This window comes from Runella sp. CRIBMP, assembly GCF_009905605.1.
Taxonomy (GTDB): Bacteria; Bacteroidota; Bacteroidia; order Cytophagales; family Spirosomataceae; genus Runella.
Genome location: NZ_JAAAKZ010000004.1, coordinates 173,015 through 288,357 on the forward strand (window position 1 = coordinate 173,015; position 115,343 = coordinate 288,357).

The following is a 115,343-nucleotide window of genomic DNA, read 5'->3' on the forward strand; positions in this document are numbered from 1 at the left end:
AGGGAAACAACGTAAGCCCCGCCATTCAGCAGTCATTCACCAATCCCCAAACGGGTGTTTTTGACAAAACATCGGTCATCAGTTATTTAAAAAACCTTAAAAATTTGCCTCCAGAGCAACAACAGGCATGGCAAAATTTTGAGAAAAGCTTAGCCCAAGACCGTGTTCGTCAAAAATACGAAAACCTGTTTCGCGTAGGTACTTACGTAACACGCGCCGAAGCTGAAAAAGAATACCATGCTCAAACGACCAAAGCTACGCTGAAGTATTTGTTTGTACCGTTTTATTCAGTAACTGACACAACCGTGAAAGTGACCGATGCGCAATTGGAAGATTATCTCGCCAAGCACAAAGACGAATACAAAGGTTTCGATTCACGCACGATTCAATACGTAACGTTTCCGATTGTCCCTACCAAAGAAGACAGTACGGAGTTATACAATAGAATTAAGGAATTGGCGCGTGGTTTAGCTACTGCTCCAAATGACTCTACGTACGCCCGCATCAACTCTGACGTTCCAACCAAATTATATTGGTCGCTTTCTGAAATGACCGATCAATTGAAAGGCGCTGTTAAGAGTTTTATTCCGGGAAGTGTAAACGGTCCTTACCGCGAAGGAAATACTTACTTCATCTATAAGTATGGCGGTACCAAATTGGATACTGCCTACACCGCAAAAGCAAGTCACATTTTGATTCGTGCCCAGGGTACAAGCGATTCAGCAAAAGCAGAAGCACGTACAAAAGCTGCCGATTTGTTGAAGCAATTGCAAGGAGGAGCTAATTTTGAACAATTGGCCGCGGCCAACAGCGCCGACCAAAGCTCAGCCCAGCGCGGTGGAGACCTCGGTTACTTCCGTCAGGGAGCCATGGTGAAACCATTTAGCGATGCGGTGTTCTCAATGAGTGGTACTGGTCTGATTGGACGATTGGTAGAAACCGATTTCGGATTCCATATCATAAAGGTAACGGAACCCAAAACCAATGTGTTGTACAAAATCGCGGCCATTGGCAAAACCATGACGCCTAGCCAAACCACGAGAGATGCCATTTATGCTAAAGCAGACCAGTTCTCGATTGAGTCAAAATCAAAAGCAGCTTTTGACGAGTCGGTGAAGAAGGATAAATCGTTGATAGTTCAGACGGCAAACCGTATTCCTGAGTCGGCAACCAACATAAACACCATGCAAAATGCGCGTGAGATTGTACGTTGGGCGTTCAACGAAGATACCAACGAAAATCAGGCATCCCCTGTTTTTGAAACAGACGAGCAATATGTTGTGGCCATTTTGACTGGAAAGTCGGACAAAGACAATCCAACGATTAACGATTTCCGTGACGAATTGACCTTGAAAGTACGTAATCAAATCAAAGCGGAGCAAATCACTAAAAAACTGAGTGGTATTCAAGGCCCAACCCTCGAAGCCATTGCTCAAAAATATGGCGCAGGTGCCTTGGTTGAAAACGCCAATGATATTTCGCTGGCTACGGGCTTCTTGACCAGTGCGGGGCTTGACCCAATTGCATTAGGAAAAGGTTTTGGTTTGAAACCTGGCAAAAGAACGAAAGTATTTACGGGCGAAAACGGCGTATTTATTATGGAGCAAGTTTCTAGCACTCCAGCGCCTGCCATTGGAGATTACTCAATGTATAAAGCCAATTTGCAATCGAAAAGCTTCCAGGCGAGTTTCTTAGTAAACGAAGCCGTTCGTGAAAATGCCAAAGTGGTTGATAACCGCGCTAAATTCTTTTAGTAGGACATTTTTATTCTTACACGAAAGCCTGTCAAGTCACTTGACAGGCTTTCGTGTTTATAAGAAGTAGTTATGGCTTATTTCTGTGAATTGGTAGCAGAAGGAGCGATGGGCGTGCATCCTGAAATTTGTACTTGAAATGTACTTCCCTGTTCGGCTTTGAAGCCCGCATTGAGAGAAACAGAATTTCCTGCTTGGTAGGCCACAGTGGCACCCGATGCTATTGTATTGCTGGCCGTAATAGATTCAGATGCTTCAAAGGATAGGCCTTGACCGTTTGTGATTGGATTACTAAGGGTATATTGCGTTGGGCAGACTACTTCGAATGTTTGGTCAATAAATGTTCCATTTTTTGCATAACTTCCTTTAAAAAAGGCTCTTATTTTGACAGTTCCACCCTGTCCAGTGAGCGTCACGGTATTGCCAGAAAGGGTTGCGGGGCCTGAAATAAGCAGGTACTCAATGGTTTCGTTGGTAGGGCTGCTGCTTGCCGAAAGCATGAATGGAGGCGACGAGGCGGCTTTTGTACCAATGCTCGTAAATTGAATGGAATAAGGTGTAATGCTTCGATTTACCTCAAAAGTTTGCTCCACAGGTATGGCGGGTCGGTAATTGGCATCTCCGTGTTGCACGGCTCTGACGGTCACTTGTCCGGGCGCACCCGTGAGTGTCAAAATGTTGCCAATAATGTAAGCGGGCCCTGAACTACTAAAAAAATGGATGGGACTAAGGCCTGAGCTGGCCGTAGCCGACAAGGAGAAATTGCTGCTTGTGTTGAGGGTTATTGATTGATCAGCAATGTCGGTAAAGCTGATGCTCTGGGCCATTCCTAAACAGTTGACGGGAATATCTTTATGGTAGTTAGTAGATAAACCATCGGGGTCGGTAACGGTTAAATAAATGCGGTAGAAATAAGTGGCATCTCCGACCTCACAAGGGGTGCCATCGAGCACAGTATTGATTACATTTCCAACTTGAGTGGGGTTTCGGTGCTCGTGTCCGTTATGGACCAACGCAACCGTCCAACTCAGCTGGAGGCTATCCGTGGGGCTTTGCGCGTCGGATACCACAGCCGATAAGGTCAAAGGGTAGTCTACCGACGCAGAAACCCCGCTGATGGTATCAAGGCTAATGCTATTGATGACTGGCGGAGTACTGTTAAGATAGATGTAGGTAGAGTCGCTGCTACTGAGTCCTGTACCGTTTGTATCTCTCACGGTCAGTTTAACTTTGAACTTCTGTCGTCCGTTGGGTGGGGCATTAAATAAATAATGCGGGGCCAATCCCGTGCTGAAGGGGGGGGCGTCGTTGATGCGCCATTCGTAGGTGAGGGAGGTCCCTTCGGGGTCATAGGATTTTAAAGCAGTAAACGCTACGGGCAAAGGCGCTAAACCGCTGTTGATATCGGTCTCAATCTTGGCCACAGGAGGGAGATTTGAGAGGCTATAATGCAGCTTTCTGACTTCGTCGCAGGGGTTGGTACTTTCAGATACCCCAGTGATATAATAGATGCTTTCGTCCACCTCGTTATAGGCCAAATGGACTACTTTTTGGGAAGCGGTCATAAAGTGGCTGATGCTTACTGGGTCATGGTTGGCATTCAGTTTTAATACTCTTATCCATTTTCCATCGTAATCGGCCATAAACAAGGCATTTTGGTAAGCGGCTGGGTACTTATTGCCAGTGTAGAAGACCCCACCCATGGTGGATGCTCCCGAAAAACTAGGGCCAGTGTAGGGAAACTGTGCCGAGCCTATCTGAACTTTAGTCGTTTGATTAAGATAGACATTGGCATCGGTTGTGAGCGAGCGGTATTCCAAAATCGGCTTTCGGTGGGTGCTAGGAGCGTAGTTAGGATCGTTCCAAGGGGTATTTACCCGCTCTAATCCTTCATAAAGCGGCCATCCAAAGTTTTGGTTGGGGGCCGTCACCGTATTAATTTCTTCCCTTGAAAAATTACCTACGTCTCCTACGACCAGCACACCGGGGTCGCCGTCTTCGGGGTTGTGACTGCCAGAATTGGGGACCAATGTCATTCGGAAAGGATTCCGTAATCCTTTTGCCCACATTCTTGAGATGGCGGCTCGTGGGGTACTTGAGTTATATAATGGGTTGGAAGGAATACCATTGCCCGTTTCGGGGTCAATTCGTAATATTTTTCCATTGTGAGAATTGTCAACCTGAGAGCGATAGGCACCAATATTGTGAGCTTGGGTAATCACCCCAGCATCAATGGCTTGTTGGTAGTTGCCTTCGTTCCCTCGGTCATACACCCCAGCGTAGGCACCGTCGCCCGTTGAAACCATCAGGGTGCCGTCGTCGCCAAAAACCATACAACCCCCTCCGTGATTATTCCAAATGATGGGGATACCATCAGAAGGGGTGGTACCCAGAAGCACCAAACGACTGTTGTTGACGAGTGCCGTAAAGCTTGGTGTGGCGTTGATATTGGCTTTGTAGCGCGTTATGCGTACAATTGAACCTGTTTGGTCGGAGCCATCATTTCCGTTCATTCCAGTCAGCAAATAAGTTCGGTTGACGGCGTACATTAGATAGAGATAACCGTTGGTGAGGAAATCGGGATGGAGAACAACGGAGACCAGTCCTAAGTCGTTGTTACTCAGTACTTCATAATTAATATCAAGTAGAAGATATTTTTGGGCGTTTCCGTTGGCATCGAAGCGTATGGCCCAAACTTTTCCGTTTTTTTCCCAAGTGTACATTTGCCCCACTTGATCAAAAACCACACCTACCATTCCTACAAGGTCGCCATTGGCACCTTTCACTTTCAGTTGGCTTTGAAACCCAGAGGGTTGACTGCGGACGGTGGTAATAAAAGCAAAAAAACAAAGAAACAAAGCAATTCTCATGGGTAAGTGTTATTGGTAAAGAAGATAAGCCGAGAGATAAACCCTCAGGGATTTTCAATTGGCAAAATATTAGAAAAAAACGGTACACTCAAACCTACGGAAATTAAACTAAAAAGTATTTGAATACAGAAGAAGAGGTTATTAATGGGAGGGCAAACAAAAACCCCGCACAGTGGCGGGGCTTGCATCTATAATAGAAGGGTTTAGTGTAATCAGTTTTTATCGAGTGCAATGATACTTTCGGTTTCATAAGTCCCGCTTTCAGTACGTAAATTATAGACGTGAGTTACGGTACGTACTGCGTGTTGAATAACGCTAATTTCGGCCGTCACAAAACGCCCCGACACGGCATCCCTCACAAAAACCCAATCACCAACTTGCAGTTGGTTGATTTTTTTTCGACCCGTTAAGGTCAGAAGTGGGTGCTTGGCGGTTGCTTCTAGCGCAATCAGGCCATCGCGCACTTTGGCGCTTACCCACGCTTGTCCGTGTGGCTTGATGAGCAACCGAGTGAGGGTAAAACGGCCTTTGTGGGTCTCAATTTTCGTTACTTTTCCTTGAAAAATACCCGATAACATTTCGCCTTCCGTAATTGAGGAAATTTGCTTTTCGCTCCCGTCGGCTAAATTGACGAAGGTCTCGGCAGAAAAACAAAAATCGTTGGGGTCTTTTACTTCGGCTGAAGTGGAGTCAGGGGTACTTTCGGTTTTAAGTTGAGACAACATGTAGGCTACACAAACCGCAAAGCCATTTGCCATGGTATTTCCAACCTTTAAATCGCTCATGTATTGATTCCAAACCTCTTTGGGAGCAAGTTGATTGGGAATGTACACTTTGATTTGTTTGCCCTGCGCGCTAAAAACGGCAAGTGTCCCAATCCCGTTCATGGCGGCTCCTTCCGAAATTTTATACAAATAAATTTTTCGTTCGATACCATCATTCAAATTGAATTCAAACAGTCCGTCGGCTCCTTCGGGGCGGTCAAAAACATAGCCTTTTTCGCGGATGTACGTATGTTTCTCGACACTTTTAAGGGAAAGTGCTTTGACTTTGGCGTATTCGTCCAGCGTAATGGCGCGCATGTTGCTTTGGGCCAATACACTTGTACAAGCCGCCAAGAATAAAATAATAATGGATTTCATCGCAGAGGGATTAGCTGACAGATTTGGCAAATGCCTCCTTAAATGCTTTCATTTCGTCCATTGTACCAATACTAACGCGGCACCAGTTCTGTTGGTCAAAAAACCAACTGCGTACACTTACGCCTTCAGCCATCATTTTTTGGAGCAATACCTGCCCTTTTACTTTGATGGGAAACAAAACAAAGTTGGCCGATGAAGGTAAATAAGTATAATCCATTGACTTGAGCGTATCATAAAGGAATTTTTTCGACTCTGCGGTGTTTTTCAAGACCATTTCCTGAAATGCTTTGTCTTTGAAGCTCGCAATGGCTGCTGCTGCTGAAGTGGTTGAAACGGTAAAGCCACCCGAACAATACTTGCGTAATTCTTTCAAGGTAGCGGGTTGACCGAGCGCGTAGCCGATTCTAAGCCCTGCAAAGCCGTGGAGTTTAGAGAGAGTTCTTAAGATTAATACATTTTGACCTTTGCGAACGTGCTCAACCATACTGTCGGTGGCAGGGTTTGGAGCATAATCAATGTAGGCTTCGTCGACCAATACAGTTGATTTTGGCGAAGCAGCCTCGCAGAATGAGCTCAGCTTTGCCGAAGGTAGCATTACTCCCGTAGGATTGTTTGGATTACAGATATAAATCAAACTTGTATCCGCACTTAAGCGCGTGTCCATGGCGTCCAAATCATATTGATAGTCTTTGGTCAACGGGACTTTTATGGTAGGCATGGTGGCACCGTCTTCACGGGCATCGCGGCCCGAGATGTAGCAAGTTTCGGCCATCATCACTTTTCCTTTCGCCCCAGCCATCAGCAGACTTGCCATGAGGAGTTCGGAAGAGCCCGCCCCCAACAATACTTGGTCGGGAGAAACTCCATTCATTTCGGCAATTGCTTTTCGCAATTCCATCGTCACAGGTCCCGCATAAAGAAAGGATTTGGGAGCGGTGTCGGAAATGGCCTTGATGGCTGCCGTAGAAGGCCCCCACGGGTTTTCGTTGGAAGAAAGCCGGGCTTTGATTTGCGGAGCTGCCGCCAGCATCGCTTCGTGTGCCAATTCGAGTTCACGCTCCGCATAAACATCCAAGATTCCCTGGGTAAAAACAGGGGCTGCATTGACGGGATTTGTCTGTCCGATAGTTAAGCCGGCAGAAGCAAGTAATCCTGACTTGAGCCAATCACGACGGTTGAGATTTGAGGACATAGGAGTAATGGATAAGATGAACGGTTTGTTTGCAGGGAGGAAAATGATTGTTCTCGCTTGGCAACGATGAGCAATTTGGTATAAAAATAAAGTGTAATTGTTTCAATTTAAATTATCTTACTTGATAATCGTTAAAAATTGGAAAAAGATAATTTATAACGATATTTTAAAGATGTATTAATAAACAAAAAATATAGTAAAAATCAATATTATGAACAAAAATACATAAAAATAGAACTAAATAAAATGAATTAATCAAAATTTATACATTTTACTTCAAAAATTAAAAGTAAGTAATTTTCATGAGTAATTTAATTAAGTAGCGTGTTTTGTTAAAAAACAAGAATAATATTTTGTATAATCTAAGAAATAATTGTTTTTTTCTCATAAAATCAAAGAAATACAAAAAAATATAGAGTATACGTTTGGTAATTTGTAATCAACGACATACTTTCGAGTCATAATTACAAAAAAAGTACAATTTACTACTTATTAATATTCTTCTTTAGCCGCACTTGTAGAGGAATATTAATCCGAGAAAAGAACCCTAAAGAAGAATAACTCTTAGCTCGAAACGGTGTCTGCCTTCAAAAGCTGCTGCCAAATCTTAACCTAAACACATTTAAAAAAACTGTCATAATTAAAAAGAACTTAACGGCTCATCATCCTGCTGTTATTGATTTCTTAAACGATAAAGGAGGAAATGTCCTCTTGCTTGGCCACGCTTGCCCGACTATAACGATTGTGGGTGCTTATGCGGCCTGTACCGACAAATTCGGTATGGTCGGTGCGTAGCGTGAAGTGCAATTATTACTAACACTAATCAACCAAACTATTACCAGATGAAAAGACTTCTACTATTTTCTGCTCTGTTGGCAATAAGCTGGGCAGGATATGCCCAGCGGATGGTCACAGGTACAGTAACCTCCAAAGATGAAGGTGTTTTGCCAGGGGTAAACGTTCTTCTCAAAGGTTCACGGACGGGTGTTGCCACTGACGGAACTGGTACTTTTAAAATAGCGGTTCCAGACGACAACGCTGTATTGGTATTCAGTTTTATCGGTTATGGAATACAAGAAGTACCCGTGGGCGCTCGCTCTACCGTAACAATCGAAATGTTGCCTGATGTAAAAGCACTTCAGGAAGTTGTCGTTACGGCTTTTGGTATTGAAAAAGAAAAGAAAGCCTTAGGTTATACGGTACAGGAAGTAAAAGGGTCACAAATCGTGGAAGCCCGCTCCAATAACGTGGTCAACAACTTAGCTGGCCGAGTGGCTGGGGTGCGTGTTCAGAGTAACGGTGGGCCGGGTAGCGGCTCAACGGTACAAATTCGGGGCGCATCTTCGGTATCAGGAAACAACCAACCCTTGGTTGTGATTGACGGTGTACCCATCGACCAAAGTACGTCCAGTTCAATGACCAGTGGTGAAAAGCAATTTGGCGGTGGTTTGTCGGAGGTAAGTCCTGACAACATCAAAGACATCAGCGTATTGAAAGGGCCTAACGCCGCCGCGCTATACGGCTCACGGGCGGCCAACGGGGTGATTTTGATTACCACCAAAAACGGTGCGGGTACCAAAGGAATTGGCGTGGAAGTAAACTCCAACATTACCTTTGAACGTCCTTTGGTAAAGCCTGATTTTCAGGATATGTATGGCGGTGGAAATGGCTACCGCACTTGGTATTCAGATGGTTGGTCGGGTGCCATCACGGGCGCTGCAATCCCTCAGTACCGAGCGGCTTACGGTCCTACGGCACCCTTGTTTGGTACAGACGGAACTGACGAAAGCTGGGGCGCACCCTTAGACGGCCGTTTGGTTCGTCATTGGTGGTCGGGCACTGAAGTAGCACCACTTACTCCTCAGCCCAACAACTGGGAGGAATACTGGGAAACAGGTCAGACGCGTACCAACAACGTTGCGCTTTCGGGCGGAAACGATAAAGGTAATTTTCGTCTTTCGATTGGTCGTATGGGTCAAGAAGGGATTATGCGTAGTAACGATTTTTACCGCAACAACTTCAAACTTAATACGGGCTACAACTTTACCCCTAAACTTAACGTAACACTTTCGGCCGAATACATCAAATCGGGTTCTAAAAACCGTGGGTATCAAGAAGGTCAGCAGTTTATTTGGTCGCACCGCCACGTATCGTGGGAGCAACACAAAAACTACGATGACTATACCGCTACGCACATTCAGCGCGCACTTCCAGGTCGTTTACCAGATAGCGATCCGCCAAACTGGCAGCACACCTTCTTTACAAACCCTTTCTTCATCAACGATAAGTTGCCATTGGGCAACGTGAAGGACCGTTTGGTAGGTAACATCGCCTTGAATTATAAAATTACGCCCTATTTGAGCCTGATGGCGCGTTCAGGAACGGATTTTTGGTCAGATACGCGTATCAATATTATCAACTTTGAGCGCGTTCGTAACGGAAACCGTACGCCAGGTCAATATTCAGAAGAAGTATTGCGGGCGCAAGAAACCAACTCAGACGCTATCTTGACGTTCAATAAAACGGTTGCAAAAGACTTTTCAATTACTTCCCAATTCGGAGGAATTCTTCGTCAAAATTACTACAAGCGTAACTTTACCCGGGTGGGAGAATTGGTGGTTGACGGTCTTTACAACCTCTCAAACTCAGTACCAAGCCTTAATACGGTAGAAAGTCGGATTGAAAAAACGGAAATGCAGTCACTCTTTGGAACTTTTCAAGTGGGCTGGCGCAATGCATTATTCTTAGACTTGACGGCCCGTAATGACTGGTCAAGTACGCTTCCTGCCGATGCTCGTTCTTATTTCTATCCTTCGGCTTCGGTAAGTGCGGTTTTTACCGATTTGCTTAACATTCAGAGTTCTATCCTGACTTTCGGTAAAGTGCGTGCCAGCTGGGCGCAAGTTGGAAACGACGCCCGTCCTTATCAGTTGAATCAGGTGTATCGTTCGGGCGGTGCGTGGAACGGCTCTACGCCACAATACTTCGAAAATACAACCATTCCTAACTCAGGCTTGAAGCCTGAAATCACGACAGGTATTGAATTTGGGATGGATTTGCGCTTTTTGCGTGGCAAAGTAGGCTTAGATCTTACTTACTACAACCAAACTTCACGCAACCAAATCCTCGGCGTTGAAATTTCAAAAGCAAGTGGATACAACAACCGTATTCTTAACGCGGGAGAAATTGAAAACAAAGGATTGGAAATTGTATTGAGCGGTACGCCTTTCAAAGCAGCGAATGGCTTCACTTGGGATGTTGCGGTCAATTATGCCCGTAACCGAAACAAAGTAATTGCCTTGGCCGACGGACTGACCACTTTGATTTTGCACCAGCAGCGCGGCCTTAACTCCGAGGCACGCGTAGGAGAGGCTTATGGAACTCTATTTGGTATTGGATTTGAACGCAGCCCCGATGGCCAGATTATCTACAGCAACGGTTTACCAGTTGTGTCCACAACACCACGTATTTTGGGTAATATTCAGCCCAAATGGACGGGTGGTTTGAGCAACACCTTTACTTACAAAGGCGTTTCACTCTCGGCTTTGGTAGATGTACGCATTGGCGGTGACTTCTTCGACGAAGGTACTGGTACCGCCCGTTGGACGGGTCAGTACGAAGAAACGGCCGTGGGTCGTGAAGAGGGTATCATCGGAAAAGGCGTGAAAGTGGTAAGCACAAACGCCGATGGTTCAGCTGTTTATGCGCCAAATGACATCATCGTAGCCGCCAATCAATTGTATGGATATAACAACCCACGTCGCTATCACGAAGCCGTTATCTACGACGGAAGCTACGTAAAACTGCGCGAAATGACGCTAGGATACAGCATTCCTGAGGCATTGTTGAAAAAATACATGATTCGTACCGTGAAGTTCTCGGTGGTAGGTCGCAACTTGGCGATTTTGTTCAGCAACCACACCCACATTGATCCAGAAGTAGACCGTTTCGGTGGAAACCGCCAGGGGTTTGCTTATGGAGAGTTGCCCAACTCACGGAGTTTAGGATTTAACTTGACTTTTGGATTCTAGCATCCGTTAAGGCAGGGCCTTACGGTACTTGCCTTAACGTTCATCAAGGTTTAATCAAAAAGACTTATACTATGAAAAAATACATACTACTTTCTTTGGCACTGATTCTTACGGCAACCTCGTGTACGAGTGAGTTTGACGAGATGAACGTAGACCCCAACAACCCCACCAAAATCAGCGCCCAGTACCTGCTGCCTTATGCCCTTGAGCGCTCCATTGACCGTTATTGGGGAGGTAGAACCCGTTTTGAGCGTCTTAACCTCGACGGAGCCATGCTCTGGATGCAGTATTTGTCGCGCAATATTTATTCAAATGAAGGAGATAACTACGGTATTTCGCCGGCAATGCAGAACAACAACTGGCAGGGCTTCTTCAATGATGGCTTGGTAAATTATCAGCGTATCATTACCGAAACTGGGCCCGAGGGAAATGCTCCCAATGCCAATTATGAAGGCGTGGCACTTGTGATGCGTTCGTGGTTGTTTTCGGTGATGACCGATATGTGGGGCGCGATTCCTTACAGTGAAGCATTGAAAGGAACCTCGGCTGAACCTAACTATTCGCCTGCCTACGACTCACAGGAAAAAGTTTATGAAGGCCTGTTGAATGACTTAAAAATTGCCAACGAAAAATTGAACCCCGCTGGTCCTGCTATCCTTGGCGACATTGTCCACAACGGAAACATCATGCGTTGGAAGCGCTTTGCTAACTCACTGAGATTGCGTTTGGCCAACCGTCAGGCCGCAAAAAAACCAGCTGAGTCGCGGGCTATTATGCGGGAGATTCTTAGCGACCCCGTTAAATTCCCCATCATTACGGCCAACGCCGACAATACCGTTTTGCGCAGTACTTCTGTTTTGCCAAGCAACAACGAATGGCACCAAGTGTTGATTCAGGAAAGCCGTACCGACTGGAACATTAGCAGCACTTTGGCCGATAAAATGAACAGCCTGAATGATACCCGTATCACGGTTTATGCAACACCCGTAGGCGGTAAATACGTTGGTCACGCCAACGGCTTACCCGATGCCATCGCTACCACTTACCTCGCAACAAGTTCAGGAGTGGGAACGGCCTTTACCCGTATTGATGCCCCAAGCGTACTCATGACGGCTTCGGAAGTAAACCTTATTTTGGCCGAAGCCGTACTCGACGGCGAGATCACCACGGGTACTGCCAAAGGTTATTTTGAGGCAGGCATTACCGCTTCTTTTGAACAATTTGGACTAACGGTACCTGCTACCTATTTTGCGACGGTGGGTGAAGTAACCCGCGAAAAAGTGTTGGAGCAGAAATGGTTAGCGCTTTATGGAGTTGGTATTGAGGCATGGACGGAGTACCGTCGTACGGGTTTTCCGGTATTGCCAGCCAAAGACCCACGCGCCGTGTTTGAAAACGATGGCGTATTACCTACCCGTTTACCGTATCCTGGAAGTGAATACTCGCTTAATAAGGCAAGTTTAGACAAAGGAATCGCCCTCAATGGAGGTGCCGATAACATGAAAACGAAGCTTTGGTGGGTAGAGAAATAATCGTAATTTCACATTGATATTTAATCTTTAACAAATACAAACAAACATTCAAACCAATGAGCCAGAAAATTGACCGCCGCAGTCTTTTAAAATCAGGTTTTATGACCCTCGGAGGGATTGCCGCCATGCCCGCTATCGGTGCATTTGCCAACGTTCCCTCGCGCGTAGATGCAAATGGTAACATTTTTCACAGTCCTTTATTGCGGGAGACATTCTTGGAAAATCCTCCAAAGACTCCTCCCACCATGATTCGTATCAATGCCAACGAAAACCCTTACGGCCCGCCAATGAGTGCTCGTAAAGCTGTAGCAGAATCAGTGGCAACAGGTAGCCGTTATTCATGGAAAGAACTGGAAAACCTCGTAAGCAAAATCGCGAAGAAAGAAGGCGTCACTCCTGACCATATCATGATGGGCCCTGGTTCATCAGATTTGTTGGAGAAAGTAGCCCTTGTATTGTTTGCTAAAGGGGGAAATGTTGTTTCGGCCGATCCAACCTATATGTCACTTGTAAAAGTAGCCGAAGCTACTGGTGCCTCTTGGAAAGCCGTTCCTTGCAAAGGCGACTGGTCGCATGACCTGAAAGCCATGGAAGCCGCCATCGACAAAGACACCAAGCTTGTCTATATCTGTAATCCTAATAACCCAATGGGAAGTATCACATCGGGCAAAGAATTGTTGGATTTCTGTTCACGAGTAGCCGACAGAGTGCCTATTTTTGTGGACGAAGCTTATCTAGAACTTGCCGTGGGTGCCGATACCCAAAGCATGGTATCCTTGCTTAGCCAGAAGAAAAACGTCATCATTGCCCGTACGTTCTCAAAAATCATGGGTATGGCAGGTTTGCGCGTTGGATACATCGCAGCATTGCCTTCAACGCTTGACAATATTCAGAAAATTACGCGTGGCGGGATGGGTATTACTCAAACCTCAATTGCCGCAGCGGTAGCAAGTATGGACGACAATGAGTTTCAGGATACTACCCGTAAGCTCAACCATGAAGTAAAAACCTACCTCTGCAAAAACCTCGACCGTATGGGTTATAAGCACGTAACTTCTTACACCAACTTCGTGATATTCCCCATTAATATGCCTGGCAAAGAAATGCTCCAAAAAATGATGGCCAAAGGAATCATGGTGCGCGGTTATGAGATTCAGGGAAAACCCTGGTGCCGCGTAAGTATGGGTACAATGGACGAAATTAAGCAGTTTGTCAGCGCATTAGAAGCTATTAGTTAATTAGGAGTGAGTAGGCAGGAGTCAGTAGGAAATGGTTTCATTCTCACTACTGACTCCCCACTACTGATTCCTCACTACTCCCTGAAATTATGAGTGACGCTCTACAAAAAGCATTTACTTTATTGTTATTGATTGTTTTGGGTTTGATTTTGCGTTCCAAATTCAAAAACAAACAACAAACCGACGGAATCAAGGAAATGGTGCTTTCGGTAGCCCTTCCTTCCACCATTTTTATTGCGTTAATGAAGGTAAACGTTGATTCTAAGCTGATTATCGTTCCGGCATTGACCTTAGTTTTTAACTTTTTTATGTATTTTGTTACGCCCGTTGCCTTGGCTTTCTTTGGCGTAGAAAAAAACAGCTCTACTGGTCGTACACTCATCATGTTGCTTCCTTCGCTGGCCCCGGGCTTGTCTTGCTTTCCCTTTATTGCAGAGTTTTTGGGTGAAGAAAGTGTGGCAATGGCGGCGTTGGGCGATGTTGGAAACAAGTTTTTTGTCTTGATATTTTTGTACGTGATTGCCTTGAATATGTTTCTCAAAAATGCCAAAACAGAAGAGACAAATATCGGAGATAAAATCAAGGCTCTTTTGGTCAATTTGGCCAAAGAACCCATCAACATCATTATTGCTTCGGCCCTTATTTTGTTGAGTTTCGGCGTGAGTTTTAAATCATTGCCCGTCATTATTGCTGATATGTTTGACAAAACCAGTGCAATGATGACACCATTGGTACTGATATTCATCGGATTGGCGGTTCAGCTGAAACAAAAAAAGAAGAGATTGATTAGCTCGATGCTGATGTTTAGAGCGGGTATCACCATGTTGTTTAGTGCTGCAGTGATTGCCGTACTGGGAATAAAAGAACCTACAATGGTGCTGTTGGCGGTAGCTATTCCTTTGAGTTCAGCGAGCTTTTGGCCTTTTGCTCACATTTCAGCGTTCAATTTGCGAGAAGAAGCTTCGGGCTTACCCAAAGAACGCCGCACGTTTGATGCCGAATTGGCCGTATTGGTTCTGGCGTTTTCTTTGCCATTTTCAACATTACTGATTCTTGGAATTTTATCAGCAGGTACATTTTTTGCCGATTTACCTACACTCATTATCACTGGACTCCTTTTTATGGGTATCGGCGTAGTCCCCAACCTGATTGGAAAATCAATTATGAAGTTTTCAAAAGCCTAAAATCTAATTGGCTCAATTTACCATTGTTGCTTTTGCACTTAATCAACAAACACTAAAACCTAATGAAATTATGAAGACTGCAAAAATATTCCTTTTTGTCGCCGTGGCCTTAGCCGCAGCCTCTTGTAAAGTGGATGATCCATTTGTAGACCGCGTGGTTGCACCCGTTCTGTTGGTGTTTGATAATGCCATTGGCGATGGCGGCGGTTTTACCACCGAGCCGACAGTTACCTCAAAAGCAACGGGTACGGCTACCGTAAGTGTTCGGATTCTTGAATTAGACAAAACCAATATTCTTGACTATAAAAAAGGAATAGATTCTATTCCAGTAACTGGCCTAGCGTTGTCGCTTACGACACGTGCAGGTGTTAAAATTGCTGACTTGACAACCGATGCCAACGGTCGGGCCATGGTGACCAAAACTTGGGCTGAGTTTGGTGTAGCGGCTCCAAAGGCGGGTTCGATTGTTTCGCTTACGCTGACGGGTAAATATAAAGAGCAATCTTTCTCGAAACTGGCTCGTTTGCAGGCAGTTAATTAAATGTCAGGCTGCCGTAGTGCAGCGCTTAAACTAGAATAATCTGAGTAAATGGTGTCGCTGGATTGGAGAGAGTAAAGTGGTCAATATCAACAAACTATTCGATCTTAAACTTAATTCCTGATACCAAACTCATTTTAGAGTATATATTATTGGTGGGTTTGAATAATCAATGATTGAGTCGACACAGCCGAGGCATTCGCTTCGGCTGTGTTTTTTTATCCCTATTCGCCGAGCCAAGTTTTAAAGTCGCTGGCTTTTTCCCGGCCCACAATCGCTTCTTCGTCAAAAGCGGGTGTCAATTGGATTTTAAGTTTGCTGTTGAAGTACAAATGCACTTTTTCGATGGCATTGGCAGAAGCGATGACTTGACGATTTAACCGAAAAAAATGACGAGGATTCAGTTCTCCGAAAATTTCATCTAACGTATAATCTACCAAGTAATCGCGCCCTTCAAACGATTTGGCAAAGCTCATTTTGTTTCGGGTGTAGAAATAAGCGATTTCTTTGGTAGTCAGGGAAAACATTTTCTGGCCTTGTTTGATCAAAAACCGCTCCCGATACACCGGCGCTGACGTGGTGGCCATGTTTGAAAGTAGTTTTTTGATGGAAAGCTGAATTTCGCTTGGCTCCTTCAAAAAAGTTTCTTTGAGGTAGTTTAGTTTGTTTAGCGCCCTGCTCAACTCTTCGGCCTTGATGGGTTTGAGGAGGTAATCTATGCTGTTGACCTTAAAGGCTTTAAGGGCAAATTCGTCGTAGGCAGTAGTAAAAATAACTGGACTTTGGACGGTTATGTGATTGAAAATTTCAAAACTTTGCCCGTCGGCCAATTCAATATCTAGCAGGATTAAATCGGGTGCGGGATGGGCCTGAAGCCACGCTACGGTATCTTCGATACTGGTCAAAATGGCCAAAATAAAGGCCGTAGGCTCAACCTCCAGCACCAGTCGCTGCAATTTTCTGGCGGTTAGTTCTTCGTCTTCTACAATTAAAATGTTCATGTCATAATCCTCCGTACGTCACGGAGGTGTTTGAAGGGTTGATGAGTGGGACTTTTACCTGAAAAATATGCTCCGTTTGGCGAACAACCACGTGAGGTTGGCCGAGCAGGCTATACTTGGATGAAATATTGGCTAACCCCGTTTTATCAGAAGGCAGACTTTTGGATTTGACCTGTAAGTTGTTAACCACAAATAAATCATTGGAGTCGTCGGCGTAAATGGTGATTTTTAGGGGTTGATGACTCAAAATTGCATTGTGTTTTACGGCATTTTCGACCAATAATTGTAAAGTAAGTGGCGGAATCAAATAAGACAATTTGGCGGTTGGTATGTCTTTTATCAATCGGAGTCCATTGCCAAAGCGCGTTTGGAGCAAATGAAAATAGGCATCAATGAAGTTTAGTTCGTTTTCGAGCGTGGTGAGCGGCTGGTCGTTGTTTTGCAATAAATACCGATACACCGACGACAATTCTTCGATAAATCGCTCTGCTTTTTTGGGATCTTCGGCCACCAATGACGACAGCGTACTCAGGTTGTTAAACAAAAAATGGGGCTGAATTTGGGATTTAAGCGAATCCAACTGCGTTTGCAGGTTTTCTTTTTTGAGGCGCTCCGCTTCATAATAGGTTTTCCACCATTGTTTGTAGAGATAGATTGCCTCGTAAATGGCTAAAATCGGTAATAGCATCACCAGACCGAAAATAATGTTGAAAATATACCGTTGCGTTGTAAAATGATATCCCCAGAACTTAGTTGTACTGTAAAATAATGAGAAGGTAAATCGAATACCGATGGTAATGATGAACGTCCAAAACAACAAAAAGGCGATTCGGGTACGGGTAAGTTTGATGCCCGGATACTTATTTCTGGACTTGATAATCACCAGTCGATTTAATTCCCAAAGCACGATGATGGCAAAGACTGAATGAATGATTTCTGAATGAAGGTCAATTCGGTGAAAAGCATTTCCTTCGTGGTAAATCACCAATGCCACCAGCGTAATGATGGGTACACCGATGATTCTGAGCCATTTATCGTTAAGTTTTGTCATTGAAAAAGTCGGTCCTGCGAGAGAAAAAGTGATTTAATCCATGGTTAATAGAATCAATTTCCAGTCATTTTTATCCTTTATCCATACCCGCAAATAGCTGGTCGTTTTGTTGGAATGGGTTACGCTTCCGTACACGTATGCAAAATCACCAGCTTTTGAGATTCCGCCATTTAATGCCTTTAATGTAGCTTGGTTCGACCATTCTGAAAGTTCTTCCAACACTCGCTTTTGAGTAATAACGGGGCTTTTTCCTGGTAAATTGAAATGAGCATAAGGATGAATATAGGACGAAAGACTACGCCATCCTTGGGTTACAATCGTCTGATTGATAGCTTTTTCCAGGGTCATTATTTCGTCGTAGTTAGCATTCACAAAGGATTGTTGGAGGGAGATTTCGTTTACGGTCGAAACCGGCGGGTGCGTTTCGGTATATGAATTTCCCAAATCTATCAAAAGTTTAAATTCGCCCGAGTTATTTTTTTTCCAAATTGAAGAAAAATTGCCGCGTGCAATGACCGAATCTTTAGGCGTTGCCCTGACGGTATACGGTCCAGTATTCAAGCCCAAATCGCCCGAAGCGCTGATGACAGAAAACGAAGGTTCCCAAAACAAGACGGGAGATTTGGCAGGGGCGTTTTGGTAAAATTCCATCCCGTTGAGCACTTTTCCTTGGTTAAACACCACACCTGTGCTATCAAGAAATCTGAGAAAACCTTCTTTGATGGAATGCGTGGACGTATACGCCGCAAATTGTTTCTCGGAATCAATGAGTTTTTGAATTGGTTTTTGGGCGTGGGAAGTGCCGAAAACCAATCCCATCAACAGGTTGGCAAGCGTTAAGTGACGTAGTGGTTTCATGCAGTTTAGCTGTGTTTTTTTTCCAAAATTCTTAATTCCACCTGAGACAAAAAATGGACATCTCTCTGAACTGTTGTTTTTTCAGTCCGAAGTGACAGAGAAGGCTAAGCGCTTGAAATAGTCGCGGTAAAGTGCGAATTTAGAGCGATAAAAGTGCAGAACAATCATTCATAAACGCAATACGATGGATTCTGTAGACAAATCAAGACGCGCAGCGCTCAACACCCTCGGTGTTTTCGGCGCAGGAATGTGGTTGTTACCTTCTTTTCCGTTTTTAAGCAATGAACAAAACATGATTAAACGAAAAATACCATCTTCGGGCGAACTTTTGCCCATCGTGGGGCTGGGTACTTGGCAGCAGTTTGACGTCGGATTGTCGGATGTGGAACGTCGACAACTCACCGAAGTCCTGACCATGATGATTGAAAAAGGGGGCAGGCTGATTGACTCGTCGCCCATGTACGGACGTGCTGAAGCGGTCATCGGGGAACTTGCCGCGCCGCCCGCCATCAATCCCAATCTCTTTTATGCCACTAAAGTGTGGACAACGGGAAAAGAGGCGGGGATTCGGGAAATGAATGACTCAATGGCCAAAATGCGTCGAAAAACCCTTGATTTGATGCAGGTTCATAATTTGGTGGATTACAAAACACATTTGCAAACATTGTACAAGTGGAAAGAAGAAGGCAAAATTCGGTACATTGGTATTACGCACTACACGGCTTCTGCCCACGAAACACTGGAGCGAGTTTTGAAGTCGGAGAAGATTGACTTTGTGCAGTTCAATTATTCCATTCGCGAGCGAAATGCCGAGAAAAGACTGCTAAATGCGGCCCAAGAAAAAGGAGTGGCGGTGATTATCAATGAGCCATTTGAATCGGGTTCGTTGTTCAATGCGGTCAAAGGGAAGAAACTGCCCGAATGGGCGGCCGAAAATGATATTCAGAGTTGGGGGCAGTATTTTTTGAAGTATCTTTTGGCCAACGAGGCCGTCAATTGTGTTATTCCGGGTACTTCAAATCCGAAGCACGTCGTGGATAACATGGGGGCGGGTTTTGGTCGGTTGCCTGATGAAAAATTGCGTTTAAAAATGATTGAGTATTTAAGTACAATTTAGATATTGAACCAAAATGAAAACTTAACGGCAAAGGGTGTGATGCCCGGATTTTGGCGGTAGGTCAAGCGGTGAATGGCGTCGACCCGCAGCACTTTGAAAATATTGTCGATGGCATAGCCTACTTCAACGTAGGGTTCTTTGCCCAACGTACTGAAACCTAGCACGGGCCGCCCTTGCCCATCTATGGGAGCTAAGAGATTCATATTGGCGGGCCGAACACTGCCGTAAAGCACCTTGGCATTGGCCAAAAAACGCCATTTTAAACGTTTGATGGCAGGAATTCGGTTGAAAAGCAACCCTTCAAAATTATGCTCATATCGAAGTTGAATGTATTGGTCGCTCACAAATTCAAAGTAATTCATGAGGTTGAAGGCGTTTTCGACGTAAAAAAGGGATTCATTACCCAGCGGCGTATAGAGCATAGGGTAGGGGAGCGTTGAAGGAATGTAGCCCAAGGTGACATTGTAATTGGAGCGCCCCCATATACCCACCCGAAAACTTTGCTTTACATTTAGGGATAAGCGGTGATAACTAAAATCACTGTTCATGAGGTTACGCAGCCCCATTTGATAGCGAAAAATCACGAGTGGCCACCGCTGGGTGCCGAGGGTGAGTCGTTCGTTTTCGTTGTAGATAAACACCTCATCTTTGCCCCAACGGGTTTCAAAAAACAACTCTGAGTTTTGGTAATTGCTTTGGGTGGGTGAACGGTCGCCCATGCCGGGGGCGGTTCGGTAGGCAAAGGTGTACATGGGCTCAAACGAGCGATGACGCAACCCCACCGTTTGGGTCAATCCCCTGAAAAGCTCGCGTTTGATGTAGGCAGAACTGACCCCTTCAAAATACCCGCGACGGTACGAACCCCAGCGGGTCATGGCGCCAAAAAGGGCATTGTTGCCGATGGCCTCCGACGAAAGCCCGATGCGCTCTAAATCATAACTATGGCTGATACCTCCGATGGTCCAAGGCTTGCGGCTAAAGATGTAATCAACGCTAAAATTATACTTCCATTTTTGATCCAAAGTGCCGTAGGCGGCGTGTCCGCTCAATATCCATTTGCGGCTGAAATCTGGGTTGGTTTTGCCCCCGATACGGATACGGTTTCCTTCCACCACATTGTTAGAATATAAATACAAAAAAGGCCCGACGTCAATGTTGACCTTCGGAATTCGTTTGTATCCATTGACGGCCATATTCAGGACTTCTACGTAGGTTCGTACCACTGGAACCTGCTTAACGGAATCAATGAGTTGATAGGCCGTTTGCTCGCCTGCCGTCAGCGGTTCATGACGAACTTTGTTCCAATAGTCTTCAGGATATTCTTTGTAATCTTCGGAAAGTTCCAGCGGATAGTCATAAAACTTGGGAGGGCGAGGTTTGTTGACCGTCACATTCCGATTGGAGGTATAAAATTTTACCAACATTCCCGCCGTAGAATCAGTCAATTCGGCTACGTCAATCAGCACCCGAGATTTGATGGGCATCCAAGTGCTGTCGCCGATTTGTTCATATTCCTGCTGGATTTTGATGCGTTCAATGAAATTGATGTTGGCACGTTTGCCCACGCTGGCGTCCACCTGCACGAGTGCGTGCGAGAGTGTGTCAATCCAAATGGTGCCGTTGAAAGCAAGGTCTTGGGGGCGTTTGGGTTCATAATCAATCTGATAACACCAATACCCACCCACATAAGTAGTGTCAATCAAATAGTATTCGTAGGTGTTTTTCCAGCCGTCGGCAATGGGAGAATGAAAATCTTTTTCGACCACACTCAGCCAGTTTTGATAAAAATTATACTGCTGAAACGACGATCCAATGAGCTGAGAAATCAGGCTCCCGTCGGTGACGGCGATGCCCGAAATCTTGGTTTTAAGAATTTGTTCTTTCTTTTTGCGCGGGTTTTCCCTGAAGTAATAATTGGAAATGGATTCGGACAGATAAATCGGAATCACGGGCCGACCATCTTCGCCCGCAATCTTTTCAAATTTATCCACCGCTTCCGTAATCTTTCGAATGGCTTTGCGCTTTTTAAAACGCTGCGAAAGGTTATCTACGTCCACTTCAATCTTGTTGTAGCTTTCGTATTCGTAGGCAGTCAGGCGGTTGGGATTGTGCGCGGGCTTTTGTTTTACTACTTTCCGCAGAATATTATACGCGGGATTTTCGCCAGCGTAAACCTTTACTTCCTGAAGTTTGATTTCGGAAGATTCGAGCTGAAAATTGATAACTTGTGAAATCGAATCTTTGCGAATGGCTTTGGTTTTGGGTCGATAACTCATCGACGAAACCATCAAAGAATCGCCTATTTGAGTGGTTTTTAGCGTATAAAATCCTTCAAAATTGGTGGTAACCCCCGCAGTTTTGCCTTTGATTGCCACCGCTGCAAAGGGCACAGGGTCACCAGTTTGGGCATCGGTAATGCGGCCAGAAATGGTGTAAGTTGTCTGACTGACGCCTTTGAGTGACCAGAAAAGTACGAAACAGACTAACGTACAATGTATAGGAAAGAAGCGTAATCGTCTAATCACAGGTGGGGTATTTGGTTCATGGTCTGTCTATAATGACAAACGCTTGTTGAAAATAAAAAAGTTTAGCGGCTATGACAATTATTTTTGACTTTTTTATTGATAATACGCAATTATGAGGCCATTATGTTGCAATATTTAAAGTTTTTACACAAAAAATCCTCTCACCGAACGCACTCAGGAGAGGAATATACATTGACTTTTGATATTGCAATCTATGTTGAAATCAGAAAACAATCAGTCAGAAGCTTTAAGTTATTTATTATGTATGTCAGTTACTTTGTTAAATCCATTGGTCAAAGAAATAAAAAGTAATTAACTCAGAATCATGAATAAGCGATTAGGACTAATCTGAATACAGAGGCAGAATTGGAATTGGTCCATTATGTGTATAATAGAAAAATAACAATTCCTGTTAAAGCGGAAGATATCCCCTATAGCAATGATTGGTATCCGGATACACTTACTATACGCTACAATCCTATGAAAGCCACCAAGGGAGAGGTAATGATTAAATGGAAGTTATCATAAGCAGGGCGTATTATTTACCGACAGCGAGCCTTCGGACGTTTATCATCCGAAGGCTCGCTGTTTGTTTACGGAAATTTACTCAAATCCAATTGATTATGATTGATTTTCATTGTATTCGACGTGCCATGTGTGGTCGGCAAGCATCGTAACTTTGGCAATATAGCGACTATATTTATACGAACGACCCCATTCGCCCGGTGCAATCATGGAAAGCACGTCGCTGCCGTCTTCTTTTTCGTACACATAATAAACCTCGTTGAGCACTGGCTCAAAATTCATGTGGGCCGCATAAATCCTTTCCGAAACATCTACGCGCTGACGCAACTCCTTGGCTTGTTGGGCCAGCGTTGCCATTTGTTGGTAAATCTGTCCGAGCTGCCTTTCGGTTTGTTGACGCATGGCCAACACTGCCTTGCCTTTGACTTTGCCCATATCTTCGGGCTTAATGACTGCGCCACCTACCGAGTGGGCATACGCCATAAGTCCGGGGTTTTCAGCTACTTTGTCGGGATTGATAGGGTTCTCTACCATTATATAACCGTTGTTTGTTGGTTAATAAGTTCAACGCACAAAATTAATTATTGTTTGGTTTGAATGTAGAATGAAACGCCTATTGAGCCCTAAATAATAAATAATAGTCTAAATAATTAATGTTAAATAGACTATATATCTTTAAAATATTATAATTTAAGATAAAATATATAATCGAAAAAAGCACACTTCTCGATGGCTTAGGCCCTGTATTGGCCTCAAACAGATAAGCACATAAGGTGTTGGTTGGTCACTTCGTCGCAAATCTAATGATTAAAAAAAGCGCGGGACTTTGCTATTGTGCCCATTAATGTTGTTTTTTGAGTGTAAATGCACCCAACAAAAATACGTTTGGCATCATGCTTGTATACTTTTCATACAACTAAAACGTTATTTTTACGGGAATTTTCCACATAATTTGTAAGCAAACGCCTGAAAGCGAGTCGTTTAATGCGAGTCAACCAACTTCTAACCTATTCTACAAAGCTCCAACTGCTTCTGCTGTTGGGAATTACGTCATTTGTGACGGGCTGCTCGCAGTACAGTACCGGAAGATTGAGTGTGGGGTATCACAACCTCAATGCTAAATTTAATGCCTACGTTATTGCCCGCGACAAAATGCGCGAAGCCGAGATAGCCATGCGCCGAAATCGCAAGGAGGACTACAATCAGATTCTGCCGATTCTTCCCGTACTTGATTCTCTCGAAGCCCAACCCGTGGGAGATTTGCTGCAAGATGTCATCAAAAAAGCGTCGTTGGTGCCTGACCGCCACCAAAATAGCAAATGGGTAGACAATGCTTACGTACTGATTGGTAAAGCGCGTTTGTACAAAGGACAATTTACGGACGGCATCGAAACGCTCCGCTACGTCAACGCCAAAGGGCGCGACGAAGAAGACAAACACGAGGGCCTGATTTGGTTGATGCGCGCCTACGTCGAAACCAAGGATTATAACAGTGCGCTCAGCGTGGCTGAATTTTTGCGTAGCCAGCCCTTAAACGATAAAAATACGCGCGATTACTATTTGGTGAAGGCTTACCTTCACCAACAAAAGCAGGAATATATTTTGGCGTTGGCGATTTTGGAAGAAACTTTCGATTTGTTGCCCAGAGGGGAAGAAACGGCCCGAATTCATTTTGCCGCCGCTCAAATGTACGATTTTCTTGAAAAGCCGCAGGCGGCCAATGCCCATTACAAACAAGTATTTCGCAATCGGCCTCCTTACGATTTGAGTTTTTTTGCAAGCATGAATTCATTGCAAAACGAAGCGCTGACTTCCAACGACGTATCGACCGAAGGAGGATTTAAGCGGATGCTCAATGATCGTAAAAATAGTGACCTGCGCGACCGCCTATACTACTCAATGGGTGTGATTGAAACGCGTAAGAAAAACTACCCTCAGGCCATTCGTTTTTTTGAGGAATCCATTCGTCAAACTACCACCAATACCACCCAAGTGCCCTATACCTACCTCGAAATGGCGAAGGTATATTACGACAAACTCCAGAATTATGAGTTAGCCAAAGCCTATTTTGACAGTTCATTGGCACTTTTGCCCCGCACGTCTCCCCAGTTTCAGAAGATTACGGAGCGCAAAGATGTGCTGGACGAGTTTGTAAAACAGCTCACCACGATTCGGACCGAAGACAGTTTGCAGCGGCTTTCGCAGATGAATCCCGCGACCTTGGATAAATTTTTGGATGGTGTAATCGAAAAAGAAATTGAAGAACAAGAACGTAAGGTAAAAGAAGCCCAAAAGCTGGTGGAGCAGGCCAGAACACTGAATGCCAATGCATTAAACTTCAACGGAGACCCTGCCGACCGATTTGCTTTGTACGACCCCGTGGCATTGAATCAGGGAAAATTGGAATTTAAGCAGCGTTGGGGAAATCGGGCGTTGGAAGATGATTGGCGGCGAAGCTCAAAAGTGGCTACGTTATTGACCCAAACAGACAATATCACCCCTGTAGCAAACGGCCAAAAACCTGTAACGCTGGGCGGAGGAGATATTACAAAATTAACCAAAGACTCGCCCGAGTGGAAAGCAAAAAAGGATGCGATGTACCGCAATATTCCGCTGAGAAAGCAGGAGCTTGACGCCTCCAATCAACGCATGGAAGATGCTTATTATAAGTTAGGGAAGATTTATAAGTTTAGTTTAATTGAGCCCGAAAACGCCGTCAAGACGTTTATGACAACTTTAGAACGTTTTCCTTCGACAAATTATAAACCCGAAATTTACTATTTACTCTTCTTGACTGACCAAAAAAATAATCAGGACAGTTGGAAAACCAAGCTGTTGGCGGAGTTTCCCAACTCCTCTTACACCCGGTTATTGACCAAAGCCAACGGGAGTATTGCCGCCACGGGTAATTTAGAATTGGAAGCGCTCAAAGATTACGAGAAAATACTAGGTTTATACCAAAAAGCCAATTTTTCAGAGGCTTATGCCCAACTAGAAATGGCGATTGTGACTTATTCAGGTAGTAAGATTGAAGACAAATATGCCTTGCTCAGAATATATCTGCTCGGCAAACTTCAAGGGCGCGAAGCCTACCTCAAAGCGCTGAATAGCTTCATTAAAGATTTTCCAACCAGTCCATTGCTGCCTCGTGTACGGGAGGTTTTGGAAGCCCAACAATCCACATCTATCAAGAAAAATGGCTAATAAGTCTATCAGGTTGCCCAATGTTCCTGAAAAAATCCTTATTATTGCGTTTAAAGCAATAGTTATCCCCCTGCCCATTTTGAAGTTGAAAACACAACCTGAACTTCATTTCACTTGAAAAAATCTGTACTTCAATTTTTGAAAAATGGGACAAAAGTTGACCGATAACGATTAACGAATTACTTTAATATGGCATTTTTGAAAGGAAAGTATCGCAAATCCATTATTTTGTTTTGGCAATTGGCCGGTGTTGTGATTGGAGGGGCTGTATTATACATAAGCGCCGTTTATTTTAATTTCTTTTGGCTTTTTGGCGGAATGCCCGATTTGAAAGCCATAGAAAACCCTGAAAGTCAGGTTGCTTCCGAAATTCTTTCGGCCGATGGGCAGACCCTTTCTAAGTACTTTATCGAAAACCGTACGCCGGTTGAGTTTGACCAGCTTTCACCCAATATCGTCAAAGCGCTGATTGCGACAGAAGATGCCCGTTTTGTAAAACACTCAGGCATTGACCCCCGCTCAATGTTTCGGGTTTTGAAAGGTGTTGCTTCAAGTGAGCAGGGAACCACAGGTGGTGGAAGTACGCTGACCCAACAATTGGCCAAGAACCTGTTTCAAACCCGAAGTGATAAATACAAAGGAGGGTTGGGAGATATTCCTCTCATCAAAACCGTCATTGCTAAAACCAAAGAATGGATTTTGTCGGTAAGGCTGGAGCGAAATTATACCAAACAGGAAATCATGACAATGTACCTCAACACCGTTTCGTTTGGTAACAATGCCGACGGGATTAAGACGGCGTCAAGGACGTATTTTCGGAAAGAACCCTGGAATTTGAATTTGACCGAGGCCGCATTATTGGTGGGTATGTTGCAGAACCCTTCCCGTTTCAACCCGCGTGTATTTAAAGAAAGAGCATTAGAGCGCAGGAATGTGGTAATGGGCCAAATGGTGAAATACGGTTTTCTGACGCAGGAGGCATTTTATGTAAATAAACTGAAACCCCTTGGCCTGAATTTTAACATCGAAAACCACAACACTGGTCCCGCGCCTTATTTCAGAGAAGTATTGCGTGATTGGATGAAGACGTGGCTGGCCCAGTATAATCAAGAAAACGGGACGGAGTACGATTTGTACACCGATGGACTGCGAATTTACACAACCATTGACTCGCGGATGCAGGACTATGCCGAGCAGGCCGCCGAGCAACACATGAAAGACCAGCAGGTTAAGTTTTTCAATCATTTTAAAGAACTTAAAATGAATCCGTGGGTGGTAAAAGGCACAAACGGAGGCTATGTGCCTGACCCCAATTTTGAAAGAAGAGCGGTAAAACGTAGTTGGCGCTATCGTGAACTGAAACGCAGTTTTGGCGATGATGAAGAAAAAATTTGGGCAGAATTGCGTAAACCCATCAAAATGAAGGTGTTTTCTTGGCGCGGCGATCGGGATACCATCATGAGTCCGTTGGATTCTATTAAGTACTACAACAAGTTTTTGCGCATTGGTATGGTCTCGATGGACCCGCGCAATGGAGACGTGAAAGCATGGGTAGGTGGAATCAATTATAAGCACTTTAAGTACGACCAAGTATATCAGGGCAAGCGCCAACCTGGCTCTACTTTTAAACCATTTGTGTATTGCTCCGCCATTGATGGAAACTACGTCACCCCCTGCGAAACCATCATGGACCATCAGGTTTGCATTGGAGATTGGTGTCCCAAGAACTCAACAGGGTCTTTTTCGGGGCAAATGCTGACATTGCGGCAGGCATTGGCAAAATCGGTTAACTCCATCAGTGCGTATTTGATGAGTAGAGTCGGCCCCAAGAAAGTGGTAGAATATGCTCATAAACTGGGAATTACGAGCCCGTTGCCCGAAAATGATGTAACAATTTGTTTGGGAACGCCTGACGTTTCGGTGTACGAAATGGTGAATGCTTATTGTACTTTTGCCAACAGCGGCAAACACGTTGACCCACGTTTTGTAACCCGCATTGAAGATAAAGACGGACGCTTGTTGGCAGAGTTTCCACCAAACGAAAAAGAAGTAATCAGCCCAAGCATTGCCTACCAAATGTTGTTTGTAATGCGCGGTGCCGTAGAAGATCCTTGGGGAACGGCGCAACGCCTGCGCACCCAGTACAAACTGGCCGATAATAACGAGATTGCCGCCAAAACGGGAACGACTTCTGATTATACCGATGGCTGGTTTATGGGCGTAACCCCCAATTTGGTCACGGGCGTTTGGGTAGGTGGCGAAGATAATCACGTTCACTTTACTTCGATGGCACTCGGGCAGGGGGCACGAATAGCCATGCCTGCGTGGGGATTATACATGCAAAAAGTCTACGCTGATCCAGATTTGGCGGGCAATGACCGCTCTCCGTATCGCCGCGACCGATTCAATAAACCCGACGGAATGGATGTAAATATCGGATGCGGGGGTGTAAAAATTGACACAATAAATACCTATTTACGTCCAAAAGTAACCGACGACGAAAGTATATTATTTTAGGAATCAGAAGTCAGGACTAAGAATGTAGAAATTACTTTCGCGCTCCTGACTTCTCACTCTGGACTTCTCCCTAAACGATGAAATTTCTGCTCGCGCCCGACAAATTCCGTGGTTCCTTGACAGCCTATGAAGTATGCCAAGCCATGAGTGACGGTATTCGTGAAGTGATTCCCGAAGCGGAAATTGTGGTGCTTCCTATGGCGGACGGGGGAGAAGCAACCGCCGAAATTCTGACGCTTAATGCGGGGGGCAAGATGCACACTGCTTTTGTTTCTGATCCGTTGGGTCGCCGCATTGAAGCAGAATACGGGCTTTCTGCCGATGGCCAAACGGCATACATTGAAATGGCCACTGCTTCGGGGTTGCGCTTACTTCACGCCAACGAACGTAATCCCCTCAAAACTACAACATTTGGTTCTGGTCAGCTTATTCTGGAGGCTTCAGAAAAAGGGGCGCATCATATAATTCTCGGCATTGGCGGCAGCGCCACTACCGACGGAGGCATTGGCATGGCAGCGGCTTTAGGGTGGGAGTTTTTGGACGCCAACGGCACTGCTTTGCCTCCAAATGGCGAAAGTTTAGTCAAAATCCAGCAAATAAAACCACCTCAGCATTTACCTGAAATAACGGTTGAAGTCGCCTGTGATGTGACGGCACCTCTTTTCGGCCCAGACGGTGCGGCGCATGTATATGCGCCTCAAAAGGGGGCAGATGCGGCGATGGTAGCGGAACTAGAACTCGGATTGCAGCATTTGGCATGGGTCGTAAAGCGTGATTTCGACGTAGATATAGCCCAAGTTGCTGGTACCGGAGCGGCGGGTGGTTTGGGGTTTGGAGCGTTATTTTTCCTAAATGCCGTCCTTAAAGAAGGGGTTAAAATCGTAATGGAACAGACCCATTTTGAATCACATTTAACCGATACCGATTTGGTGTTGACGGGTGAAGGAAAAATTGATGAACAAACTTTGCAGGGAAAACTCATCGCAGGAATTGCGGGTGCAGCTCAAAAGCGCGACATTCCAGTAGCGGCGCTATGCGGAGCGTTGATGGTGTCGCCCGCCGACCTAGCGCATTTGGGGATTTCGTACGCCACTTCTATTTTGCCCCGTCCGATGAGTCTCCAAGAAGCGATACCCTATGCGTATGAAGGGGTGAAAAACAGCACCCATTATCTCGTAAAACTATTGAATCAAGTCAAAAAATAGCCCACCATTATGATGAATTTGCTTAAAAACACCATTGGACGTCTTCGTATTATTGGCTTTTTAGAAGGTATATCTTTTCTGGTACTTCTTTTTATTGCCATGCCTTTAAAATACATTGCGGACCAGCCAATGGCCGTAAAAATCACTGGCATGGCCCACGGAGTGCTGTTTGTGTTGTATATTCTGTACGTTATAATGGCCGCCGTCGAATACAGCTGGTCGATAAAAAAATCGGTCCTTGCTTTTTTGGCTTCGTTGGTTCCCTTCGGGACTTTTTGGGCGGATGCCAAGTTGTTTCGCTAGCTAATTAACTTTATTTTGATTCTTCCAGCAATTGACGAATGCGGTTGGAAAGTTCGGTATTCTGGTAAATTCCACCGAATTGCTGAGATTGCGGGCCATAGGCATATACTGGAACCATGATGGCAGAGTGACCTTTAGAACCAAAATTTCCTTTAATCATTCCTTCTGACTCGCTACCGCCCGTGATACTCATGGCCCCCGTTTCGTGGTCGGCGGTGACAATGACGAGCGTTTGGCCGTCTTCGTCGGCAAAACGTAGCGCTTCACCCACTGCCCGGTCAAAATCCAGCACCTCATTGGCTACATAACCTGTATTGTTGGCATGGCCGGCGTAGTCGATTTGTGCTCCTTCAGCCATGATAAAAAAGCCCTTTTTTGCCGTTTTCTGGAAGTGGCTGATGCTTTCTTTTACCGTTAATGGTAGAAAATTGCCACGCCCTTTTTCAATTGACAGTGTGGCTTGGTCGTCCAAAACGACGAATTTTTCAGCTTTATTCTGGTTAGCTATTTCGGCGTATTTACGGATGACATCATACTGACGCGCTTTGAGTGAATCTCCCAGATTTGCTTTGTCTTTGCGCTCAAAAAAATACTTGCTTCCACCACCCGCTAAAATATCTAAGGGTTCTTTGAGAAAGTCGGCGGCGATTTCTTCCTGCATACCACGCTTGGGCTGGTGGGCATAAAAGACCGCAGGGGTTGCATCTGTAATAGGCCCCGACGAAATAACGGCACATTTCTTTCCTTTTTGTTTAGCGGTTACGGTCAGCGAAGGACGGGCTACCAAGGTGGCATCCATGCCTATGGTGCCGTTTTTGGTTTTGTATCCCGTGGCCAATGCGGTGCCTGCGGCGGCTGAGTCGGTGATGAATGATTCGGCAGGTTGAGTTTGCATTAAACCAAGATGCTTAAACAACGCCATGTGGAGCTGTCCGTGATTGGCAATCAATCCAGTATGCATTTGGGCAAGACCCATGCCGTCGCCAATCAAAAAAATGATGTTTTTGGGCGTTTTATTGATACCGTCACTTTTATAAGAGGGTTGATAAGGTGTGTAAGCGGGAACCGTATTGGTGTATTGACTGTCGGCAGGTTTTGTACTTTTAAAATAATTTGTCAGTGTCTGTGGAGCATCAGTTCCAATCCAATCAACGCCTACGGCCATCAATTCTTTCCAAACGGCTTCATTGTCAGGCGTTCCCCAGAAACGAATTTTTTTTCCTTTTTGATGGGCACGATTCACCAACTCAACCAATTTTTCGCGGTCTTCTTTGGGAAACAAACCAACACCCGTCCAACGAGAAACGGCACTGAACGGAGCGCTGAACAATGGCACGCGGGCCAAAGCAGCGTCAGAATAAGTTTCTTCAAATCTGCCATCAAATAAAACCCAAGAGGGATATTTCCCAAAATCACTGGGTGAAGGCATGTTGCCGCTGATGACCACTTTGACGGATTTGTTGTCGCCAAAAACGTACGGAAAACGGTTCAAGTGATTGACCAACGTTTCTAGGGTAGGGCCAGCGGGGGTTTTTAGGTCAATCAATAATTGTAAGGGATACATTTTTCCTTCCCGATGCTGCGCGGCGAGCGGCTGCAAATACAAGGCATGAAAGGTGCGCTCAGGCTTGATTTCATCGGGATGGTGCGCTACCATCAGTTCACCGTCTTTGAGAAAAACATCGGCTTCGATGGCCCCGCATTGGAGGTTGTAAGCACCAAAAAAAGGATTGGCCTGTGCATAGTCATTGTGCGAGTGTGCATTGGCGGAGGTGTACGTAATTTGGCTGTGGCTTTGCAAAACGGCAAAGACAGCGAAAAGGACTGGTAAAAAATAACGTTTCATAAAAATGGTTAGAATCAATGATAGAAAACACCTTGAGGGTATTTTTACTGTATTTTTCCTAAAAAGTAACTGCATCAGGAAAGGGAGTATTGCGAAACTCCTGCGTGTCGTACGCGTCATTTTGGGGTTTGGGGCGGACTACTGCGTGGTTTTGGCGCCAGCTCCATTTGCGTTTCCAATGATAATTGGAAGTGGCAAAGTTATGCTTTAATATTGATTTCATAGCGTTCTTTTTGACCGTAAAACAACGCGTTTACCGTGTCTTCAAGATGAAGCTGCTGTTATGCTTTTGTAAAATATGGTGATATATTGATTGAAAAATGAAAAAAAACGGAGGCCAGTGTACCGATGTGGGTGCTCCGTTTCTATCTTTGTTCCATGCAAAATCCGCAAGCCAATAATCCCCTTCATGGCATCACCCTTGAAATGATGCTGAATCACTTGGTTGCTCATTATGGGTGGGAAACCATGAGTGAGTACGTCAATATTCGTTGTTTTCAATACGACCCAAGCATCAAATCTAGCTTAGCATTTCTCCGAAAAACGCCTTGGGCGCGGGCCAAAGTAGAACAACTGTATTTGATGAGTCTGAATGATTAATTAACGTACACGTCCTAAACCGAATTGGTCGCCTAGCTGTACGGGTTTTTGACCGTTGAAGTGTACTTCAATCATTTTTTCGCTATGCACTCCCTGTCCGTTCTCTCCTTGGAGGGTTGTGATGATTTTGTGCGTAGCTACATCGATGATTTCTCCTGTGGAAGGGTAGGCGTGTTTCCCGTCCAGACTGAACGTAATCCAGCCCGGTTGGTCACGTAGCGACAAGCTCCCGATTTGGCGGGAAGGCATAACCGTTGCATCAAAAAAGTGGACTTTCTGGTTGGCCCCGTCTACGACCCAGACTTCCTTTTCGTCGGGTGTAAGGCCGACGCCGTGGCTGGGGCATCCGTGGCGTTTGACGGGCCCTTTCTGTACTCCGCTGACTTCAACGCGGTGCAGCATTTTGCCCGTTTTGAGGTCGCCGATTTCAAAACCCAGCAAATCGTTTACGTTCACAAAACACAACGTTTGTTTTCCATTGACCGTGAAAGGACGAATAGACGCGCTAAATGGGCCAACTTGACGGGTTTCCGTTGGTTTTTGGGCATTCACCACTGTTAAGTAAGGCGAGCGTAGGCCTGCCAAATACACCTCTTTCCCGTTCAATCCGAAAACGGTGTTGTGAGCGCCTGAATTGAGGACAATCTTCTGTTTTACATCGCCCGTGGCGGCATCTACCACCGCCCAATAATCTTTTTCAAACGTGGGCAGATAAATCGTTTTGCCGTCCGGAGAGATGGCCATGCGGTCGCAGCCTTCGTCGTATTTCCGTTCCCATTTTACTTTTTCGGTCGTTAAATCTATGCATTGCAAGGTGGTGATGGTGCTGATATAAATGCTATTGGTGGCCAAACTAGCACAAATTCCTTTAACGTTTATGGGCTTGCCTTCAGCATCTAGCCCCGCCGTAGGAATGCGTTTGACAAACCGATAATTATTGTCAATATCAAAGACCACTAAACCATGTCCGCCGTATTCGAGGTAATTTCTTATGCCTGGCGTTGCCACGTACAGGTAGCGTTTGAGGGCTTGCTTTTTCTGGGGAACGGTATCGGTAAAAAGGGCCATGACCCCTAAAGACAAGGTCAATAGCAAAAACTGGAATCGTACCTTTTTCATCGTAGTATTTGGGGATACAAAGGGCGTTAATGCCCTTTTAGAGAAAAGGGGGCAAGACGATTTTTATAACTATTCCAGAAAATGGATGAGATGTCCGTAACGACCTAAACCTTGTAGCATTGACGACTTATTTTGGGGCCAAGCCGAGATTAGAGGGCAGGCCGTCGAGGCTGGTTAAATTATTTTTTTGTATGTATTCGGCCAAGCCGCTTTCCCCTTTTTTCTCGGCCCAATCAAAATGGATGCTTCGCTCTCCTTTGTACTCAAATTCGGGTACTCCAAATCCGCATGAGGTTTGCACCAAGTTAATATCGGCTACAATAATCTGGCGCGTACTGGGATAGATTGTAAAATGGGGGGCGTAAGTTGCCCACTCGTCGGAGGAAGGCAAAACGGTAAACCCTTTGCCATAGAGCCTCAAAATGAGTGGATTGGGGTCAAAAGAACAAAACATAAACGTAATGCGACCGTTTTCGAGCGTATGGGCGGATGTTTCATTGCCGCTACTGATTAGATCCATATAGGCCACTTTATTTTCTGACAAAACCCGAAAACAATCCAAGCCCTTGGGCGACAGATTGATGTGCCCGTCGGGGTTGAGTGGTGCCGTACTGACAAAAAACAGATGTTGTTTTTCAATAAATTCTTGGTGCGATTTGTGGATGGAAGGGTGAAATTTTCCCATGGCGGTTGCGTTTAAATCGTTGTGTAATCAACACTTTTAGAGAAGTGTTGGGTTTATTTTACAATAATAATAGTTACAAAGGGCAGAAAAAAAACAAACCCCTGAAAACAACCTTTGCAGGTATTTTCAAGGGTCAAATATGGGTTTTGAAGCAACGGCTAGAAGTTGGGTTTTAGCAAATATTTAGCGTAAAACTCATCAATGACGCGCACGGCTTCTTCGGCGGTGTCAACTAAACTAAACAGTTTGAGGTCTTCGGGATTAATGTTACGTTCGGTTTCGAGCATGGTGGTTTTAATCCAATCAAGCAGCCCTGACCAATAGGCTTTTCCGACCATGACGATGGGGAAACGGCCGATTTTTTTGGTTTGAATGAGCGTTAGTGCTTCAAAAAGTTCATCCAAGGTGCCAAATCCGCCTGGCATGACCACAAACCCCTGAGAGTATTTGACAAACATTACTTTTCTGACAAAAAAGAAATCGAAGTTGATGTTTTTGTCGGGGTCAATGTACAGATTACTGTGTTGTTCAAAGGGGAGAATGATGTTTAAACCTACCGATTTTCCACCTTGTTCAAAGGCGCCTTTGCTTCCAGCTTCCATAATCCCAGGGCCGCCGCCCGTGATAACCCCGTAGCCGTGGCGTACAAGTTTGGCGGCGATTTCTTCGGCGATTTTGTAATACTCATGGTCGGGTTTGGTACGGGCAGAGCCGAAAATGGAGACACACGGGCCGATTTTTGCTAACTTATCAAATCCTTCTACAAACTCGGCCAAGACTTTGAAAATTACCCATGAATCGGCGGTTTTTATTTCATTCCAGTTTTTGTCTTCAAATGCTTCGCGAATGCGATCTTCTTCGTTCAATAATTCAGTTTCTGACATGGCTTTAACTTTTTTAAAGGGTCTTTCAATTTTTGTAGTTCCTAAATAGGAAACCCAAAAACACGGAGACGGGTTGTGAAATTATTCAAGTCGGTTACCCAAGGTTTTGTACCTTTGCGGTAACGGGAAACAATAACGAAAATAATTTTAATTCTAGTTCAGGTTATGGCTAAAAAAATTGCAATTGGCGGCGACCACGCCGGATTTTCCTTAAAAGAACCGCTGGTAGCGTGGCTGAAAGAGCAAGGGTATGAAGTAAAAGACTTTGGAACTTACAGCGCCGACTCGGCCGACTACGCCGATTTTGCGCATCCAGTAGCTTTGGCGGTGGAAAAAGGAGAATTTGACGCTGGTGTATTGGTCTGTGGTAGCGGACAAGGCGTGGCCATAACGGCCAACAAACACCAGGGAATTCGGGCGGCATTGGTATGGGATACGCCGCTGGCGGCGCTGGCTCGTCAGCACAATGATGCAAACATCATTTGTCTACCTGCAAGGTTTATTGCCGAAGAAACGGCCTTTGAGTGCGTTACGATATTTTTAAATACCGAATTTGAAGGTGGACGCCATGCTACGCGTGTCGGAAAAATTGCCTGCTAAAAAAACGAAGGGATGAGGTTTCTGAAGACCTCATCCCTCAATCATCCATTGCCCCTTTGGACATTCTATCGTCGCAAACGCTGGTAAAATGACCATTGTTGACAACTTATCTTTTCATGGAGTTAGCAAAAAAAAAGCGTTAATACTCAAAAGTCTCTCAAAGGGAATAAAATGAAAGTAGAAGGGGCATTTCAAGTTAATCTCAGAGAATATAATATTCTCATTGTTAAGTTTACATTCGTATTTGATGTAAATCAGTGAAAAAATAAATAGGCGAGCAAAATTGCCGCAGTTACCCCTATAAAGTCGGCAATTAGTCCCGCTACAATGGCATAGCGGGTTTTCTTGATGCCTACCGAGCCAAAATACAGCGCAACGATGTAGAAAGTGGTATCGGCAGAGCTTTGAAACATACACGACAATCGTCCCACGAATGAGTCTGCGCCAAACTGCTTCATACTGTCAATCATTAGCGCCCTCGATGCACTGCCACTGATGGGGCGCATCAATGCTACGGGCAATGAATCAGAAAAATCGGTGTTCATGCCAGTCAACGCAATCAGGTATTTTAAGCCTTCTACCAAGTAATTCATTACGCCCGCATTCCGGAAAGTACTGATGGCCACCAACATTCCGACTAGGTAAGGAATGATTTTGACCGATGTTTCAAAACCAGCTTTGGCCCCATCTACAAATGTGCCAAACAAGTCTATTTTTTTGCGGAGCCCGCCGAGCAGGAAAGCCACTACAATGATCAATAAAATCAAGTTGCCGCCCACTTTTGAAATGATTTCGAGCTGTTCTTTCGTTTGCGTGGATAAATACCACAAAAGCAGCCCTAAAATCGCGGTTATCGAGCCTATCCAGCCAATAAAGATTCGATTGAATAGATTGATACGTTGCCAAAAACCAGTAATAATGATACTGGCGACAGTGGCTATATAGGTAGCAATCAGACACGGAATTAAAATGTCGGACGGGTCTTGCGCACCCAAGATGGAGCGTTGGGCCATCACGCCAAGCGGAATAATGGTCAACCCCGACGTGTGTAAGACCAAAAACATGATTTGGGCATTACTAGCGGTTTCTTTGGTAGGGTTTAGGTCTTGAAGACTTTGCATAGCTCGCAAACCAAAAGGCGTTGCGGCATTGTCAAGCCCCAGCATATTGGCCGAAAAATTCATAATCATCTGGCCGTTAGCAGGGTGGTTTTTAGGTACTTCTGGAAAAAGCTGATGGAAAAATGGGCCAATGATTCGGGCAAGAAAATTGATAGCACCCGCCTTCTCTCCGATATTAAGCAATCCTAAAAAGAAGGTCATCACTCCAGCCAAGGGTAGCGCAATGTCCATCACGGCGACCTTAGCAGAATCAAACATGCCTTCGACTATCAATTTGAAGATTTCAGTATCGCCTGAAAAAATGAATTTTATCAAAGCAACCGCAAAAGAAATAAGGAAAAATCCAATCCAGATGTAATTAAGGGCCATGGGGCGGGAGAAGGTTAGGAAACCTAAAAATATAAAAAATCACGCAAAGACGGGAAGCGGCACAAAAAAAGCCTGACTATTATGCGTCTTTGCGTGCGCAAAAATGAAACAAACTACTGCTTTCCTACCAGTTTTTTGGCAAAGCCCACCGAATGAATCAGCCCCAACCACGCTTTACGCTTAAAGGTATCGTAGGTATTGGCCAATGTGAGGTAAGGGCTGAAATTAATCGGACCGTAGTTCTCGACGATGTATTTTTCGGCATTTTTTTCGGCATTCCAGTAGGTTTCTGAGCTAGAATTGGCCTTTGTTCCACTGCCTGTTGTATCAAATGCAGCGTGACGGGTATAATCTTCAAGGGTTAAATGCCTGAACGTATAGCCACGACTGTACATATCGTGCGACCAAACCGTGGCCGTATCAACGCCCCGCCATCCGCCACCGTAGCAGCCGATGTCCCCCTGCGGAAGAGTTTCCTTGCGGTATTTCTCGACGTCAATCATGGCGCAATATTCGTTGAGCCGACATTCGGGCAGGATATGAACGCGCCCTGCCTTGAGTACTCTCAATTGGATGTCTTGGCGGGGCGTTGGGTATTTTTCGGCCAGGGCAATGGCCTCTTCTTGCGTCGGAACGTATTCTTCAAACTTTTTAGAATTACATTTATTGCCCCAATCTGGCCCAGCGGGGCAACTCCAACACTGTCCGATGGAGCCTACGCCTGTGAGGTTTTCGGGCCCTTTTTCAAATTCTTTGAGCATATCACCAATCATGTCACCATAAAATAACATATCGTTGTGCATGACGCAGAGGTACTTCTTATCGGTCATCTCCAGCGGATACTGGTACATGATGCTTTGGCGATAACGCGTGTCGGTTTTGGCTCGCTCATAATCAGATACGCCAAGCCCTAGGAAATAATGAGGATGCTGAATGACTAACTTTACGTCGGAGTTACGGAAATAATCAATAATTTTGAAGATGCCGATGTAGTCGTTGTGCGGTTGGAGACGTTCGCGGGAAAGATAAATTTTGTCAATGTGCTGACCACTGTACTTCATTAATGTTTTAATGGTAACAATTGCCTGATAAGGCTTTCCATAAAACGCAATACTGACATCTACTTTTTTACTCATTGGAAGGAGTGATTGGTTATCCGTTGGTTTTTAAACGCTTTTTTTATTAATTGAAAAAAAACGAAGTTTCAAAATTACGACTAGCTACTCATTTTGCCAAAGTATCTTGATTTTTCGTAACTTTGCTTTGTTATTAAATATTGACTCCATTGAAAGAATACGGAAGCAACGTCCAAAAATTAGCTGACTACCTCGTCGACCTGCAAGACCGCGAAAAGCGTAATCTTTATGCCCACATCTTGGTCGAATTAATGCGACAAATTCACCCTAATATGCGTGATGGTCAGGATTATTCCCAAAAACTGTGGGATGATCTGTACATCATGACCAATTTTAAGTTGGATGTAGATAGTCCTTTTGCCCCACCTTCCCCCGAAGCGGTGGGTAAAAAACCCCTGCGTGTGCCCTACAACCAGTCGAATATTCGGTATAAACAATACGGAAAAAATTTGCTTTTGCTCGTACAAAAAGCCATCGACTGTCAGGATAAAGAAGAAAAACTGGCTTTTATTTCGTATCTAATTCGTCAGATGCGGACGTTTTATAACACTTGGAATAAAGACAACCCCGACGATAATATCGTATTTACGCAGTTGGATGAGGTCTCGGGCGGGCGCTTGAAAGAAGAGTTGACGTATCTGCGCCAAAACGGATTGGTAGAATCTGCCCCGCGCGACAAAGGCACTAACGTGGAGCGTTATCAACGAAATCTCCAAAACAATCGCGGAAGTTTCAACAGTAATAACCCCAACCGCGAACGAAGTGGCAACACGGGCAACAACCGTAATAATAATAATAACAATAATCCTAATAATAATCGCAACCGCGACCGCGATCGTGACCGCGATAAGTTTAGAAGCAATAAGAACAATAGGAGACGATAATTCGAGGTAGTGAGTACAATGCATCCTCACTACTGATTTCTCACAACTACTGATTATGCAAATCCTGAAAAGTAAACGCCTTGAGCATCTGCGGTATGATATTCGAGGCCCGGTGTACGAAAAAGCCCTTGAGCTTGAAAGTCAAGGGTATAAGATTATTAATCTTAATATCGGCAATCCGGCCCCGTTTGGCTTTGACGCGCCCGACGAGATTATTCACGATATCATCCTCAACATTCGCAATGCGCAGGGATATGTAGATTCGAGAGGGTTGTTTGCCGCACGGAAAGCGGTGATGCATTATACACAAACGCAGGGAATCAAAGGCGTTGATATCAATGATGTGTACATCGGCAACGGGGTCAGTGAGTTGATTGTGATGTCGATGCAGGCTTTGCTAAATGAAGGCGACGAAATTTTGGTTCCTTCGCCCGATTATCCCCTTTGGACTACTTCGGTGGCCTTGAGCGGAGGAAAACCTGTTCATTATATTTGCGATGAACAAAGTGACTGGAATCCTGATTTAGATGATTTGGAAAGTAAAATCACCCCGCGTACCAAAGGGATAGTGATGATAAACCCCAATAATCCAACGGGTGCGGTCTACGAAAAGGATGTAGTACGCCGAATCGCTGAAATTGCCGAACGCCACCGCCTGATTCTTTTTTCGGACGAGATTTACGATAAAATTCTTTACGACGGAGCCGTTCACTATCCCGTGGCTACCATGGTGCAGGATACCCTTTGCGTTACGTTTGGCGGACTTTCCAAAAATTATCGCTCAGCGGGCTTTCGCGGTGGCTGGTTGATTTTAAGCGGAGCAAAACACAAAGCGAAATCCTACATCGAAGGATTGACTTTTTTGGCGAGTATGCGTTTATGCGCCAACGTTCCTACCCAATACGCCATTCAAACCGCCTTGGGCGGCTACCAAAGCATCAAAGATTTGGTGTTGCCTACGGGCCGTTTGTACAAGCAGATGGAGCTGATTTACAATCGACTAACGGCTATTCCGGGTATCACCTGCGTGAAGCCCAAAGGAGCCTTGTATGTTTTTCCAAAAATTGACCTGCGTAAATTTGATTTTAAAAACGACGAAGACTTTGTGTATCAATTATTGGTAGAACAAAAAGTGTTGGTCGTGGCAGGAACGGGTTTTAACTACATTAGGCCAGACCATTTTCGTATTGTTACTTTGCCGAGTGTTGATGAATTGACCATTGCGATGAATCGACTTGAGCAATTTCTTGATAACTCACGTATTCATGCCGAAAGCCCCGTTGAAGCTTATTTAGTATAACGAGTTAATCTGATACCAATTCATAAAAAGAGGGTGAAATAGGTTCGTTTTGAATCACTTCATTCATTTAAAAAGGGTAGTCTCAAAAGTCTGAGACTACCCTTTTTGTTTGGGAAAACTCCCTTTTAAATGGCTTTAGAAGGGAGGAGGATATTTCAATTCACGGTTTCGTGCACTGGTTGCTTTTGGGTGTCGTCAGGAAAAATAAAGGGGGTAGATTTCTTGACCTTCTCGGGCAATAAGGCAATGGCGAGAACTTCATCTACGTTTTCAACGTAGTGGAATTTTAGCGTTTTTACGTAATTTCCATTGATTTCTTCCACATCCTTACGGTTTTTGTGGCACATGATGATTTCGGTCACTCCTGCGCGCGCGGCCGCCAAAATCTTTTCTTTGATTCCACCCACGGGCAACACCTTGCCTCGAAGCGTAATCTCCCCCGTCATGGCGAGTTGAGGTTTCACCCGACGTTGGGTAAAAATAGAAGCAATAGACGTCAGCATCGTAATCCCCGCCGAAGGCCCGTCTTTTGGCACTGCCCCTGCTGGAATGTGAATGTGTAAATCGTAGTGGTTAAACACCCGGTAATCAATGTCTAAGGCATCGGAATGCGCTTTGAGGTAGGAGAGGGCCGTGACAGCTGACTCTTTCATTACGTCGCCCAGTTGTCCTGATAGGGTCAATCCACCCTTGCCACGGCTTAAGCTAGATTCGATAAAGAGAATCTCGCCGCCCACGGAGGTCCACGCCAAGCCTGTTACCACACCCGCGGTATCGTTGTCTTGGTACAAATCCTTGTCAAAAATCTCGGCACCCAGTAGCTTTTCTACGTGCTCTGATTTGATGGGTTTAGGGTATTCTTCTTCTAAAGCAATGGATTTTGCCACTTTACGAACCAACGCGCCGATTTTTTGCTCCAAATTCCGAACCCCTGATTCGCGGGTATAATGCTCTATGATTTTAATGATGGCTTTGTCTTCCACGCTAAATGCCTTGGTTTCCAAGCCGTGGTCTTTGCGTTGTTTTGGTACAAGATATTTCTTGGCAATTTGCAATTTTTCTTCTACCGTGTAACCCGTCAACTCGATGATTTCCATGCGGTCGCGCAGGGCGGGGTGAATGGTTTCGAGGGAGTTGGCCGTGGCTACAAACAATACCTTAGAGAGGTCGTATTCAACCTCTAAGTAGTTATCAGCGAAAGCGTTATTTTGTTCAGGGTCAAGTACTTCGAGCAAAGCCGATGCTGGATCTCCTCTAAAGTCTGAACCCACTTTATCAATTTCGTCGAGAATAAAAACGGGATTGGATGAACCCGATTTTTTGATGTTTTGGATAACCTTTCCGGGCATAGCCCCGATGTAGGTTTTACGGTGTCCGCGAATTTCGGCTTCGTCGTGCAAACCGCCCAACGCCATCCGAATATACTTGCGTCCGAGTGCTTTAGCCACAGATTTTCCGAGGGAGGTCTTCCCAACCCCGGGAGGGCCGTAAAGGCACAGAATAGGTGCTTTTAGGCTGTTCTTTAACTTCAAAACGGCGAGGTATTCGATGATACGCTCTTTTACTTTTTCGAGCCCAAAGTGGTCGGCGTCCAGTACTTTTTGAGCGCGTTTAAGGTCAAAATTGTCTTTCGTAAACTCTCCCCACGGCAAGTCTACCATCAACTCTAAGTAATTGAGCGTGACGGGGTAGTCGGGAGCCATTGGGTTGATACGCTGTAGTTTTTGAGATTCTTTCTCAAAATGTTTTTTGACCGATTCGGGCCATTTTTTCTTGGCAGCCCGGAGGCGAATATCTTCCAACTCCCGCTCGGGTGTTTCCATACCAAGCTCGTCTTGTAATACTTTTATTTGTTGCCGTAAGAAATAATCACGTTGTTGTTGATCAATGTCAGAGCTCGCCTTCGACTGAATGTCACGTTTGAGTTCAAGCATCTGGATTTCGCGCATCATCAATTCCAACAGTTTGGTGGCTTGCTCGGGAATCGTTGGTTTTTCGAGCAAATCCTGCTTATCCGAAACCTCGGCGTTGAGATTGGAAGACAAAAAGTGCGTCAAAAAAGTAGGACTTTCGATGTTGTCGAGCGCAATGCGGGCCTCTTGCGGAATATCGGGATTGAGTCTTAAGATTTTATGGGCCGAATCGCGGAGTGTTTGAATAAGCGCTTTGGATTCTTTCTTGTTTTGATTGGGAAAAAAATCTTCGATGGCGCTTACTTTCGCAATCATGTAAGGGTCTTCGCGGACGTAATCTTTGACGCGAAAACGTTGACGTCCCTGCAAAATAATGGTAGTATTTCCATCGGGTAGGGTAATCATCTTGATGATATAGCCCATGGTGCCGATGCCAAACAAATCGCTGCTGGTGGGCTCTGCTTTGTCTTGGTTTTGCTGTGCAATGACGCCAATGATGCGATCGCCTTTGTAGGCTTTCTTTACTAATCGAATAGATTTTTGCCGCCCAACGGTGACAGGAATGACCATTCCGGGAAACAATACTGTGTTGCGCAGGGGTAAAATTGGCAACTCTTCTGGCATTTCGATGGGTTCATCATCACCGTCTGGGCTGCCAAGCGGTAAGATTTCAAGACTGTCTAAATCAGACTCGGCTAACATTAATCGTGTATATAATTCGTTTGGGTCGAGATTCATAGGGCAGGCTGTCAATTTGACAGTAAAGTTTGGAAAATTAAATATATGAAAATTTCTTGTAAAGAAAGGAGATGCTTCCCGCGATAAGTTAAAATGAATGAATATCTCTAGGAAGGAAGAAATATAGATTGATAGTCCGGGAGTTGGGTGGCTCTGAATAGAGAGGAATAACGCTCAATTTGTTGTAATAAGATTGGTGAAAGACTAATGTTATAAAAGATGACAAAGGTAAGCATTACTTTCTAAAAATGGGCGCTTCTCCCAAAAAGTGCAAAATTGCGAACCTTTGAATTGATTTTCATATCTTTTATCAGAAAAAATCATGCCACTCCTTTAAGGTATGAGTGTATACCAATAGCGTTAGAATTTGGCTGTTAAGTATTGAGCAAAATAATCTCTAAAGTCTTAGTAACAATAGAAGAGTTAGTGGGTGTTTAAAAAAAACAAAAGCCCTCAAGTTGAATGAGGGCTTTTGTGTAAAACTGCATCGGGAAATGATGATTGATTACATCATGCCGCCCATACCGCCGCCGTGTCCGTGGCCACCTGCGCCCGCACCAGCATTTTCTTCTGGTTCGTCGGCGATAACACATTCGGTAGTCAACAACAGACCTGCGATTGAGGCTGCGTTTTCCAAAGCCAAACGAGTTACTTTCTTGGGGTCAATGATACCAGCTGCGAAAAGGTCTTCGTAGGTATCATTTTTAGCATTGTAGCCAAATCCACCTTTGATTTCTTTCACTTTGTTGATAACTACTGAAGCTTCACCACCAGCGTTGGCTACGATGGTACGAAGCGGAGATTCCAACGCCTGACGGATGATGTTGATACCCGTAGTTTCGTCTTCGTTGATACCTTGTAGGTTATCCAATGCGTCGATGGCACGGATAAGGGCTACACCACCACCCGTTACGATACCTTCTTCGATGGCAGCGCGGGTTGCGTGGAGGGCGTCATCAACGCGGTCTTTTTTCTCTTTCATTTCAACTTCAGTAGCAGCACCGATGTAAAGAATCGCTACCCCGCCTGACAATTTAGCCAAACGCTCTTGCAATTTCTCGCGGTCGTAATCTGAAGTTGTATTTTCGATTTGTGATTTGATTTGGTTTACGCGCGCTTTGATTTGCTCAGCATCGCCCGAACCGTTCACAATCGTTGTATTGTCTTTGTCAATGATGATTTTTTCGCAGTGGCCCAAGTATTGAAGATCAGCGTTTTCCAATTTGAAACCGCGCTCTTCGGCAATTACTGTACCACCAGTAAGGATAGCGATGTCTTCCAACATAGCCTTACGACGGTCGCCGAAGCCTGGAGCTTTAACGGCACATACTTTCAATGCACCACGGATTTTGTTCACAACCAAAGTAGCCAAGGCTTCGCCGTCAACATCTTCAGCGATAATCAACAACGGACGACCTGTTTGTGCTACACCTTCCAATACAGGAAGCAATTCTTTCATTGAAGAAACTTTCTTTTCAGAAATCAAGATGAAAGGTTTCTCCATTTCGGCTTCCATTTTCTCCGCGTTGGTCACGAAGTATGGAGAAAGATAACCACGGTCAAACTGCATACCTTCTACCGTTTTAACTTCGGTTTCGGTTCCGCGTGCTTCTTCTACCGTAATTACGCCTTCAGTACCTACTTTTTTCATGGCGTCAGCAATCATTTTACCGATTTCTTCGTCATGGTTGGCAGAGATAGTGGCCACTTGAGCGATTTTGTTGAAATCATCGCCTACGCTTTCAGCTTGTTCAGCAAGATTGGCAGTTACGGCCAAAACCGCTTTGTCGATACCGCGTTTCAAGTCCATTGGATTTGCGCCAGCAGCTACGTTTTTAGAACCGATAGTGTAGATAGCTTGTGCCAATACAGTAGCAGTAGTAGTACCATCACCAGCAGCATCAGCGGTTTTTGAAGCAACCTCTTTCACGAGTTGAGCACCCATGTTTTCCATTGCATCTTTCAATTCAATTTCTTTCGCTACCGTTACACCGTCTTTGGTGATGGCAGGTGAACCGAATTTTTTGTCAATAATAACGTTACGACCTTTAGGTCCAAGCGTTACCTTAACGGCGTTGGCAAGGGTGTCTACGCCTTTTTTAATTTTGTCACGTGCTTCGATATCGAAAAATATTTTCTTAGCCATGTCTTGTAAATAAGTTTATTGTTAATGGTTGATTTGTTATTAGTTAGCTGTTATGAGTTATCTGGAGATGAATACCTTTCGGTTAAACAGATAACTATTAACGTCTAACTTAGATAATCGCAAAAATGTCAGATTCGCGCATAATGAGGTATTCTTGACCTTCTACGGTAATTTCAGTACCTGCATATTTGCCGTAAAGAATTGTATCGCCTACTTTAACGGAAAGGGGCTCATCTTTTTTGCCAGGACCTACTGCCACTACCGTACCACGTTGGGGCTTCTCCTTTGCAGTGTCGGGGATAATGATACCAAAAGCGGTTTTCTCTTCGGCAGGGGCGGCTTGTACTAGCACGCGATCTGCCAACGGCTTAACATTTACTTTTTCTGCAACTGCTGACATAGTTATCAGGGGTTTTAATTGGTTTAAAATTTATAGAACTTATTAATAAGTTTTTCGAGGGCAAAGGTATCATTTTCTATGCCAGTAACTAATTAGCACAATTCTCTGCCATTTTTGCAGTTTTTTGGGGTTTTAAAGGGTAAAGTCTGTCATGTTCGGAATAATCATTGGCAGTTTATAACTTTTTGTTGTGGTTTATTTGGCAGTATTTGTTTTTTTACTAAATTGGATTTTGATTTGAGTTGCTAAATTGTAGTGCTGAGTATTTAGAAAAATACACGCTTCTCAGGACTTTTTATTTGGTGCTCACAACTTGTTATTGATTTACCAATATTAAAAAGAATGTATATGGCAACCTTAACCAAAGATTGGCTTACCGACGGATGGATTGATTTTGAATATAAAAAATATTTGTTATTGGCTTATTTACAGGGGGTTAAAGGTAATTTTAGCCAAGCAAGACTTTTCCCTGATTTGCCCGATGTCCAGACCCACTTTGAAACTGCCTCACAACTTAAAAACACCAAAAGTGAAATCGTTGCTTCTTTTCCCAAAACGGTAACTGGGGTAGATCTCAAAAAAAAACGATTTGTCTACGAAAAATTTCAGGAAAGTCAGCAACTCTCCGAAATTGACAGTATTTTAGAGTATTCTCTGCCACTTTTTCAGCAAACGCTGACAGAGGGACGAAGCCAATATGCCGACATCGAAGCCCAGTTGACATTTGCCCCCGTGGGGATTGTGCCGTTGCATTTGAAAGAAGGGTATCTTTTTCTGTACCGTGCCCGTCGCCATGAAACGGACATATTTCACTATCAAATTCGGCTTTTTGAGCATCGAGAACAAAGGGGTGTGCAAACGACCTACCTCGAAACCGTGCGTAAAAGTATTTCAACAACCTTTGAAAATCTCAAACTGACGCTTATCAAAAAACGACGGGAGCTGCCAAACCCCGCTACCTATCTTATTGAATCTCCCGCCGACTATCCTGTACAAGAAACATTGTTACCGATTGCCAAACAGTTGATTGTTAAACACGTAGCTTAGAGGTGTTCTAGAAAATAGCGATTAAATTAAACAACCCCGCAGGCACTGCCTGCGGGGTTGTTCTGTAATTGAAGTATTGCCATAAAGGGATACAAACTTTATGGAGAGAGACCTTAACTTAGGGGGTGTTGAGCCGTATTTTTCGACAGTAGATTGTGCTTCATACGGCGACTTAGCGGTAGGGTGTACCCCGCAATTTCTACGATGTTTTTTTCAAGGTCTATTTTTTTGATGAATTTCTTATTGACCAAAAAACTACGATGGACTTGCAGAAAACGATTGGCCGGTAGTTGCAATTTAAGCTGAGTTAATGATTTTTTGAAGGCATACCGACGTGCCGCGGTTTGTATAAAAATGTAATTATGCTCAACCTCTATATAAATGATGTCTTTGATGGCAATAAATTCGCTACGTGAATTTCCCTGAATGAATTTTGGCTCTTGGATAGGGTGTTGTGCCAATATTTTAATGATACTGTCGAGGGAATGGATGTGAAATGGTTTGACCAAATACAATGTTAAGGGGTGGCTCACAGCTACCACTTTTTGATATATTTCTGATGAATCATGGTGGGTCAATAAAATAACTGGAAGGTTTTGGAAGGCGTGTTCTTCAGCAAGTTTTAATCCATTCTGTGGACCCTCCAATGGAATGTCAATAATCACTAATTCGATGTCGGTGAGGCTCACAAAATCAAGGGCATTTTGGTAGCTATTAAGTTGGTCTACAATGGTATATCCAAGTATTGACAAGGATTCTTCCAATTGTAGTCCATAAAGTGGATCATTGATAACAAGAAGGATATTTTGGATGCCCACAGTGGGAGTATTTAGGTGCTAGGTATGGGAATATTTAATGTTTAATAGTAAGACAAAAATATATGCTTAAAGTAACCTTTTTGAAAAAAAAAATTAATGAATTGATTTGTGTAGAGTACCAAAAGTTCTTTTTTGGCTGATTTAACGGGAAGTTTGAGCAAAATATTATGGGTAGGTGGTTTTTGTAAAATATATGCTAAAAAGTTGAGGTATTAAGGATATTATATAAAAAATATGCCTTTTTAATTCACTATATATATTCTTTTTAAGGTGGTATGGGGTGATTATATCCCAAATGGTATTGGAATTTATGATTGCCCAATTTTTGTGTTTAGACTTGTTAGCTTTATCTATTTTCCTAAGAAGTATGTTAGCTGTCTACAATCAGAATAAGTATATACCGTATGAATGATGAAAGTTATAATTTAACAAGGGATGCATCTCAAATGAATATTTATTTGAATGTGGGGTATATAGATAAAGTTTTACCGTTCCTGTAAGTAATCAGATTGTGTTTACACTATCTGGAACCGAAGCACCGCAAAGTTGGAGCAAAGCGCCTTTGTCGGAGCTAGGTCCTATTGAAGGGGTCTATGACAAATACATTGTGGAAGGAGTAGAAAAAATACCCCCGAAAATGGAGGAGATTGCCCCGGAGATAGGGTGAAGTATTGCCTAGTTCAAAAAGCTCTTTAAAGCTCTTTTTGGCCCCTTTTTATCGGGTTTACAAGGGATATAAAATGGAATACGCCGAGGGCTTGTTGCGCGAAGGTCAAACCGCTAGTTCGGTCTCTGAGCGTGTGGGTTATACGCAACCTATTAAGTTCAATAAAATGTTTGAGAGATTTTATGGGATGGGACACCCCCTTTTAATTACGGCAAATTTCAGGCTTGCTATTTTATTTTCTAGCCTTCTATCCACTCTTTAAAGGAAGAGGCTTTCTCACGGCTGACGAGTATTTCCTGCAGAGGTTCGGGGTGTAGGTCGAGTTTGAGCTTTCCGTTGAAATAAGAGTGTATTTTTTTGACGGCCGAAAGGGCCGCAATAAACTGTCGATTGAGGCGAAAAAAATGACTGGGGTCGAGCATTTTTTCTAGTTCTTCGAGGGTATAATCTATCAAAAATTGTCGATTGTCATTGCAAATCAAGCAGACCATTTCGTTGGCCGTAAAAAAATAAGCGATTTCGTGTCGGTGAATAGGGACAAATTGCTCGTGTTGTTTGACCAAAAAACGGTTTTTGTACTTTCGGCCCGCCGACGGAAGAATGTCAAGTAAGGACTGAATTTTATGGCCGTAGTCTTGGTGAGCTTTTGCGCCCGTGAGCGCGCGGTATTTTTCAATAGCCGCGCTGAGTTCTTGGGGTTTTATGGGTTTAAGCAAATAGTCTATGCTCTTGACTTTGAAGGCCTTAATGGCGTATTCGTCGTACGAAGTGGTGAAAATAATAGGGCTATTGATGGGTATTTCGTCAAATATTACAAAACTCAAACCATCGGAAAGCTGAATGTCGGAGAAAATCAAATCAGGTGCCTCGTGGCTAGAAAACCATCGTTTGGCGGCTTCAATACTTTCCAATACCTCCAGCACCTCAATGCTGCTGTCGGTTTTTTGAATCATTTTGGTCAGACGCTCGGCAGCAGGATATTCGTCTTCGATGATTAGGGCCTTCATGGAAGCAAGGGGATACGTACCGTAAAATTCCATTCACTTTTATGAATCTCAACCTGTTGGTCGGTGAGCAAACGATACCGGTTGATGATGTTTTGCAGTCCTACTTTGGTTGATTTTTCAAATGTCTTTTTCTCCTGTAAATTGTTGGCAACACTTAGATAGTTGTTTTCCTGTAAAATCTTAATAGTGAGTGGATTCTCTTTTGAAATAATGTTGTGTTTGATTGCGTTTTCGAGCAACATTTGAAGGCTCAATGGTGCCACTTGTTTTTGGTAGGCAGCCTCGTCGACTTGTGCTTCTACCATCAGATTTTCCCGAAAACGTGTTTTATTGAGGTAAATATACGCGTCCAAAAAAGCCATTTCCTCTTCTAGCGTGACCGTTGATTTCTCCCTGCTCACTAGCACATACCGGTACACATCCGAGAGCTGGTCGAGGTATTTTTGGGCGGGGGCGTTTTCGTCATCGATGAGCGCGGCCAACGTATTCATGCTGTTGAAAAGGAAATGGGGGTCAAGCTGATTTTTGAGCGCTTCGAGCTGGGATTGAACATTCTCGCGGGCGAGGGATTCCGTTTTTTTAACATTCTGCTGCCACGCTTGAAAGAAAAATACGCTTTCGTAAATAAGCGTCACTACCAAGGTGGGAATGAGGCTGATTCGGAAACCGATTAAAAAAGGCGTTCGCTCTTCCCAGCCAAGTAATTGATTACAGAAAAAATAATCAACAATGATGGTGGTCAAAAGAGTATACGAAATACTAGCAATGGTTTGATAGACAAGTCGTTGGGTAGTTTGATTGTATTGTGGGAAAAACTGCCGCGATTTAATGAAAATGTACCGATTGCCTTCCCAAAGCAAAAAAGTGTTGAGAAAGCAGGTGCTGAGCCAATGAAATATTCCATTCACATCCCCCGCCAGAAAAACGTCGCTGTGGGAGATAAGGGGTATCATCAGGCTCAGCAGCGGGATACCAATGAGCCTCGCTTTGCGGTCGTTGAGTACGACAGTTTCCATAAAGGGCTATTTTTTATCAAAGATACAAACTTTTCTCTTCCCCAAACTGCTTGGCGAATTCTTCGGGGGAAGTACGCGGTTTGCCCAAGTCTGCCCAGGTTTTTTGCGCGTAAAATGTCTCGTTGGTTTGTTCATAAAAGCCAAACAACTCAGCTAAGTGGCTCATTTTAGGCGAGAAAATTCCCATCAATTTGACTATCCAAAGGGGCAGTACCTGCATTTTTAATCGTGGGTTGAAAGAAGTTTTCAGCCGTTCAAAAACCTGTTTGTAATTCATTTTTTCGGGCCCTTGAACGGCATAATGCGTATCAAATGCCTGTGGATTTCCGATGGCTTCAATGACTTGTACGGCATAATCTTCGGAGTTGATCCAGTAAAAATCGACGGGCTTACCTATCCATTGAAAATTGTTTTTTTTAATGGCCCAAAATAGGCTATCCAAAAACCACGTGGGATGAAAAATGGTGAATGGGATGTTTGATTGCTCAATAAAACGATGCCCCTGCCGCCTAATTTTATTCTGTAAAATATCCTTGTGGTGCTCAATAAACGGATACGCCCCCAAAGCACTTATTTTTAGAATGTGCTGAATACCATTGAGTTGACACGCTGTTACGATATTCTGAATGCCTTCTCGCTCGGCATAAAACGCTTGATTGGGCAGCACCTCATCGGCACTTAGGTTGATGTAAACGTAATCAATCCCTTTAAACGCCTGAGTAAGACTTGATGAGTCTGCAACATCCCCCTGCACCAATGCAACCGAATCGGGTAGCAATTTTTTTGCTTTTTCAATACTTCTCACAACGGCTCGTACTTGAAAGCCGTGCCAAAGCAGTTGCCGAATCACGGGTTGTGCCAAGCGCCCCGTGGCGCCGACGATGGCAATTGTTTTTTTAGCGCTCATGGTTGTATGATTGATAGCCATTCCAAGACTTCAATGCTTGGAATGGCTAGTTTAAAATTAGAATGTCAAACGATAAAACGGAATCGGTAGAAAGCCTTGCTGATAGGCCGTGCCAATCCGATTGGTACGGGGATTATAGGCTTGTTGGAAGATGTTTTGACTATTGGTAAAGTTTTGTAAATCAATGGCAACCTCGTGCGTGGCGTGCTTACGATTGAGTTTGTAGCCAATTTTAAGGTCAGTACGGAAGTAGCCGTTTTGCTGTTGTAAAAACGCCCGTTCATCATCATAAATCGTCGTTTGGGCGTCGGCCGAAGCGCTTAGGTTGATGGGGCGCACGTAGCGTCCTCCGGCGGTGGTTAGTTTCCAATTGATGCTTAACGAGCTGTTTTGACCCAACGGAATTTCCTTTCCTGCCAGCGCATTCAGCACGTAATGGCCGTTGAATGGGGTATTGCGCTCAATACCGTCGCTGCCTTTGTATTTTGAATCAAACACCGACCCCGTCAGCAAGAAATAATAATTGTTGGAAAAGTATTTTTCGAGGGTGATTTCTACGCCGTAGTTACGACCAGTGCCTTTGTTGACCAAATTGCCTTGGTCAATGGGCGCAAAATCAGCCCCTTCTATCAATACCGAATAAAAGCCTGGTGTACTTTGCACTGGCACATCAAACAGTGATTGATAATAGGTCTCTACTTTTAAACGAATGTTTTCGGAGAGATTTCGTTCGTATCCCAATACAATATGATGGCTCCGCGTAAAACCTAAGTCCTTGTTGGATAGGCTATAACCCCCATTTGGATTGGGAGATTGGTAGAAATAAAGCAGGAGTGGCTGGAGGTTGCTGTGTAGGCCGTAGGCTAAATTCAGCGTGCTGCGCTCGTTCAGAACATAACTCAAACCCAGACGCGGCTCCACGGCGCTTTTGTTGTTGAGTTCATAATGCAAACCAGTCAAACCGGCATTTAAAGTTAGATTTTGGCTGAAACGGTGTTTCCACTGGATATAGGCCTGAGAGAGCATGGTTTCACCTTGGGTATTTCTTCGCGAAATTACCGCTGGATAAAGTGCACGGTTGAGCAAATCAAAGCGATTCAAATCGACAATGATGCCACCCGAAAGTTTATTTTTGGCGTCGATTTTATGGTTTACAGAGGCATTAACAGAGAGCTTTTCGTTGGTAAACAGCGCTTCTTCGTTTTGAATTTCTTGCAAAACTTCTTTGACACCCGTTTTATAAAGCACGGTATCTCCCTTGAAATTCTGGGTGGAGCGCGAACCTGAAAGCGTGATTTTGCCGTAGGTTTTGTCCGAAAAACGGTGCTCGTACGACAGCGCCGCTACGCCTGATTCAAAATTGACGCGGGTGTTGTTGTTTTCGTCGCCGTAGGCATCGCCTTTTTCAGTATCTACATCTTTGCCCAGAAACGTGACGTTGCTTTTGCCGCCGATGGTCCAAAAACTTAGGTTTCCTTTCTTACCAACTGGAATATCGGTTTTGAACGTAAAGTCTTGATAATAAGGGGTTCCTGCTATCTCAAACCCAATGTTGGACATTAACCCAAAAAGCGAGTAACGATAATTGACCAAATACGATGCCTTTGATTTCTTGCTGTAAGGGCCTTCTGCGCCGACCTCCACGCCGTTGAAGCCAATTTGGGTAAGAAATTCATGTTTTTCGTCGTTGCCTTTACGTAGTCGTAGATCAAACACTGAGCCGAGCGCGTTTGCGTATTCGGCGGGAAATGCCCCCGTTAGAAAATCAGATTTTGCTAACAAATTGGTATTCAACATCGAAACTGGCCCGCCTGAAGTCCCCAACGAACCGAAGTGATTGGGGTTGGGAATATTGACGCCATCGAGCCGCCAGAGCAGCGACGCGGGGGAATTGCCGCGCACCACAATGTCGTTGCGGGCGTCGTTGGCACCACTTACACCCGCAAAATTGGCCGCCATACGCGAGGGATCCCCGAGGCTACCTGCATATTTGAGGGTTTCGGCGGGACTAAACGGACGCGCACTCACGGTGGCCATTTCGTTGTTGGCGACTTTGTTGTCTTCGCTGCGTTTATAGCTTACGGTTACTTCGTTGAGTTTCGTAAAACTCTCCGTCATGGGGAAATCCAAAACGACTTCTTTGCCCGCGTTCACGATGATGTCTTTGGCAAAGATGTCATCGTATCCGATGAAGGTGATTTTCAACGCGATGCGGCCAGTAGATACGCCCGACAAACGAAAATTGCCGTCGGTATCGGTGGTTGTGCCGTTGAGGGGAGTGCTTCCCACTACCACCACCGTAGCACCCACAACGGGCGCTTTTGAGGCAGCATCGGTAATCTTGCCGCGTACGGTTTGCGTAGCAGATGACTGTGCGGGCGAAGTGTAAGGAAGAAAAAGGGCTGTTAATAGGCTGAGGGCCATCAAAAGAGAATGAATAGTTGTTTTCATGACTTGTTTGTGGTTGTTTTCATTTCAAAATTCACACAAACAAGTCGGTTGAAAAACCCAAACGGGGGCGAAACGTAGGGAAACGGGGTTGAAGCAGAAATCAGACGGGGGTGAAACGGACGTGTATAGGCATAAATCGTTTCTACTCATTGCCTATAAGATAAGGTACTGAATTTAAAATAAGTGGAAAGAAATATTGCTAAAATGTAATAATTTGGGTTATTTATTGTAAATACTACAGAGATAACAGATTTTCTTTGTAAGATTGCCCTGTTATAAAAAACGCTGATAATGAAGAGATTATTACTGAGCTTATTCTTAACGCTTATGTTGAACGTAGGAGTTGCACAAAGAAATCAAGTGGATAGTCTTCTAAAACAGCTTAGCATTGAAAAAGTAGATACAAATAAGATTGCGATGTATGCAGAAATAGGGTATTATTATATGGATAATAATGCTGGAAAAGCAATTGAATATTTTAAAAATGCCTTAGTGCTGTCAGAAACACTCAATAAAAAATATTTGGTTTCGGATTACAATTATACGATTGGCTATTGTTATTTGATAAAAGGAGATTATAACAAGTCTTTAGAATATTTATTAAAAGCCGCAAGGATGTATGAAGACCAAAAAAGTGTTTCAGAACTTGCAAATACTTTTATGCAAATAGCAAATGTGTATGGTCAACTCAATGATTTTAAAAGAGTAAATGAATATCAGGATAAAGCACAAGTGCTGGTAGAAAAACTTAAAGATTCTGAACAATTGGCTGATTTGTTAGATTCAAGAGGTATATTAAATGATAGAATGGGGCAATATGGTAAAGCGTTGGAGTATCATCAAAAAGCGTATAAAATTGCCCTAAGTTTAAAAGATGAAGATAGAGCTACTTCAATTCTTTCTAATATCGGACTCAACTATAAACATCAAAATAAGACAAAGGAAGCTCTTGATTGTTTTTATCGCGTCAAAAATTATTTTGAAAAAAATAATCCAAATCCAATAACGCTGGCTTCTCTATACAATAACATTGCATCCACTTATGTACAAAACGGTAGTTATTCATTGGCTAAAGCATCTTTTGATAAAAGTATTTCTATCTCGGCAGAAGCAGGCATCCCATATATTGTGATGGAAAATTATCATAACCTGTCAGTTATGTACGGTAAAATGAAAGATTTTGAACCTCAAATAGATTATTTAAATAAATATTACGCGATTAAGGATAGCCTTTTTACGGTCGATTCTAAAAATCAACTTACTCAATTGGAGGCTGATTATCAGGTAGAACAAAAAAATATTGAGATAATTAAACAAGCAGGGGAAGTAGTGAATCAGAAAAACCAACGTAATATTTTTGTCATAATTTCTATCTCGGCGGCTCTTCTGCTTTCGGCAATGGTTATATTTTATTTACGTATAAACAAAGCAAATCAATTGCTGAATGAAAAAAATAACCTGATTAATACGCAAAAAAATGAATTAGAGGTGGCACTTCATAATCTTTACCTTACCCAAGAAGAATTGATACGACAGGAAAAGTTTGCTTCGGTGGGACAATTGACCAAAGGTATTGTCGATCGAATATTAAATCCTCTTAATTATATAAATAATTTTTCCGAATCTTCAATTTCGCTAACTCACGAACTTAAAGAGATTTTAGAAAAAGAAATAACTGGTGTTGAACAAGAAACAAAAGCTGAGTCTATTGATTTGTTAAATTTAATTGAAAATAGTATGGTAAAAATTAATGATCATGGCAAAAGTACTGCTAGGATTGTAAAAGATATGCAGAGTTTACTCAAAGAAAAATCAAGTGACTACGTAAAGGTAAATTTGAACGAAACAGTTGTGAAATGTGTAAATGATGTTTACCAAAAATTCAAAAATGCGAATCAGCAATTTAAAGCTGAATTAATTTTTCATTTGGAAAATCAAGAAATTATTGCAGAAGTTTTACCTTTAGAATTCTCTCAAGCCATTTCAAATATAATTGACAATTCACTTTATATACTTGATGAAAAATATAAAACTGTAAAGTACTTTGTGCCAGAAATTAAAATATCAACTAAGCTGAATGAAAATGACCTTTTTTTAAAAATAAGGGATAATGGTAAAGGGATTCCACCAAGGGATTTGGAGAGACTTTTTAATCCCTTTTTTACCACAAAACCAACCTCTGCCGGGACAGGTTTAGGATTGTTTATGAGTAAAGACATTATTGAAATTCACAAAGGGAAAATAAACATCACTTCTAAAGAAGGGGAGTTTACAGAAGTCGTAATTGTCTTGCCAATTGTGAACGAAAAAGTATAATAAACTTAAATAAAAGCCCTGGTTTCATTCTGTAATGCTAGACGATCAGGCCCCGAATACACATTAAAACGCCCATCTCGTGCAAAGCCGATGAGGGTTTGACCAAAACGCTCGGCGGTTTCGATGGCCAAGCTTGAAGGAGCACCCACCGCCACCACCACAGGAATATTTAGAGCCAATGCCTTATGTAAAAGTTCAAAACAAGCGCGCCCGCTCAGTACTAAAATGTGCTGATTGAAAGGGAGTGATTTATTTATCAGGGCCTTCCCCGCAATTTTATCCACGGCATTGTGTCGCCCCACGTCTTCGGCCGAAAGTATAAGATTGCCTTCCCAATCAAATAGCCCTGCGGCATGGATGCCGCCTGTTTCGTCAAAAAGTGATTGATATTCGTTTAGTTTTTGGGGCAACGACCCAATCAATTCGGTTGATAAAGGCGGAAGATTCTCCGCAAAGTACAGATTTTCGTAAGTGTAGCCCAAGGAATCCAGCGATGATTTTCCGCAAACCCCGCAGCTGGAGGTCGAGTAAAAATTGCGTTGGAGTTTTTCCAACTCAGGCCGCACTTCGGGTTTAAAGTGAACGGTGACGGTATTTTCGAGTCCAATCGTTACTTTGTCCAACTGATTTTCTAATAACATCCCTTCCGTAAACATAAAACCCACCGCCAAAGCTTGGTCATCGCCCGGGGTGCGCATGGTAATCGACAGCGGGCGTTCGACCCATTTATCATTGGAATCCTGAAATCGGATGCGGATTTCCACAGGCTCTTCTACCACAACGGTGTCGGCCACATAATGGGTGCCTGCGCGATTTGACCGCCATATCATTACATCTTTGGTGCTCATAGGTGTGGGATTACATTTACAGTTTTGCGGTTTATCACTTTGCAGTTTTTTATCACTCTGTCATTTTGTAATTTGTAATTTTCTGTTTTACGGTTTTTCATTTTTCTGTTCTAACCGTTTCAATTTCAAGGATGCGCCGCAACCCATACTTCTCCATCCTCAAAAAACTCCTTTTTCCAGATGGGAACGGTCTCTTTGAGGGTATCTATTGCAAACTGACAGGCTTCAAAAGCGGCGTTTCGGTGGGCGCAGGCAACGGCAATAACCACGGGGATTTCGCCGATGGCTAATACTCCCACGCGGTGGTGAATGGAAATCTTTAACACTGGCCAACGCCGAACGGCTTCTTCCGCAATTTTTTGCATCTCTTTGACCGCCATCGGGGCATAAGCTTCAAATTCCAAACGCAATACGCGCTTGCCTTTGGTGTGATTTCGTACCGTACCCACAAACGTTACAATTCCGCCTGCTTCGTCGGATAAAACATAGTCAAAACAAGTTTGGGTGGATAACGTTGTATCTAACAATTGAATATCAATCATAAAGAGGTAAAAAATAGATGATGGCCAAAAATAGTGACTTCATCCTAAAAAATGGCCGTTTCCCACAAATCTACTTCCATTATACACTTTTTAGGTCGGTATTTTGTTACAGACTGAAACCCATTCTCACAGATATATGAATCGACTCCCAGCCATCCTTATCACCATTGGCATTTTCTTTTTGTTGGATTATTACGTTTTCCAAGCCGTCCGCACCCTCACCCGCGACAGTCCTGCCGACACGCGCCGTCTCATTCACGGCATTTATTGGGCTATTCCCGCCGTTAGTTTAGTGGTTTGGATTGTGACCCAATTTCTGGTTCCGCCAGATTCCCTCAGTCGCATGACCCGCCAATTCATCTGGACTGCTTTATTGATTCCCTATTTCGCCAAATTCTTCGCCCTGTTTATTCTTTTGATTGACGATGTCATTCGGTTTGGAAAATGGGTGACAGGCTTCTTTACCAACGGTTCGTCCAGCGTCCAATCGCCCACGTCGGCACCCCAAGCCGATGCGATTCCCCGTTCGGAATTTTTGATGAAAACGGCCTTGGCCGTGGCGGGCACAACAATGTCAGGGTTTACCTACGGCATTATTTCGGGAGCGCATGATTACCGCATTCGTCGGGTACGCATTCCCGTCAAAAACCTTCCCAAGGCGTTTGACGGTATCAAAATCGGTCAGCTTTCGGATATTCACTCGGGCAGTTTTTTCAATAAAACAGCCGTAAAAGGAGGTGTTGAAATGCTCATGGCCGAGAAACCCGATTTGTTTTTTTTTACTGGCGATTTGGTCAACAATACCGCCGATGAAGTAAAGGATTACATTGATATTTTCAAAAAAATCAAAGCACCCTTGGGGACATTCTCGGTCTTAGGAAACCACGATTACGGTGATTATTACCAATGGACAAGCGCAGAAGCCAAGCACCGAAACCTTCAGGACTTGAAGGAAGCCCACCGCCTGATGGGCTGGGATTTACTGTTGGACGAGCACCGCGCCATCAAAGTTGGCAATGAGCAAATCGGCCTTTTGGGGATTCAAAACTGGGGCATGGGAGGTTTTGCCAAATATGGTAACCTTAAAAATGCCTACGAAAATACCCAAGATTTTCCAGTAAAATTATTACTTTCACATGACCCAAGCCATTGGAACGGACAAGTAACACCGACTTATAAAGACATTGATGTGGCCTTTGCGGGGCACACCCATGGGATGCAGTTTGGCGTCGAAATCGGTGGTTTTCAGTGGAGTCCAGTGCAATATCGTTATAAGCAATGGGGCGGGTTGTATACTGAAGGCGACCAACATTTGTACGTAAATCGCGGGTTTGGTTACATTGGTTATCCTGGGCGGGTGGGGATTCTACCCGAAATTACGGTCGTAGAATTAGTGAAAGCCTAAAAAGTACCGCATGAATATCATAAACAACGTTGAACGTCATCGTTTTGAGGCAGAAGTTGACGGAGAAATGGTCTTTGTGGAATATCAATGGAAAGAAGGAACGATTTATATCCTTCATACTTTCGTGCCGCACGCATTGCGTGGCAGGGGATTAGCCGCTCAATTGGCCGTGTTTGTCCTTGATACCATCAGAAAAGAACAATGGCCTGTAAAAATCTATTGTCCTTTTTTTAAAAAATACATTCAAGAACATCCTGAATACCAAGATTTAACGCACCTTTAAACATACTCAACATGCAAGCTTACGACACACTTTCTGAGACCATGGAGGCCCTTCGTCAAGAAGGCTATGTAGAAGATTTTAACCTGAGAGAAGATTGTCTGGAATGTCGTGAAGGACAATTCAAAGTGTTTGCCGATGAGTTTAAAATTGATGAGTTTTTTCGATTTGAAGGCCCAACCGACCCCGCCGATGAGGCGGTTTTGTACGCCATCTCATCCGAAAATCATCAAATCAAAGGACTTTTGGTGAGTGGTTATGGCATGTACACTGAAGGCGTTACCAATGATTTACTGGCAAAGCTTCAGTTTGATAAATAATTCTTTTTAAGTTTTTTTACGTGAATAACCCTCCTTTTTTTCAAGAACTCACCGCGCTTCTGGGCGCGCGACTCAGCGTCAATGCCGACGTTCGAGAAGCGCATGGCGCGGGATACAGCTACCATGAATGTATGCCGCCAGATGTCGTGGTGTTTCCAAACACCACCGAAGAAGTATCAGGTATTGTGTCTATCTGTGCTAAGTATGGCGTTCCGATTGTTCCGTTTGGGGCAGGAACTTCCATTGAGGGCCACGTATTGGCGTTAAGAGGCGGTATTTGCATCGACCTTCGGGAAATGAACCAAGTGCTTGAAGTCAATAAAGATGATATGTACGTACTCGTCCAGGCGGGTGTAACGCGCAATCAACTGGACGAGTTGCTCGAAAGCACGGGTTTCTTTTTTCCCATTGGGCCAGGGGTAAACGCGACCTTGGGCGGAATGGCAAGCACGCGGGCGTCAGGCACCAATGCCGTTCGCTACGGAACCATGAAAGATAACGTATTGGCGCTAACGGCCGTGCTTCCCGATGGTAAAATCATTAAAACGGGTAGTAAAGCAAAAAAATCGTCGGCTGGGTATGATTTGACGCGCCTTTTGGTCGGGGCCGAAGGCACGTTGGGCGTCATTACGGAGCTTACATTAAAACTGCACAGTGAGCCCGAAACCATCTACGCGGCGGTTTGTGCATTCCCGACGGTCGAAGCGGCGGTAGCCACTGCCATCAAAACGATCCAGAAAGGTGTGCCCATTGCCAAAATTGAACTGCTAGATGCCGCCATGATGCGTGCCATTAATCGGTATTCATCGCTTGATTATGAGGAAGTGCCGACACTGTTTCTGGAGTTTCACGGCGCGGTGGCGGAAGTAGAAGGTCAAATCCTAAAAGTGGAAGAATACGCCCATTCTTTTGGGGCGGCGGACTTTGTATGGGAAAAAGACGAAGCCCGTCACAAGCGATTGTGGCGTGCCCGAACCGACGCGGCACCCTCTGCCATGGCGCTGCGGCCAGGCGCAAAACTGATGTCGACAGACGTTTGTGTGCCTATTTCTCAACTCGCAAAGTGCATCGTAGATACGCAGCAGGACATTGAAAAAACGGGCATTATGGCACCCATTCTTGGGCACGTGGGCGATGGTAATTTTCACCTCACGATTCTTATAAATTCCGAAGATAAAGAGGAGTTTGAGCGGGCCAAAGCCTTGAATGAGCGCTTGGTACGGCGGGCGTTGGCGATGGGTGGTACCTGCACTGGAGAGCATGGAATCGGCGTGGGAAAATTACAATACATGGCCCTTGAACACGGCGACTCACTGGATATAATGCGGGCCATCAAGCACGCCATCGATCCCCAAAATCTGATGAATCCGGGGAAACTGTTGCCCGAGCGATAACGTTGGTTGCTCACAACCTCGTTTTCTATAATGCCAAAACAATAAAAAACGTTTGAAATCCCCTTATTTTGATAAAAAAGGGTAGCCTCAAAATTCTGAGACCACCCTTTTTGTGGATTCAATACTTTGAAATTACACCAACTTAGCGTCCAAGCTGATGGGCACCGCCGCTAACGCCTGCGAAATAGGACAGTTGGCTTTGGCAACACCTGCCAATTCAAGAAATTTTTCTTCTGATATGCCCGGAACGGTTCCTTCTACGGCAAGTTTGATGGCTGATACCCGAAAACCAGCATCGCCTTTTTCCATTTCAACGGTGGCTTTGGTGGCCAATTGAGTAGGAGGGAAGCCCGCACCCGTCAATTGAAAGCTGAGGGCCATTGAAAAGCAACCCGCGTGGGCAGCACCGATGAGTTCTTCGGGGTTGGTGCCTGCCTTGCCGTCTTCGCTTACAAAGCGGGCCGCAAATGAGTAAGGAGTTTCGTTCAGAACGCCACTTGTTGAGCTAAGGGTTCCGCTGCCTTCCAGTCCAGTACCTTTCCAAACGGCATTAGAAATTCTTTTGATTGCTGCCATGGTTTTGATGAGAATAGTGATTATTGGGTTGTTTAAAAAATGTTGACCAAATTGGTAACCGCAATTCTACAAAATTATTTCCCTTTTGTCATTAAAAATCAAACCTTCGACGTCAAAAAATGTAATAGTACATTGTTTGACTTGAAAATCGCCTTAGACGGGTTGCTCTTTGGGTGCTGAGGCTGCGTTCTTCTTGGCCAATTTGTTTACTCGATAAACCATATAAATGCAAGAAAGAGAAACGACTGATACTACAATTCCTAACACATCGTAGTTTTGCAGTGGACTGAAATTGTCTTTTTGGACCACAATCAGACCCGCCACAAACGAGGCGATTCCACCCGCAATTTGTTGCAGCGAGGAGTTGATGCTCATAAACGCTCCACGGTCTTGCATCTTTGGTATGGCGCTGGTGAGCGTGGTGGCAGGTACCATCCGGCTCATGATTCCCATCATCATCAATACGTTGAAAATAATAATCACCCACAACGGAACTACGGGTAGATTGGTATAAATTAGCACCATCACGACCATCCAAACGGAGGCAAACGCAAAAAGGCTAAATTTTTCGATTTTATCGCTCAGCCGCCCAATCATAGGCATCACAATGAGCGAACTGATGCCCGATACCATAAATATAATTGGCAATTGCTGTTGGCTGACTTCTAAGTTGTTGACAGCAAACGCGCTTCCGAAGGGCATCATCATAAACCCACCGATGGAAAGCAGTGCCGTGGCTAAAAAGGCGGTTTGATAATGCTTTTGGGTAATGGTATGAACTAAATGCGCTAACGCCTTACGCTCAGTTTTGAGTTTGAGGTGCTGGGTAATGGGTTTCAACACCCGCATAATAATGAGGGCTAAGACGGTGCTGAATCCAACAATCATCAAAAATGGTGATTGCCAGCCCCAAAGTGTAGCTAGATAGAGGCTGATGGGAATGCCCAATACTTGACTAGCCCCAAACCCCATCTGGACGAATCCCATCACCCGGCCGCGCTGTTCGAGCGAAAATATGTCGGTAATGATGGCCATACTGATGGAGCCAATGACCCCACCAAAAATACCCGTGAAAATGCGCGCCGCTACGAGGGCTTCGTAGGTGGGCGCCAAACCACAAAAAAGTGTACCGATGATAAAGCCGATGTAAAAAAACAACAGCAGTCGTTTGCGGTCAAATTTATCGGCAAAGCCTGCCGTCAGCAGTCCCGAAATACCAGCACTAAAAGCATAACTTGACACGACCAAACCAAATTGAGAAGGGGTAATGACCAACGATTTCATGAGCAAATCGCCCAAGGGCGACATGACCATAAAATCAAGAACAATCGTAAATTGGGTAATGGCCAACAAGGCAATGACCGATTTTTGATAGGAGGATAATGGGATAATGTTTGCTTGCTTCATGGGTGTTTTTATAAAAAGCGAGTGATATTTTTAATGGCTGTTCTAAGTAAATGATACGGGCATTTAAGAAGTCTAAAAGGAAGGGGGATTAGTCCCCTAATTCAATGCATTCAAACCCTGCCCGCAGTACTAATTCAATGATTTCCTGGGGGGAAATGTCTTCGGCTTCTACACGAAGCACACAATCACAATCTTCACAATCGACCGTCCAGCGGTTTATCTGCTCCAAGGTAGCCATAAAAGGTGCTAAAGTTGCCCGGTCTTGCGGGGTTTTGACGGTTGTTTTGAAGACTAGAATTTGAAGCAGTTTTTCCATGAATCAGCATTTTTGTACATTCAAAAACTTATTTGATAACACCAAAACGTTTCCGTTTTTTGGGGAGAATGGCATTAATTTTTGGTTAAATTTTTAGGGCTTCAACGCTTTAAGAACCAATTCAAAAGTCTGATTCATAGTTTCTTCAGAAAATTCAAAACGTTTACCCCCCAAACTGTGGCCTTCATTGTGAAATTGAATCAAATTATAAAGCGGCGCGTAAGCAACTGACCAAAACACTTCGATAGGCATGGGGCTAAGTTCGCCCCGTTGCACCGAATTATGGACAAACTGACCCATCACCGTTTTGAATTCGCCCATAAAACTTCCCATCACTTTATCCCTGAAAGAAGAACTTCGCATTTGTTGATAAAATTCCGTTTCCAGTCGATTTTCAATGGCGTACTTTGCTCGGTTGCGCCACTGAATACGAAGCCCCTCGGCAAAGGGCAGTGTGGGGTCAAAATTTTGCAGAATGGTCGCGCTAAATTTTTTGCCTATTTCAATTCCTATTTGGGTAATCAGGTCTTCTTTGTCTTTATAATAAATGTAAAGCGTAGCTGGAGAAACCGCCGCCGCTTTTGCGAGTTTTTGCATACTAAACCCTTCAAGGCCTTGATATACAATTAATTCTAAGGCTTTTTGGCGAACAAGCTGCTCTTTATTTTCGTCCCGTGTTCTCATTTAAATGCAAATATAAATGAACGTTTGTTTATTTATATTTGCTATGAATGATTTTTTTGAATTTTTGTCAGTTCCCTAGATAAAAACACTCCCCGTTTGTTGGATTCAATAATACGCAACGTGCGGGGAGGAGTGAAAATAAAATACCTGAAAATTAAGCCAAAGCGGCCTCGGCGGCTTCGGCTCCCGTAGCTACGGCACCTTCCATAAATCCCTGCCAATCAGCGATATGCTCGCCTGCAAAATGAATATTGATGAATTTGGCGGCTAATATTGGTCGGATATTAAACCACTGACCTTTGCCGTATACGGCATAACTTCCTTTGGAATAGCGGTCGCTGCCCCAATAATAATTGACTTCTTTGCGAAAATAATCTTCGGCGCGGGCTAGCGGGCGGAGGCTTTCCAACACCATTTGTTTGCGTAGGTGGTCGTCATTCCAGCCAAAAACGTCGGCTTTTTCGCCAATGCTGTATGAGATAAGCGCCCCTGATTTGGCGGGTTGGTTTTTGGTGGCGTGGTAAAAATAGTGAGCTGAGGTGTCGGTGATGAGGTCGAAATCTTCGCGTCCCCAAAAACGCTCGCTAAACAGCACCGCATGTTTGTTGATTCGGGCGTATTGCAAAGCGTTGATAGCGTTGATTTTTTCTTTGGGCAACGCGGGCGTAAATTTGATTTTTGCCAACGAAAAGGTCGGAATTGTGCAGATAAGTCGGTCTCCATCAAAGGTTTCGCCGTTGGTGCAGGTGACTTTTACTTTGCCGTTTTTTTGTTCGATGGCTTCTACGTGGTAGCCGAGTTTTACTTTATCGCTGCCGATGTGTTCGGTGATTTTGCGGGCCAAGGTGCCGTTGCCACCTTTCATTTTGAAGTCCATTTCATTTTTTTTGCTCGATTCGGCGTATTCCGATAAGGCCGAAAACCCCGAAACATGGCGGATACTTTCGCCAAAATCGGTGCTATCGAGCAGCTCGCGAAGAAACAAATCGTTTTCGGGAATGCCATTATTGACCAAAAAACGCCACCAATCCATGTTGTCTAGTTCACGTTGTTGGGCGTCAGAAAGGTTCTTGAAGTTTTTCAAAATCTCTTCAAAACGTTTTTTCCACTCTTCGCTGTACTCCCATTGGTCGCTGGGTTGGTAGCTGCCACGAAAGAGTAAATCAGTTTCAAATTGATTATTAAATAGTTCAATATCAAAGCGTTTGCAGAGTTTTTGCACTTCCTCATGTGAGCGCCCCACCCATTCGGCACCAAGCTCTACGCGGAGGTCATTGGCGTCGTCGAGTACGTGCGTAAACACCCGCCCACCTACGCGGTTGCGGGATTCGAGTACGACAAAATCCATGTTGGCATCGTGTAACTTTAAAGCCGCCGAAAGTCCCGAAAATCCTGCCCCTAAGACAATGATTCGGGCGGGCTTGGTACGAATCGCTTGGGTGAGTGAAGGGTTGGCAACAAGCGTAGCGGTACCAGCCACGGCACCTAGGTTTAGGAATGTTCTACGTTTCATAAAGGGTTGACCGTTAGACGGAATGAATAATCTAAGGCCAAAGCTAACAACTTTTTATGGCTCTTTCTTTATGAAGCGAGGGGCTTTTATTTAATGGTCAAAGGACCGAATTGAAAGTAGTAAATTCGGCCACTTCACCGTATAAACGATATGTAAAAGTATTAAACTCTCACTTTGTGAATCGCTACTTTTTCGGTTAAAAATGTACTTTGGAGGCGTTGGTGGTCTTTAAAATTGAACACCTGCCCCTCCCGTCTGACGGTTTCTATCTTGTCAAAATCAAGCGCTTCTACAAGCCAGCCCATCTTTTGTGGCGTCATGGTTTGGAGGATTCCTTCTTCGGGCAAGTCTTTGTCGGGGGTGCAATAACACGCGGCGTAGCCGAAGTTAATGTCCACGGCAGGTGACCAAAGGGCATTGCCAACGGTTTGGGAAACAACCGTATAGGCTTGATTTTCCAACGCCCGGGCCCGAGCTCCCACGTGTACCCGAGTAGCTCCCCGGAGGGTTTCGGTGCAACTCGGTGCAAGAATCAAAGAAGCGCCCGCCGCGCACAGCAGGTGGGAGCCCAGTCCAAATTCAACATCGTAACAAACCTGAACGCCGAAACTTCCCCAATCTGCTTCAAACAGGGCGAGGATTTTGGGCGCGCTTTGGATGCCCCATTCTTCGTCTTCGAAGCGCGTCATAAAAAACTTGTCTTGGTAGCCCGCTAATCCGTCGGGTGAGAAAACAAATACGCGGTTGTGTTGGTGATTTTCTTCGACTACGGGCAGGCTTGGGGCCACAATAATCACTTGATACTTTCGGGCTAATGCGGCAAAAACAGCGCAGAAATCCGTTTTAAGTGAATTTAATTCCAACACTTGCCGACGAATATCGCCCCGAATATCGGGGCCGAAAATGCTCACCAATTCCATGGAACCGTATTCGGGAAAGAGCAACAATTGCGCTTTTTGGGCTACAGCTTGCGCAATCCATTGCTCCGTATGTTTTTGCCAATCCTCAAAAGTTTTATGTTCCGTAATTGGATATTGCGCAGCGGCAACGGTTAGGTTCTTCATAGAAAAATGCTCAGGGTCGAGGATGTAGCGGACGGCACCAGTAGACCATTTTCTTGGGGGTTGATTGCGTTTGACCAATGTCTGGCCACTCAAAGGTGCTTTGCAAAGTAGGCTCTTTTTGATAGCCGCGTTTGGTCCAAAATATGTCGTTTGGTCGGTAGCTCTGCGGTTTTGAGGGGTGGTCTTCTGCGCGCTCTACCGCACAAAAACAGGTCATTTTATAAGTGCCAAAGCTACGGGCGTGGGCTTCGCGCTCGTCAAAAAAACGATGCCCTAAGCCCAGTCCACGGTAGGTGGGGACGAGGATACTTTCGCCAAAATAAAAGATGGCGTTGATGTCAAAACCCGCTTTTTCAAAAGGCAACCGAACGTCTGCGGTTTCGTCAGCCAAGGGAATGCAGGTGGTAGCACCCACCATTTCCGTGCCGTCGTAGACCGCAAACAAAAAGGAGCGAGGCACTTTGGTATAAATCTGTAAATACTCTTTTTCGTAGTCAAGTGTGCCTTCGTACAAATAAGGATAATCCCGAAAAACGGCAATGCGCAACTTCCCCAAGTCCTCAATTACGGAGGCTATTTCAGGGCCGCATTTGGCTACAAATGTAAGATTTGTGAACATGAAGGCGGATTGTTATGATAAATCTTTGCGTCTTAGCGACTCTGCGTGCCCCCCTCCTTACGATACCAATTTTATCCAAAGCGTGAGGTTGTAGTAGGTCGTTACGCGGGTGATTTTCCCTTCTTTTATTTCCAGAAATGCCGCCGCAGGCAACACATAAGATTGTCCGTGGGCCACGGGAAAGCCTTCTTCACCTTTTTTGTAGATTCCGTTTACCACAAACTCCACCGCCACGCGTGTATCGTTGGGCTCACTGAAGAAAACCATGTCGGTCAGGGTTTCTTCATAGGCATCGTCCATGCTTTGCAAAAACTCTGTAAATTTCTCAATGCCAATGCGCGGCTCGTCGGCCTGATTGGGTTCATGGCGCACGTTAGGGGCCAATAAATCCAACATTCCTTGCCAATTTTTACGGTTAAAACTGTCGTAATACTGTTTTGCGATGTCGAGAGAAGTCATCTGAAAAGTAAGTTGTTGAAAAGAAAGGTAACTTATTTTGGGGCGGTGTCAGTTCCGTTTGTGTGGAAATTTGCCAAAAAATGGCCATTTACCTCTCATCACTCATTTCACCAAAGACATTCCCGAAGCCGTATTCGTTTTATTATTTAAACTGTTTAGGCTTTAACTTTTGGGCGGCAAGTTCAGCAATTTCGGTGATTCTATTTTGGCGGGTTTCGGGTCGTTTGGCGAGCACCAGCCATTGCAAGATGCTTTTTCTGACCGATTTGCTCAAACTCAAGAAAAACTCCTCTGCTCCAGTGTTTATTTTGAGTTTGTCGGCCAAATCTTGGGGTATCGTGAGTTCTTCTACCTCATCCAAAATGCTCCACGAACCGTTTTGTTTTGCGGTTTCAATACTCTCAAAACCAGCCTGCGTCATTAGTCCTGCCTCTGTCAATCGCTGCACTTTTTCCTTGTTTATTTTTGACCAAACACTGTTCGGTTTTCGTTTGCAGAAAAACTGCATAAACTTCTCATCATCAATCGGTTTTGAAGTGCTATCTATCCAGCCAAAACAAAGGGCTTGGTCGACGGCTTCGCTCCAAGTGATGCTTGGTGTGCCAGATTTCTTTTTATAATAAACAAGCCAAATCGACTGTTTTGAACGATGATTTTCTTGCAACCATTGTCGCCAATCTTGGATGTTTGTGGGGCAAAAAGTTTCTACTTCTTTTGTGATTTCTCTGTTCATTCTTAGCGGTTTGTTTTACGATGGCTCAGGATTAGCGTTATATTTTTTAGCTCTTTAAACTTCGATTTGTCAAAGTTAGGATTCATTTCTTAACCAAAGTCAATGAAATAAAAATAGGGCAGAGATACTTTTGTGGCGTCATCGAAACATAAAATAAATGGATGTCCATTAGGGGAACAATCAACTAACTTTAAAAATAACTATAATGGAAAATAAGAAGAGTTCTCTATCAACGATTTGGATTTTTGTAACCCTAAACTACCTTTACTGCGATTTAATTGGATTGATGGATTCATCTCTATTAAAACAGTATTTAACGGGTAATGTTGATGGACTTGCAATAAATGAAAATTTTTTGCTTTATGCTGGCATACTTATGGAAATTCCAATTGCAATGGTGCTGCTTTCCAGGGTATTACGTAAAAATATGAATTGTTGGGCAAATATAATGGCTGGCAGTCTAAAAACGATTGTAATGATTATTACTCTTTTTATGGGGAGTGTTACAAAATACTATATTTTTTTTGCTTCTATCGAAATAGCCACTACTCTTTTTATTGTTGGGTACGCTATTAAATGGTTAAGACAAAAAGAAGTATAGATTAGGAATTTTGATTTTTTGTTTGCAATTTTTTTCTTATTCTACTCAACGACTCGGGCTTTACACCAATATAAGTAGCAATGTCATATTGAGGTACTCTTTGAAAAATTTCAGGCCTTGATTTCAATAGTTTTAAGTAACGTTGCTCTGGTTTGTCGGTAATGTAGGTGTTCATTAAATTTTGTTGTTCAAAAAATACACTTTCCAGTATTTGACGAGAAATGGTTTCAAATCGCGGAAACTGTTTAAATAATTCCTGCGCTTTTTGCTCATTTCCAATAACTAAACTTGTATCTTCTACACAGATTAAATTGTACTTGGATGGTGTTTTAACTTTAAAATTTTCTAATGAAATAATCCATTGTTCTTCAGTAAAAAAATTTGTTGTGATTTCGTTGCCGTCAATGAGTTTGTACTGCCTCACCAGTCCTTCAAGGATGAAATAGGTGTCATTGTTGTATTGGCCATCTTTTAATAATAAATGCCCTTTGGGTAAACTTTTTATAATCATACTCTCCGAAAGTACGTTAATTTCATCCGTAGTTAGGTTGGTTATTTTCAGAAAGTAGTTTATAAGTTTGTTATTCATCTTTTGTGCATAAGGCTGATTTATTCGATTTTATCATGAAAAAACTCAAGCTACTTTGGTAATAAATGTGGAATTTGAATACAGCTTACAAGATGAAATGCTTGTGAGATTGAATTTAAAAATTTAGTCATCGTCGTTTTCTTTTTTATACCCCTCATTTTGTAGACTTTATCATGTGGTAGTTAATTGACTATAAATTCATTTTCGTTTAGACAAATGTTTTATCCAATTCTTAGCCCGTTCTTCACTTGCTTGTCTGTTGTCAATAAGGTTACTTCCTCATTGTCCACCGCTCCTAAAACTAAACACTCGCTTTGAATATTGGCTATTTGTTTTGTAGGAAAATTTGTCACTGCTATAACTTGTTTCCCAATTATTTCTTCTGGGATATATAATTTAGTAATTTGTGCTGATGTCTTTTTGATTCCGAATTCGCCAAAGTCAATTAAAATTTTATATGCTGGCTTTTTTGCTTCTTTAAAGAGTTCCGCACTAATTATTGTACCGACCCTGATTTCAATTTTTGAAAAATCATTCAATGTAATGAGTCCGTTTATGTTTTCCATTTTATTTTTTTTAGCGTTAGTTCGATTGCCTTGCTGCTAACGGTTTGGGAAGAGGTGGATTTCGAAGCACTAAACTGTCTGCCAGCACTGAACTTGATACGAAGCAAAAAGCCCGAAGTTTGAATTTCACCCGCCTGACGCAAATTCCGTGTTGGCGGTTCGGGCTTTTTCCGTGATCACATTAAATAGATTATTCTAAATGTCATAATTTGCAGCCCGTTCTCATATATTGAACTGTTTACTAATTTCAATTTGTAATTTGAAGATGAGTTCCCAAATAGTTTGATACCTTCTCCCAATATCAAAGGATTAAGTTTCAACTTTAAGGTGTCAATTTTTTTATTTTCTAAAAGCCAACCTGCAAACTGCCCACCACCACAAAGATATATATCTGTTCCTTCTTCCCTTTGTAGTTTGTCTATTTCAGCAAGGTCTAAATTTTTTATTTGCACTTGCTGATTTGGGTTTTCAAGTTTTAAGTTGTTTGAAAATATATAATGCTTCATATGTGGATATGCAGGTTGTCCAGGTTTTAAGCCATACTTATAACCAAATTCATAAGTATTTCTCCCCATAATAACAGTGTCAAAATTTGCTAAGTCTGCCAAATATTTGTCCACGCCATTTCCTGTTCCTACGAAACCGCTGATGTCGTCATTCAAGCCCGAAATAAATCCGTCAATTGAGCTTGCTACATAATAAACTATTTTTCTCATTTTTTTCTTTGTGTTTTATCGTTGAGTTATCGTTCTAGCCTGATCGCTAACGTTTCGGGGCTTTGCGATGGTGGGGAATTAGAAGTACAAATGTTCAATTTAGCACAAATGTTGATTAGAATTCCAATGCTCAAATTTAGTACAAATGCCCCACTTTTGCAAAACCCCTGTTAGCGGCTGGTATTTTTTAGTGTCCAAATTGCTCCGTTTTTTGTTGTCAGTTTTTTTAAATGTCCTTTTGCTGTTAAGTCGTCTAAATATTTTTCACTTTCATTCCTTGGTGTTTCTGTAAGTTCGGAAAATTCTTTTGCGGTCAATGAATGATATTTAGAAAATACAGCATTCCAAGTTCTGTCATAGTTGGTTTTGATTGCAGTTGGAAACAGTTTTAACAAGGCACTCTCAAAAGTGTTGTATGGTTTTGAACCATAAACCATTTCTTTTTGTCCTGTTGTGTCTGTAAAAAAAATTGTCGGAAAACCCCTTACACCTAATTCTCTGCCTAATTTTAAATCTTCTTCAAAAAGTTCTTTTGCTTTTCCTTCATAATCGGCTTTAAACTTAACAATGTCAAGTCCAACTTTTTTTCCTGCTAATTCTAAATGTTCCCATTTAGTAATGTTCTTTTTTTGAAGAAAAACCATTTCTCGTATTTCACGAAGAAATAAAATTGCTTTTTCATTGTCTTGTATTTGTGCTGCTTTAAAAGCAATTGAAGGTGGATAAGAAGAATTTAATGGGTCTTCCAACCAAACATTCCCGTCTATTGGCATATCGTAATAAACACTTACTTCGTCCCAATGGTGAGCTACATCAGAAGGTTTGCTAATGCCACCACTATTGTAACTCCAATTTGGCAACAAACCACCCATTCTATAATCAACTTCAATGTTGTTTCCATATTCCAATTTGAGTTTTCGTAGTTGTGGCTCAATGCCCCAACAAGATGAGCAAATAGGGTCAGTATAATAAATTATTTTTATTGGTTTTTTATTTGCTTTTACTGAACTGCTGTCTACCGAATTTGTTTTGTTAGTAGGTATTTCGCAAACTCCACTTTCAGGGTCGCATAGTAAAGGATTATTATTGTCCATTTTCTTTTTTGTTTGAGCTTGGCAACTTTGGTTGCCAAGCAAGATTGATAATATAATTATTTTTTGAATTGATTTCATTTTTGAAATAGTTGTAATGAAAATGCAGTATTAGCAAACTCGTCTAATCTTGTGATTAAATCATTTTCTACCGTGTAAACCTGCACCCATTTTTGTTCTAACACTTCGCTATTGCTTTTAATTTTTTGCTTTTCATTTCCTAAAACAATAACTGTGTTTTGGTCAGCTACGATTTTAGATACCTGAAAATCCAAAACATCAACATTAGTCATAATGTTCGTAATTAATTTGACTGCTCCATCCTTACCTTGGTATGTTCCATTGTAAGGAATACCATCTGTACCGTGGTAAACCCAAATGGTGTCATCAGATAAGGTTTGTTTCAAGGCTTCCATATCGCCTTTTCCAAATGCTGTAAGCATTTCTTGCACAACTTTAAGTGCTTTTGTTGTTTCTTGTACCATTTTTTAAAATTTTAAATTGTTATTTATGGCACAAAATTACGACACATCAAATGTATAATTGCTACGGATTTCCTTTTAGAAAGTAGTTTCCTGTTGGAAACTATCAAAGGAATTTGTAACTTTGTAGCTCATAAAAATCAATTGAAGTCAATGAAAAAAAATGCTATCATAAATTCCACACCTGTCTGTCAGGTAAGAATGCAAGCTATTAGCGATGCAATGAGCCTATTGTCTGGGAAATGGAAGTTCCATATTTTGGGAACGCTCATTGAGGGCAACACATTAGGGTTTATGGATTTGTTGAGAGAAGTAAATGGAATTGGAACAAAAATGCTTTCAAAGGAACTTCAAGATTTGGAAATGAATAATTTGGTAAGCCGAACAGTAAAAAACACAAAGCCAATAACCGTTGAGTATTCAATAACGGAATATGGTAAAAGTCTTTCGCCCCTAATTGATGAGTTGGCAAAATGGGGTGGTGCATATCGAAGGTCTGTCTATAAAAAAGGAAAGAACTAATTGGTTGTTACGCTGAACTGTCGTGAATATCTGACGGGTCGTTATACTTGCCGCTAACATCTGTATATACGCATCTAGTTGCGTATATACCTGCGGGGTGGAGGGGTTTACGCAATAGCCTGCCCTCAAATATAAAAAAACAGCCGGCTGTTTCCAACCGGCTGCCCTTTAAACGTAGTTGATTCCTACTGAATGATATAAATGCCTTAGCGCTTCTCGCCCGACATTTGGCCCGTCTTGGTGGCGGGGGGCGTGGCGGGTGCATTTTTTACGTATTTGTCCAACCAGCCGTTCATCTCGTACAGCATGTGCAGGAGCGATTCTTTGGCGGTGTAGCCGTGGCTTTCGTAGGGTAAAAACACCAACTTGGCCGTGGCACCCATACCTTTGAGGGCGTTGTAATACCGCTCTGACTGAATCGGGAACGTACCTGTGTTGTTGTCGGCTTCGCCGTGGGTCAATAGGAGCGGGGTTTTTACCTTATCTACGTTCATAAACGGCGACATTTTATTGTACACATCGGGGGCTTGCCAGTAGGTGCGCTGCTCGTTTTGGAAGCCAAACGGCGTCAAAGTACGGTTGTAAGCGCCCGAGCGCGCAATTCCAGCTCTGAATAAGTTGCTGTGCGACAATAAGTTGGCGGTCATAAATGCACCGTAAGAGTGGCCTCCTACGCCTACGCGGCTGGCATCCACTACGCCGAGGCGTACGCCTTCGTCGATGGCGGCTTTGGCACTCGCCACCAACTGCTCTACGTAAGTATCGTTAGGCTCATTGTCTCCTTCGCCCACGATGGGGATGGAGGCGTTTTCCAACACCGCGTAACCCATGGTGACAAAGGCCGCGCCTGTCCAATAGCTGATGCGGTTAAACTGGTACGGAGAGCCGTTGACCTGTCCGGCGGCGGCGGCGTTCTTAAATTCGGCAGGATACGCCCACAGAAACGTCGGTAGCGGACCGTCTTCTTTTTTATAGCCGGGAGGCAGCAGCAACATGGCCGTCAAATCCACGCCATCGGGGCGTTTGTAGCGCAGTTGTTGTTTCTGAATGCCCTTAAATTGCGGGTAAGGATGCGGGAAAAACGTTACCTGCGTCAACGCGGGCTCGGCCGCTTTTTTGCCTTTTTTGAGCGCAGGTTTCAGATTACGGATAAAATAGTTCGGCTGCTCTTCCTGCGACTCGCGCGAAGTCAGAATCAAACCTTTTTCGGCGTTCAGGATGCTGATGGGGCGCTCAAAAAACGGCGCTTCTGAGCGGAACAAACGCTTGGCCTGCTTGGTGGTGAGGCTATACACATCCACAAACGGACGGTCGCCTTCGGGAGAGGCACCTTGGCCCGTGAGGTAGATTTCGTTGGCGGCCGTGATGTCAAGCACGTATTCGCCGTAGGCATTTTTCTTCAACTCGGGCGTGCCGGGGTTGTTGTAACGGTCTTCCGAGGAGCGGTCAAACAATACAACTGGATTGGCAGGATTACTTGGATTTACCAATTTAGTGATGATTTTGCGGGTGGCGTTCCAACGCTCCGAAAACAAAGCCGTTTGATCATTGCCCCAGGTCACGCCGCCAAAACGATAGGCCGCCGCGTAGATTTCTTTGGCTTCGCCGCTGAAAGGCGCGTCCAACGTGTACACCACGTCGCGAATGGCAATTTTGCGCTTGGGGTCACCGCCATCTTTTGCTTCTACCCAATACACCGTTGCGGGCGCGTCGTTGCGCCAGTTGTGGTTGCGTTGTCCCGAAGGAGCGGCATCCTGCCCCCAAGGTACATTTTCCTGTAACGGAATGTCTGTCAGGGTTTTTACCAATGCACCAGCGGCGTCAAAAATGTCTATTTTAGAAGGAAAACGGTTGACCGTCACCAGATAAGAAAACGGACGGTGAATGCTCTCAATCATCACATAACGACCGTCGGGTGAAGGGGCAGCAGTGGCGATGAGGCCAATATTGCCGATTTTTTGCACACTGCCGTCGAGTCCAAGCTTCATCGTTTGGGCCGTGGCGTAGTATTCAAATTGCTTCTCGTCGGCGGGGCTTTTCAATAAGTCCTGATAAGTAGCGGCTTGGGCCTTTGTGCCGAGGTTTTCCTGAACGGTCGGTCCCGAAGGTACGCGGCTGATTTCGGGGGCGGCACCACGCTCGGCAGGTATTCCTCTGACGATGAACGATTTGCTGTCGGAAAGCCACTGGTAAGGCACGCCCAACACCGCGTTGAGGGCCACGTCGCTTACTTTGGTGGCCACGGCGGTGGCTACATCGACCACGTACAGTTGAATTTTGGTGTCGGTCGTGTGCGTGAAAGCGATTTTGCTGTCATCAGGCGACCATTGAATCGAGGAAATTTGCGGATTGGTGGGCAAGCCCGTTACCTGAACGTCGGTAGGATTGGCCGAAACCTGCCGTAATTTAAGGTTGTTGACGTACACCGCCCGGCTCGGGCCGTTGGTGGCGGGGTTGATGCGCAAACCAGCGATTCGGTACTCGGGTTGTGAAAGTTCGGCAATGGTCGTAGTGGCGGTGTTTCGTTCCGAAATCAGCATCCATTGACCTTTGCTGTCTACGCTCACCGTTGGGGTAGGTGGAGCGGTAATCAAATCGGCCAGGGGTTTGGGGGGCGTCTGGTAGCCGTCTTGCGCAAACGTAGCGTAGGCACAAAGGCACCAGATAAATAGGAGTGGTTTTCTCATTGATTTTAGTTGGTTAGAAGTGTGAAATAGAGTGGTTATTCAATGTTTTTGGATTTTGTCCGCCCAAAAAAGCCAAATTGCTTGCCGAGTTGTTCTTCCATGTCGCTTAGTTCGATTTTCAGTGCGTGGATAGACAGCGAAATCTCCCAGATTGACAAACTCAGCGCGCCGATTTGTAACAATAACGCCACGAAAAATAATACCTGCGCCACAGATTGATACTGTAAATAGATGAAAAGCATCGAAATTGCGCTCAAAAGCAGGCTCGTAACGATGATAAATTGAATGTTTCGGATAATGTGTACGCGCCTATGAAGGTGTTTGATTTGCTCGACGTAGTTCTCATCGGGTCTTATCCGAAATTTATCGTGCAATTCACGAATCAAACTGGCGATGGCCAAGTAGCGGTTGGTGAAGGCAATCATCATCAACGAAACGGTCGAAAATAAAATAGCGGGGGTACTGATAGCGAGTTCCATACCGAAAATGGGAGTTAATAAAGCACGATAATAACGACTTTTTGCGGATAGTGTGCCTTCTTTGTGTACTTTGCACTAAAAAAATACCCACTGTTAGCTTATGCAATTGTTATGCTCGAAAACGTCTTTGATTCTCACAAATTTAACCTTTGGAAAGCCAATTTGTTAAAAAATGGCCTTGAAATTCACCAGATTGAGGAAAAATTTACCCGCCATAACGGTCACGGCGATGCGCTTTTTTCGCTGTTGATGCTCGACGCTACCACGCCCGAAGGCGACAAAATTCCCCCTATTTGCTTCTTGAAGGGCGAGGTATTGTGCGTGTTGGTGTGTTTGATTGATGAAGAAACCCGCGAGAAATACCTGCTGCTGGTTCGTCAACGCCGCATTTGCGACGGCTCTCTGACCTACGAGCATCCTGCTGGAATGCTTGATAGTGAGTCGGATGCGGTCAAAGTGGCTGCCAAAGAGGTGTTTGAAGAAACGGGGATGACGGTCGAAAAAAATCAATTAATTCGCCTGTTAGATTACCCCGTCTATCCTTCTACTGGCACGAGCGACGAAACCATGTACTATTTCTATTGCGAGCTCACACTTCCCAAAGAAAAAATCATGAGCTACGATGATTTGTTTATGGGAGAAGCTTCTGAACATGAGCGCATTGTAACTGTGGTGTTGCCTTTTGCCGAAGGACATCGCCTCATCAACAATGCCAACGGTATTTTACTCAATTTTCTCTATCTCAAAGCCGTTGGAGATTGGGATTTGTTGAAAAAACTGTAGCTTATGGCATGATTATTTAGGGATAATTTGTAAATTGTTATGTCCTTTTGGGCGAGTCAACACCATTTGGCAGTTAGAAACAAAAAAAAGAAACATGAAAAAGATTAAAGAAATAGCCTCAAAATACAACGTAAGTGAAGAAACCGTTTCTTCATTACTGGCAGGACTCAAACTGTCGGGCGGCCGTCAGGTACAATTCAATATCCCCGAATTGGGCGGTATGGGCCAATGGCAGGGGGGGATGGTCATGATTGGCGATATGTTTAACAATTCCTTGAAGGCCAAAGTGGCCGAGTTGTGTGCCGAGCTGGTGCCGCTCTCGCAGACGATGGCCGAAGAAGAGAAGGCCGCCGCTCCCAAGAAAAGCAAGACCGATAAAAAAGCCGAACAGGAATATTCGTCGCCTGCGTTTAGTGGTAGCCAAAATGGGAGTAAATACGCCTACTTCGCGGCTGAAAATGTGCTCGTTGTCGAATTGGAGCAGGACGGCAAAATCACCAAATACAGCACCAAAGGATTTCCGCTCACGGGCGTGCAGCAATCGCAAGACAACGGCGGTCGTAGCCTCAGTTTTACCTATCCTGGTGGAACCGTTACGGTAAAAGATTTGAAGAAAATCAAGTAAAAAAACACTAAGTCAACCGCCCCGAGGATTGGAATTTTGCCCAACTTCTCGGGGCGGTTTTGCATAAACCAAGGTGGATTTGCTATACTTGCATTCGGTTGCTCCATGCGGCAGCCCAACGACACAATGGCAGCAAAATATCCGGGGCTTTTCTTTAGCGATTATTCCCTTCTTTGGCAACAAATCAAACGAATCATCGGCGTTCATAAACATTGGCTGTACGTGGCTGATGAACAAAGTGTGACCAACGTGAAAGAATTTTTCGAGGTTGAATTGGTTGATAATGAAGGAGATGTTGTTTCGTCGGGAGAGTTTTTTTTGCGGGAACAAGTTGTGCGGGCAAAACCCGTGATGAAAGCATTACAGGCCCATATCAGCGCCATTCCTGCTGAAATGCAAGCAGATTCGGTCTTCTTTTTTGAAATGACGTGGGCGGTCAGAACGCCCTCGGGCGATATTTATCTGCGCGAACTGCACGAAGCGTTTCAGGAACTGTTGGTTTCGTACCCTGTCACCATCGTGTGCGTCTACAACGAGTCGGTGTTGTTGGACGAACAACTGCTTTTGGGCTTGTTTTCTCACCCCGAAATTTACACCCACGAGGGGCTGAAAGCGAATCCGTATTATTTGCCGCCCCGTATTATTAAAAAAAATCAACTAAAACCGCGCTTCAACTACTGGCTTTCCACCATTGATACGCATCAGGTGGTGGATGAAGTACAGGTGGCGGTAGAGACAAACGACGAAAAACAGGCGTACCCTTTGGAGCGGCCTTTTCAAACCATGACCGCCCAAACCAACGAAGGGCGCTGGAAAATCAGGTGTTTGGGAGAAGTTCGGATTTACCGCGAAAATGGCCAATTGATTGACTGGAACACCAAAGCAGGTGCTACGCGCAAATTAAAAACCCTGTTTGCTTTTTTGTTGATTCGCGGGGAAAAAGGAGCTAATACGGAAGAATTAGCCGATTTGCTCTGGTCGGAAGCCGACAGCATCGAGCAGTCCCTGAATCGTTTGTACCACGCTATCCGTTTTTTGCGGCTCGTGCTCAACGGCCATGATGATGCCTCAAAACAATCTTCTTTTATCGTGCATCAAGGCTCAATATATTATTTACGACTGCCGTACGACAGTTGGATTGACCTGCCGATGTTTCAGGAGTTGTGTTTCAAAGGCAACCAGCACCTGAAAGAGGGCAATTTGGAGCAATGTAAGATTTGCTACGAGTCGGCGGAGCGGCTTTACACGGGCGACCTTTTTATGGACATTCCGCTCAAATACGTAGAGAACAATGAAAATGATTGGTGCTGGAGCAAACGCACGTGGTACCGAGAAATGTACTACAAACTTCTATACAGTTTAGCAAAAATTCACCGGCAAATGGGGAATCTCTCGCTGGCGATAAACTACTGCGACAAAGCCCTCGGCGAAAATCCCAATTTGGAAGAAGCCCACAAGGAAAAATTGCTGGCATTGGCCGAATCAAAGCGATTTGACGCCCTGCACCGACAGTACCGAATCTATACTGAATCGCTCAAAAAATTCAATATCGGAGCACCTTCGGAGGAAATCAGACAATTATATTTGAATCTTTCTAAAAAGAATTAAAATACTACTAAAAAAACCAAAGAAAAACCAAAGGATTGTTTTCTACATTTGGGTATGTTTTGAAAGTCAACTCAAAAAAACAGTTCCCAATGAGCACCTGTCCCTATCACAAAATAAGCGAAGAATTCAAGCCTTTTGATCTCACAAATCCTTTTCCATTTTACAAAAAATCGAGGGACGAGCAGCCTGTATTTTACAGCCAAGAATTAGGGTATTACGTCGTGACCCGCTACGAAGATATTAAGGCGGTGTTTAGCAATTGGAAAACCTACACCTCCGAAAATGCCCAATCGCCGTTTAAACCGATTGCGCCGAAAGCCAAAAAATTAATGGAAGACCAAGGCATGATTGGTCTGTCGGGCCTGTCGGGACGCATCCCACCCGACCACACACGTATACGCCGTATCGTTAGCATGGCCTTCAACTTGAGTCGCTTCAAAAAGCTCGAACCAGGCATCAGGGCGTTGGCCATTGAGATGATCGAAAAGTTTGAAAACGAAGGCCACGCCGAAATCGTGAAGCAGTTGGCGTATGATTTGCCCGCCTTGGTGATATTTATGTTGTTGGGGGTGCCCAACGAAGATGTGCAGCAGGTAAAAAGCTGGGCCGAAAGCCGCTTGCTGATTACTTGGGGCGATTTGACGGAAGAAGAGCAGTTGGTTCACGCCCAAAATATGGTGAGGTATTGGGAATATTGCCAAAACTTGGTAGCGCTGCGCAAAGAAAATCCCACCGACGATTTGCCGGGAGATTTGGTGCGGTTGCAGGCCGAAGGTCACGAAATCAGCGACCGCGAGATTGCGGCGATTTGTTACAGTCAGCTGTTTGCAGGCCACGAAACCACCACTTCGTTGATGGGCAACGGCATCCGCGAGTTGTTGCTCCATCCTGAAAGTTGGAACGCCATCTGCGAGAATCCTAGCCTGATTCCCAACGCGATTGAAGAAATCCTTCGGTTTTCACCGTCGATTGTATCTTGGCGCCGTAAAGCACTGGAAGACAGCGAAATCGGAGGTGTGACCATTCCAGCGGGTTCTAATTTATTGTTGGTGATGGGTTCGGCAAATCGGGATGAAGCCAATTTTGAAAATGGAGAAACCTTTGATATTCAACGGCCCAACGCCAAAGAGCACCTGTCGTTTGGCTACGGCATCCATTTTTGTTTGGGTTCGTCCTTGGCAAAACTAGAATTTAAGATTGTGCTTGAAGAACTGACCCGCAAGATTCCACACCTCACCATTAAAGAAAATCAAGTCTTTCAATTTGCCCTAAATACCTCATTCAGAGCGCCCGTGGCCTTGGAAGTGGAGTGGTAAAAAAGCAGTCAAAACCCTTTTCGTAAAATGAAATACACGTTGTTTTTTAAAGAAGCTTTGCCCGAAGAATATTATTTGTTGGGCGGCAAAGGGGCAAGTTTGGCCAGCATGAGTGCTGCTGATTTGCCAGTTCCCGTTGGTTTTTGCATTACTACCCACGCTTACGCCGACTTCTTGCAAGGTTCTGCGCTTGCTGAGGCTATTTACGAAAAAGTAAACGGCATTGATTGCGCCAACGTGGCTGAATTGGATAAGGTATCGGAAGAAGTGCGCGGTTTATTATTGGTAAGTCCGTTGCCTTCCGAAGTAGAGCATAGCATCAAAGCTTCGTATCACCAACTTTGTGCCCTCGCAGGAGCCACCAATGACCTGCCCGTGGCGGTGCGGTCGAGTGCCACCGCCGAAGACCTGCCAGATGCGAGTTTTGCGGGACAACAAGACACCTATCTGTGGGTGGTGGGAGAGGAGGAGGTCATCGAACACGTACGCCGTTGCTGGGCGAGTTTGTACACCTCGCGGGCCATCAATTATCGTCGCAACCAGCAAATCAAAGAAGACGAAGTGCTGATGAGTGTGGTGATTCAAAAAATGGTCAATGCCCGCACCGCTGGCGTTGCCATGACGCTCAATCCGACCAACGGCGACCGCTCCAAAATCGTCATTGACGCTTCTTGGGGGCTGGGTGAGGCGGTGGTGTCGGGAGAAGTTACGCCAGATAACTTCTTGGTAGACAAGGTAATGATGGAAATTCTTGAGTCAAATATTCAAAACAAACACATCGAACACGTACCCGATAAAATAAACCGTCGGGTGCTAACGCGCGAGATTGTGGACGAGCGGGCCACGCAGTCCAGCCTGAGCGAAGAGGAAGTGAAAATCGTGTGTCGGATGGCAAAAATTATCGAGAAACATTACCGATGTCCGCAGGACATTGAGTGGGCGATTGATGCCGATTTGCCCGCTGGTCAGAATTTTACGCTTCTTCAAAGCCGCCCCGAAACCGTCTGGTCGCAGAAAAAAGCCCCCGCCGCTTCTTCCATCAAAACGGGTATGGAAGGCATTTTGAATACCCTTATGAACCCTTTAGCAAGTAAAAAATAAACCGCGCTGACGAATCGAGCCGTTGGAAATTCGTCTGTAACTGTTCACTTTAACCTTTAATCAATCGTAATTATGTCTTCTCAAAAATTCATCAGTCCTTACGACCACAAAGCGCCCGAAGGAGCCGAAGGTTGGAAGGAATTGTACCCCTACTACATGGTATTTCAGGATAACCTGAAACAAAACGAGGAAGCTAAATTTTTCTTTTGCGATTCGCAACACTGGCCCAATGTGTTTAAGCCTTTTGATGCCATTACCGTCGAATTTGCCGTAAAATGCCTGAGTCAATACAACACGCGCCAGTGGTTGATACCGCCCGCCAACGGAATTGACTTTAAAATTCACAATGGATACTGTTACATGAGCCCCGTGGGGGTAGCGCCCGAATTAATCGGCGACCGCGTGCCGCAATTTTTAGAACGCGCAGGGTATTATTTCATGAATTGGAATGATTTGCTCCAAAATTGGCATAAAAAAGTAAAGGGTGTCATTGATGAAATGGAAGCCGTAAAATTTGAGACCCTTCCAGAAGTGATTGATATGGAGTGGGTTAAGGGCGGTGTGGGGCTTGACCCAACCTACTATTTGATTCAGAATTATGATAGAATGATTGATTTGTGTTACAAAACATGGATGTATCACTTTGAATTTCTGAACTTAGGCTACGCAGCTTACCTCGATTTTTTCGGTTTTTGTAAAGAAACTTTTCCGGGCATTCCCGATTTGTCGATTGCTAAAATGGTGCAGGGTGTGGAAGTTGATTTGTTCCGTCCCGACGAAGAATTGCGCAAATTAGCCAAATTGGCGCTTGAATTAGGCGTGGATGAGGTGGTCGCAAATCAAGAATTGACGGCGGCGTTGGAAGCGTTGAAAGCAACCGAAAACGGCCAAAAATGGCTGGATGCTTGGGAGTTGGCCAAATATCCGTGGTTTAATTTTACAACGGGTAACGGGTTTTACTCAACCGATAAATACTGGATTGAACACCTTGAGATTCCTTTTGGCTACATTCAAGATTATCTGAAACGTTTGCAAAAAGGCGAAAATATTGACCGTCCGACGGAGGCAATCGCGGCCGAAAGAGACCGAATCACGGAAGAATACCGCGATTCAATCCCCGACGAAGAAGGCCAAGCGGCGTTTGATGCCAAAATTGGCTTGGCACGGGTGGTATTTCCGTACGTTGAAAACCACAATTTCTACATTGAGCACTGGGCAATGTGCGTTTTCTGGCGCAAAATGCGCGAACTAAGTGCGGTGTTTGTGCAAGCAGGATTTTTCAGCGATATCAACGACATGTTCTATTTCCGTCGCGAAGAAATTCACCAACTTCTGTTTGACTACGGTCGTGGTTGGGCCATGGGCGTGCCTTCCATCGGTCCCGATTATATTCCGACCGAAGTGGCGCGTCGTAAAAAAATCATTGACGCCCTTTCGACTGCCGCACCCAAGCCAGCATTCAATGAGCCGCCCGCTCTGGTGACCGAACCCTTCACGATTATGCTTTGGGGAATCACGTCCGAAAGTGTGCAGGGATGGTTGCAAAGTGGCGAAACCACCAATCGCCTCAAAGGAATGGCGGCTTCGGCGGGCAAAGTGGAAGGCATTGCGCGGGTCATCAACAGCCCCGACGAACTGGGCCTTTTGGAGCAGGATGAAATCTTGGTGACGCGCGTAACGGCGCCGAGTTGGGCCCCCGTTTTTGGCAAAATCAAAGCTACCGTCACCGATATCGGGGGCATGATGTCGCATGCGGCCATCGTTTGTCGTGAGTATGCCCTGCCCGCCGTAACGGGTACAGGCTCGGCCACTACCACCATCAAAACGGGCGACCGAATCATGGTCAATGGCTCAACGGGTGAAGTAATCATCCTCGAAGCTGCCTGATTTTAATCTTAAATATATTTTATAATTATGTTGATTGTGAAGGTGTTAGGTGATAGAAAATGCATAATATCCAACACAGTCAACATTCTATTTTTACCGCTATTTCTTATCTTAACGTATTAATGAACAACTACGCACATATTCTCAAAGCGTCCGAAAAGTACATGCGGGTACGAAAAAACGACGTTCATATCCCGATTTCTTTTCACTACGCGATGAAACTGGCCGAAAACTACCCAAACGCCGACCGTGATGTGGTGGCGGCAGGAATCATTTTGCACGATATTGGCTGGTTTTCGATTGACGAAGATGATATTTTTAAAAAAGGCTTTCAGACCGAAAATTATCTCCAAAGCGACGTGCGGTATTTGCATGAATCGGAAGGCGTGCGGCTGTCGGCAGAAGTGCTAAGGCCCTTGGGTTATTCGGAAGACTTTATTAAAAAAGTGCAAACCATCATCGACGGTCACGACACGCGAGGGTTTGCGCGGTCGGCCGAAGATGAGATTGTGCGAGATGCCGATAAGCTGTGGCGTTTTACGGTCACGGGCGTGAGTATTGCCTCCGATTGGTTCAAACAGACCCCTAGTCAATACTGTGCGCGTTTGCTCACCGATGTGGTGCCGCAGTTGCACCTGCCCGAGTCGATTGAAATGGCGAAGACCGACTTGGTCGAAACCGAAAAAATGCTTTGTTGCGACGTAATCTAAACGAATGGAAAATTATATAAATGGGAAATGGGTAAAACCACATTCGGCCCAATACGCCGATGTGCTCAATCCCAGCACGGGTGCAGTTCTTGAAAGGTTTGCGTGCAGCAATCCAGAAGATGTCAATGCGGCACTGGAATCGGCAAAAGTGGCGTTTAAATCTTGGAAAAAGACGCCCGTTGCTCACCGGGCCAAGTTGCAGCACCAAGCCGCGCAATTGATGCGCAAACACGCCGACGACCTCGCCCGAACCATTGCCAACGAACTCGGCAGGCCGCTGGCGGGCTGCCTGACCGAAATCAGTCGAAGTGCCGATTTGTTCGATTTTTACGCCGAAGAGGGCCTTCGTTTGAAAGGAGAAGTGCCATTGCATAACCTCGAAGGCGAAAAAGCGCTAATTGTGCGCGAGCCCGTTGGCGTAGTGGTGGCCATTACGCCGTTCAATTACCCGATTACGCTGCTGACCATGAAATTGGGCGCGGCGCTGATGGCAGGTTGTACGGTGGTGTCCAAACCGTCGGAAGATACGCCGCTTTCGACACTGAAACTGGCCGAAATTTTTACCGAAGCGGGCTATCCCGAAGGGGTTTTTAATGTCATTACGGGCTATGGCTATGACATTGGCAATGCGCTCATTGAGCACTCAATAACGGCCAAAATCGCCTTTACGGGCGGCACGGGCACGGGGATGCGCATCGGGGCATTGGCGGCGGCACATAATAAACGTGTCACGCTTGAATTGGGCGGTCAGTCGCCCGCGATTGTGTGTGCCGATGCAGATTTGGCCGTGGCTATCCCCGCCATTGTTCGTCATGCGTTTGCCAACAGTGGTCAGTTTTGCTACCGCGTCAATCGTCTGTACGTGCATGAGGCCATTTATGTCGATTTTCTGGACCGAATGGTGGCGTTGACCGAAAAACTAACCGTGGGGCATCCGTTTTCAGGCTGCGACATGGGGCCGATGGTGAATCAAAAGATTTACCAAAACAGCGAAAATCAGGTGCAAGACGCCTTGCATAAAGGAGCACTTTTGAAAACAGGCGGCCACCGATTGACGGGTGAACTGTATGACAAAGGCTGGTTTTTCCCGCCCACGATTTTGGCTGATACCAACCATTCAATGCACATCATGACCCAAGAAACCTTTGGGCCCGTGGTGGGAGTGATGCCTTTTCAAACCAACGAACAGGCCGTAGCATGGGCCAACGATTCGGATTTTGGATTGGCCGCCTATGTGTTTTCGGAACAACTCGGCACGGGACTGCGCATTGCGGAGTCGCTAGAAGCAGGCTCGGTTTGGATCAACAACATTCACCGTTCGTACCACGATGTGCCGTTTGGTGGGGTAAAACAAAGCGGAATCGGGCGTGAAAAAGGCCACTACGGCATCGAGGCGTATACCGAATTAAAAACCATTTACCTGAATTACTAGATGTTGCGTACCCAAGACATCCCGCTTTGGGAAGTAGCCAAAATCCATTTGAACGTTCGTAACAACAACGAACATACGCTGTTTGCTTACTTGCTGGTGACCCAATTGCTTGAAAAATACCCAGAAGCCAACCCAGATGTGGTGTTGCCAGCCATTCTTTTTCATGATACAGGCTGGTCTAAAATACCGAAAGACAAGATTTTGCACGCCTTTGGCCCCAATAATAAATATCCCGAATTGACGCGCCAACATGAATTGGAAAGTGTCGCAATTGCACAAAAAGAACTGCCCGTTTTAGGGTTTCATCAACCACAAATTAACGAAATCATCGCGGTCATTGACGGGCACGATACCACCAAACAGGCGCGCTCGGTCAACGATGCGGTGCACAAAGACGCTGATAAGCTCTGGAGGTATACGCCGCATGGCAACCGCATCATTGGCGAGTGGTTTGGCATTGGACAGGCTGAAGTTCTGGAGATTTTGGAAAATTTCGTTTGGCCAACGTTTTTGACCGACGAAGGAAAAAGGCTTTCTGGTCTGCTGTTGGAGTTGGCGAAATTGGACTTGAACTTAAAAAAATACGTAGCCCATGTTTGAGCTAAAAGATAAAATCGTTGTGATTACGGGTGCGGCGGGTGGACTCGGCCGGGCCTTTGCGCAGGCCTTTGTTGCTCAGGGAGCCAAGGTCGTTGTTTGTGATAAAAACTACGCAGGAGCGCAAGAAACGGCACAAATGCTAGGCGGAATGGCCCTTGAAGTGGACGTGACCAGTGAGCAATCCGTGGAAAAAATGGCGAATGAAGTGCTGGCTACCTTCGGTAAAATTGACATTTTGGTCAACAACGCCGCCATCTATGCGACTATTCAACGCAAGCCTTTTTATGAACTTACAGAAGCCGAATGGGACTTGGTGCTTGACGTCAATTTGAAAGGCGTCTGGTTGGTGTCAAAAGTCGTTTGTCGGTCGATGCGCGCCAATAATTACGGCAAAATCATCAACATTTCTTCGGCAACCGTCATGAGTGGGTCGCCCAATTGGTCGCATTATGTGGCCTCCAAGGGGGGCGTCATCGGCCTGACGCGCTCCATGGCCAAAGAACTGGGTGATTTCAACATCAATGTCAACGCCATTGCGCCGGGCTTTACACTCACCGAAGCCAGTTTGGGCCTGATGGAAAATGCTGCCAAATACGGCGTAGACCGAGGGGCCATCAAACGCCCGTCAACGATGGAAGATATTGTGGGCACGGCCCTCTATTTGGCTTCCTCTGCCGCTGATTTCGTAACGGGCCAAACCATCGTGGTGGACGGCGGTAAGCAGTTTATTTAGCCAACGGATCGGTCCATAAAACATTCTTAAAAAGAAAATTATTTACTGTAACTATCTGTAATACAATGCCAAAGGTAATTTATATCGAAAACAACGGAACAGAGCACCAAGTGGATTTGCCGTTGGGGGCTACCTTAATGGAAGGAGCCGTTCAGAACGACATCAAAGGAATTGTGGCCGAATGTGGCGGCTCATGCATGTGCGCCACCTGCCATATTTACGTGGATGAACAATTTATGGGGCTTTTGCCCGAAATGGAAGAAGAAGAAAACGAAATGCTCGAAGGTGCGACCGCCGAGCGCATGTCCAACAGTCGTTTGGGGTGTCAAGTACGTATTTCCAACAAATTGGACGGAGTCATTGTCCGTATTCCTGAAAAACAATGAGTGTAAAAGTCGTCATCATCGGTGCCGGGCACGGGGGGGTGCAGGCGGCCGCGTCGTTGCGAGAAGAAGGATTTGAGGGTGAAATGGTGTTGATTTCGGAAGAAAATGACCTGCCTTACCAGAAACCGCCATTGTCTAAGGGCTATTTGCAGGGAAAGCAGTCGGAGGAGGCCATTTTGTTTCGTTCCCCGCATTTTTTTCAAAACCACCAGATTGACCTTCGGTTGGGGGTCAATATCGCTCAACTTGATACCGAGGGGCAGTTGGTGATTACGAAAGAAGGCGAGACTATCGACTACACGCATTTGATCTTAGCGACGGGGGCTACCAACCGCAAATTAACGATGGAAGGGGCCGCCGACGTGCTTTACCTGCGTACTTTAGCCGATGCCAAAGCCATTGCACACCGACTGGATACTGCTCGTAAAATAGCCATCATTGGCGGTGGGTTTATCGGCCTCGAATTGGCCGCGTTAGCGCAGGAAAAATGCAAAGAAGTAAGTGTTATTGAGGCGCAGTCGCGGTTGATGGAACGGGTGCTACCCGCGGTTATCTCGGATGTTTTTCAAAAAACGCACGAGGAATGCGGGGTTCAAGTACACCTGAATGCCCTGACAAAGTCCATTGAGAATCATTGTATTATAACTAAAGAGGGCAAAAAAATCGAAGCAGATTTGATACTGGCGGGCATTGGGGTTATTCCCGAAACGTCGTTGGCGGAGGAGGCGGGAATTGCCTGCGAAAATGGTATTTTGGTGAACGAATTCCAACAAACTTCGGTCGCCAACATTTACGCCATCGGCGATTGTGCTAATCATTACAATGCTTTTGCCCAAAAAAGAATACGGTTGGAATCGGTTCAAAATGCCGTTGACCAAGCCAAAACGGCCGTAAATCACGTATTGGGCAAAACCCAACCTTACCATGCAGTGCCGTGGTTTTGGACTAATCAATACCATTTGAAACTCCAAATGGCGGGAATTTCGGCGGGCTTTGACCGCTATGTACTGAGAGGCGATGTCGACGCCGATAAGTTTTCGGTCTATTATTTCCAAGAAAATCGGTTGATTGCCGTTGATTCGCTCAATCGTCCCGCCGACCACCTCAATGCGCGTAAATTGTTGGCTGCCCAGATAAGTCCTACCGACGCTCAAATCGGCGACTTGAATGTGAACTTGAATCAATTGTTGGGTTAAATCCGCCCGCAAATTATGTAGTATAAACCGAGTTAGTTCTTCCTAAACTCGCTCGGAGCCACCCCCGTGTATTTTTTAAACAAACGTGTAAAATAGGCGGGGTCTTTGAAGTTTAGAAAGTAAGAAACCTCTGATATTGAGTAGGTTGTATTGAGTAAATATTTTTTTGCTTCGTTGATTAAGTATTCGTGCACCACTTGCAGGGCAGATTTTTGGACTAAGTTTTGACAAATTCGATTGAGATGAACGGCCGTAATGTTCAACTCTTTGGCGTATTGATTGATGGATTTTGACTCTTGCAACGACTGTTTGATGCTCTTCTGAAACCCCTGAAAATACTGCAACGTTCGATTGTCAGAAGTGGTCACGGGGCTGCTTTGGGTGAGGGCCTGTCGGTAAATCGTCAGGAATAATAATTGAAAAAGGGATTGCAAAACCGCCTGTTTTTCGGGGTTTTCTTCGAGCAATTCCTTCATAATCTCCGTTTTAAGGAATAAAATTCGGTAAAATACCAAATCGTCATCGGCAAAAGATAGCTGTTTTAAGCGACTAATTTCGAGGGCGATTTTGGGGGAGTTTTTGAAAAGACTCTCCAAAAATGACTCCGAAAACGTGATGACCTCGCCCACAATTGCTGGCTGAAACATAAACCCGTGCAGCGTATTGGCGGGAATGGTAATCAGACAAGGGCTTGCAATCGCAAATTCTTTGTTTTCAGACCTCAGCACCCCGCTTCCCGATTGAATGATAAATACCTGATACAAATCGGTATGCAGGTGCTCGTGAATTTCCCAATCATAGATTTTACTCCTGGTTTCCAATAATTCATGGTGGATGAAATTGGGTACCAGCGGCGAGCGATTATCACCGTATAAGCCTTTGAAATTAACAAGCCCTTTTGGATTCATGATATGTTCTGAAAATACAAGAATAAATATAGACTATTTCTGTAATGAATCCATCAAATGAATGTAAATAAGTCACTAAATGCTTGTTTTAAAGGTGTTTAAAATAATAATTTCTCTTTTGTTAAATAAAACATGTCTAAGCAAAATGTTTATTTTATACAAGTAATATTTTAATTAATCCAAGAATTTATTTAACACGTCCCATACCTTTGTTGGACTGAAAAAAGAAACTTCCTCCTCAAAATTGTACCGCAATGAGCCAACTCATTTATAATACTTTCGATTATGAAGTCCAGCCGCCTCGGCTTGCTCCCGATTATAAATCGACCGTACTGCGTGCACCTAGCAAGCCGTTAGTCGTCGTAAAACAGTCGCTATCGGAGTTGACAGGGCCTGTTTTCGGGGATTTTAACTTGGGCGAATTTGACCATGACCTGACCAAGAATTCCATTAAAAACGGCGAGCCAATGGGCGAACGCATCGTGGTGCATGGCAAAGTGATGAATGAAAACGGGCGGCCGATTCCTAATACGCTGATTGAGATTTGGCAAGCCAACGCGGCGGGCCGGTACGTCCATAAAGTAGACCAACACGATGCGCCGCTCGACCCTAATTTTCTGGGCGCGGGGCGCTGTATGACGGATTCGGAAGGAAACTATCGGTTTTATACCATCAAACCGGGGGCGTATCCTTGGGGCAACCATCCCAACGCGTGGCGGCCCAACCACATCCATTTTTCGTTGTTTGGGGCCAATATCACCAACCGGTTGGTGACCCAAATGTACTTTCCTGGCGACCCATTGTTGCAGTATGACCCCATTTTTCTGGGCGTGCCGCCCAAAGGACGTGAGTTGCTGATTTCAACCTTTGATTTGAGCATCACCGAGCCCAATTTTGCGCTTGGCTACCGTTTTGACTTTGTTTTAAGGGGGCATCAGGCTACTCCGTTTGAAAATGTATAATGAATTTTAACACAACAATTGCCATGTTACAAACGCCTTCCCAAACCGTCGGGCCCTATTTCGCGTACGGACTCACGCCCGAACAATATTTATATGATTTTAAAAGCCTGTCCAATAATGAATTAGCCAAGCCTCTCGACGAAGCCAACGTCGTTATGGTGGTGGGTAAAGTTTTTGATGGCAACGGCGACGTTATTCCAGATGCGATGATTGAGATTTGGGATACGCAGCACCAACGTTTTGGGCGTTTCGGGACGGGTACCGACCCCCAAAATCGGTTTATTTTTCATACATTTAAACCCACGTCGGTCGATGGGCAGGCACCGCACCTGAGCGTGATTGTGTTCATGCGTGGGCAGCTAATCCATTCTTATACGCGTATTTACTTTGAAGATGAAGCGGAACTTAATGCACAGGACGAAATTTTAAACGCCGTGCCGACCGACCGACGCAATACGCTCATCGCCTCAAAAAATGCGGCGGGTTATGAATTCAATATTTACATGCAGGGCGAAAACGAAACGGTATTTTTTGAGATTTAACCACCCCTAAAATGGGCTTATACAGCGAATTGTTTTATTCGGACCACATCAATGAGCTTTTTTCGGAGAGGAATACCATTGGGCAAATGCTACGCGTAGAGGCCGAATTGGCGCGGGCGCAGGAAGCGGCAGGGGTGATTCCTGCGGGAGTGGCCGACCTCATTGCACTATGTTGTCAGCCCGATTTGATTGATATGCCCCGCCTTAAATCTGAAATAAAATTGGGGGGCAATGCCGCGATTCCGTTGGTAAAACAATTGACCCGTATTGTAAAAAACAATGACGTAGAAGCCTCAAAATACGTGCACTTAGGCGCTACTAGTCAGGATATTGTGGATACAGCCACCGTTTTGCAGGTGCAGGAGTTTGGTCAATGGTTAGCACAAAAATTAAAGGTGCTCGTCCTTCATTTAGTAGAAAAAACGAGCAGCTATCGAAATACGCCCATGATTGGCCGGACGCTGCTCCAACAGGCGCGACCGATTACGTTTGGCCTGAAAACGGCGGGTTGGCTGGAGAGCATCGGCCGAACACAGGAGCGCATTGACGACGTGAAAAAACGTCTTTTGGTGGTTCAGTTGGCGGGCGCGGTAGGGAGTGGTAATGCGCAGATTTCGAGCGAGGTACAGCAACTTTTTGCCCAGAATTTAGGAATAAAATCCGCGTTTTCGTGGCAGTCAAACCGCGACACTTTCGCCGAATGGGCGAGCGTATTGGGGATTTTGACGGGCACTTTGGGTAAAATCGCCAAAGATGTTTCGCTGCTGATGCAAACCGAAGTGGGAGAGGTGTATGAAGGTGCAGCGGAAGGGAAAGGTGGGTCGAGTACCATGCCGCACAAGCGCAACCCCGTTACCTGCGCGGCCATGCTGGCCAACGCCGCCCGGATGCCGCACTTGGTGGCTACGATGCTTACTGCCATGCCGCAGGAGCACGAGCGTTCGGCAGGGCTTTGGCATTCAGAATGGGAAGTGTTGACCCAAATCATGACCATGACGGCGGGCACGCTAGAACGAGCCATTGAATTGCTAGAAGGATTGGAAGTGGATGAAAAGCGTATGTTGGCCAATCTGGAACTGACCCAAGGGTTGATTTATGCAGAAAACGTATCGCTGGCCTTGGCGCCCAAAATGGGCAAAAATCAGGCCCACGAATGGGTCGAAAAAGCCTGTAAAATCGCCATTGCGCAGCAAAAACACTTAAAAGAAGTACTGCTAGAATCGAAAATAGATGTACCCTCAGTGGACGAACTGTTTAAGCCCGAAAACGCCCTGGGGCTGAGTTTAGAAATGATTGATAAGGTATTGAAGAAATTTGGACATATAAGATGAAAACCAACTATAAACTTCAGGGAACCCCCAACAGCCCCGTGCTGATTTTTTCTAACTCGCTGGGGTCAGAAATGATGATGTGGGATGAACTCGTTCCGTATCTCTTGCCCTATTTTCGCGTGTTGCAATACGATACCCGAGGCCACGGCGGCAGCCATGTAGAATCGTCTTCGGCCGCATCATACACCATTGGCCAATTGGGCCAAGACGTCATTGATTTGATGGACGGCCTCGGCATCGATACCGCCTGTTACTGCGGTCTTTCGATGGGTGGATTGATTGGGCAATGGCTGGGGATTCATTACCCAAATCGTTTCAAAAAGATTGTTTTGAGCAATACAGGTGCTAAAATCGGGAATGATGAGCGTTGGAATTCACGCATCGAAACCATCACCCAACAAGGAATGCAGGCCATCGTGGACGATACCATGGAGCGGTGGTTTACAGAATCGTTTCGGCAGCAAAATCCCCAACGCGTGGCCGAGACCAAAGCCATGTTTTTGCGTAGTCACGTGGAGGGATACGCCGCTTGTTGCGGTGCCATCCGCGATGCTGATTTTAGAGAAACGCTGACGCAGTTATCCGTTGAAACACTGGTGATTACGGGGGATGAAGACCCAGTCACGAACGTTGAGCAGGCGGAGTTTTTGGCAAAGCATATCCCTCATGCCACTTTGGAAGTGCTACATGCCCGGCATCTAGCAAGTACCGAATTGCCCCAGGAATACGCCCAAACACTCATTGATTTTCTGGTTGGCGACACGGCCTTTAAGAAGGGAATGCACGTTCGGCGGTCGGTGTTGGGTGAAGAACACGTTGACAAAGCAAATGCTAATATCAATCCCTTTAATGCTGATTTTCAGTATTTTATTACCAACTACGCTTGGGGTGAAATCTGGACGCGCCCTGATTTGTCGAAGCACAACCGCAGTCTTATCACCTTGGCGATGTTGATTGCGCTCAACCGAAAAGCGGAATTTAAAATGCACGTTAGGGCGGCCTTTAATAACGGCGTAACGGTGGCTGAAATCAAAGAAATTATCATGCATTCGGCCCTTTACTGCGGCTTGCCAGCGGCCAATGAAGCCTTTCATACGGCGCAGGAGGTCATCAATGAACTGAACATAACTACCTAAAAAATGAAAACAATAAAAACACAAGTTGGCATCATTGGAGCGGGGCCAGCTGGCTTGACCCTTGCCCATTGGCTCAAAAAATACGGCATAGAAGCGGTCATCATTGAGCACCGTAGCCGAGAATATATCCAAGGACGGGTCCGAGCGGGTCTTTTGGAACAAAATACAGTCGATATACTCAAAGAATTGGGCTTGGCCGACCGCTTGGTCCAAGAAGGACAGGAGCACCACGGAGTCTATTTGAATTTTGACGGAAAGCGCGTTCGAGTGCCTTTCGGACAACTTACGGGCGGACGAAACATCACGATTTATGGTCAGCAGGAAGTTGTCAAAGACCTGACGGAGGCTTGGTTGGCGAAGGGTGGTCAATTGTTGTTTGAAGCCCCCGCCCTTGAACTGGAAGGCATCGAAACCGACAGTCCCAAAATACATTTTGAACACAAGGGCGAAAAAGGCATCATTGAATGCGACTTTATTGCCGCCTGCGACGGTTTTCATGGTTTGGGCCGTAAATCAATGCCCAAAGACGCCTATAAAGAATATTCGGTCACGTATCCGTTTAGTTGGTTGGGGATTTTGGCCCACGTGGCGCCCTCTTCCGAAGAACTAATTTATGCCTATCACGAGCGTGGATTTGCCCTGCATAGTTTGCGCTCAGAAAAAGTAAGTCGATTGTACATCCAAGTAGAAAACGACGACCACGTTGATAACTGGTCGGACGAGCAAATTTGGGAGGAGCTTTCGGTACGTTTGGGTACCAAAGGTTGGAAGCTGAATTCGGGGCCGATTTTTGAAAAAAGTATTACGCCCATGCGGAGTTATTTTATTGATAATATGCAACATGGGCGTTTGTTTTTGGCAGGTGACGCCGCCCATATTGTGCCTCCTACGGGCGGAAAAGGACTGAATCTGGCCGTGGCGGACGTGAAACATTTGGTGGATGGATTCAGAGATTTCTACGAAAAAGCGTCGATGCAAGCACTGGATAATTATTCAACCGTTGCCCTGAAACGCATTTGGCGCGCGCAGGATTTCTCCAATTTTATGACTACTCTGTTTCACAAACAATACGAACACGGGTCGTTTCATTATCAATTGCAAAAGGCAAAATTTGATTATATCCAATTGTCGGAAGCGTACGCAACGACCATCGCCGAAAACTACGTGGGCCTACCTTTTGAGTCCTTTGAGGCGTTGGATTAGTGTTTTTTTATTGATTTTTACCCATTCTTTTTGAATACTTTATTGATCAAAAATGAAAGAAGTTCCAATTATAGATGTAGCGACCGCTGCTCAAATGGTCAAAGACGGCGATACGATTTTGCAGGGTGGCTTTGGCATGACGGGAAATCCCGTCCACCTCATGCACGCCTTGGCCGAAACGGGCACCAAAAACCTTACTTTTATCGGTAACAACGTGGGAGAAGTGGGCATTGGCGGGGGGCGTTTGCTCCGTAATGGGCAGATTAAAAAGATGATTGGCTCGTTTTTTACGTCCAATCCCGATGCGGTCAAAGCCGCTCAAAGCGGTCAGGTCGCCTATGAACTGTTGCCCCAGGGTACGTTGGCCGAGGCCATTCGGGCGGGTGGTGCGGGTATTGGAGGTTTTTATACGCCAACGTCGGCGGGGACGCTCATTGCACAAGGCCGTGAAACTAAAATCATTGACGGAACCGAGCAGGTATTCATCAAAGGAATTCGTGGAAATGTGGCCTTTATTCGGGCGTGGCGGGCCGATACCGCGGGCAATTTACAGTACCGGATGACCGAACAAAACTTTAACAAAGCCATGGCCACGGCCGCCGATTTGGTCATTGCCGAAGTCGAAGAAATTGTACCTGTGGGAGAAATTGCCCCTGAGCACGTACATACCCCGGGCTGCTTTGTAAATTATCTGGTACAGGCCACGTTGACCTTGGAAGATTTGGGTTCGTCGGCGTCGGTTTCGTCTTCCAAAAAAGTGGATGAAAGCCGCATGAATATGGCCAAACGGGCGTTGGCAGAGCTAAAAAAAGGCGATGTTGTGAATCTTGGCATCGGCATACCTACCCTCGTGGCTGATTTGATTACGGAAGAGCACGGCATCATTTTGCACACCGAAAACGGAATGCTGGGCGTAGGCCCCGTGCCTACGGATGGGGGTGGTGCCATGAATTATCCCGTAAATGCGGGTAAAATTCCCGTAACCGCACTCAAAGGAAGCAGTTATTTCGACAGTGCCGATTCGTTTGCTATGATTCGCGGTCGGCACATCGATGCCGCCATTATGGGTGGTTTGGAAGTGGACGAAGCCGCCAACTTAGCCAACTGGGCCGTGCCCGGAAAGCCACTCTTGGGCGTGGGTGGAGCGATGGATTTAGCCAAGGGTGCCAAACGCCTCATTATCACCATGACGCATACAAACCCCGATGGCTCGTCCAAGATTGTTCCTGCCTGTACGTTGCCGCTGACGGCTTCGGGTGTGGTAGATTTGGTGATTACCGATTTGGCCGTGTTTGCTTTTCCAGAAAATAAATTGACGCTTATCGAACTGATGCCTGGCGCGACGTTGGAAGAAGTAAAAGCCAAAACAAGTGCTTCCTTTGTGGAGCAAATTGCCTGAAATTGAATCCATTCTATTGAATATATACCATGAAACAAGCCTATATCATTGATGCCGTCCGGACGCCGATTGGAAGTTTTGGCGGCAGTTTGTCCAACGTCCGCGCTGATGACTTGGCGGCTATTCCGATTCGGGAACTCATCAAACGTACGCCTTCCATTCCGTTGGATGCCATCGAAGATGTGATTTTGGGCTGTCATAATCAGGCAGGAGAAGACAACCGCAACGTAGCGCGGATGGCGCTGCTGTTGGCGGGTTTGCCATACACCGTACCCGGCGAAACCGTCAATCGGTTGTGCTCTTCGGGCATGTCGGCGGTTATTCAGGCCAGCCGCGCCATCAAAGCCGACGACGGTGATGTATTTATCGCGGGTGGAATGGAACACATGACGCGCGGTCCGTGGGTGATTTCCAAAACGTCCAAACCTTTCGGAAACGACGCCCAAATGTTCGATTCTAGCTTCGGATGGCGATTTATTAATCCCCAGATGCACAAACTTTACGGCACCGACGCCATGGGTGTAACAGCCGAAAACCTCGCTGATATGTACCAAATCAGTCGCGAAGACCAAGACTTATTTGCGTATAATTCACAGAAAAAAGCCTTTGCGGCCCAGAAAAGCGGAATTTTGAATGAAGAAATTGTGGCGGTAGAATGGGCTGACAAAAAAGGGAATGTGACGGTTTTTGACAAAGATGAGTTCATCAAAGGAAACTCAACCCTTGAAAAATTAGCTCAACTGAAACCCGCATTCAAGAAAGAGAACGGAACCGTGACCGCAGGTAACTCGTCGGGACTCAACGACGGGGCGGCGGCCATGTTTATTGCTTCAGAAGAGGCAATAAATCGTTTTGATTTAACGCCTAAGGCCCGTATTGTCAGCTCGGCGGTGGTGGGAGTAGAGCCGCGTATCATGGGCATTGGCCCGCTGCCTGCTTCGCAAAAAGCCCTTCTAAAGGCGGGCTTAACTCTTGCCGAAATGGATGTGATTGAGTTTAACGAAGCTTTTGCGGCCCAGTGTTTGGCCGTTACCCGGAATCTAGGACTCGCCGACGATGACCCAAGAATCAACCCCAACGGCGGAGCCATTGCTTTGGGCCACCCGCTGGGTATGTCGGGCACGCGAATCATCCAAGCGGCGGTCAATCAATTAATAAGAACCCAAAAACGCTACGCGCTCGTGTCGATGTGCGTAGGCGTAGGCATGGGCTACGCCGTGATTGTAGAGCGTGTATAATTTTTACGTCGGCGAGGTTCTAGTCCTCGCCGACGTTATTTAACCTTCACAACTTCCAATTCCTCTGTCTCAATTCGCGTATCGGTCGTCATGATTCTTTTGCGGTGTTGCGCTCCCCATTCTTTCATCTCCATCAACACTTTCTTCAACGAATGGCCGTAGGGGGCCATTTCGTACTCAACGGTTACGGGGACGGTATCATACACCGTCCGTTTTACCAATTGATTGATTTCCAGCTCCCTCAATTCTTTGGATAACATTCGGGGCGTGATATTGGGAATTGAACGTTCGAGTTCCTTAAATCGCTTTTTACCTTCCATCAAAGCGCCTAAAATTGGCAGCTTCCATTTACCGCTGAGGATGTCCAAACAATCCCGGATAGGTATTACAAAGGCTGAACATTCTGTTTTGTTTTGCATACTTTTTATTGGATTGATAAAGAGTTGCTATACCAAAGTATATCGGTATACTTTGGTATAGTGGTTACTTTTGTATAGCAAAGGTAGCTACCTTTGACCAATCAAAAAACAGTTTTAATCAAAAATATAGTAGCATGATTTTAGTAACAGCAGCGACTGGACATTTAGGAAAAGGGGTGATTGATTTTCTTCTCAAAGCCGTACCAGCGCACCAAATTGTGGCGTTGGTGCGTGACTCCGCCAAAGCAGAAGAACTGACAGCCAAAGGAATAGCGATTCGTAAGGGGGATTATTTTGATGCCGCATCGCTTGTAAAAGCATTCGACGGTATTGATACATTATTGCTGATTTCGTCGGGCTCATTGGAAAATAGGGTAGGGCAGCATGTCAATGCCATCAACGCGGCTAAGGAAGCGGGGGTTAAACACTTAGTTTACACCAGTGCACTGAAAACTTCTTATCAAACCAAATTCATTCCGAGCGTCGACCACATCAAAACGGAAGAATACCTCAAATCGTCGGGAATTTCCTACACGATTTTTAGAAATACTTTTTACGCCGAAGTAGTACCGATGTTGGTGGGGAATGCGCTAGAAACAGGTCAATGGCCTTATCCCGCTGGTGAATCAAAAGCAAACTTTGTACTGCGCGCCGATATTGCCGAAGCATTGGCCAATGTGCTTATGGCTCCCGAAAAGCACCTTAACCAGACTTACGAAATTACCTCCGCTAAATCGTATTCATTTGCTGAGCTGGCGGAGCAATTAAGCGACGTAACGGGTAAAACCATTACATATACTGCTATTTCGACCGAATCTTTCAAGGCGGGATTGGTGAAGGCGGGTGTTCCGGAAGCGTTTATTCCGATGTCAGTGAGTATCAGTGAAGCACTGAAAGACGGAGAAATGGACGTAACTGATTCCGCGTTGGAACAGCTTCTTGGACGTAAGCCAACCGCTTTGAGTTTGTTTTTTCAAGCTAATTATTCCGCTTGATTTGTCGTTTGGAAACTAAATCAATCTTTTTTTTCATTCTATAAAACCCTCATACACAATGAAAATAGCTCTCTGGATTGTTCAGGGATTACTTGCCCTGATGTTTGCCTTTGCTGGATTTACCAAAATGACGACCCCCATTAGCGAACTGGCGCCCCAAATGCCTTGGGTGAATGATTTTTCAGAAATCATGGTGCGGTTTGTGGGGGCAGTGGAGCTTTTAGGAGCCATTGGCTTATTGCTCCCCGCGCTTTTAAGAATAAAACCAATCCTGACGCCTCTGGCCGCGCTGGGATTGGCCGTTACGATGCTTTTTGCGGGGGTTTATCACCTAACCAAAGCCGAATATTCAGGCATAGGGATCAACGCAGTTTTGGGCGGTTTAGCGTTGTTTGTGGCGTGGGGAAGGTATAAAAAAGAACCCATTTTGGCGAAATAATGTCCTTTGATTTCCTCATGTTGGGTGTTTTAAGCAAATGCCAGACCGAGAACTGTTACTCGGCCTGGCGTTTTTTGATATACTAAAGTGTTTTTTCGATAGAGTATCAGGAACATAATTGTGAGTGTCGGTGTTTTTTTTTCATGGATATACTCTACCGTTACCTTCGGCCTCACTGGAAACTCATTTTTGTAGCCCTCTCGCTGGCAGCAGTCAATCAAATTTTTTCACTGCTCGACCCCTACATTTACCGCTTGGTCATTGACCGTTATGCCACCAACTTCAAGCGCTTTACCGAAAATGAATACATTTTAGGTACGCTAAAATTTGTTGGACTGGCCATTGGCGCGGCAATGGTGTCGCGTATTGCCAAAAACTTTCAGGATTATTTTATCAGCGTCATCACCCAGCGCGTCGGTACTAAAATATACACCGATGGTATCAAACACTCGTTGGCGTTGCCGTATCAGGTTTTTGAAGATCAACGCAGCGGACAGACCCTCGGCGTGCTTCAAAAAGTAAAAACGGACACCGAGCGCATGATTACGTCGGTGGTCAACGTGGTGTTTCAATCCTTGATTGGGATTACGTTTGTGATTATTTATGCTTGGACCATTTATTGGCCCATAGCTCCCGTTTACTTCCTAACCATCCCCGTGATTGCGTGGTTGAGTTCGGTGTTGAGCAAAAGAATCAAAAAGATTCAGACCAAAATCGTGGCCGAAACCACCGCATTGGCGGGCAGTACCACCGAGTCGCTGCGTAACATTGAATTGGTCAAAAGCCTCGGATTGACCGATCAGGAAATCAAACGCTTGAACGGAAATACCGAGAAGATACTGGGCTTAGAGTTGCGTAAAGTGAAGTTTGTCAGAACCTTAGGTTTTGTGCAAGGTACTACAATCAACTTCCTGCGGAGTTGTATCGTGGCGCTCATGCTGTGGCTTATTTTTAAGGAAGTGCTGACCATCGGCCAATATTTCTCGCTGTTGCTTTACTCCTTTTTTATCTTTGGCCCGTTGCAGGAGCTTGGCAATGTCATACAGTTATACCGCGAGGCTGAGGTTTCTCTCAACAACTTTCGGGATATTATGAGCAAACCCAAGGAGGCCAAACCCGCTAATCCCGTGGCGTTGACTCGGATTGAAAATGTCGTTTTCAAAAATGTTGTTTTCAAACACCTGACCGCCGCGCGCGCAGCTTTATTAAACGTCAATTTTGAGGTGAAAAAGGGGGAAACCATTGCTTTTGCGGGGCCGTCGGGGAGTGGAAAAACGACCCTGATTAAGTTATTAGTGGGTTTGTATGACCCCGAAGAAGGAAGTATTGCCTACAACGGCATTGATAGCCGACAGATAGACAAGGATGAACTGCGGGAGCAAATCGGTTTTGTGGCACAAGATGCACAGTTGTTTTCGGGAACCATCCGCGAAAATCTCCTCTTTGTAAAACCCACCGCCACCGACGAAGAATGCCTCGACGTACTCAAAAAAGCGGCGGCTTACTCGTTGATTAATCGGGCCGACAATGGCTTGGATACGGTCATTGGAGAAGGAGGAATGAAAGTGTCGGGGGGAGAAAAACAACGTTTATCCATTGCCCGTGCGCTGCTGCGAACCCCAAATCTGCTGATATTCGACGAAGCCACTTCAGCTCTTGATTCATTGACAGAAGAAGAAATTACGCAAACCATTCGCGAGATTTCTAACAACGAGCAACACATTACGGTGCTGATTGCGCACCGACTGAGCACCATTATGCACGCCGATCGGATTGTTGTATTGGAGAAGGGTAAAATAGTTGAGTCAGGAAACCACGAGGATTTACTGACTCAAAAGGGCTTGTATTACGCCATGTGGCGGCAGCAGGTTGGTGAAAGTGAAACTGTTACCAATGCGTAAAATTATTTCTTGCCAGTAATGGTAACGAGCAACTTGCTGTCAGGGTCAACAAAAGAAAGACTTAATACGCTGTTGCTATAGGTGCCAATTTTGGTTGTTCCGCTGTAGGCTTCGATTTCGCCAGTGGCAGCTTTCTTTAGGGTAGCTTCGCCGAGGCTGGTTTTATCCTCGGTGACTTTGCCCGCTTTATCAGTATCAATGAAAGTGATGGAAGCGGTTGCTTTGTCATCGGCTACCTTGGCGATTTCAATTTTGCCAGAAGACTTAATCCCCGTGCTTGGGTCTGTGTATGGATAATCAATACCCAACGGGCCTAATGATACTTTGGTAAGTGTATAAGTTCCAGCTACTTGGTCGCCCATTGCAGGTTCGGGTTCTTCTTTTTTGCTGCATGATATAATCACAAAAGCCATCAAAATGACTAGCAGAGCGGATGAAAAACGAGGGTGTTTCATGTGTGAAGGAGAAAATTAAGTTGGATAATAAGTTTGGAGGATATGTACCAATCCGATGCAAATGTAATTAAAGGATAAATATTAAATGGGTAAAAGGGGATAAAATGACACCCCTGTTTTATTAAACGGTTCAGGATTTGATTTTTTGAAAGCCTCTTTGTAGTATTGTATGGCCGCATCACCAAATCAAATAATTCCTAAACAATGTTTAACCGACGCCAATTTCTAGGGTCGCTCGGCACTGCTGCTGGTGCCTTGACCCTTCCACCCTTTTTAGCCCCTGCCGAAGCCCAAAACTTTGAAACGCTCAACCGTCAGGTATCGCATCTTTCACCGTTGGAAGCTGCTCAAAATGAAGACTTTTGGGCTTTTGTAAAGACCGAATATACCGTTTCACCCAATTTGTTGAATCTCAACAACGGGGGCGTGTGTCCGCAGCCGCGCTCAGTGCAGGATGCCCACATTCGTTTTTATCAATACTGCAATGAAGCCCCTAGCTACTATATGTGGCGAATTTTGGATCAAGGTCGCGAGTCGCTGCGGAGCAAATTGGCCGATTTGGCGGGCTGCTCGGCCGAAGAAGTAGCCATCAACCGCAACGCCACCGAAGGACTGAATACGGTGATTTTTGGCTTGGATTTAAAGCCTGGCGACGAGGTGGTGTTGACCAAACAAGATTATCCGAACATGATAAATGCCTGGAAACAGCGCGAAAAACGAGATGGTATCAAGCTGGTTTGGATAAATCTCGACCTGCCGCAGGAAAACGATGCGTATTTTGTGGACAAATACGTCAGTGCGTTTACGTCACGTACCAAAGTTGTACACGTGACGCACATGATTAACTGGATTGGTCAGACCGTTCCTGTTCGTAAAATTGCAGATGAAGCCCACAAACGCGGCATTGAAGTCATTGCCGATGGCGCCCATACGTTTGCCTTATTGGATTTTAAAATTCCTGATTTAGGCTGCGATTACTACGCCACCAGTCTCCACAAATGGCTGGGTGCGCCGTTTGGCAGTGGGTTGATGTACGTCAAAAAAGACAAAATTTCGAAAGTATGGGCGCTATTGTCCAACAATGAACCCGATGGACCCGATATCCGCAAATTTGAAAGTTTAGGAACGCGCTCGTTTGCCTCCGAAATGGCGATTGGCACGGCGGTTGACTTTCAATTATCACTCGGTGCGGCCCGTAAGCAGGCCCGGGCGCATTATCTTCAGCGGTACTGGACAGATAAAGCCCGTCAAATTCCCGGGGTGAAAATCCATACATCGCCCAATCCCAATTATGCCTGTGCCATCGCGTTGGTTTCGGTTGAGGGCTTAAAAACCTCCGAAGTGGATAGCCAGTTGTACAATAAATTCAAAATTCACACTACGGGTATTGAATGGGAAAACATCAAAGGGGTACGCGTCACTCCTCACGTATATCATACTCCGAAAGACCTTGACCGTTTGGTGAATGGATTGGACGAGATTGCTTCCGCGTCCAGAAGGAAGAGTTAATTAATTTGTCAAACAAATAGTGCTACTATTGCGTGGGTAAGTCTCAAAAAAAATGGGGCTTATCCTTTTTTTGTGGGATAAATTTTTGATGGATTGAATTATCAGCTTTCGATTCACCAATTGGCTAAAATTTGTATATTAGGAATATTTTTCAGTTGCTTAAATTTGATTAATTGTTTGAGGCTTTTTCAATTGATTCACAACGATTAAACGCCCCTTTTCTACGTTTGAATATATACTTCCTACGCTTCCCTTTGTTTCATTTTTTCGTTGGGCTTTCAGGGAGAATCTTTGTGATAATGCTCACCCAATCCAATTTAAATTCATTTCGTTCCTCTTTTGATAACTTAACGCTAAAAAAACATGAATCCATTTTACATCATTTTGTCGGTTGCCGCACTTCTGCTGATTGGGGGCATTGCCATCTACAACGGCCTTGTCAGTGGACGGGCCTTGGTCGATGAGGCCTGGAGTGGAATATCGGTGCAGTTGAAGCGCCGTTTTGACTTGATTCCTAACTTGGTGACCACCGTAAAAGGCTACGCCAAACACGAAAGTGAAACCCTCGAAAAAGTGATTCAGTTGCGAAATGCGGCCGTTTATGCCTCTCCGCTCGACGTAAGCGCTCAGGCACAGGCCAGTGCGGCCCTCTCGCAAGGGCTGAGGTCGGTATTTGCCCTTGCCGAAAACTATCCCGATTTGAAAGCAAACCAAAATTTTGCCGATTTACAAGCCGCCGTAGAAAAAATAGAGGATGATTTGCAAAACAGCCGGCGCTATTACAATGCCACCGTGCGCGATTACAACACAAAATGCGATTCATTTCCGTCTAATCTGGTGGCGGGACTTTTTCATTTTACCAAAAAAACGTTCTTTGAACTAACGAATCCTGAAGAGTCGCAAAATGTAAAAATCTCCTTTTAATCAGCGTTGTTCAATCATGTTATCCTTTAAAAAAAGATATTTTTACTTTCTGGTTTTGTGGAGCGTTTGCTTTCAGGTGTGCGGGCAGGGTTTTGCGATTAAGCACTTCGGCATTGATTTGACCGTTCGGGCAAACGGAGCGCTTAACATCAAAGAAACCATCGACGTATTTTTTACCGAAGCCAAACACGGAATCTATAAGGACATTCCGACGCGTTATAACATTGAATTTCAGGCGGGCCTTGAAAGTGCAACTTACAAATTGCTGCACAACAACATGCTTGTCATGCCAATTCGCAATATACGGGTACAGCCGGCTACATATTTGCTTGAACCAGAAGAGAATTATTTAAGGATAAAAATCGGCGATGAAAATAAAAAAGTAGAAGGTTCTCAGCGCTATATAATTGAATATGAAGTTGATAATATTGCAGCCTATTATAGTGACCACGTAGAAATTAACTGGAATTTGATTGGGGATCAGTGGAATGCACGCATTGAAAAAGCAACCTATACCGTGCATTTGCCCCAGCCCCAATCTACGTACAATCCCGTTTTGTTTGCCACTTTTACGGGCGCTTCGGGGAGTACCTCCAACGCGTCCCAATCACAATGGGTTGATAACCAAACGCTCAAGGGTACGATTTCTCAACCCCTCGAATTGAATCAAGCATGGACCCTGAACTTGAGGTTTCCGAAAGACAACATTCGCTACGAAGCGGGTGACGTGTCCTTTCTCGCCAAAAAATTCTTTCTCAAACATTACGATACACATTATACGATTCAGAAGGATGGTTCGACCGAAGTAAGCATCAAAGCCGACCTGAAATTTGTCAATACCGTCAATAGTTTGTGGATTCCGATTGATAATTTTGTTGCGGAAAGAGCCTTTGGAATGTCGGGGCGGTGGCTACACAATCATACGTACTATACGATTGAAAATGTGCGGTGGCAAGGGGCAGTTCAGGATAAAGAGGAGCCTTTCAAAATACATTTTAACGATGTGAAAGCGGGAGAGGAGCGAAGGGTTGAATTGCGCTACACCCTTAAGGGCAACGTGGCTGATGATGCCCAAAATGCAGGGTATTCTCGGGTCTTTTTCAGGCACAAAAATTACTTTTTGAACGAACCAATTCTTGCTTGCAAAACGCTGATTACGTTGCCCGTTTCGGCGGTAGAAGCCAAGTGGCTGGCCAACGAGTCGTCGGATTTCAATTCGGAGTGGCTCACTTCTCGTACCGATGGCCACAACATCATTATTGAATCTACTAAGCCTATTTCTTCCGATGATTATTTTTATCAGCCTGCCGTGAGTGTTCCTTTTGGGGCATTAGCGTTTTCGTCAAACGTGGCTTGGAAGCGTGGTTGGACTAATAACCAATGGATTTTTTATTCTCTCCTTCCGCTCATTTTTGTGTTTTGGTTTTGGTATAATAAAGGCCGCGACAAGCCCATTACAATTGTACCGCAGTTCTATCCACCCCTAAACATGACCCCTGCCGAAGCGGGTGTTCTGATTGATGATAAGTTGCACGACCACGATATTATTTCCTTGATTCCCTACTGGGCATCGCAGGGGTTGATTAAAATTGAAGAAATAGAAACGGTTGTGCTGCTTGGCTTATTGAAAAATACAGACTATAAATTGACCCGTCTAAACTTCCTGCCTGAGACGGCCACTCCTTACGAAAAGCGCTTGTTTGACGGACTTTTCAGCGGACAAAATTCGGTCTTGCTTTCTTCGTTGCGGCTTACTTTTTACAAAACAATGGAGAAAGTCACCGAATTGCTCAAGAATAAAATTGAGGCAAATCGCCACTACGAAGGCAGCGGAATTGACGCGGGCAAAGCCATGAAAATTGGAGGCTATGTGTTGTTTGGGCTTTGTGTGTTGTTTACTTTTTCGTTTGAAGGAATACCAGAGATTGGGTTTGTATCCGTAGAAACTGGCGCTGGAGCGCTGGTTCTTGGGCTGGTGATGGTGGTGCTCAGCCGAAAAATGCCTAAAAAATCGCTTTTAGGGGTGGAGATGTACCGCCAATTGGCAGGGTATCGAATGTTTATGCAGACCGTAGAACTGCCTCGCCTTCAGCAACTCATCCGCGATGACCCGCATTATTTTGATAAGACCTTGCCTTACGCGATGGTGTTTAATTTGACCGATAATTGGTCCCAAAAATTTGAGGCGCTCAATGTTCCCCCGCCCAGTTGGTATTCCTCCAACGTCAACGGATTTACGACCTCACAGTTTGCTCGTCGTTTTCAGGATGCTTCCCAAACCATGAGCAATACCCTCACGAGCGCTCCTTCCAAGAGTGGTAGTAGCGGTGGTGGTGGCAGTAGCGGTGGTGGTTTTGGCGGTGGTGGCGGCGGCAGTTGGTAATTTATTTATTCTTCTATCTTTACCGAAAAAAAATCGGTGGTCGTTCAGTTAATAGACTTCTCGTAACATTTAGTGGTAAAGGCGCGTTTAAAGGGAATCTAAGCAACCCATATATTAATAACCATGAAAACAATTCAGCTTCTCGTATTTTGTTTTTTTATCCAGTGGAGTCATGCCCAAGAAAAATCCCTTTTGTGGGAGGTGTCGGGCAATGGCCTGACGAAGCCGTCGTACGTTTACGGAACCATCCACATGATTTGTCCCAATGACTATTTTATGACCGATTCGACCAAAGCGGCTTTCAAGAAAACCGAGCAGGTTTACCTCGAACTTGATATGGATGATCCAACCCTGATGTCGAAGATGATGCAGCTGATGATGCTCACCAACGGCAAGAAAATGAAAGACTATCTCAAGCCCGAGGAGTATACGCTATTGAGCGACTATTTTAAAGCCAAAATGGGGGCAAACCTTGACCAAATGGGTGGAATGAAGCCATTTGCGCTTATGTCGATGCTGTACACAACCCTGCTGAGTTGCCAGCCCCAATCCTACGAATTGGTGTTTACCCAGATGGCTTCCAGTGCCAAAAAAGAGGTGCTGGGACTTGAAACGGTGGAACTTCAGATGGGGGTTTTTGATCAAATTCCCTATGAAAAACAGGCGGGATTGTTGGCGGATATGGTTCGAAAAAAAGATGAATCCACCAAAGAATTTGGCGAAATGGTGACGCTCTACAAAAAGCAGGATTTGGAAGGGCTTCTAAAATTGATGGACAACAGCGAATGGGATTTTAATGGTTACGAAGATATTTTATTGGCCAACCGAAATACGGCTTGGGTACCCATCATGGAAAAGGCCATGAAGTCAAAATCCACTTTTTTTGCGGTAGGTGCAGGACATTTGGGAGGAGCAAAAGGCGTATTGCAACTGCTTAAAAAACAGGGGTATACCGTGAAAGCCGTGCTGTAATTTTAGGTTTATCAATGGTTGAAATGTGTTTTTTTAACCTGAGCAGATATACCTCTAGCGGTGAAAATGCGTTTTATTTATCGTTAAGTAGCACTGCGTAACTAGGCGTTTTCGCACCTATTTATTATTAATATATCGCAAATAAACGAAAGAAGAATGAACACAATCAAATCAATGGTGCTTGTTGCGTTGGGGGTAATGACAGTGGTGGTAAGGGCGCAAACTCCCGATGAAGTTGTGAATAGTTATTTAAATCAAACGGGTGGCAAAGACAAATTATCGACCATTAAATCTCTTCGAATGGAAGGGAAAATCAAAATGCAGTCGGTGGAAATTCCTGTAACAATACTTCAGGAAAAAAGTGGAAAACTAAAAATGGTGACGGTTGTCAACGGAGTCGAGTTTGTTCAGATGGCGTATGATGGAAAAATCGCGTGGTCGACCAATGCCGTAACCAAACTTCCCGAAATCATGTCGGAGGAGGATGCTTATAATATCCAGCAAGAAACGGATGTCGATTTCCCCAATCCCTTTCTAGATTATAAGTCCAAAGGCTATACCGCAGAGGTGCAAGGGCGAGAAAAAGTGGGTAACGTAGATTGTATCAAGCTCAAACTAACCAAAAAGGCGCTCAAACGAAATAAGAAAGTAGAAGAAAACAGTATGATTTATTACTTTGACGCCCAAAATTCCAACCTTTTAATGTCGCGGGGTTTGATAAATAATGGACCCGTAAGGGGAATTTCGCAGGAAATCATGTACAACAACTTCCAAAAAGTAGATGGAATGATGTTTCCTTTTGAAATGCGTTATCGAATAAGTGGACAAGAAGGGCAGACGATTATCATCGAGAAAATAACCATCAATCCCGTGTTGGATAACAAAGTGTTTGTTTTTCCAGAAGGGAAATAAATAAGGAGATGGCTACAATTTTTGTAGCCATGCCGCCAAATCCATCATCCACGCCACGCCCACGTGTACGATGATACCGCCCCAAATACTGCGTGATTCCAGCGCAATCACGCCCAAGATATAACCGCCAAAAATGGAGCCGATGGTTTCGCCGAGGGGCTTGCCAAAATGCAGCGAAGCATAACAAACTACCATCGGAATGATGGCACCTCTGCCCAATAAATGGGCCATTCCGATGACCATAAATCCCCTGAACATCAGCTCTGTAGATACAAAGTCAAACGCATACAATAGCTCATAAAGCAAGGTCGTAATCCAGCGCGACACCCCAAAATATTCGTCGGCGTTGGAGTCAAAATAGGTGGGATAGGAGCGTAAAAAATCGGGTTGAAAAGAGGCCCACGCAATCAGTGGAAGCATCAACGAAACCAGTATAAAGTAAGGCTTTAACTTGGTCCATTTGGGTTGAAGCCCGTAAAAATGATGGCGTTGATTATCGACAAAATAGTAAAATAGAACCAATGGTAAAAAAACGGTCAACGCCGAAGATACATTGGTGAAGCAATGAAACAAATAGCTGTATACCGCGCCATCAAAGAGCGTTCGACTCAGGGAATTGTACCCGTAAAAACCGCCGTCAAGCCCCAAAACGGCCAAAATAAATACGCTATAGATCCAGAATCGGGGGTTTTTGACGCGCCACCATTCTTTGGTAAAACCCAAATAAATCAATAAACCACCGTAATAGGCAAAACAGTAGAGCAAAAAATACCAGACAATACGTAGTGGATTGCCCCGGTAGCTATCAATGATGCCGCGTTCGAGATTGACCGAATAATTGAACGTAATAAACAATACTAAAAACAAGGCAAGGGTTCCGTAAAGATTCCAACGAAAGTCTTGCCGCAGGTGTTTGCGAAGCGCGTCCCAAATTGGTCTCATTTTTAGCTCTTTCTGCCCGCTTCTACGGCATTGCGTACGCTTCCGTGGGCTTCTAGCAGCGCCTGAGCTTCTTCTGAAGTAAGGTGAGGTAGCTCTTCTCTAACCATCCGGATGGCCCGTTGCACCAACTTATAGTTGGTCATTTGCATATCGACCATTTTATTGCCTTTTACGCGCCCCAGTTGAATCATCACCGAGGTTGAAATCATGTTCAACGCTAATTTTTGGGCGGTTCCTGATTTCATGCGTGTACTGCCCGTGACAAACTCTGGGCCTACGACAATTTCAACTGGATACTCAGCGGCGGCGGCTACCGCCGAACCAGTGTTGCAGACAATACAACCCGTCAGAATACCAGATTCGCGGGCTTTCTGCAATCCTCCAATCACGTAAGGGGTTCGACCTGAGGCCGCAATGCCTACCAGTGAGTCCAATTTATCAATTTCGTAAGCTTTAAGGTCAGTCCATGCCTGTTCGGGGTCATCCTCGGCGTTTTCAACCGCCCGCCGAATGGCTTGGTCGCCCCCGGCCATCAGTCCGATGACCAAATCAAAAGGAACACCGTAAGTTGGCGGACATTCAGATGCATCTACTACCCCTAATCTACCGCTTGTGCCTGCCCCAATGTAGAAGAGACGCCCTCCCTGTTTCATCCGAATCACTATTTGTTCGACCAAAGCCTCTATCTGCGGAATGGCCTTTTCGACGGCGTAGGGGACGGTTTTGTCTTCATTATTGATGTTGATGAGCAGTTCCCGAACACCCATTTGGTCAAGATTTTCGTATCGGGAAGTAGATTCAGTCGTAGAAGTTGGTAGCATAGTCTGTTTAGGTAATTCGTAGGATGAAATAAAGGCAACAACACACTTATTCTAATTCGGCCAATACGGTAATTCCGCCCTTCGTTTTATCTTCTAAATTAACAAGGATTTTGGCGTCTAAGGGTAAGTAAAGGTCTACCCGTGAGCCAAATTTGATAAAGCCCATTTCGGAGCCTTGGGTTACTTGTTGCCCTTCTTTTACGTACCACACTATTCGTTTGGCCAATGCGCCGGCAATTTGCCTGAAAAGTACTTCTACGCCGTTGGGAGCTTTGATAACGGTAGTAGTGCGCTCGTTTTCGGTACTGGATTTTGGGTGCCAAGCCACTAAGTATTTGCCAGGATGGTACTTAAAATAACTGACAACCCCCGCAATGGGATTCCAATTGATGTGTACATTGATGGGTGACATAAAAATCGACACCTGACGGCGTGGTCCTTTGAAATATTCGGTTTCAATTACCTCTTCAATGACGACCACTTTTCCATCACACGGCGCAATGACGTGTTTAGAGTTGATAGAAAAAACGCGGGCTGGTTTTCGAAAAAACTGAAGGATGATAAAGAAAAAGATAAGGGAAGCGACCAGCCAAGCCGTGGTCAACCAATCCAACTCTCCCCAGAAATAGCGAACCAATCCGTTGGTTATCAATACAAAAAGAGCCGCTAATCCGATGCTGGCTGTGCCTTCTTTATGAATAGTCATGTTTAAGTATAGGTAAAATAAAAAATGCGAGGGATAGGTTTAAGCCTTTCACCTCGCAAAAATAACAATCTTCTCACTACTCGCTACTCACAGTGCATTACTTTATTAGTAACCACCACGGAATTTGTAAGTGCTGGCCACTTTGTCGATGGCTACAATGTAAGCCGCCAAGCGCATATTTACTTTGTATTTTTGAGAGGTAGCGTATACATTTTCAAAGGCATCCTTCATGATACGGTCTGAGCGGCGGTTGATGCGTTCCAAATTCCATTTGTAGCCGATGCGGTTTTGAACCCATTCAAAGTACGAAACCGTTACCCCGCCCGCGTTGGCCAGAATGTCGGGCACAACCATGATTCCCTTGCTGTTGATGATGGCGTCGGCGCTGGCTGAAGTGGGGCCGTTGGCACCTTCCACAATCATTTTTGCCTGAATATCGGCGGCATTCTCGTGGGTAATCACATCTTCTTTGGCCGCAGGAACGAGCACATCCACGGGGAGAGAAAGTAACTCTTCGTTGGTGATTTTTTCGGCTCCGGTGTATCCTTCCAACATTCCTCCGTTGGCATTTCGGTAAGCCATAGCGGCTTCAATGTCGATTCCGTTGGAATTATAATACCCTCCCGAAATATCACTGATGGCCTGCACGCTTACGCCGCGTTCGTGGAGTAGAGCTGCCGCGTACATACCCACGTTGCCGAATCCCTGAATGGCGGCAGTAGCACGGTACGGATTGATACGCATTTTTTCCATGGCCGAAAGGGCCGAAACGGTTACGCCGCGTCCGGTAGCTTCAGTTCGGCCGAGCGAGCCGCCCAATACCAGCGGTTTGCCCGTTACGACTCCCTGCACGGTCATGCCTTTGGCTTTGGAGTATTCGTCCATCAACCAAGCCATTTCGCGCGGGCCAGTGCCCATGTCGGGGGCGGGAATGTCTTCGTCGGGACCGAATACGTTGAGCATAGCGGTGGTATAAGCGCGCATCAGCCGCTCAATCTCTCCCGCCGACATTTCGCGTGGGTTGCAGGCAATTCCGCCTTTTGCTCCCCCGTAGGGAATGTCAACCACGGCGCATTTCCACGTCATCCAAGCGGCTAAAGCCCTGATTTCGTCAATGTTTACCCCCATGTCGAAGCGAATTCCGCCTTTAGAAGGCCCCAGAATGGTCGAGTGAATAACGCGATACCCTTCAAAAACCTTGATTTGCCCGTTGTCCATCGTCACGGGTAGGCCCACAACAACTTGCTTTCGAGGCATTTTAAGGATATGGTACATTTCGTCGCTGATACCCAATAATTCGGCTGCTTTGTCAAAGCGCGACATCATAGACTCCAGTGGATTCTCCTTATCTTTTATCGGAGCTGGCTCAATGTAAGTCATCATTGTTTGTAAATTCTGATTGTTTGGAATATTCATTTGTTGATAAAAAAACACTCCCTGTTGGCTGCGCTAAGAGGGGGAGTTTTCAGTTGCAAACTTAACAGGATTAAAACGAAAAAGGTAGAAATATAGTTTTGTCTTGGTATTGTGCAATTTGTAAGAGAAGAAGGTTGTATTAACTATCTAACTGTGTGGCGAATAGTGTAGGGGGAAGGCCACTATTTTCCAAATAATCCATGGTATTTAGCAGGATTTGTAGAATCAAAAAAAAATACCTTTTTATTAAACGGTAACATTAAATGGTTTGTAGGAAAAGAATAAAACGTATTTTTGCGCCTTAATCAACTTCCGCCGTTAAGTTTTTACCCCAAACCGGAATTTTTATATGACTGTACAGGAAGACAAAAAACGTTACTCTGAAGAAGAGCTGAAAGAGTTCGAAGGTATCATCAACCAAAAACTAGAAGCAGCGCGCAATGAATTGGCGTACATCAAAGACACATTGAGCCGTAAAAATGACAGCGGAACCGACAACACAGGTGCCGCGACCAAATTGATGGAAGATGTGGATACGAGCGAACGCGAACAAATGAGCCAATCGGCGGCGCGCCTGCAAAAATTCATTACTCAACTTGAAAATGCCCTTGTGCGTATCAAAAATGGCACTTACGGTATTTGTATTGACACAGGTAAGTTGATTCCAAAAGAGCGTTTGCGGGCGGTACCACATACCCAGCAGACGATTGAAGCAAAACTGCGTCGTAAGTAGGTATACATCTACTAAAAGGCGGCAAAATCCATTTTCTTGTTTCTAAAAAGCAAGAATGTGGTTTTGTCGCCTTTTTATTTTCGATTTATAGCTTTTTAGGACTCTTTTTTACCCTCCTGCTTGCTGGCTCGGTTGGCATTTTTAATTTGTGCTTCTAGCACATCCCACATCTCGGGCGTGACTTCGTTCAGAAAATTAAATTGGCCGCCGTTGAGCACTTCACCACCGTCGAGCGTTATCACCTCACCCGTCATGTAGGCCGAAAAGTCAGACATCAGATAAGCGGCCAAATTAGCCAATTCCTGATGCTCTCCCGTGCGATGCAACGGAATACGGTTTTCAAAGGCAAATTTTTCAGCCAATTCTTTCGGGAACAAACGGTCCCAAGCGCCTTTGGTCGGAAACGGCCCCGGGGCGATGGCATTGAGACGAATACCGTATTTGCCCCACTCATAGGCCAGGGATTTGGTCATGGCAAGGGCACCCGCTTTGGCCATTGCGGAAGGAACTACCCAGCCCGAACCCGTCCAAGCGTAGGTAGTGGAGATGTTGAGGATTGTTCCTTTAATTTGATTATCAATCCAATACTTACCGATGGCGAGGGTAAAATAATACGTGCCGCGTAGTACAATATCAACGACCGTATCGATGGCTTTGTAAGAAAGGCGCTCGGTAGGGCTGATAAAATTTCCAGCCGAGTTATTGACCAAACCATGCACCGCGCCAAAACGAGCGATGGCCGCTTCAATGACGGCTTCTATTTGTTCGGGTTTGCGCACGTCGCACTCGGCAGGTAGCACTTGTCCGCCCGTGGCTTCGGTTAGCTCTTGGGCAGTTGCCTCCAAAACGGCCAAACGGCGGCTACATATTACGACGTTTGCCCCCAATTCGAGAAAATATTTGGCCATGGATTTACCAAGGCCTGTGCCGCCGCCCGTTACGATGATGGTTTTGCCCGCAAGCGACCCGTCGCGCAGCATGGGTTGAGAAAAATTCATTGGTTCAGGAGTTTTGAATGACGATTTTATAAAATTTGAAGTGCTGATTTCTTAATTTCCTACCTCATACTTCCTACTGCTGGTTTCTTATCTTCTGGCGCCTTTCACCGAAACGCGGCATCGCGTTTTTGCATTTTGGCTTGAAAGGCTTCCGTGAGGTCGTCAGAGAGGAGCATGGCGGCGTTCCAAGTGGCCATGTACTCCAATCCATCGGCCACGGAGTGGTCGCGGCTATGGTTCATGATGGCTTTGGTACCCCGAATAGAAAGCGGAGATTTGGCGGCAATGACCTGAGCGATGTTCATGACTTCGGCCAACATGCTGTCTGCATCCACAAAACTACGATTTGCCAGGCCGATGCGCTCGGCTTCTTGGCCCGATACATTTCGTCCTGTGTAGGCCATTTCGCGCGCAATACCTGACGGGATAATTTTGGGCAGTCGCTGCAAAGTTCCCAAATCGGCTACCATGCCCATGTCGATTTCTTTGATGGTAAAAAAAGCGTCATGGGTGCAGTAGCGCATATCGCACGCACTGACAATGTCTACTCCGCCGCCGATGCACCCACCGTGGATGACCGCCAAAACGGGCTTGCTGCACTGCTCAATGGCATTGATGGGAGCTTGTAAATCAAGTACTTGTCTGCGAAGCTTCTCGCGCTTCCGCCCTTCGCATTTTTGCGCTGATTGGGCCACTTGCATCAATAATTCCAAATCAATGCCCGCGCAAAAATGTCGGCCGTTGCCCCTTAAAATGATTACTCTAACGTCCTCATTTTCGTCTAGTTCCTCAAAAATAGCCTTCATTTCTTGCCAGGCTTTTTGGTTGAGGGCATTGGCGCGTTCGGGGCGGTTAAAAACCACTTGTGCAACGTAATTTTCGATGGCCAGGGAAAATGTTTCAAAAGACATGAATCGGTTTTTTATTACGTTCTGAAAATAAAATTGCTGATGGTTGTGAAATATATTCTGCTTGCATACTAATTACAAACCTACACAACTAATTTTTGTTTCAAAAAGAATTGGTGTAAAATTGTGTTTAACCAATGAAAATAGAAATTTTTTTGAGAAAACGGGCCGATGGAAAACGGATAAACGAAAAAAGGAGTTACGAATAACAAAGGTACTGACCAGATGCACGGTACTTGCTGGACTTAACATATTAATGCCCAAAAATCTATGAATTTCGAAACACTTGCCATTCAGAGTACGCAATTTCATGACGCCAACGCGAGCGCGGTCGTGCCCCCCATTTATCTTTCCACAACCTTTGAGCGGGAGCCTGATAGCAGTATTGCGCACGGACATATTTATACCCGGGCTAGCAATCCCAACCGGAATGCCTTGGAAAAGGCCTACGCGGCGCTGGAAGGTGGACAGGTAGGAATGGCATTTGCGTCGGGACAGGCTGCGACGACCACCTTGTTTCAATGCTTGCTTCCAGGCGACCACGTCATCATTCCCGACGATGCGTATTATGGAACGCCCGCGTTGTTGCAGGATGTGCTGAGTTTGTGGGGGCTTCAATTTTCGAAGGTCGATATGAGCGACTTAGCGGCGGTAGAAGGGGCATTTCAGCCCAATACGAAGTTGGTTTGGATGGAGACGCCCTCCAATCCTTTATTAAAAATTACGGATATAAAGGCAGTAGCTGAACTGGCACGGGCCAAAGGGGCCTATTCTGCCTGCGACAATACATGGGCTACTTCGGTGTTGCAACGCCCGCTTGATTTGGGGTGTGATGTGTCGATGCATTCGGCCACGAAGTATTTTGGTGGCCATAGCGATTTGCTGAGTGGGGCCTTGATTTTTAAGGACAATGGTGCGTTGGCCGAAAAAGCCCGGATGATTCAGGCCTTGGGTGGGGCGGTACCGTCGCCTTTTGATTGTTGGCTGATTGTCCGGGGCATTAAAACCTTGGCACTTCGGGTGCGGCAGCAATCAGAAAATGCTGCTAAACTGGCTCATTATTTGAGCTCCCATCCAAAATTAGAAGCCGTTCATTATCCTTTTTTGAAAAGCCACGCTGGATACGAAGTAGCCAAGCGTCAGATGGCATCGGGTGGGGGGATG

At 45.0% G+C, this 115,343-nt stretch carries 103 protein-coding genes (2 of these 103 running past the window's edge); 53 read left to right on the forward strand and 50 right to left on the reverse strand.

Going from position 1 to position 115,343, the window contains the following annotated elements; genetic code table 11:
- Window positions 1–1,754, forward strand: partial view of a peptidylprolyl isomerase gene (locus GVN20_RS14015; RefSeq protein ID WP_166558942.1) — the 3' portion only. 358 nt of this gene lie to the left of the window's left edge; 1,754 of the gene's 2,112 nt are visible here — the last part of the coding sequence; the start codon falls outside the window, past its left edge; its stop codon occupies window positions 1,752–1,754.
- A 77-nt stretch (window positions 1,755–1,831) separates the two neighbouring features.
- On the opposite strand, the gene GVN20_RS14020 is transcribed toward GVN20_RS14015, so the two are convergent.
- From GVN20_RS14020 to GVN20_RS14030, 3 genes are all read right to left on the reverse strand, one after another.
- Window positions 1,832–4,624 carry a PQQ-dependent sugar dehydrogenase gene (locus GVN20_RS14020; RefSeq protein ID WP_166558943.1) on the reverse strand — a complete coding sequence of 931 codons (2,793 nt, stop codon included), beginning with the start codon at window positions 4,622–4,624 and terminating at the stop codon, window positions 1,832–1,834.
- 212 nt (window positions 4,625–4,836) lie between these two features.
- Window positions 4,837–5,766, reverse strand: a complete 930-nt coding sequence (locus GVN20_RS14025) for a hypothetical protein (RefSeq protein ID WP_166558944.1) — start codon at window positions 5,764–5,766, stop codon at window positions 4,837–4,839.
- 10 nt (window positions 5,767–5,776) lie between these two features.
- Window positions 5,777–6,958: a histidinol-phosphate transaminase gene (locus tag GVN20_RS14030; protein WP_166558945.1), complete on the reverse strand. Its 1,182-nt coding sequence runs from the start codon at window positions 6,956–6,958 to the stop codon at window positions 5,777–5,779.
- An 842-nt stretch (window positions 6,959–7,800) separates the two neighbouring features.
- Here GVN20_RS14030 and GVN20_RS14035 point away from each other — a divergent pair.
- The 5 genes from GVN20_RS14035 (at window position 7,801) to GVN20_RS14055 (ending at window position 15,484) form a co-directional block, all read left to right on the forward strand.
- Window positions 7,801–10,989: a SusC/RagA family TonB-linked outer membrane protein gene (locus GVN20_RS14035; RefSeq protein WP_166558946.1), complete on the forward strand. Its 3,189-nt coding sequence runs from the start codon at window positions 7,801–7,803 to the stop codon at window positions 10,987–10,989.
- Between the two features lie 71 nt (window positions 10,990–11,060).
- A complete protein-coding gene (locus tag GVN20_RS14040) occupies window positions 11,061–12,521 on the forward strand; it encodes a SusD/RagB family nutrient-binding outer membrane lipoprotein (protein WP_166558947.1) in 1,461 nt (486 codons plus the stop codon).
- Between the two features lie 56 nt (window positions 12,522–12,577).
- Window positions 12,578–13,759, forward strand: coding sequence for a histidinol-phosphate transaminase (locus tag GVN20_RS14045; RefSeq protein WP_166558948.1), 1,182 nt, complete (start codon window positions 12,578–12,580; stop codon window positions 13,757–13,759).
- 89 nt (window positions 13,760–13,848) lie between these two features.
- The gene (locus GVN20_RS14050; RefSeq protein WP_166558949.1) at window positions 13,849–14,943 is read left to right on the forward strand and encodes a hypothetical protein; all 1,095 of its coding nucleotides are present in this window, start codon (window positions 13,849–13,851) and stop codon (window positions 14,941–14,943) included.
- A gap of 70 nt (window positions 14,944–15,013) precedes the next feature.
- Entirely contained in the window at window positions 15,014–15,484 is a 471-nt protein-coding gene (locus GVN20_RS14055; RefSeq protein WP_166558950.1) for a hypothetical protein, read from the forward strand.
- A gap of 221 nt (window positions 15,485–15,705) precedes the next feature.
- On the opposite strand, the gene GVN20_RS14060 is transcribed toward GVN20_RS14055, so the two are convergent.
- The 3 genes from GVN20_RS14060 to GVN20_RS14070 are packed head-to-tail and all read right to left on the reverse strand — an operon-like array spanning window position 15,706 to window position 18,391.
- Entirely contained in the window at window positions 15,706–16,482 is a 777-nt protein-coding gene (locus tag GVN20_RS14060) for a LytTR family DNA-binding domain-containing protein (RefSeq protein WP_166558951.1), read from the reverse strand.
- A gap of 1 nt (window position 16,483) precedes the next feature.
- On the reverse strand, window positions 16,484–17,533 hold the full coding sequence (locus GVN20_RS14065; protein WP_166558952.1) for a sensor histidine kinase: 1,050 nt from the start codon (window positions 17,531–17,533) through the stop codon (window positions 16,484–16,486).
- 33 nt (window positions 17,534–17,566) lie between these two features.
- Window positions 17,567–18,391, reverse strand: coding sequence for a DUF4440 domain-containing protein (locus GVN20_RS14070; RefSeq protein WP_166558953.1), 825 nt, complete (start codon window positions 18,389–18,391; stop codon window positions 17,567–17,569).
- Between the two features lie 184 nt (window positions 18,392–18,575).
- Here GVN20_RS14070 and GVN20_RS14075 point away from each other — a divergent pair, with 184 nt between their 5' ends.
- Window positions 18,576–19,508 carry an aldo/keto reductase gene (locus tag GVN20_RS14075; protein WP_166558954.1) on the forward strand — a complete coding sequence of 311 codons (933 nt, stop codon included), beginning with the start codon at window positions 18,576–18,578 and terminating at the stop codon, window positions 19,506–19,508.
- Here the strand turns inward: GVN20_RS14075 and GVN20_RS14080 are convergent.
- Both GVN20_RS14080 and GVN20_RS14085 read right to left on the reverse strand, forming a co-directional pair.
- Window positions 19,505–22,033, reverse strand: coding sequence for a DUF5686 family protein (locus GVN20_RS14080; RefSeq protein ID WP_310586822.1), 2,529 nt, complete (start codon window positions 22,031–22,033; stop codon window positions 19,505–19,507). The genes GVN20_RS14075 and GVN20_RS14080 overlap by 4 nt on opposite strands.
- A gap of 621 nt (window positions 22,034–22,654) precedes the next feature.
- Window positions 22,655–23,092 (reverse strand): DUF2452 domain-containing protein, encoded by a 438-nt coding sequence (locus tag GVN20_RS14085; protein ID WP_114459543.1) that lies wholly within the window; start codon window positions 23,090–23,092, stop codon window positions 22,655–22,657.
- 450 nt (window positions 23,093–23,542) lie between these two features.
- Here GVN20_RS14085 and GVN20_RS14090 point away from each other — a divergent pair, with 450 nt between their 5' ends.
- The 4 genes from GVN20_RS14090 (at window position 23,543) to GVN20_RS14105 (ending at window position 29,787) form a co-directional block, all read left to right on the forward strand.
- Window positions 23,543–25,762: a hypothetical protein gene (locus tag GVN20_RS14090; RefSeq protein ID WP_166558955.1), complete on the forward strand. Its 2,220-nt coding sequence runs from the start codon at window positions 23,543–23,545 to the stop codon at window positions 25,760–25,762.
- Between the two features lie 189 nt (window positions 25,763–25,951).
- Window positions 25,952–28,279: a penicillin-binding protein 1A gene (locus GVN20_RS14095; RefSeq protein WP_166558956.1), complete on the forward strand. Its 2,328-nt coding sequence runs from the start codon at window positions 25,952–25,954 to the stop codon at window positions 28,277–28,279.
- A 77-nt stretch (window positions 28,280–28,356) separates the two neighbouring features.
- Window positions 28,357–29,484: a glycerate kinase gene (locus GVN20_RS14100; RefSeq protein ID WP_166558957.1), complete on the forward strand. Its 1,128-nt coding sequence runs from the start codon at window positions 28,357–28,359 to the stop codon at window positions 29,482–29,484.
- Window positions 29,485–29,493: 9 nt separating this feature from the next.
- Entirely contained in the window at window positions 29,494–29,787 is a 294-nt protein-coding gene (locus GVN20_RS14105) for a DUF3817 domain-containing protein (protein ID WP_166558958.1), read from the forward strand.
- Window positions 29,788–29,797: 10 nt separating this feature from the next.
- Here the strand turns inward: GVN20_RS14105 and GVN20_RS14110 are convergent, their stop codons facing one another.
- Window positions 29,798–31,633 carry an alkaline phosphatase gene (locus GVN20_RS14110; protein WP_166558959.1) on the reverse strand — a complete coding sequence of 612 codons (1,836 nt, stop codon included), beginning with the start codon at window positions 31,631–31,633 and terminating at the stop codon, window positions 29,798–29,800.
- Window positions 31,634–31,691: 58 nt separating this feature from the next.
- Window positions 31,692–31,856, reverse strand: a complete 165-nt coding sequence (locus tag GVN20_RS14115; protein WP_166558960.1) for a hypothetical protein — start codon at window positions 31,854–31,856, stop codon at window positions 31,692–31,694.
- 155 nt (window positions 31,857–32,011) lie between these two features.
- On the opposite strand from GVN20_RS14115, the gene GVN20_RS14120 reads away from it, so the two are divergent.
- Window positions 32,012–32,233 carry a VF530 family DNA-binding protein gene (locus GVN20_RS14120; protein WP_114065979.1) on the forward strand — a complete coding sequence of 74 codons (222 nt, stop codon included), beginning with the start codon at window positions 32,012–32,014 and terminating at the stop codon, window positions 32,231–32,233.
- Here the strand turns inward: GVN20_RS14120 and GVN20_RS14125 are convergent, their stop codons facing one another.
- From GVN20_RS14125 to GVN20_RS14135, 3 genes are all read right to left on the reverse strand, one after another.
- On the reverse strand, window positions 32,234–33,352 hold the full coding sequence (locus GVN20_RS14125; protein ID WP_166558961.1) for a YncE family protein: 1,119 nt from the start codon (window positions 33,350–33,352) through the stop codon (window positions 32,234–32,236). It lies immediately after the preceding gene.
- Window positions 33,353–33,479: 127 nt separating this feature from the next.
- On the reverse strand, window positions 33,480–34,037 hold the full coding sequence (locus GVN20_RS14130) for a pyridoxamine 5'-phosphate oxidase family protein (RefSeq protein ID WP_166558962.1): 558 nt from the start codon (window positions 34,035–34,037) through the stop codon (window positions 33,480–33,482).
- 158 nt (window positions 34,038–34,195) lie between these two features.
- Window positions 34,196–34,921, reverse strand: coding sequence for a TIGR00730 family Rossman fold protein (locus GVN20_RS14135; RefSeq protein ID WP_114459552.1), 726 nt, complete (start codon window positions 34,919–34,921; stop codon window positions 34,196–34,198).
- A 165-nt stretch (window positions 34,922–35,086) separates the two neighbouring features.
- On the opposite strand from GVN20_RS14135, the gene rpiB reads away from it, so the two are divergent.
- Window positions 35,087–35,521, forward strand: a complete 435-nt coding sequence (gene rpiB / locus GVN20_RS14140) for a ribose 5-phosphate isomerase B (protein WP_166558963.1) — start codon at window positions 35,087–35,089, stop codon at window positions 35,519–35,521.
- 254 nt (window positions 35,522–35,775) lie between these two features.
- On the opposite strand, the gene GVN20_RS14145 is transcribed toward rpiB, so the two are convergent.
- Both GVN20_RS14145 and GVN20_RS14150 read right to left on the reverse strand, forming a co-directional pair.
- Window positions 35,776–37,011: a nucleoside recognition domain-containing protein gene (locus GVN20_RS14145; RefSeq protein ID WP_166558964.1), complete on the reverse strand. Its 1,236-nt coding sequence runs from the start codon at window positions 37,009–37,011 to the stop codon at window positions 35,776–35,778.
- Window positions 37,012–37,124: 113 nt separating this feature from the next.
- Window positions 37,125–38,147, reverse strand: coding sequence for a hypothetical protein (locus GVN20_RS14150; RefSeq protein WP_166558965.1), 1,023 nt, complete (start codon window positions 38,145–38,147; stop codon window positions 37,125–37,127).
- Window positions 38,148–38,296: 149 nt separating this feature from the next.
- Between GVN20_RS14150 and GVN20_RS14155 the strand changes: the two genes are divergently transcribed.
- Together GVN20_RS14155 and GVN20_RS14160 are read left to right on the forward strand one after the other, a co-directional pair.
- Complete coding sequence (locus tag GVN20_RS14155) at window positions 38,297–39,031, forward strand: DUF4290 domain-containing protein (RefSeq protein ID WP_166558966.1); 735 nt, start codon at window positions 38,297–38,299, stop codon at window positions 39,029–39,031.
- A gap of 55 nt (window positions 39,032–39,086) precedes the next feature.
- Complete coding sequence (locus GVN20_RS14160; RefSeq protein ID WP_206023269.1) at window positions 39,087–40,331, forward strand: pyridoxal phosphate-dependent aminotransferase; 1,245 nt, start codon at window positions 39,087–39,089, stop codon at window positions 40,329–40,331.
- Between the two features lie 155 nt (window positions 40,332–40,486).
- Here the strand turns inward: GVN20_RS14160 and lon are convergent, their stop codons facing one another.
- From lon to groES, 3 genes are all read right to left on the reverse strand, one after another.
- Complete coding sequence (gene lon, locus GVN20_RS14165; protein ID WP_166558967.1) at window positions 40,487–42,982, reverse strand: endopeptidase La; 2,496 nt, start codon at window positions 42,980–42,982, stop codon at window positions 40,487–40,489.
- A gap of 505 nt (window positions 42,983–43,487) precedes the next feature.
- Window positions 43,488–45,128: a chaperonin GroEL gene (gene groL / locus GVN20_RS14170; RefSeq protein WP_114065967.1), complete on the reverse strand. Its 1,641-nt coding sequence runs from the start codon at window positions 45,126–45,128 to the stop codon at window positions 43,488–43,490.
- 109 nt (window positions 45,129–45,237) lie between these two features.
- Window positions 45,238–45,528 (reverse strand): co-chaperone GroES, encoded by a 291-nt coding sequence (gene groES, locus GVN20_RS14175; protein WP_114065966.1) that lies wholly within the window; start codon window positions 45,526–45,528, stop codon window positions 45,238–45,240.
- Window positions 45,529–45,876: 348 nt separating this feature from the next.
- Between groES and GVN20_RS14180 the strand changes: the two genes are divergently transcribed.
- Complete coding sequence (locus GVN20_RS14180; RefSeq protein ID WP_166558968.1) at window positions 45,877–46,575, forward strand: hypothetical protein; 699 nt, start codon at window positions 45,877–45,879, stop codon at window positions 46,573–46,575.
- A 113-nt stretch (window positions 46,576–46,688) separates the two neighbouring features.
- Here GVN20_RS14180 and GVN20_RS30010 read toward each other — a convergent pair whose 3' ends face one another.
- Entirely contained in the window at window positions 46,689–47,393 is a 705-nt protein-coding gene (locus tag GVN20_RS30010) for a LytTR family DNA-binding domain-containing protein (protein WP_166558969.1), read from the reverse strand.
- A 511-nt stretch (window positions 47,394–47,904) separates the two neighbouring features.
- On the opposite strand from GVN20_RS30010, the gene GVN20_RS14190 reads away from it, so the two are divergent.
- Window positions 47,905–48,060, forward strand: a complete 156-nt coding sequence (locus tag GVN20_RS14190; protein ID WP_166558970.1) for a hypothetical protein — start codon at window positions 47,905–47,907, stop codon at window positions 48,058–48,060.
- A gap of 239 nt (window positions 48,061–48,299) precedes the next feature.
- Here GVN20_RS14190 and GVN20_RS14195 read toward each other — a convergent pair whose 3' ends face one another.
- The 4 genes from GVN20_RS14195 to GVN20_RS14210 are packed head-to-tail and all read right to left on the reverse strand — an operon-like array spanning window position 48,300 to window position 53,441.
- Complete coding sequence (locus tag GVN20_RS14195) at window positions 48,300–49,067, reverse strand: LytTR family DNA-binding domain-containing protein (RefSeq protein ID WP_166558971.1); 768 nt, start codon at window positions 49,065–49,067, stop codon at window positions 48,300–48,302.
- Entirely contained in the window at window positions 49,064–50,083 is a 1,020-nt protein-coding gene (locus tag GVN20_RS14200; RefSeq protein WP_166558972.1) for a sensor histidine kinase, read from the reverse strand. The genes GVN20_RS14195 and GVN20_RS14200 overlap by 4 nt, the downstream gene beginning before the upstream one ends.
- A 16-nt stretch (window positions 50,084–50,099) precedes the next feature.
- Window positions 50,100–50,990 (reverse strand): SDR family oxidoreductase, encoded by an 891-nt coding sequence (locus GVN20_RS14205; RefSeq protein ID WP_166558973.1) that lies wholly within the window; start codon window positions 50,988–50,990, stop codon window positions 50,100–50,102.
- Between the two features lie 57 nt (window positions 50,991–51,047).
- Complete coding sequence (locus GVN20_RS14210) at window positions 51,048–53,441, reverse strand: carboxypeptidase regulatory-like domain-containing protein (protein WP_229599069.1); 2,394 nt, start codon at window positions 53,439–53,441, stop codon at window positions 51,048–51,050.
- A gap of 291 nt (window positions 53,442–53,732) precedes the next feature.
- Between GVN20_RS14210 and GVN20_RS14215 the strand changes: the two genes are divergently transcribed.
- Window positions 53,733–55,757: a tetratricopeptide repeat protein gene (locus GVN20_RS14215; protein ID WP_166558974.1), complete on the forward strand. Its 2,025-nt coding sequence runs from the start codon at window positions 53,733–53,735 to the stop codon at window positions 55,755–55,757.
- A gap of 5 nt (window positions 55,758–55,762) precedes the next feature.
- Here the strand turns inward: GVN20_RS14215 and fdhD are convergent, their stop codons facing one another.
- Both fdhD and GVN20_RS14225 read right to left on the reverse strand, forming a co-directional pair.
- Window positions 55,763–56,605, reverse strand: coding sequence for a formate dehydrogenase accessory sulfurtransferase FdhD (fdhD, locus tag GVN20_RS14220; RefSeq protein ID WP_166558975.1), 843 nt, complete (start codon window positions 56,603–56,605; stop codon window positions 55,763–55,765).
- 125 nt (window positions 56,606–56,730) lie between these two features.
- The gene (locus GVN20_RS14225; protein ID WP_166558976.1) at window positions 56,731–57,147 is read right to left on the reverse strand and encodes a molybdenum cofactor biosynthesis protein MoaE; all 417 of its coding nucleotides are present in this window, start codon (window positions 57,145–57,147) and stop codon (window positions 56,731–56,733) included.
- 136 nt (window positions 57,148–57,283) lie between these two features.
- On the opposite strand from GVN20_RS14225, the gene GVN20_RS14230 reads away from it, so the two are divergent.
- The 4 genes from GVN20_RS14230 to GVN20_RS14245 are packed head-to-tail and all read left to right on the forward strand — an operon-like array spanning window position 57,284 to window position 60,546.
- Window positions 57,284–58,552 (forward strand): metallophosphoesterase, encoded by a 1,269-nt coding sequence (locus GVN20_RS14230; RefSeq protein ID WP_166558977.1) that lies wholly within the window; start codon window positions 57,284–57,286, stop codon window positions 58,550–58,552.
- 10 nt (window positions 58,553–58,562) lie between these two features.
- On the forward strand, window positions 58,563–58,835 hold the full coding sequence (locus tag GVN20_RS14235; protein WP_166558978.1) for a GNAT family N-acetyltransferase: 273 nt from the start codon (window positions 58,563–58,565) through the stop codon (window positions 58,833–58,835).
- Between the two features lie 11 nt (window positions 58,836–58,846).
- Window positions 58,847–59,152: a phosphoribosylpyrophosphate synthetase gene (locus tag GVN20_RS14240; RefSeq protein WP_166558979.1), complete on the forward strand. Its 306-nt coding sequence runs from the start codon at window positions 58,847–58,849 to the stop codon at window positions 59,150–59,152.
- Window positions 59,153–59,172: 20 nt separating this feature from the next.
- A complete protein-coding gene (locus GVN20_RS14245) occupies window positions 59,173–60,546 on the forward strand; it encodes an FAD-binding oxidoreductase (RefSeq protein WP_166558980.1) in 1,374 nt (457 codons plus the stop codon).
- Between the two features lie 132 nt (window positions 60,547–60,678).
- On the opposite strand, the gene GVN20_RS14250 is transcribed toward GVN20_RS14245, so the two are convergent.
- From GVN20_RS14250 to GVN20_RS14290, 9 genes are all read right to left on the reverse strand, one after another.
- A complete protein-coding gene (locus GVN20_RS14250; RefSeq protein ID WP_114065951.1) occupies window positions 60,679–61,122 on the reverse strand; it encodes an OsmC family protein in 444 nt (147 codons plus the stop codon).
- Window positions 61,123–61,275: 153 nt separating this feature from the next.
- The gene (locus GVN20_RS14255) at window positions 61,276–62,529 is read right to left on the reverse strand and encodes an MFS transporter (protein WP_166558981.1); all 1,254 of its coding nucleotides are present in this window, start codon (window positions 62,527–62,529) and stop codon (window positions 61,276–61,278) included.
- Window positions 62,530–62,617: 88 nt separating this feature from the next.
- Window positions 62,618–62,845, reverse strand: coding sequence for a hypothetical protein (locus GVN20_RS14260; RefSeq protein ID WP_166558982.1), 228 nt, complete (start codon window positions 62,843–62,845; stop codon window positions 62,618–62,620).
- A gap of 93 nt (window positions 62,846–62,938) precedes the next feature.
- The gene (locus GVN20_RS14265; RefSeq protein ID WP_166558983.1) at window positions 62,939–63,529 is read right to left on the reverse strand and encodes a TetR/AcrR family transcriptional regulator; all 591 of its coding nucleotides are present in this window, start codon (window positions 63,527–63,529) and stop codon (window positions 62,939–62,941) included.
- Between the two features lie 154 nt (window positions 63,530–63,683).
- Window positions 63,684–65,042, reverse strand: coding sequence for an NAD(P)/FAD-dependent oxidoreductase (locus GVN20_RS14270; RefSeq protein WP_166558984.1), 1,359 nt, complete (start codon window positions 65,040–65,042; stop codon window positions 63,684–63,686).
- A gap of 161 nt (window positions 65,043–65,203) precedes the next feature.
- Complete coding sequence (locus GVN20_RS14275; protein WP_166558985.1) at window positions 65,204–66,106, reverse strand: carbon-nitrogen hydrolase family protein; 903 nt, start codon at window positions 66,104–66,106, stop codon at window positions 65,204–65,206.
- Between the two features lie 10 nt (window positions 66,107–66,116).
- Window positions 66,117–66,725 (reverse strand): GNAT family N-acetyltransferase, encoded by a 609-nt coding sequence (locus GVN20_RS14280; protein ID WP_166558986.1) that lies wholly within the window; start codon window positions 66,723–66,725, stop codon window positions 66,117–66,119.
- 57 nt (window positions 66,726–66,782) lie between these two features.
- A complete protein-coding gene (locus GVN20_RS14285; RefSeq protein WP_166558987.1) occupies window positions 66,783–67,184 on the reverse strand; it encodes a nuclear transport factor 2 family protein in 402 nt (133 codons plus the stop codon).
- Between the two features lie 142 nt (window positions 67,185–67,326).
- Window positions 67,327–67,917 (reverse strand): YdeI family protein, encoded by a 591-nt coding sequence (locus GVN20_RS14290; protein WP_166558988.1) that lies wholly within the window; start codon window positions 67,915–67,917, stop codon window positions 67,327–67,329.
- 205 nt (window positions 67,918–68,122) lie between these two features.
- Between GVN20_RS14290 and GVN20_RS14295 the strand changes: the two genes are divergently transcribed.
- Window positions 68,123–68,518, forward strand: coding sequence for a DUF6326 family protein (locus GVN20_RS14295; RefSeq protein WP_166558989.1), 396 nt, complete (start codon window positions 68,123–68,125; stop codon window positions 68,516–68,518).
- A gap of 1 nt (window position 68,519) precedes the next feature.
- On the opposite strand, the gene GVN20_RS14300 is transcribed toward GVN20_RS14295, so the two are convergent.
- From GVN20_RS14300 to GVN20_RS14320, 5 genes are all read right to left on the reverse strand, one after another.
- A complete protein-coding gene (locus GVN20_RS14300; RefSeq protein WP_166558990.1) occupies window positions 68,520–69,107 on the reverse strand; it encodes a Crp/Fnr family transcriptional regulator in 588 nt (195 codons plus the stop codon).
- A 221-nt stretch (window positions 69,108–69,328) separates the two neighbouring features.
- Entirely contained in the window at window positions 69,329–69,673 is a 345-nt protein-coding gene (locus GVN20_RS14305; RefSeq protein WP_166558991.1) for a tRNA-binding protein, read from the reverse strand.
- A gap of 176 nt (window positions 69,674–69,849) precedes the next feature.
- A complete protein-coding gene (locus GVN20_RS14310) occupies window positions 69,850–70,389 on the reverse strand; it encodes a dihydrofolate reductase family protein (RefSeq protein WP_166558992.1) in 540 nt (179 codons plus the stop codon).
- A 170-nt stretch (window positions 70,390–70,559) separates the two neighbouring features.
- Window positions 70,560–71,561 (reverse strand): ClpXP adapter SpxH family protein, encoded by a 1,002-nt coding sequence (locus tag GVN20_RS14315; RefSeq protein WP_229599071.1) that lies wholly within the window; start codon window positions 71,559–71,561, stop codon window positions 70,560–70,562.
- Complete coding sequence (locus tag GVN20_RS14320; protein ID WP_166558993.1) at window positions 71,558–71,965, reverse strand: nuclear transport factor 2 family protein; 408 nt, start codon at window positions 71,963–71,965, stop codon at window positions 71,558–71,560. Before GVN20_RS14320 ends, GVN20_RS14315 begins: the two co-directional genes overlap by 4 nt.
- A gap of 150 nt (window positions 71,966–72,115) precedes the next feature.
- Between GVN20_RS14320 and GVN20_RS14325 the strand changes: the two genes are divergently transcribed.
- Window positions 72,116–72,484 (forward strand): helix-turn-helix domain-containing protein, encoded by a 369-nt coding sequence (locus GVN20_RS14325; RefSeq protein ID WP_166558994.1) that lies wholly within the window; start codon window positions 72,116–72,118, stop codon window positions 72,482–72,484.
- Between the two features lie 206 nt (window positions 72,485–72,690).
- On the opposite strand, the gene GVN20_RS14330 is transcribed toward GVN20_RS14325, so the two are convergent.
- Entirely contained in the window at window positions 72,691–75,171 is a 2,481-nt protein-coding gene (locus GVN20_RS14330; RefSeq protein ID WP_166558995.1) for a prolyl oligopeptidase family serine peptidase, read from the reverse strand.
- A gap of 35 nt (window positions 75,172–75,206) precedes the next feature.
- Window positions 75,207–75,650 carry a DUF2721 domain-containing protein gene (locus GVN20_RS14335; RefSeq protein ID WP_166558996.1) on the reverse strand — a complete coding sequence of 148 codons (444 nt, stop codon included), beginning with the start codon at window positions 75,648–75,650 and terminating at the stop codon, window positions 75,207–75,209.
- 111 nt (window positions 75,651–75,761) lie between these two features.
- On the opposite strand from GVN20_RS14335, the gene GVN20_RS14340 reads away from it, so the two are divergent.
- The 12 genes from GVN20_RS14340 to GVN20_RS14395 all read left to right on the forward strand — a co-directional run bounded on the left by GVN20_RS14340 (window position 75,762) and on the right by GVN20_RS14395 (window position 88,027).
- Window positions 75,762–76,433, forward strand: a complete 672-nt coding sequence (locus tag GVN20_RS14340) for an NUDIX hydrolase (RefSeq protein ID WP_166558997.1) — start codon at window positions 75,762–75,764, stop codon at window positions 76,431–76,433.
- A gap of 94 nt (window positions 76,434–76,527) precedes the next feature.
- A complete protein-coding gene (locus GVN20_RS14345) occupies window positions 76,528–77,058 on the forward strand; it encodes an SHOCT domain-containing protein (protein WP_166558998.1) in 531 nt (176 codons plus the stop codon).
- A 126-nt stretch (window positions 77,059–77,184) separates the two neighbouring features.
- Window positions 77,185–78,666: a BTAD domain-containing putative transcriptional regulator gene (locus GVN20_RS14350; protein WP_166558999.1), complete on the forward strand. Its 1,482-nt coding sequence runs from the start codon at window positions 77,185–77,187 to the stop codon at window positions 78,664–78,666.
- Window positions 78,667–78,755: 89 nt separating this feature from the next.
- Window positions 78,756–79,982, forward strand: coding sequence for a cytochrome P450 (locus GVN20_RS14355; RefSeq protein WP_166559000.1), 1,227 nt, complete (start codon window positions 78,756–78,758; stop codon window positions 79,980–79,982).
- A 27-nt stretch (window positions 79,983–80,009) separates the two neighbouring features.
- On the forward strand, window positions 80,010–81,083 hold the full coding sequence (locus GVN20_RS14360) for a PEP/pyruvate-binding domain-containing protein (protein ID WP_166559001.1): 1,074 nt from the start codon (window positions 80,010–80,012) through the stop codon (window positions 81,081–81,083).
- A 72-nt stretch (window positions 81,084–81,155) separates the two neighbouring features.
- Entirely contained in the window at window positions 81,156–82,970 is a 1,815-nt protein-coding gene (locus GVN20_RS14365) for a PEP-utilizing enzyme (protein ID WP_166559002.1), read from the forward strand.
- A gap of 59 nt (window positions 82,971–83,029) precedes the next feature.
- Entirely contained in the window at window positions 83,030–83,680 is a 651-nt protein-coding gene (locus GVN20_RS14370; protein WP_229599072.1) for an HD domain-containing protein, read from the forward strand.
- A gap of 4 nt (window positions 83,681–83,684) precedes the next feature.
- Window positions 83,685–85,112: an aldehyde dehydrogenase gene (locus GVN20_RS14375; RefSeq protein WP_166559003.1), complete on the forward strand. Its 1,428-nt coding sequence runs from the start codon at window positions 83,685–83,687 to the stop codon at window positions 85,110–85,112.
- Window positions 85,113–85,712 carry an HD domain-containing protein gene (locus tag GVN20_RS14380; protein WP_166559004.1) on the forward strand — a complete coding sequence of 200 codons (600 nt, stop codon included), beginning with the start codon at window positions 85,113–85,115 and terminating at the stop codon, window positions 85,710–85,712.
- Complete coding sequence (locus GVN20_RS14385; protein WP_166559005.1) at window positions 85,705–86,445, forward strand: SDR family NAD(P)-dependent oxidoreductase; 741 nt, start codon at window positions 85,705–85,707, stop codon at window positions 86,443–86,445. Before GVN20_RS14380 ends, GVN20_RS14385 begins: the two co-directional genes overlap by 8 nt.
- A gap of 65 nt (window positions 86,446–86,510) precedes the next feature.
- Window positions 86,511–86,831, forward strand: a complete 321-nt coding sequence (locus tag GVN20_RS14390) for a 2Fe-2S iron-sulfur cluster-binding protein (RefSeq protein ID WP_114065926.1) — start codon at window positions 86,511–86,513, stop codon at window positions 86,829–86,831.
- Complete coding sequence (locus GVN20_RS14395) at window positions 86,828–88,027, forward strand: NAD(P)/FAD-dependent oxidoreductase (RefSeq protein ID WP_166559006.1); 1,200 nt, start codon at window positions 86,828–86,830, stop codon at window positions 88,025–88,027. The genes GVN20_RS14390 and GVN20_RS14395 overlap by 4 nt, the downstream gene beginning before the upstream one ends.
- 32 nt (window positions 88,028–88,059) lie before the next feature.
- On the opposite strand, the gene GVN20_RS14400 is transcribed toward GVN20_RS14395, so the two are convergent.
- Window positions 88,060–88,935 (reverse strand): helix-turn-helix domain-containing protein, encoded by an 876-nt coding sequence (locus GVN20_RS14400; protein WP_166559007.1) that lies wholly within the window; start codon window positions 88,933–88,935, stop codon window positions 88,060–88,062.
- A 254-nt stretch (window positions 88,936–89,189) separates the two neighbouring features.
- Between GVN20_RS14400 and pcaH the strand changes: the two genes are divergently transcribed.
- The 7 genes from pcaH to pcaF are packed head-to-tail and all read left to right on the forward strand — an operon-like array spanning window position 89,190 to window position 96,746.
- Window positions 89,190–89,897 carry a protocatechuate 3,4-dioxygenase subunit beta gene (pcaH, locus tag GVN20_RS14405; protein WP_114464423.1) on the forward strand — a complete coding sequence of 236 codons (708 nt, stop codon included), beginning with the start codon at window positions 89,190–89,192 and terminating at the stop codon, window positions 89,895–89,897.
- 23 nt (window positions 89,898–89,920) lie between these two features.
- Window positions 89,921–90,439: a protocatechuate 3,4-dioxygenase subunit alpha gene (gene pcaG, locus GVN20_RS14410; protein ID WP_206023270.1), complete on the forward strand. Its 519-nt coding sequence runs from the start codon at window positions 89,921–89,923 to the stop codon at window positions 90,437–90,439.
- Window positions 90,440–90,450: 11 nt separating this feature from the next.
- Window positions 90,451–91,770, forward strand: coding sequence for a 3-carboxy-cis,cis-muconate cycloisomerase (gene pcaB / locus GVN20_RS14415; protein ID WP_166559008.1), 1,320 nt, complete (start codon window positions 90,451–90,453; stop codon window positions 91,768–91,770).
- Entirely contained in the window at window positions 91,767–92,906 is a 1,140-nt protein-coding gene (gene pcaD / locus GVN20_RS14420; protein ID WP_166559009.1) for a 3-oxoadipate enol-lactonase, read from the forward strand. Before pcaB ends, pcaD begins: the two co-directional genes overlap by 4 nt.
- Window positions 92,907–92,909: 3 nt before the next feature.
- Window positions 92,910–94,109, forward strand: coding sequence for a 4-hydroxybenzoate 3-monooxygenase (locus GVN20_RS14425; RefSeq protein WP_206023271.1), 1,200 nt, complete (start codon window positions 92,910–92,912; stop codon window positions 94,107–94,109).
- A 52-nt stretch (window positions 94,110–94,161) separates the two neighbouring features.
- A complete protein-coding gene (locus tag GVN20_RS14430) occupies window positions 94,162–95,508 on the forward strand; it encodes a 3-oxoacid CoA-transferase (RefSeq protein WP_166559010.1) in 1,347 nt (448 codons plus the stop codon).
- A gap of 29 nt (window positions 95,509–95,537) precedes the next feature.
- Window positions 95,538–96,746 carry a 3-oxoadipyl-CoA thiolase gene (gene pcaF, locus GVN20_RS14435; RefSeq protein WP_166559011.1) on the forward strand — a complete coding sequence of 403 codons (1,209 nt, stop codon included), beginning with the start codon at window positions 95,538–95,540 and terminating at the stop codon, window positions 96,744–96,746.
- 35 nt (window positions 96,747–96,781) lie between these two features.
- On the opposite strand, the gene GVN20_RS14440 is transcribed toward pcaF, so the two are convergent.
- Complete coding sequence (locus GVN20_RS14440) at window positions 96,782–97,165, reverse strand: helix-turn-helix domain-containing protein (protein WP_166559012.1); 384 nt, start codon at window positions 97,163–97,165, stop codon at window positions 96,782–96,784.
- 134 nt (window positions 97,166–97,299) lie between these two features.
- Here GVN20_RS14440 and GVN20_RS14445 point away from each other — a divergent pair, with 134 nt between their 5' ends.
- From GVN20_RS14445 to GVN20_RS14455, 3 genes are all read left to right on the forward strand, one after another.
- Window positions 97,300–98,160: an SDR family oxidoreductase gene (locus GVN20_RS14445; RefSeq protein ID WP_166559013.1), complete on the forward strand. Its 861-nt coding sequence runs from the start codon at window positions 97,300–97,302 to the stop codon at window positions 98,158–98,160.
- A gap of 58 nt (window positions 98,161–98,218) precedes the next feature.
- Window positions 98,219–98,599, forward strand: coding sequence for a DoxX family protein (locus GVN20_RS14450; protein WP_166559014.1), 381 nt, complete (start codon window positions 98,219–98,221; stop codon window positions 98,597–98,599).
- A 143-nt stretch (window positions 98,600–98,742) separates the two neighbouring features.
- Entirely contained in the window at window positions 98,743–100,500 is a 1,758-nt protein-coding gene (locus GVN20_RS14455; protein ID WP_166559015.1) for an ABC transporter ATP-binding protein, read from the forward strand.
- Between the two features lie 2 nt (window positions 100,501–100,502).
- Here GVN20_RS14455 and GVN20_RS14460 read toward each other — a convergent pair whose 3' ends face one another.
- Window positions 100,503–100,955, reverse strand: coding sequence for a hypothetical protein (locus GVN20_RS14460; protein WP_166559016.1), 453 nt, complete (start codon window positions 100,953–100,955; stop codon window positions 100,503–100,505).
- 204 nt (window positions 100,956–101,159) lie between these two features.
- Between GVN20_RS14460 and GVN20_RS14465 the strand changes: the two genes are divergently transcribed.
- The 5 genes from GVN20_RS14465 to GVN20_RS14485 all read left to right on the forward strand — a co-directional run bounded on the left by GVN20_RS14465 (window position 101,160) and on the right by GVN20_RS14485 (window position 107,655).
- Entirely contained in the window at window positions 101,160–102,464 is a 1,305-nt protein-coding gene (locus GVN20_RS14465) for an aminotransferase class V-fold PLP-dependent enzyme (RefSeq protein ID WP_166559017.1), read from the forward strand.
- 363 nt (window positions 102,465–102,827) lie between these two features.
- Window positions 102,828–103,388, forward strand: coding sequence for a LemA family protein (locus GVN20_RS14470; RefSeq protein ID WP_114464435.1), 561 nt, complete (start codon window positions 102,828–102,830; stop codon window positions 103,386–103,388).
- A gap of 16 nt (window positions 103,389–103,404) precedes the next feature.
- Complete coding sequence (locus GVN20_RS14475; RefSeq protein ID WP_166559018.1) at window positions 103,405–105,771, forward strand: DUF2207 domain-containing protein; 2,367 nt, start codon at window positions 103,405–103,407, stop codon at window positions 105,769–105,771.
- Window positions 105,772–105,894: 123 nt separating this feature from the next.
- Window positions 105,895–106,743: a TraB/GumN family protein gene (locus GVN20_RS14480; RefSeq protein WP_166559019.1), complete on the forward strand. Its 849-nt coding sequence runs from the start codon at window positions 105,895–105,897 to the stop codon at window positions 106,741–106,743.
- Window positions 106,744–106,899: 156 nt separating this feature from the next.
- Complete coding sequence (locus GVN20_RS14485) at window positions 106,900–107,655, forward strand: hypothetical protein (RefSeq protein ID WP_166559020.1); 756 nt, start codon at window positions 106,900–106,902, stop codon at window positions 107,653–107,655.
- Window positions 107,656–107,667: 12 nt separating this feature from the next.
- Here GVN20_RS14485 and GVN20_RS14490 read toward each other — a convergent pair whose 3' ends face one another.
- The 4 genes from GVN20_RS14490 to GVN20_RS14505 all read right to left on the reverse strand — a co-directional run bounded on the left by GVN20_RS14490 (window position 107,668) and on the right by GVN20_RS14505 (window position 111,504).
- Window positions 107,668–108,597, reverse strand: coding sequence for a CPBP family intramembrane glutamic endopeptidase (locus GVN20_RS14490; protein WP_166559021.1), 930 nt, complete (start codon window positions 108,595–108,597; stop codon window positions 107,668–107,670).
- A gap of 2 nt (window positions 108,598–108,599) precedes the next feature.
- Window positions 108,600–109,418 (reverse strand): N-acetylmuramic acid 6-phosphate etherase, encoded by an 819-nt coding sequence (gene murQ / locus GVN20_RS14495; protein WP_166559022.1) that lies wholly within the window; start codon window positions 109,416–109,418, stop codon window positions 108,600–108,602.
- Between the two features lie 46 nt (window positions 109,419–109,464).
- Complete coding sequence (locus GVN20_RS14500; protein ID WP_166559023.1) at window positions 109,465–110,124, reverse strand: phosphatidylserine decarboxylase family protein; 660 nt, start codon at window positions 110,122–110,124, stop codon at window positions 109,465–109,467.
- A 105-nt stretch (window positions 110,125–110,229) separates the two neighbouring features.
- Entirely contained in the window at window positions 110,230–111,504 is a 1,275-nt protein-coding gene (locus GVN20_RS14505; protein WP_166559122.1) for a Glu/Leu/Phe/Val dehydrogenase, read from the reverse strand.
- Between the two features lie 385 nt (window positions 111,505–111,889).
- On the opposite strand from GVN20_RS14505, the gene GVN20_RS14510 reads away from it, so the two are divergent.
- On the forward strand, window positions 111,890–112,273 hold the full coding sequence (locus tag GVN20_RS14510; RefSeq protein WP_166559024.1) for a TraR/DksA C4-type zinc finger protein: 384 nt from the start codon (window positions 111,890–111,892) through the stop codon (window positions 112,271–112,273).
- 95 nt (window positions 112,274–112,368) lie between these two features.
- Here the strand turns inward: GVN20_RS14510 and GVN20_RS14515 are convergent, their stop codons facing one another.
- On the reverse strand, window positions 112,369–113,271 hold the full coding sequence (locus GVN20_RS14515; protein WP_166559025.1) for an SDR family oxidoreductase: 903 nt from the start codon (window positions 113,269–113,271) through the stop codon (window positions 112,369–112,371).
- Between the two features lie 104 nt (window positions 113,272–113,375).
- The gene (locus GVN20_RS14520; protein WP_166559026.1) at window positions 113,376–114,182 is read right to left on the reverse strand and encodes a crotonase/enoyl-CoA hydratase family protein; all 807 of its coding nucleotides are present in this window, start codon (window positions 114,180–114,182) and stop codon (window positions 113,376–113,378) included.
- Window positions 114,183–114,449: 267 nt separating this feature from the next.
- Between GVN20_RS14520 and GVN20_RS14525 the strand changes: the two genes are divergently transcribed.
- A protein-coding gene (locus tag GVN20_RS14525; RefSeq protein WP_166559027.1) for a PLP-dependent aspartate aminotransferase family protein crosses the window boundary here: on the forward strand, window positions 114,450–115,343 show its 5' portion. Its footprint extends 225 nt past the window's final position; the window shows 894 of its 1,119 coding nt (coding positions 1–894); it begins with the start codon at window positions 114,450–114,452; its stop codon lies beyond the right edge, outside the window.

Coding starts and splice junctions, on each gene's coding strand:
- GVN20_RS14020 (WP_166558943.1), bottom strand. CDS start 4,624: ATGAGAATTGCTTTGTTTCTTTGTTTTTTTGCTTTTATTACCACCGTC.
- GVN20_RS14025 (WP_166558944.1), bottom strand. CDS start 5,766: ATGAAATCCATTATTATTTTATTCTTGGCGGCTTGTACAAGTGTATTG.
- GVN20_RS14030 (WP_166558945.1), bottom strand. CDS start 6,958: ATGTCCTCAAATCTCAACCGTCGTGATTGGCTCAAGTCAGGATTACTT.
- GVN20_RS14035 (WP_166558946.1), top strand. CDS start 7,801: ATGAAAAGACTTCTACTATTTTCTGCTCTGTTGGCAATAAGCTGGGCA.
- GVN20_RS14040 (WP_166558947.1), top strand. CDS start 11,061: ATGAAAAAATACATACTACTTTCTTTGGCACTGATTCTTACGGCAACC.
- GVN20_RS14045 (WP_166558948.1), top strand. CDS start 12,578: ATGAGCCAGAAAATTGACCGCCGCAGTCTTTTAAAATCAGGTTTTATG.
- GVN20_RS14050 (WP_166558949.1), top strand. CDS start 13,849: ATGAGTGACGCTCTACAAAAAGCATTTACTTTATTGTTATTGATTGTT.
- GVN20_RS14055 (WP_166558950.1), top strand. CDS start 15,014: ATGAAGACTGCAAAAATATTCCTTTTTGTCGCCGTGGCCTTAGCCGCA.
- GVN20_RS14060 (WP_166558951.1), bottom strand. CDS start 16,482: ATGAACATTTTAATTGTAGAAGACGAAGAACTAACCGCCAGAAAATTG.
- GVN20_RS14065 (WP_166558952.1), bottom strand. CDS start 17,533: ATGACAAAACTTAACGATAAATGGCTCAGAATCATCGGTGTACCCATC.
- GVN20_RS14070 (WP_166558953.1), bottom strand. CDS start 18,391: ATGAAACCACTACGTCACTTAACGCTTGCCAACCTGTTGATGGGATTG.
- GVN20_RS14075 (WP_166558954.1), top strand. CDS start 18,576: ATGGATTCTGTAGACAAATCAAGACGCGCAGCGCTCAACACCCTCGGT.
- GVN20_RS14085 (WP_114459543.1), bottom strand. CDS start 23,092: ATGGTAGAGAACCCTATCAATCCCGACAAAGTAGCTGAAAACCCCGGA.
- GVN20_RS14090 (WP_166558955.1), top strand. CDS start 23,543: ATGCGAGTCAACCAACTTCTAACCTATTCTACAAAGCTCCAACTGCTT.
- GVN20_RS14095 (WP_166558956.1), top strand. CDS start 25,952: ATGGCATTTTTGAAAGGAAAGTATCGCAAATCCATTATTTTGTTTTGG.
- GVN20_RS14100 (WP_166558957.1), top strand. CDS start 28,357: ATGAAATTTCTGCTCGCGCCCGACAAATTCCGTGGTTCCTTGACAGCC.
- GVN20_RS14105 (WP_166558958.1), top strand. CDS start 29,494: ATGATGAATTTGCTTAAAAACACCATTGGACGTCTTCGTATTATTGGC.
- GVN20_RS14110 (WP_166558959.1), bottom strand. CDS start 31,633: ATGAAACGTTATTTTTTACCAGTCCTTTTCGCTGTCTTTGCCGTTTTG.
- GVN20_RS14115 (WP_166558960.1), bottom strand. CDS start 31,856: ATGAAATCAATATTAAAGCATAACTTTGCCACTTCCAATTATCATTGG.
- GVN20_RS14120 (WP_114065979.1), top strand. CDS start 32,012: ATGCAAAATCCGCAAGCCAATAATCCCCTTCATGGCATCACCCTTGAA.
- GVN20_RS14125 (WP_166558961.1), bottom strand. CDS start 33,352: ATGAAAAAGGTACGATTCCAGTTTTTGCTATTGACCTTGTCTTTAGGG.
- GVN20_RS14130 (WP_166558962.1), bottom strand. CDS start 34,037: ATGGGAAAATTTCACCCTTCCATCCACAAATCGCACCAAGAATTTATT.
- GVN20_RS14135 (WP_114459552.1), bottom strand. CDS start 34,921: ATGTCAGAAACTGAATTATTGAACGAAGAAGATCGCATTCGCGAAGCA.
- rpiB (WP_166558963.1), top strand. CDS start 35,087: ATGGCTAAAAAAATTGCAATTGGCGGCGACCACGCCGGATTTTCCTTA.
- GVN20_RS14145 (WP_166558964.1), bottom strand. CDS start 37,011: ATGGCCCTTAATTACATCTGGATTGGATTTTTCCTTATTTCTTTTGCG.
- GVN20_RS14150 (WP_166558965.1), bottom strand. CDS start 38,147: ATGAGTAAAAAAGTAGATGTCAGTATTGCGTTTTATGGAAAGCCTTAT.
- GVN20_RS14160 (WP_206023269.1), top strand. CDS start 39,087: ATGCAAATCCTGAAAAGTAAACGCCTTGAGCATCTGCGGTATGATATT.
- lon (WP_166558967.1), bottom strand. CDS start 42,982: ATGAATCTCGACCCAAACGAATTATATACACGATTAATGTTAGCCGAG.
- groL (WP_114065967.1), bottom strand. CDS start 45,128: ATGGCTAAGAAAATATTTTTCGATATCGAAGCACGTGACAAAATTAAA.
- groES (WP_114065966.1), bottom strand. CDS start 45,528: ATGTCAGCAGTTGCAGAAAAAGTAAATGTTAAGCCGTTGGCAGATCGC.
- GVN20_RS14180 (WP_166558968.1), top strand. CDS start 45,877: ATGGCAACCTTAACCAAAGATTGGCTTACCGACGGATGGATTGATTTT.
- GVN20_RS14195 (WP_166558971.1), bottom strand. CDS start 49,067: ATGAAGGCCCTAATCATCGAAGACGAATATCCTGCTGCCGAGCGTCTG.
- GVN20_RS14200 (WP_166558972.1), bottom strand. CDS start 50,083: ATGGAAACTGTCGTACTCAACGACCGCAAAGCGAGGCTCATTGGTATC.
- GVN20_RS14205 (WP_166558973.1), bottom strand. CDS start 50,990: ATGAGCGCTAAAAAAACAATTGCCATCGTCGGCGCCACGGGGCGCTTG.
- GVN20_RS14210 (WP_229599069.1), bottom strand. CDS start 53,441: ATGAAAACAACTATTCATTCTCTTTTGATGGCCCTCAGCCTATTAACA.
- GVN20_RS14215 (WP_166558974.1), top strand. CDS start 53,733: ATGAAGAGATTATTACTGAGCTTATTCTTAACGCTTATGTTGAACGTA.
- fdhD (WP_166558975.1), bottom strand. CDS start 56,605: ATGAGCACCAAAGATGTAATGATATGGCGGTCAAATCGCGCAGGCACC.
- GVN20_RS14225 (WP_166558976.1), bottom strand. CDS start 57,147: ATGATTGATATTCAATTGTTAGATACAACGTTATCCACCCAAACTTGT.
- GVN20_RS14230 (WP_166558977.1), top strand. CDS start 57,284: ATGAATCGACTCCCAGCCATCCTTATCACCATTGGCATTTTCTTTTTG.
- GVN20_RS14235 (WP_166558978.1), top strand. CDS start 58,563: ATGAATATCATAAACAACGTTGAACGTCATCGTTTTGAGGCAGAAGTT.
- GVN20_RS14240 (WP_166558979.1), top strand. CDS start 58,847: ATGCAAGCTTACGACACACTTTCTGAGACCATGGAGGCCCTTCGTCAA.
- GVN20_RS14250 (WP_114065951.1), bottom strand. CDS start 61,122: ATGGCAGCAATCAAAAGAATTTCTAATGCCGTTTGGAAAGGTACTGGA.
- GVN20_RS14255 (WP_166558981.1), bottom strand. CDS start 62,529: ATGAAGCAAGCAAACATTATCCCATTATCCTCCTATCAAAAATCGGTC.
- GVN20_RS14260 (WP_166558982.1), bottom strand. CDS start 62,845: ATGGAAAAACTGCTTCAAATTCTAGTCTTCAAAACAACCGTCAAAACC.
- GVN20_RS14265 (WP_166558983.1), bottom strand. CDS start 63,529: ATGAGAACACGGGACGAAAATAAAGAGCAGCTTGTTCGCCAAAAAGCC.
- GVN20_RS14270 (WP_166558984.1), bottom strand. CDS start 65,042: ATGAAACGTAGAACATTCCTAAACCTAGGTGCCGTGGCTGGTACCGCT.
- GVN20_RS14275 (WP_166558985.1), bottom strand. CDS start 66,106: ATGAAGAACCTAACCGTTGCCGCTGCGCAATATCCAATTACGGAACAT.
- GVN20_RS14280 (WP_166558986.1), bottom strand. CDS start 66,725: ATGTTCACAAATCTTACATTTGTAGCCAAATGCGGCCCTGAAATAGCC.
- GVN20_RS14285 (WP_166558987.1), bottom strand. CDS start 67,184: ATGACTTCTCTCGACATCGCAAAACAGTATTACGACAGTTTTAACCGT.
- GVN20_RS14290 (WP_166558988.1), bottom strand. CDS start 67,917: ATGAACAGAGAAATCACAAAAGAAGTAGAAACTTTTTGCCCCACAAAC.
- GVN20_RS14295 (WP_166558989.1), top strand. CDS start 68,123: ATGGAAAATAAGAAGAGTTCTCTATCAACGATTTGGATTTTTGTAACC.
- GVN20_RS14300 (WP_166558990.1), bottom strand. CDS start 69,107: ATGAATAACAAACTTATAAACTACTTTCTGAAAATAACCAACCTAACT.
- GVN20_RS14305 (WP_166558991.1), bottom strand. CDS start 69,673: ATGGAAAACATAAACGGACTCATTACATTGAATGATTTTTCAAAAATT.
- GVN20_RS14310 (WP_166558992.1), bottom strand. CDS start 70,389: ATGAGAAAAATAGTTTATTATGTAGCAAGCTCAATTGACGGATTTATT.
- GVN20_RS14315 (WP_229599071.1), bottom strand. CDS start 71,561: ATGAAATCAATTCAAAAAATAATTATATTATCAATCTTGCTTGGCAAC.
- GVN20_RS14320 (WP_166558993.1), bottom strand. CDS start 71,965: ATGGTACAAGAAACAACAAAAGCACTTAAAGTTGTGCAAGAAATGCTT.
- GVN20_RS14325 (WP_166558994.1), top strand. CDS start 72,116: ATGAAAAAAAATGCTATCATAAATTCCACACCTGTCTGTCAGGTAAGA.
- GVN20_RS14330 (WP_166558995.1), bottom strand. CDS start 75,171: ATGAGAAAACCACTCCTATTTATCTGGTGCCTTTGTGCCTACGCTACG.
- GVN20_RS14335 (WP_166558996.1), bottom strand. CDS start 75,650: ATGGAACTCGCTATCAGTACCCCCGCTATTTTATTTTCGACCGTTTCG.
- GVN20_RS14340 (WP_166558997.1), top strand. CDS start 75,762: ATGCTCGAAAACGTCTTTGATTCTCACAAATTTAACCTTTGGAAAGCC.
- GVN20_RS14345 (WP_166558998.1), top strand. CDS start 76,528: ATGAAAAAGATTAAAGAAATAGCCTCAAAATACAACGTAAGTGAAGAA.
- GVN20_RS14350 (WP_166558999.1), top strand. CDS start 77,185: ATGGCAGCAAAATATCCGGGGCTTTTCTTTAGCGATTATTCCCTTCTT.
- GVN20_RS14355 (WP_166559000.1), top strand. CDS start 78,756: ATGAGCACCTGTCCCTATCACAAAATAAGCGAAGAATTCAAGCCTTTT.
- GVN20_RS14360 (WP_166559001.1), top strand. CDS start 80,010: ATGAAATACACGTTGTTTTTTAAAGAAGCTTTGCCCGAAGAATATTAT.
- GVN20_RS14365 (WP_166559002.1), top strand. CDS start 81,156: ATGTCTTCTCAAAAATTCATCAGTCCTTACGACCACAAAGCGCCCGAA.
- GVN20_RS14370 (WP_229599072.1), top strand. CDS start 83,030: ATGCATAATATCCAACACAGTCAACATTCTATTTTTACCGCTATTTCT.
- GVN20_RS14375 (WP_166559003.1), top strand. CDS start 83,685: ATGGAAAATTATATAAATGGGAAATGGGTAAAACCACATTCGGCCCAA.
- GVN20_RS14380 (WP_166559004.1), top strand. CDS start 85,113: ATGTTGCGTACCCAAGACATCCCGCTTTGGGAAGTAGCCAAAATCCAT.
- GVN20_RS14385 (WP_166559005.1), top strand. CDS start 85,705: ATGTTTGAGCTAAAAGATAAAATCGTTGTGATTACGGGTGCGGCGGGT.
- GVN20_RS14390 (WP_114065926.1), top strand. CDS start 86,511: ATGCCAAAGGTAATTTATATCGAAAACAACGGAACAGAGCACCAAGTG.
- GVN20_RS14395 (WP_166559006.1), top strand. CDS start 86,828: ATGAGTGTAAAAGTCGTCATCATCGGTGCCGGGCACGGGGGGGTGCAG.
- GVN20_RS14400 (WP_166559007.1), bottom strand. CDS start 88,935: ATGAATCCAAAAGGGCTTGTTAATTTCAAAGGCTTATACGGTGATAAT.
- pcaH (WP_114464423.1), top strand. CDS start 89,190: ATGAGCCAACTCATTTATAATACTTTCGATTATGAAGTCCAGCCGCCT.
- pcaG (WP_206023270.1), top strand. CDS start 89,921: ATGTTACAAACGCCTTCCCAAACCGTCGGGCCCTATTTCGCGTACGGA.
- pcaB (WP_166559008.1), top strand. CDS start 90,451: ATGGGCTTATACAGCGAATTGTTTTATTCGGACCACATCAATGAGCTT.
- pcaD (WP_166559009.1), top strand. CDS start 91,767: ATGAAAACCAACTATAAACTTCAGGGAACCCCCAACAGCCCCGTGCTG.
- GVN20_RS14425 (WP_206023271.1), top strand. CDS start 92,910: ATGAAAACAATAAAAACACAAGTTGGCATCATTGGAGCGGGGCCAGCT.
- GVN20_RS14430 (WP_166559010.1), top strand. CDS start 94,162: ATGAAAGAAGTTCCAATTATAGATGTAGCGACCGCTGCTCAAATGGTC.
- pcaF (WP_166559011.1), top strand. CDS start 95,538: ATGAAACAAGCCTATATCATTGATGCCGTCCGGACGCCGATTGGAAGT.
- GVN20_RS14440 (WP_166559012.1), bottom strand. CDS start 97,165: ATGCAAAACAAAACAGAATGTTCAGCCTTTGTAATACCTATCCGGGAT.
- GVN20_RS14445 (WP_166559013.1), top strand. CDS start 97,300: ATGATTTTAGTAACAGCAGCGACTGGACATTTAGGAAAAGGGGTGATT.
- GVN20_RS14450 (WP_166559014.1), top strand. CDS start 98,219: ATGAAAATAGCTCTCTGGATTGTTCAGGGATTACTTGCCCTGATGTTT.
- GVN20_RS14455 (WP_166559015.1), top strand. CDS start 98,743: ATGGATATACTCTACCGTTACCTTCGGCCTCACTGGAAACTCATTTTT.
- GVN20_RS14460 (WP_166559016.1), bottom strand. CDS start 100,955: ATGAAACACCCTCGTTTTTCATCCGCTCTGCTAGTCATTTTGATGGCT.
- GVN20_RS14465 (WP_166559017.1), top strand. CDS start 101,160: ATGTTTAACCGACGCCAATTTCTAGGGTCGCTCGGCACTGCTGCTGGT.
- GVN20_RS14470 (WP_114464435.1), top strand. CDS start 102,828: ATGAATCCATTTTACATCATTTTGTCGGTTGCCGCACTTCTGCTGATT.
- GVN20_RS14475 (WP_166559018.1), top strand. CDS start 103,405: ATGTTATCCTTTAAAAAAAGATATTTTTACTTTCTGGTTTTGTGGAGC.
- GVN20_RS14480 (WP_166559019.1), top strand. CDS start 105,895: ATGAAAACAATTCAGCTTCTCGTATTTTGTTTTTTTATCCAGTGGAGT.
- GVN20_RS14485 (WP_166559020.1), top strand. CDS start 106,900: ATGAACACAATCAAATCAATGGTGCTTGTTGCGTTGGGGGTAATGACA.
- GVN20_RS14490 (WP_166559021.1), bottom strand. CDS start 108,597: ATGAGACCAATTTGGGACGCGCTTCGCAAACACCTGCGGCAAGACTTT.
- murQ (WP_166559022.1), bottom strand. CDS start 109,418: ATGCTACCAACTTCTACGACTGAATCTACTTCCCGATACGAAAATCTT.
- GVN20_RS14500 (WP_166559023.1), bottom strand. CDS start 110,124: ATGACTATTCATAAAGAAGGCACAGCCAGCATCGGATTAGCGGCTCTT.
- GVN20_RS14505 (WP_166559122.1), bottom strand. CDS start 111,504: ATGACTTACATTGAGCCAGCTCCGATAAAAGATAAGGAGAATCCACTG.
- GVN20_RS14510 (WP_166559024.1), top strand. CDS start 111,890: ATGACTGTACAGGAAGACAAAAAACGTTACTCTGAAGAAGAGCTGAAA.
- GVN20_RS14515 (WP_166559025.1), bottom strand. CDS start 113,271: ATGAATTTTTCTCAACCCATGCTGCGCGACGGGTCGCTTGCGGGCAAA.
- GVN20_RS14520 (WP_166559026.1), bottom strand. CDS start 114,182: ATGTCTTTTGAAACATTTTCCCTGGCCATCGAAAATTACGTTGCACAA.